Raw genomic sequence first — 115343 nt, 5'->3', positions numbered from 1 at the left:
GTAATTCAGGTAGCAAGCCGAAATTGGCATTCATTGGTTGGAAATGTTTGCCTTCTGCATGGGTGATATAGTAAGCCATGCTCCCGATCGCAGTTTCTTGCGGAAAGATGATTGGGTCTTCTTCTTTCGCTAATTTTGCTGCATTGATCCCAGCAATCAAACCACTGGCAGCACTCTCGACATACCCTTCGACCCCAGTCATTTGACCGGCAAAGAATAAGTCAGCTCTTTTTTTCGACTGATATGTTTGCTGCAGCAATTCAGGAGAATTCATAAAGCTGTTACGGTGCATGACGCCAAAACGCACGAATTCAGCTTCTTCTAAACCAGGAATCATGCGAAAAACGCGTTTTTGCTCGCCCCATTTTAAATGGGTTTGGAATCCGACGATATTATACAGTGAAGCTGCTGCGTTGTCTTGACGCAACTGGATCACCGCATAAGGTCGTTTGCCTGTCTTTGGATCTTCTAGGCCGACTGGTTTCATTGGACCAAACAGCATCGTTTTAGGCCCACGACCAGCCATAACTTCGATCGGCATACAGCCTTCAAAGAATTTTTCTTTTTCAAATGCTTTTAACGGTGCCACTTCTGCTTCAAGCAACGCTTCTCGAAAGGCATAAAACTCTTCTTTGGTCATCGGACAATTCAAATAAGCAGCTTCGCCCTTATCATAACGTGATTTAAGGTAAACTTTGTCCATATTGATCGTTGATTTATCTACGATTGGCGCTGCCGCATCATAAAAGTAGAATCCCTCTGATCCGTTGAAGGCTTGGATTGCTTGTGACAATGGTTCCGAGGTTAGCGGTCCTGTGGCGATCACAGTGATACCCTCTGGGATCTCAGTGATTTCTTCTTCAAATACCGTTACTAATGGATGTTCTTTGACACGTTTGGTCACAAGGGCGGAGAAATCGTCACGATCGACTGCCAATGCGCCTCCTGCAGGGACTGCAGTTTCGTCCGCCGATGTGATGATCACAGAGTTTAGACGACGCATCTCTTCTTTCAAGACGCCGACTGCATTGGTCAAATTATTGCCTCTCAACGAATTCGTACACACCAACTCAGCGAAATTATTGCTATGATGCGCTTCTGTTGTTTTTTTGGGACGCATTTCATATAGATTCACGGCTACGCCTGCTTCAGCAGCTTGCCAGGCAGCTTCACTTCCAGCCAGTCCGGCACCGATTACATTTATTTTTTTCATAGTCAGACTCCTTTTTTTCAGCATGTGGTTAGATAGATGCCAATCACCAGGCAACAGGAACGGCCCATCCGACTGGATCATCAGGGCGTGGGCACAAGATGATCCAGCGGAGTTGCCGTTGTGGTTGTCTTATTTTTGGACTTGCTCTTCGTAGTCGCCATTGATACAAACGACCTGTTTGCCGCCTTTGACTTTCTTTTCAACTAAGTAGTTGTCACATTTCGGACAATTGCGTCCGACAGGTTTATCCCAAGACGTAAAGTCGCATTCTGGATAACGGGTGCATCCATAGAATAAGCGATTTTTCTTTGATTTGCGCTCAACAACTTGTCCTTCGTGACAGACAGGACATTCGACACCGATTTCCTTGACGATTGGCTTGGTATTGCGACAATCAGGAAAATTGCTGCAGGCGTAAAACTTGCCATATCGGCCTAATTTGATGACCATCGGATGTCCGCATAGATCACAGTCAAAGCCAGCTGGTTCATCTTTGATTTGGATCTTTTCGATTTGTTCTTCAGCAGTAGTCAATTCCTTTTCGAAAGGACGATAAAATTGATCAACGACTTTGACCCATTCTTCTTTTCCAGCTTCTACACTATCCAAGCTATTTTCCATTTCTGCTGTAAAATGGGTATCAACGATCTGCGGGAAAAACTCTTCGATCAACGAGTTGACGATTTCCCCCAATTCCGTTGGTTCAAAGCGCTTTTGCGCCAACTTCACATAATATCTGCGTTGGATCGTTTCAAGTGTAGGAGCATAAGTTGAAGGACGTCCTACCCCATTTTCTTCCAGTGTTTTGATCAATGTCGCTTCACTGAAGCGGGCTGGCGGTTGTGTAAAGTGTTGTTTCGGTTCGATCGATACAGATTGGACAGTATCTCCCTCAACTAAGTCAGGCAAGATATTTTCTTTGTCTTCTTTGCCATCATCTCGGCCCTCAACATAGACTTGCATGAATCCTTTGAATTTGATCTTAGAGCCATTGGCGATAAAAATCGCGCCATTTTGGTCCAGCGTCACTTTCATGGTATCCAAGATCGCCGGCGTCATTTGACTAGCGACGAAACGCGCCCAAATCAAACGATATAGTTTCATTTGATCCTTATCCAAGAATTTTTCGAGACTCTCTGGCGTCCGCAAGACACTGGATGGACGAACCGCTTCATGGGCATCCTGCGCCCCTTGGGCATTGGCACGTTTTTTGCCGCCATGGGCAGAAAATTCCGTTCCATACGTGCTTTCAATGAATGCAGCCGCTTCAGCTTTTGCGGAATCGGCGATCCGTGTCGAATCCGTACGCATATAGGTGATCAACCCAACGGTTCCTTGCTTGCCTAGGGCAATGCCTTCATACAATTGCTGCGCGACCATCATGGTTTTTCTGGTACGGAAATTCAGTTTACGGGCTGCTTCTTGTTGCAGACTACTCGTCGTGAATGGCGCTGCAGGATTGCGCTTGCGCTCTTTCTTTTCAACTTTTGTCACTTGGAAATCTTTGCTTGTTAACCGTTCTGTCACTTCTTTGATGCTTTCTGCATTCGGCAATTTTTTCTTTTTGCCGTCTAATCCCCAGAAGTTGGCTTTAAATTTTTTGGTTGCTTTCTTGAAGTTGCCATCGATACTCCAATATTCTTCCGGTACAAAATCGCGAATTTCTTTTTCACGATCGATAATGATTTTTAGGGCAACAGATTGCACACGACCGGCACTCAAGCCTTTTTTGACTTTACGCCACAAAATCGGACTGAGAGAATAGCCGACTAGACGGTCTAAAATACGACGGGCTTGTTGGGCATCCACCAGATCCACATCAATGGTACGTGGTTCCTTGAAAGCTGCTTTGACTGCCTCTTTGGTGATCTCATTGAAGACCACGCGATTTTGATCTTTCAAATCTAGGCCCAATAAGAAAGCCAAATGCCAAGCAATGGCTTCCCCTTCTCTATCCGGGTCACTTGCGAGATAAACTTTTTCAGCTTTTTTAGCTGCTGAGCGCAAGCCTTTGATCACATCGCCTTTGCCGCGTATTGAAATATAATGGGGTTCATAATCATTTTCTACATCGATCCCCATTTTGCTTTTTGGTAAATCTCGAATATGTCCTACACTCGCAACAACTTTATAATTTCGTCCGAGGTATTTTTCTATGGTTTTCGCCTTCGCTGGCGATTCCACAATGACTAAATATTTGTATGCCATATAAAGAATGGCTCCTTCCTGGATTTTTCCTACTATATATATACCTTCAATCAATGAATCTATCATATGTTTAGCAAACATACAAATCGTAGCTTATCATAGCTTTCGAAAAAAGTTTTGTCAAGGAAGGTTGATTACAAACATGATAAATACGTTAACTCTTGCAAGATATCCACCGCGTCAATCGTACATTTGGCTCCATCTTGAATCAATTGATGGCAGCCTTTAGATTGTGGTGAAATGATTTCTCCCGGCACTGCAAAAACTTCTCGTCCATTTTCTAATGCCAATTGTGCCGTAATCAAAGAGCCGCTTTTTTCTTTGGCCTCGATGACACAGACGCCTTGCGCAACGCCAGCAATCAAGCGATTGCGCATCGGGAAATGAAACCGTTTTGGTGGGGTTCCCATTGGATATTCACTGATCACCAAATGCGCGTGACAGATTTCTTCATACACATGCCGTGACGATGCAGGGTAACAGATATCTACGCCTGTACCAACGACTGCGATGGTTTTGCCATGATTCCGCAAAGCAGACTCATGGGCAAAACGATCCACACCTTTCGCTAACCCACTGAGGATCACATAATTTTTTGCGATTAACGGCGGAACCAATCTCTCGCATACTTTTCTGCCATACACAGAGGCCTCCCGCCCGCCGACCAGCGCGATACTTGGTCTTTGAAGCAACGATATTTCCCCCTGATAGAACAAGAGCACAGGAGGATCTGCTATACGCCGGAGTAAATCTGGATACGTTGGTGAAAAAAAAGTTATCAACTGTTGTTCACCCAACATCTGACGAAGCGTTGATTCTGACATCTTTTGCCATCTCTGATGGATCTGCTCGGCTTTTTGAGGGGAAAAACCGATTTGTTGCAAGTCTGCCGACTGGATGATCGTATGGCGCTGGGCTAGCCAATGTTTCACGATTCGCCAAAAACTTTTTGCCCCGATCCCCGGACAGTAGTACAACCTGATTATCTGTTTTTCAAAAGTTGAACATTCATCGTAGTGCACAATAAAAAACCTCATTTCTTTAGCATACTTAAAATAAGATTCGCTAAAAAAAGAGGTTTGTATGAAAATCATAGATACTGTTTGACTGGTGCAAATGTTTTGCGATGGATCGGACATATGCCGTGATCCTTCAATCCGTCCAAATGGGTTTTTGTGCCATATCCCGCATTTTTATCAAATCCATAATAGGGATATGTTTGGTGATAGTCCGCCATCAAATTGTCCCGATAGACTTTTGCGATGATACTTGCAGCTGCAATACTATTCGAACGGGCATCGCCTTTGATCAGACTTTGCTGTTCGATGGCCGTATCGATCGTCATGGCATCCACCAATAGATATTCAGGGGTCACAGCTAAGTCTTCTAAGGCGATTTTCATCGCTAATCGGCTCGCTTGATAAATATTCAAGCGATCGATTTCATCATGAGAGACAACGCCCATCCCTATGGCAATCGCATGGTTGTGGATCTCAACAAACAATGCATCGCGTTTTTTTTGAGATAGTTGCTTTGAATCGTTCAAACCCAAGATTTGACAGTCTTTGGGTAAGATCACTGCAGCGGCAACCACTGGACCTGCAAGCGGGCCCCGACCGACTTCATCAAGGCCTGCGATAAATCGGACACCTTTTGCATAGGCTGCTCGTTCAAAGATAGACATCTCGTTGGACTTTGCGATCAGTTGCTGTTGTTTGATTTGCTGATTTTCATATTGCGCAATCAGCGTTTTAACGCCGCTGCGGGTATCGTCGCGCAAAGCTGCTAGGTAAGCTGGATCATCAAATTGCTGATCAAATAAACGGGTTTTGATTTCCTTAATCGACTGTGTCATCTGCCTCATCTAACTCCTCTAAACGATCTAAAGTATACCGCCCTAGCTTTCCTTGGCGTATATCAAAGACAACGAGTTCAGCACCGCGATCATAGTTGTCTTTGTGCCCTCTTTTTTGGGTGATTTTCATCAAAAGTTCTGGCGCCAACAATGCTGCTTCTTCTGGTGTCAAATTGTAGCGAAGAGCAATCTTATCTGGATAATAACGGGCAAAAAAATCGAGTCCATACAAAGCGATATCATCTAAATGGATCAATTGATCTTTGATCGCACCCGTCAATGCCAACCGTTTGCCAATTTCAGGATCTTCAAATTTCGGCCATAGGATCCCTGGAGTATCCAATAATTCGACCTCATTGCCAAAGCGCAACCACTGCTGTCCTTTCGTGACACCAGGTTTATTTCCTGTTTGGGCGATTTTCTTGCCAACAAGACGGTTCATCAAGGTTGATTTACCTACATTCGGAATACCGATCACCATGGCGCGGATTGCGCGAGGTTTTAATCCTCTTGCTTTGTCGCGGGCGATTTTTTCTTGCAAGACTTCTTTGGCTGCAGGCACGATGCCTTTGATCCCTTGGTTATCTTGCGCATTGATTGCCAATGCAACATACCCTTGCTTTTTAAAATAGGCAACCCAATGTTTGGTTTGCTGCGGATCAGCCAAATCGGCTTTGTTGATCAAAATCAACCGCGGTTTTTGTTGTAATAATTGATCCAGCATCGGATTGCGTGATGAAATAGGTAACCTTGCATCAACCAATTCGAAGACGATATCAACAAATTTTAGTTTTTCACTGACTTCACGTCTGGCTTTTGCCATATGACCCGGAAACCATTGAATCGTCATGGTATATCCTCCTTCTCTTTCAGGCACATCAGCCAAAACGCAAGAACTTTTATCTTGCAGATGTGCGTTGTGCTGAGATCGCTATCAGCTTACGCCGATATTCTCTTGTCCGTTGATATTATACGGGTTTCAAGGGCATTCGTCTATAACAGAATCATGATTCACCAATATTCTTTCATCATTTGATCAGCAAGTTGACCGGCGAATAGATAGTGATTTAGCCCTTTCATTGACAGATGTGTCCTATTGTTTTTTTGAATGACCAACCATACGCTCGCGATCCTTTCTTAAGAAAAAGCAAAGATCGGCAGAATTTGACGAAAGCCTCCTAACCAAAACATCGTTTTGATTAGGAGGCTTTCCAACAGATAAAACAATCAAATGAAGCGAATATGTGAGAAAGGATAATAGACAAAGCGCGCGTTGCCCAAAATGGCATCTCCAGAAATCGGCCCAAAGGAGCGGCTGTCTTTTGACGCTCTGCGATTGTCACCAATCACAAAATAGCTGTCTTTTCCGAGTTTTTCTACACCCAACAGAGATTCTAAATCAAAATCATTCGTGTAAGACGCTGTTTCGTGATCATTGTTGCGGTTTTTTGCTAAGAAAGGCTCTTCAACAGGTTCGTCATTGATGTACAACTGATCGGCCTCATACCTCACAGAATCGCCTGGCATACCGATCACCCGTTTGATATAGGTTGACCCATCTGGCATTTGAAAGACAACCACATCGAAGCGACGAATTGGCGAAATCTTCTCAATGATCACCATATCTCCTTGTTGTAATGTGCCTTCCATCGAGTTGCCTGAAACTGGGACAGGAATCAACAAAAACGCACGAATCAAAAAAGCAGTTGCAAAAGCGATCAAGGCATATTTGAAGAGCAGCCAAAAACGATCACGCCACTGATGTTCAGTTGTCATTGCAGTTCCCTCCCTTTTTCAAATCAATCTTCAGCCAACAAGGACAACGCTTTGAGATATGCCGGATCCTCAGCTTTGATTTTTTCTGTTACAGCCTGTTCGATTGCTTGCGCCGTTTCTGCATCGACTTCGCCACTTTCAGTAAGCGACATTTTCTTTTGAAAAGCAGTCACAGCCGCTGCTGTCTGATCATTAAAGGTATCGCCTTCTGTATCATATCCTAACGCCGCTAGGAATTGATTGAGGTTGCTGACCGCATCCGAACTTTGCCCGGCTTTTAACGCATTGTCTCGGGGCAATGGCGCTAGGTAAGCATATGCCGGATAATCTGCCTCATAATCAGGCATGACACCCTGCTCATTGACCCATTCTTCATTGGGCGTCAACCATTTCATGATCGTCATTTTCAACTCGCTGTTATCGCCCAAATCTTTGATATTTTGCACGGTTCCTTTGCCAAAGGTTTCTGTGCCTACGATCGGAATCCCAGCCGATTCTTGCAACGCCGCTGCAAAAATCTCAGAAGCCGAGGCACTGCCGCCATCTACTAGCACAACGACTGGTTCAGTGACTTTGAATCCTGCATCCAATGTTTCGCTGGCTTTGGTCTCGCTGATCACTCCTGCGTTACTGGCAAATTTAACGATCGTTTGGCCGTCTGTCAAAAACATACTTGCCATGATCTGAACCTGATCCAACAATCCGCCTGGATTTTGCCGCACGTCCAGAACAAATGAGGTGGCACCTTCACTTCTTAGCGCAGTGATCACCTCTTTTAATTCCCCTGCTGTTTCCTCGCCAAATGATGTGATCTCAATTTTGCCGATCGCTGCATTTTCTGCAGCAATCTCACCATGGACCGTTTCTATCGGAATCGTATCTCTCGTAAGCGTCACATCGAAGGTTTCTTTCTCTCTTTGCAAGGTCAAGGTCACTTTAGATCCTTTTTCTCCGCGAATCTTTGCAACTACTTCTGACAAGGTTTGCCCTTGGGTATCTTCTCCATCTACCTTTAAAATGCGATCCCCCATGCGTAAGCCGCTCTTTTCGGCAGGTGTGTTTTTGATTGGTGCTTGGGCAATCTCAGGATATTCATCAACCAATGACAAAGTGGCGCCGATTCCTTCAAAACTTCCAGATAAAGACTGATCTAATTCATCTGCAGCAGACTCGCTCAAATACGTCGTATAAGGGTCATCCAGTGCGTCTGTCATGCCCTGAAGTGCCCCTTCGATCAAGGCATTTTCATCGACTTCTTGGTAATAATTGCCTTTGATCTGTTCAAAAAGTTGTTCTATTTTCGCGATCCCGCTCTCTTCTGTCTGTGTTTCTTCCACAACTGTTGCAGCGGACTGTTGTTCAGCCTGTTGCCAGATATAGACACCACCGCCTGCTAAAATCGCCACACTGGCAAGCGAAATAAAATAGCGGCTCGTTGAGATTCCTTTCATCTTGTTGCCTCCTTTGTTTAGCGATTGTTTTCCGTATAATCAGCCCATATCCGATCGAAGATATCCATTGAAGGCAAATAGTCCACACTGAGTTCCAAATAGGAAGAGATTTCTTCATAATCATCAGTATGTTTAGGAAACTGAATATCATGACTGGCATGGGTAGCAAAAATCTGCGCTTCGTCCGTATGACTTGGCCCTTTGACCGCCATTAAGTAACTATAAAAGCTCTTACGCATGGGCTTCATCCCAGTGATCCGCTAAAAATGCTGCACGGCGGGCATGATTGCGGGCAAAATTCTCAGGATTCTTTTTGTAGTAGTCTTGATGTTCATCTTCAGCCAAATAAAAAGGCTGCGCTGGCTCGATTGCCGTGACAATCGGCTCAGTGAATCTGCCACTCGCTTGCAGTGCGGCTTTACTTGCCAATGCCGTTTGCTGCTGTTCGTCATTGAAATAAAAAATCACCGGACGATAATTATCTCCTCGATCCTCAAATTGCCCAAAAGCATCAGTAGGATCTGTTTGCTGCCAATAAATCGTCAATAAATCATCAAAACTGATTTTTTCTGGATCAAAGATGATTTCCACTGCTTCTGTATGGCCAGTTTGATGACTCTTGACTTCTTGATACGTGGGATTTTTGGTGTGGCCTGCTGTATAACCCGAAAAAATCGACTCGATTCCATCTAATTCATCAAAAGGTTGGATCATGCACCAAAAACAACCACCTGCAAATATCGCTCTTTCCATTATTCATCCTCCGATTCAGCTGGTAGATAAAGACTCATTTGAATCTCATCATCCACCAGATTGATTTTATTGGCTTTGATAAATAAGCCATTTTGCATTCTAAATTGGTCTAAGCGAATCAGAATGACTTGCTCATCCGCATTGACCTCTATCCATTCCGGAAATTTAAAACTGCGTTTGATCATTTTCAAGACTTCGCTCGTTGGCAGATCTAATGTACCGATCGACAAACTTTTCGCTTTTAATTGGACGTTGCCTTCTTCAGTCACATAAGGGTCAAAGTATAAATAAAATGTGATCGGAAAACCCAATACTTGAAACTCACCAGTCAGCAAGGCTTCATTCCGCAATTCAAAATCATACGTGACATCCTGTCCTTTTTGGAAGTCTGACAGGTAAAAATCAATCAATTGATTGACCTGACTTTTATTGCTGTTGACCGTCAAAACTGGGCTGCCTTCCCGCTGCACCAATTCAGTGCTTTCGTTCAGACCACTTTCCCTTTGTTGAAAAATTCTTGAGGCAAAAAAGACGGTCGTCCCTATTAATAGTCCTGCTAGGACCAGAAAAGCAATTTTCCAGTAATTGATTGTTTTATCTTGCTTAACGAGTGTTTTGGGTTCCGGCTTCTTTTCATTGGATTTCATTTTGATTCCTCCTGTACCAGCCATTTGTCTTGTGTTTTGATCAATTCATCTCTGACCGCATTGGCCATCAATTGATACCCTAGATTATTGGGGTGGAACCGATCGCCTTCATACAAGACATTGTTGGTGATATTATTGGTGATCGTTTCTTGGCTATCGCTGGAAGAAGTACTGTCCGTTGTCCCAGCAGAAGCGGACGTTTCTGCATCCGCAGAGGAACTGCTGGTGGTTGTGCTTTCGGCCTCGTCCTCTTCCGTATCCGCGATACCGACTTCGTCGCTTAAACCTTTATATAATAGATCATTGATTGGAATAAAATATGCATTCGTTTGTTGTTGGATAAAGCTGTCCGTTTGTGCATTCCAATTATCGATGATCGTTTGCATATCAGTGATTTCAGGAAAGTTTAAATAAAACGGATTGTAAATCCCCAGCACATAGATGGGGGCATCCTCATTCAAAGAACGAATTTGACTGAATAGCTCAGTCATTCTTTCCGTATAATCGGCCATTGGTTCAGTAAAAGAATCAATACTTAAACCGAAAAACTTAGACTGGATGACTTTTAACACGTCATTCCCCCCTACTGTCAAGGTAACCAAATCAGCGTCAGCCAAATCCCCCCGCAAATCTTCATCGTTCTTGACCCGTTTCAATATTTGATCGCTGCGTTCACCGGCAACACCATAATTGTGTGTGACTAAATTCGTTAACCCATAGCGATCTTGCAGATCACCGGCTACGATTGGTACAAATCCGCCGCGAGCGGTCTCGTCACCGACCCCTTCAGTTAGCGAATCACCTAAGGCCACGTATTCTATCGTTTCTTTGGCCGCATCATTGGCAGCAAGCTGACCGCTAGGAGACAATAAAGGCGCAGCTTTTGGAATCAAAAAATGAAAGAAGAAACCAGTTGCACAGGCAATCAATCCCACTGTCATCAAATATATACCTAGTTTTTTCCATTTCAACATTTGCCAAACCCCTTACTTGTAATCTTTGCTATTTTAACAAAATTCTCATCAAATGCCTAGCAGTATTCTTTTTATTCGGCAGACTATAAACGAAACATAAGAATAAAAAAAAACGATTCGTGTGTCAACGAATCGTTTCTAAGTCCAATACCTTTTATTCAGTGCTGTAAGTAATGGCAAAAGCCCCTTTACCCGTATGCGTAGCAATGATTGGGGTCGTATGCAGCAAAGGAATATCTAAATCAGGAAACGCTTCTTGCAGTTCTCGTTTGAATCGCTCAGTGATCTCTAAGCCATCCGCATGGGAGATACCAATCTTCGTGACTTTCGGTAAATGCTGCAATTCGTTTTTTAACTCTTCGAACCATTTGTTGAAGGTTTTTGCCCCTCGTCCTTTGATGATAGGAATCAACTCTGAATGGTCGAAATCCATGATGACTTTCATATTCAACAGACTTGACAATAATCCTTTTGCTCGACTGATGCGGCCACCTTTGACCAAATTTTCTAATGTTGATACGCCAATAAACAGTTTGGTATTATTCCGTACCCGTTCAACTTCCGGCAGCACCTCAGCCAAGGTTTTGCCTGCTTGCGCAAGTTCAGCAGCCCGAATCACCTGAAAGGCTAAGGCCTGATCGGTGGTGTCACTATCAATGACCGTCACATTTGCTTTAGACAATTGGCTCGCTTGACGGGCCGCTTCAACAGTACCGCTTAACCCTTTCGTCATATGGATCGCCAATACCTCACTGCCATCTTTCCCAAGTTCATCAAACAATTCTACAAAATGACCAATCGGTGGTTGGCTGGTTTTAGGTAATTCTTTGGCTTGACTCATCATCTGCATGAATTTCTCGCCTGGTAACGTTTCATCATCTGGATAAACGACACCATCGATCATGACAGAAAGCGGTACAACATGGATCGCCAATTCGTCGCGAACAGTGGGCGTCATGGTACAAGAAGAATCGGTCACAATTTTAAGTTTTGCCATCATATATTCACTCTTTCTTCAATTCAAGTCTTTTTTCGTGGTAAAATAACCATAGACCATTTATACTTAGTATAACAGAGAGAAAAATTTTTTTCATCTAATTTTGATTTAGAAGGACGGTGTCATATGCAGCACATGAAATTTAGTCGTAAATATTTGATTCTCAACGAAGTATTGAACGCCGTGACCCACGGCATTGGCTTTGGCTTGAGTGTAGCAGGATTGGTGATTCTGCTAGTCAAAGGTGCCCGCTTAGGTTCGCCGATCCATCTTGTTTCTTACGCAATCTATGGTTCAATGATGATCTTGCTTTTTTTGTTTTCTACACTCTTTCACAGTCTGATGTTCACTCGTGCAAAAAAAGTCTTCCAAGTGTTTGATCATGCGTCGATTTTTCTATTAATCGCCGGCAGTTATACGCCTTTTTGTCTACTTAGTATCCAGGGATGGTTAGGCTGGTCACTGTTCATTTTGATCTGGTTGTTGGCTATTAGCGGCATCGTCTATAAATCGTTGACCTTGCACAAGAAAGAAACAGTGTCGAAAGTTTCTACGATGATTTATATTGTCATGGGTTGGCTATGTGTGATCGCCTTCAAACCCTTGATTGAAAACCTCGGTTTTTGGGGCACTTTTTTACTCGCCAGCGGCGGGGTTTCTTATACAGTAGGTGCGCTATTTTATAGTTTGAAGAATGTGCGGTTCATGCATGTGGTTTGGCATTTATTCGTGATGTTAGGTGCTGGATTGATGTTCTTCTCCGTCTTATTCTTTACTTGATGATACAGATATAAAAAGGGCCAAAGATTTCTCAACGTTGAGAAATCTTCGGCTCTTTTTATTTTTTCTGATAAAATTCAAATCGATGTCGATATTTATTGCGGTCATCGACAATGCCTGGAATCGTTTTGGTCAATTGCCATTTTTCCCAATCGATAGCTGGGAAGAAAACATCGCCTGTAAAACGTTCATCGATCACTGTTCGATACAATTGATCACAATCGTCGATCATCGTCTTGAAGACACCCGCTCCACCAGTCAGAAATACCGGGTGATCCTGTGCGTTGGCATAAGCCAGAACCTCTTCTCGATCATGCATCACCAAAACACCTTCTGCCTGATAGGAAGGATCCTTTGTCAAAACGATGGTTGTCCGTTGCGGCAATGGTCGTCGATCCATCCCTTCAAAGGTTTTTCGACCCATAATAATGGTGTTATGAATGGTCTGTTCCTTGAAAAATTTCAAATCATTGGGTAAATGCCACGGCAACGTGCCATTTTCACCAATCAATCCTTGGTTGTCTTGTGCCCATAGTGCGATCAACATCTGTGATTACCTTCTTTCATCATATAGTGATTGCGTGATTGCTGCCGCTATTTGCAGCCTTTCCGTCAATTGTCTTGCCGGGTCATCTGACATCCCATCATGGTTACGAGAAGCATAGCATAACCCATCACAAGCCTGATAGGTCAATTTGCCTCCATTTGCCAATACAATGCGCGGCCACTCTCCATCATTTAACCTGCCCCGATTATCTCTTAAAAAAATATCAATCAATGACGTTGCGAATATTTCACTGCCTGCAGTGATATCCACATGATCGATTTGGAAAAGCTTTTCAGCCACTTGATTGACCAATGATTCGGTCACACGCCAAGCATAAGGATGACTATCAAATGCGTCTGGCGTTCTGCCCAAGATACAGTAGGTATCTTTCTCTACAGGCAGACGACTCATGTGCGAGAGCTCATCTGGAAAATAGTCATACCACGTAAGCAACCGGTCAAAATCACAAAGCTGAAAGGATGACAAATTTGGACATTCAGCCTTCGCTGCAGTTACAGCTCTTCTTCTTGCGTCACCAGCACCTTTGGCTGCAATCATCAATGTTTTGCACCTGTCGTCAGCTTGCAGCATGCGAACAAGTTCGTCATTTGTTGCGTCAGATATGGTAAAGAAGACCTCTGCGAATCGTATACTCAAAAAATCAAGCAGCGACATCACAAGTGTTTCATCGAAAGCTTCCCGCCCCCGATAATGGACCGTAGCAATCATTCCACGACTTGATTGCTTCATGTTGTAGCACCTCCGCTCTTTTTGACACACGGCCGATCCCTATGCTAAACAGCAATCGGTGCTTTGATCGCAGGATGCGGATCATAGCCTTCCAATGTGATATCAGACATCTCGAAATCAAAGATTGACCGTTTTTCGGGATTCAGCACCAATTTCGGTGCTGGGCGAACATTTCTTTTCAGCTGTTCTGTCATTTGTTCGAAATGATTGCTGTATAGATGGGCATCTCCCAGTGTATGCACGAACTCGCCGACGCCTAGACCCGTTTCGTGGGCAATCAAATGGGTCAATAAAGCATAACTGGCAATATTGAATGGTACCCCCAGGAATACATCTGCGCTACGTTGATAGAGTTGACAGCTTAACCGACCATCATGGACATAAAATTGAAACATCGTATGACACGGCGGCAAAGCCATCGACGGTACATCTTCTGGATTCCACGCTGAGACGATCAAGCGTCTAGAATCAGGTGTTTTTTTGATCATCTCAATGACTTCTTGGATCTGATCGATAAAGCCCCCTTTGGCTTTTTCCCAATGACGCCATTGATAGCCGTACACGTGACCGAGGTCACCATGTTTTTGGGCAAAATCATCATCTGACAAAATACGGTCGCAAAATGCTTGTAGTTCCTGTTGATAGACAGTATTGAAGGCTTCATCCACCAACGATCGGCGACCAAAGTCAGTCATATCCGGGCCAGTGTAATCTGGGCTTTTAACATATCTTTCAAAAGCCCATTCATCCCAAATATGATTTTTGTGGGCCAATAAAAAGCGGATATTTGTGTCACCTTTTAAAAACCACAACAATTCGCTCTTGATCAAGCCGAAGGGGACCCGCTTGGTGGTCAGTAAAGGGAAGCCTTCTGATAAATCGAAGCGCATCTGATAGCCAAAGATACTGCGGGTTCCAGTCCCCGTTCGATCCCCTTTATCATTGCCTTCGGTCAAAATTTTCTTTCCTAGATCTAAATATGCTTGTTCCATAAGAAACTCCTTTCGTTAGACAAATTCACTTAAATACTCCCAACGATCCATTTTTTCGGATAATTGTGCTTGCACATCAGCAATTTCTTGCTGCAATTGCTGCAGTTTAGTGAAATCTGCCCCTTGGTGGTTCATCTCTTCAGTCAAGGCTTCTTCTTTTGCCTCTAAATCAGCAATATCGTCTTCGATCGTTGCCCATTCCTTTTGTTCCATGTAGCTGAGTTTCTTCTTCTGCTCAGGTACCTGCGTGGGAACTTCCTCTACTGACAATGATTCTTGCTGTTGAAGCGAACCCAGCGCTTCTTTCTCAGCACCTTTGTTTGATTGGTTCGCCAAATAATCATTGATTGACCCATAATACGATTCAATCACACTATGTCCTTCAAAAATCAATAATTTTGTTGCGACTTTGTCCAGAAAGTAACGGTCATGAGACACAGTGATAACAGCGCCTGGGAAGGATTCAAGATAACTTTCTAATACGGTTAACGTATCAATGTCTAAGTCATTGGTCGGTTCGTCCAACAATAAGACATTTGGTTGTCCTATCAATAGTTTCAACAAAAAGAGCCGCCGTTTCTCGCCACCTGACAGTTTACCAATCTTAGTCCCATGCATCGAACGAGGGAACAAAAATTGTTCAAGCATTTCTGCAACACTCACTTGACTGCCATCTGCTTTTTGTACTTCTTCAGCCGCTTCTTGTAAATAGGCGATCATGCGCTGCTCAAGGTCCATTGCTTCATTGGTTTGTGTATAATAAGCCAGTTTTACTGTACTGCCAATCACCCTCTGGCCTGCATCAAGCTCGATCCGCCCTGCCAAAATGTTAAGCAACGTGGATTTTCCTGCGCCATTTTCTCCGGTAATGCCTAACCGCTCTCTTGATTGGATCAAAAGATCGAAATGCTGCAGCAATTGCAACGCCTCAATGGCGTAAGATGCATCCTTCAATTCCAACACCTGTTTACCTAAGCGCGCAGCAGCCACATCAATGGCTACTTCTCCATTTCGTTTGACCTGGTTCAAATTGTCTTTCAAATCATCAAAGCGATCGATCCTGGCTTGCTGCTTGGTACTGCGCGCTTTAGCACCTGTCCGGATCCATGCCAATTCATGCTTATACAATTGCTTGCGTTTGTCCTCTTGGGTTTCTTCGACCCGTTCTCTTTCAGCTCGCGCATGAAGGTACGTCTCATAATTTCCTTGGTATTCGTGAATCTTGCCAAAAGACAATTCAAAGATACGATTGACCACCCGATCCAAGAAATAACGATCATGGGTCACCATCATCAACGCGCCGCGGTATTGCTTCAAATATCCCTCTAACCACTGAATCGCATCATAATCTAGATGGTTGGTCGGTTCATCTAGCAGCAATAGATCAGGTGCATCGATCAGCACTTGTGCCAACGACACACGCTTCTTTTGGCCACCAGAAAGCTGACTGACTTGCTGCGCTAAATCGCTGATACCTAGTTTTTGCAAAATGATCTTAGCTGTCGTATCTGTTTGCCACGCATCGGCCTTGTTCATGGCTTCCTCAGCAGCTTGATATTGTTTCAAAACGGCGGCATCGCCCCCATTGTTTTCTAATGCCAATAAAGATTTCTCATAGTTGCGCACGATACGGATCAAAGGACTGGTTCCTTGAAAAAGCGCATCAACCACACTTAGCTCTTCAGCCAGTTGATTGTCTTGCGACAAAAATCCAATGCGGTAATCTTGCGCTGCAAAAACGGACTGCCCGTCGCCATCACCGCGGTCTATGCCGGCAATGATTCTCAGCAAACTGGATTTGCCCGTTCCATTGACGCCTATCAGCCCAATGCGGTCTTTTTCATGTATCAGAAAAGATAACTGATCAAACAACGTTTTTTCTCCGTACGTTTTTCTCAAGTCACTTACTTTCAATTCTTTCACAGCAAACCCTCCTGCTTTTTTCTTCACTCATTGTACCATATTCTGACTGTTCTTTCTTGTCGATTTTCTGAGAATCATCACTTCAGAAGCCTTGCGTTTCAACCAAATGAAAATGCCCCAACTTCAACCTTTGTTTGAAGGCTGAAGTTGAGGCGTTTTGTGCCCTACACGATCAATGCCGAAACATCTGCTGCTTCGGTTGTTCCTCTGCCCGAGACATCGCATAGGATTCCAAAAGATTGACGTTCCTGCGATATTCATTGGCGGATAATGTTGAAATCTTTTCACTGACTTCATATTCGTCGATTGTCTTGCGTTCCAAATAGTAGCCCCACAAAATTTTCTTCACGAAGATTGGATCTTGTTCGATCATGATCGTTTCGATGAAATTACTATGTTCAAAACGCTTGATACTCATCTCTCTTTGACGAATGAAGAAATTGATCAATGAAGAATCGTAGACATCTTCTAAGTTACTCAAACTATGAAAAATATAATCACTATTTTTCAGGTAAATTTTTTGTACTTCAGAAATATCTCGTTGTTTCAAACCAGCCTTAAATTGCTGCTGACGCTGAATGAATAACCGTGGATGGAAAATGATCCGCAAAAAGCGTTGAATAAAGAATAACCAAAAACTGAAGAAAGAAAGGATTTGTTTGGCAAGAGAATGCTGCTGCTGAGAAATGAATCTTGAATAAAAACGATACCCATTCAAACTCACTTGCCCATTCCGATAAGCTTCATCTAAACCATCTTGTTCTATAGACAAGATCAATCCTTGAATCTCCTGGATTTCTTGTTTTTCTGAATCGGTTAAGCTATTGCGGTATAATTCCCAGCGCCGATTTTCATAGGCATTGATGACTGCATCTATTGCTAAGCGTCCTTTATCAGACAGCTCTTTTTTCTCTTCGATCTCTAATTGCTCAATCACATCTTCCAAGATCAGTAAATGATTAAAGTCCACGCTTTCAGACGCTTCACCATCTGCCAAATACGGCAATACCATGACACTGATCACCAATGTCAGTAAAATCACACAGGCCGTCAAAAACAACAACAAACTGCGTTCTTCAAATCTTGCGCCATTTACCATGACCGGCAAAATGAATATCGCTGCCAAACTGACAGTTCCTTTGACGCCGCCAAAGGTCAACAACGCTGTTTCTCTTAGCGAAACGGCTTTTTTTGATTGCAAAAAGAGATAATACACCAGCAAGAAGGCAAAACGAACAATAAAAATCATCGCCGTCACTACCAGCACCGTCACCACCAAATGCCAGTTGGCATAACTTTTGCTTTCCCATATCGGTGAGAAGACTTGTGACAATTCAATGCCTAAAAACAAAAAGACGAGTGCATTCAAGGTAAACACGATGGTTGACCATGTACTCCCAGAAATATTGGCTAATTCAGCGTCAAATAAGGAGATGCGCCGCTTTCTTTGGGCTTGGGCCACACCAGCCACCACAGCTGCGATGATCCCAGAAACCCCCACCATTTCCGCGAGCAGGTAAGCAGCGAAAGGCAAAAGCAATTCGATCAATAAGTAGACGGTTACATCTTGCGCTGATATTTTTTCAATAAAGCGCAGAATTTTTCGCTTGAGCCAAACCACCAAATATCCGACCAATCCGCCGCCAATACTAGCAAACAACAATTGGAATCCAGCATTAGCGACTGAGAAAGTCCCCGTGGTCAAGGCTAAGATCGCAAACTGCAAGGCTGTGACACCTGATGCGTCGTTTAAGAGGCCTTCACCTTCTAAAATATGCATGATATGTTTTGAGATTTTTAAGCGTTTTGCTAAAGAAGACACTGCAACTGCATCTGTTGGCCCTAAAGCAGCCCCAAAGGCAAAACAAGCCGCTAAAGGAATGGTTGGCATCAACCAATGAAGGGTTCCACCTATAGCAAATAGTGTCAGAAGGACACCGCCAAAGGCGAGAAATAAAATGATTTTGCTATTCTTAAGGATTTCAGGGACATCTGCCCGCTCTCCTTCTCGAAATAAAAGCGGTCCAATGATCATGACCAAGAACATTTCAGGTTCAAAAGCGATTTCTTGTCCCATTTCAGTCAGACCTAAAAGAATGCCTAAGATGATTTGAATAAAAAAGATAGGTACCGATGGCAAGATTTTGCTTGCCACGTTAGAGAGGGTAACGAGGATGGCGATGATAATGACTAGTTCAATAAATTCCATCCATTACCCTCTTTTCTTTCGAATCGCCAATAACAATTCAAGAAAGTCTTCTTTTCTGAGCAAGATTTTATCGTTAAGAAGATTTAGTTCTTTTTCGTTATTCTCGATCTCACATTGGACTCTTCGAGACTCCAAGCGATATAAATCGTGCTTCATTCGTTCAAATTTTCGAAACAGCAAGGGATTTTTCCGTTGCAGATAATCTCGCATTTCTTTCTTTTCAGCTGGCGTGAATTGACTTAATTGCCGCATTAATTCTTGTTTGCTTAAACATTCTTTATTCATAGTTCCCCGTTTACTCCTTCGATTCCAACTCTAGTTGATAGACATGAATGATTGAATTTATCTCTTAACCGCTAGTATTCTATGCCAATCATTCAAAAATAGCAAGTCTTTCTCACTAAATGAATGATTTATCTTTGATTTCTTAAAAGAATCAAAAAAAACCGCAGGCATCACCTGCGATTATCTGTGTTACACGATTTATTTCATATAAAGATCATAATACGCATCCATGATTTCTTTCGCGATTTTCACATTTGGATGACTAGTCGTACCTGATTTCAATTGAGGCATTACGATGGCGATAGCTATATCGGCATCATCACTAGGGCCATAGGCAACAATATTTAAATTGACCAAACTGATGGTTTTACCGTTACTATCAACGATTGGTGTTTCAGCCGTCCCTGTTTTTGCTGAAACATCCATTTTCGCAGAAGCCAACCCTGTTGCAGTCGCCCATGCATCGGTTCCGTGAACAGCCTCATAAAACCCTTGTTGGATAAGATCCATTTGTGCATCGCTGATGCCCACTTCATTTAACACCGTTGGCTCAATAGCTGATTTCAAGGTTCCTAAGTCCCCTGTTTCATCATTGCCGTAAACCCCCGATACGATATGCGGTTGCAATCGTTGTCCACCATTCGCCACAGTTGCTGCATATTGTGCTAGTTGCAACGTCGTATAGGTATCAAACTGACCAAACGCCAAATCGAGGATTTTCCCACCATCACTGACTGTATCCATGTTTTCGACCGAGGTGCTGATCCCAGTTGCTTCGCCTGGCAAGTCGATCCCTGTTTCGGTTCCCATACCAAAGGAAGCAAAGGCCGTCCGTAATTTATTATAGGCATCCCCTTGACGGTCAACCGTTGGAATCGAGATACCCGATTGATATTCGATCCCCATCAAACGTAAAGCAACTTGCATCATATACGAGTTGGAAGACACTTCTAATGCTTGCACAGCAGATAGATTCCGATTGTTGGTACCGCTTGGGTTGAAGATGGAGGCTTTGACATCAGAGCCGATGCGGATCGGTTGGTCATAGAGGACCTCATTGCCACTCAACACACCGTTCTCCCAACCTGCCGCCAATGTACCGCCTTTGACGACTGATCCTGGTACAAAGGCATTGATAAACGTGCCAATGGCATTTTCTTGCAGGTCATTTGATTGGGTTTCATGTTGATACCCTGACATCGCCAAGACACCACCGGTTTTAGGGTTCAATGCCACAGCATATACCCCTGGTGAATACTCTGCCGCGCCTGAATCGATCAAATCTTGGAAATTATCTTGTAAAATCTGATCGACTTCTTTTTGGAAAGCTGCATCTAGTGTTAATACAAGATTGTCCCCTTTGGCACCTGCATACGTTTCTTTTTGACTCTCAATATTGTTGTTATTGTCCAGCGTGATCTCTGAAATTGACTTGGTTCCTTGCAACACTTCTTCATATTGCTGTTCCAAGTAACTGCGCCCAACGCGATCGTTTCGCGCATACCCTTTAGCAAGAAATTCATCCAAACTTTCTTCCGGAATCCCTTGCTCTTCACTAGTTACGGTCCCGATCAGGCTTGCTAACGAACTGCCTTCGACAATTTTTCGTGTCCAATCAGTGCCCGTAGATATCCCTGGCAGATCAACCATGTTTTCTGCCACGATCGCCAATTCCTCATCCGATACATCCGCTGTTTTGATAAAGACAGTGCTCAAGGATTGGGCGCTATTCATTCGTTTGAAAATCGTCGCTGTTTCTAATTCAGCGTCTGAAAAATCGATTTCTTCCTCTGTCACCTTGGCAACAGTCGCTGTATATTGTTCTGAGGTTGACAGTTCTTTTTCTTCGTCAGATAAACGGTCAGTCGCTGCTTCCAAATTGTCTTCATTGGCCAACCAGAAGTCTTTCAGATCTCTTTCTGACAAATTCTTGTCAACTGGCACCTCGATCAATTCACTTAATTTTTGCGCCGTATCAAGCAGATCTTGGGCGGTCATTTTGTTTCCACGGGTAAAGGTGATTGCCGCATTGGCCTGATTTTCTACTAAGGCTTTTCCAGAAGCATCATAGATCATCCCTCTAGGAGAACTTCCTTTGACTTCAACTACAGAAGAAGCCTTTAATTGCTTTTCGATGTTTTCGCCATTCACGATCTGCAAATAACCCAATTGAACGATCAAGGCCACGAATAATGCAAAAATAATAAAAAATAAAAAGTTCAATCGAAATGGTACATGAGATTTGCGATACGACTTGGCCTTTGGTTCTTCTGGCCCTTTCCGTATGCTATAGACTACTTTATCTCTTAAATTCTTCATCTCATCTATCCTTCCAATCTATAGTGACTACCGTCCTATTTTACCAAAAAATTCCTTAGGAAACCGAAAAAAAATCAAATATCCCCAAATACTTAGAAAAAACTATAAGAATTCGTTCTCATCTGGCAGAATGTTTCACAGTTTCGCAACCATTTGCTTTTGTCCTCATCAAACAATCATGATTTTAAGCTTTCTTGAATCTTTTCAAAACTACTACGCGTGAAACAAGAATGTGGATTTTATGATTGTGGAAAACTAGTCTTCATCAAAAAAAGCCAAAACGACGGAGCAAGAAGATATTCTTCTTTCGTCGTTTTGGCTTGATTATTTTTGGGGATGAATAAGATTCAATAGCCTGCGCTTTCCTCTACGTTTTCATCATAGGTTCCTTCATTTAAATCACTTGAGGAATCATCATATAACTGATAATCTGAATACCCATCTGTATATTCATCCCCTTGCGAAAGGACGTCATTTGTCGGCAAGCCCAATTGCGCTTTCAACAAGTTCTGCATGTCCAACAGTTGATTGACACCCAATAACTGATAATATACGCCGTTCATCATTTGGCCTTCACCTTGCAGTTGCTCTTGATGAATGGTATTGAAGGCAGGTATATAGTTCGTCCCAATATCCAGCATGTCATCCCAAGTCAAATCAGTCTTCGAATTTTTTTCAACAGCTTTTAAGATTTTTTGATAATTGCTGACACCATCAAAACTCATAACTTTTTTAACGATTTTTTCAACGACTTCTCGCTGTCTTTTCTGCCGGCCAATATCCCCTTCAGGATCTTGTTTACGCATTCGAGCATACGCTAGCCCCGTCTTGCCATCCAAGGTAATCGTACCTTTAGGCACATGAACCCCTTCTAAGGTAAAGTCGATCTCATTGGTGACTTCAATGCCACCAACTGCATCGATCAAATCACGCATGCCTTGCATATTGATCGTTACATAATGATCGATTGGAATATCCAATAAATTTTCTACCGAATCCATCGACATTCCCTCACCGCCGAAGGCATACGCATGGTTTAATTTGTCTAATGTTCCATACCCAACGATTTGGGTGTAAATATCTCGATCCAGACTAACGATCGTTGATTCTTTCTTTTCTGGATTGACCGTCACCACCATCATACTATCTGATCGGCCTTGCTCGGTCCTACCTAACGCCCCAGTATCAATACCAAGCAAAAGAATCGAAAACGGCTCGCGATCCTCAATACTCACTGCTTCTTCTCTCTTCGTTGTCGTACGATCCACTGACTGGGAGATTTGATCAAAGGTTTTGCTCGTATCCTCATAGACCCGCATCCCATAAATCGTCATGCCAACAACACCCAGCACTAACACACCTAAAATCCCTAAAATCACTTTTTGATAAATCCGCATCTTACACCCCGCTATAACACTTCGTGCTGCATTCTTTTGATTTTTGTATAAAAAACAGCAATCGCTATCATTGACTAAAATCAATTTTAACAGAACAGCCATGGATTGAACATCCAAAACTGGTCTTTACTAAAAAAAAAAGCCCTAAATAGGACTTTTTAGATATAGTCGACAAAGCGGGCACGGAATTTCATGTGCAAGTGACTGCCGAGGATCAACAACATAAATGTAAGACACCAGAAAATCAATGTGTAGGTTGTTTTTTCCCAAACCCAGGCGCGGGAGAGAAAGGCATCTCTAAATCCTTCAATTAAATAATAGATTGGATTCAATCTGAGTATTTTGATCAGCCAAACAGGCATATTCCGATTGTTGATGTCCCAAATTGGGCCAGATACGTAAAACAGTAATCTTAATACTGATTGCAAGAAGATATGATAATCCCTAACCAAAACAGTGATCGTTGCATTCAGCAACCCAAAAGCAAACAAGAAAACGACCATCGCTATAAAATAGTAAAAGAATTGAAGCCAATATAATGTTGGCGTTACTCCTGCAAGAAACAATGAGCCGACAACGATCGCAACCATCGGTATATAAGAAGACAAATTACTAATGATATTTATCGAAGGTAATATACTTACAGGAAACTTCATTTTGGCAACCATACCAACTTGACGATGTATACTGTTTGAAGCGCCTAAAATCGATGCACTGATATAAAACCAAGCAGTGATCCCAATCAACATCCATATAATAAATGGTACGCCATCTATTTCTCGATTTCCGTTTACACCTAATCCAAATACCAAGTAGTAAATACCAACTTGGATCGCAGGATTTAAGATCTGCCACGCCAACCCTAGATAATGGCTTTGATACGTTGCCTTATCTTCATATCTCGACATGCGGAATACAATACCAGCATGCTTAAATTGTTCTGTAATAACTGCTGCAATTTCTTTCACAAAATTCATCCTTTTTTATTTGAACTAAATAAAGAAGTCCTTCTTTATTTGAAAACTTGGCTGATTACCTCAAGCGGATTTTTGATTGCATAAGTCAACGAGCGATCGCTGAAGGAAACCACCGCACAAAATATAGTTGCCACTGTAACGAATGTTAAAATCCCTTTGGTTGGCCAACTCATCTTTTCCCCAAGGGGTGTCCGTTTCAAATTTTTGAGGATTGTTTGATCGGAAAGATTTTGTTGCTGTAAAAATTCATCCTTTTGACTCTTTGTCGCTAATTTTTCTAACGTGAAGGCTTTTTGATCTTCTTTAAACTTATCCTGATAACTTTTTTGCTCTTTCTTGGGCTGCTTTTTAAACCAATCGATAAACTTCCGGTATTCGCCCATCACTTCTTCAGTTGGACCAAACATCCGCAAATCCCCATAATGCATCCAAATCGTTCGGTCGCATAACTTTTCAACTTGACCTAATGCATGGCTGACAAAGAAAATGGTTTTGCCAGCTGCTTTGAATTCCATGATTTTGTCTACACATTTTTGATAAAATGTTTCATCTCCAACAGATAAAGCTTCATCTATGACTAGAATATCAGGGTCATTATGCACAGCGATAGCAAATCCCAACCGAGATTTCATCCCACTCGAATAACTTTTGACAGGCTGATTGATAAAGTCGCCTAAATCAGCAAAGGCTACGATTTCAGGTAGCTTCTCATCTATTTCTTTATTGGTCATTCCTGACATAAGCGCCTTTAAGCGAATATTCTCAAGACCAGTCAGTTGAAATTTCAGTCCTGCGCCGATGGCAATGATCGACGTATCTCCGTTTACTTCCATTGTCCCCGAAGTTGGCGGAATAATCCCGCTGATCACATTCGATAATGTCGATTTACCTGAACCATTAATACCAATAATACCGACTGATTCTCCCGCTTTTACATCAAAACTTACACCTTTCAATGCCCAAAAACGAGGTACATTTCGATGGTAAAACTTAAATAAAGCTTTGACTTTATCTGATTTTTTTTTGTATAAGTCGTATTCTTTCGTGACGAGCGTCGCCCGCACTTTGATTTCATTATCCACTATCTTCATCCATTCTAAAAGAATTTCTCGTTGATTGCTACAACTCACCCAACATCATACCATATTTTCAACCTCGTTTACCTACCATAATAAAAACAAGTAAGAAAATCTTAAAATATCCGTTGTTCCAGACAAAAAGGCATCTTTCAAAAGATGCCCATTACAGATTTGTTTCAATTAAGTGAGCTAGTTGTTCAACTTCAAGTCTTTCTTGATTTGTGTCGTAGAAATTTCAGGCGTTCTTGCCAAATAAACAACTTCGGCATCCGTTTGTTCTTGAACAAAATCAAATTCTCCTGCCCAATCATCCCCCATGACAAATGTATCCACATGGTATTCTTTGACATCAGTCACCTTTTGCGCCCAACCTTCTTCAGGTATGACTAAATCCACATAGCGAATCGCTTCTAACAGCTGCTTTCTTTTTTCGTAAGAAAAATAGCATTTTTTTTGTTTTTCATTCCAATTGAACTCATCTGTTGATAAAGCAACGATCAAGTAATCGCCTTGTTCTTTTGCTCTACGCAAAAGATTGATATGTCCATAATGCAATAAATCAAATGTACCATACGTAATGACTCGTTTCATTTGTTTACCTCTTAACTTCCTATTTTGACTAATACAATGAAGATACCAAAAAAAATACAAAATGGCAAATCAAAAAAGCTGAGTTGCCTCAGCTCTTGATGCAAACAGTCAGATTTTACTTACTTCAGCAGCTTGCGGTCCTCGCACACCTTCAACGATTGAGAATGTCACAGCTTGACCTTCTTCAAGAGATTTAAATCCATCCCCTTGAATCGCTGAAAAATGCACAAAAACATCTTGTCCGCCTTCTGTTGTAATAAACCCAAAACCTTTTTCATTGTTGAACCATTTTACTTTTCCTTGTTCCATATCTTATATAGCCTCCATGCATTCAATGTAAGACGAAATCGTCATGTCCATTATATTCTATTTTGAAAGCGTTCGCAACGAGGAACTAAAAAAAGAAAGCCGAAGCTTTCTTTTCATTTGTGCAATTAAGCTTGTGCAAAATATTCGTTGACTTTATCCCAATTAACAACGCTCCAGAAAGCATTGATGTAGTCAGGACGCACATTTTTATATTTTAAATAGTATGCGTGTTCCCAAACGTCCAAGCCTAATACTGGTGTTTGGCCATCCATTAATGGAGAATCTTGATTGGCTGTAGATGTCACAGCTAACTTGCCGTCTTTCACTACAAGCCAAGCCCAACCAGAACCAAAACGGCCAGTTGCTGCAGTTTTGAATTCTTCTTTAAAATCATCAAAGCTGCCGAATGTTTCTTCAATTGCATCTTTGATCGCACCTGTTGGCTCGCCGCCAGCATTTGGACCTAAGATTTCCCAGAAGAATGTATGGTTCGCATGTCCACCACCATTGTTGCGGACTGCAGTTTGGATGTCTTCAGGAACAGAAGAAAAATCTTTTAATAAATCTTCCACAGATTTTTCACCCAACTCAGGATGTTTTTCGATGGCTGCGTTTAAATTTGTTACATAAGTATTATGATGCTTATCATGATGCAAATGCATCGTTTCTTCATCGATATATGGTTCTAGAGCGTCGTATGCATAAGGTAAATCTGGTAAAGTGTAAGTCATAAAAAATATTCCTCCTCAATGATAATGTTTACATATGTAAGATTAGCAGAGAAATTGCCTTTATTCAAACCTTATGCTTACTTTTTGTCTATTTATTATCGGTGAAGATCCAAAACTTACTAAAAAGATAGTTTGCCAAAACGACGACGATTTGGGTCACGATCTTAGCGGATAGGTCCCCACTGTGCAATAAAGAAATCATCACGTACATACACAACATATCCAAGCCTAATGAAAGTATCCTGAAAAAAATAAATTTGGCAAAGGATAACCAAGCGGCGCGTCTATCGACTGTTGTTGCCTCGAAAACCCAAATTTTATTTGTGAAATAAGCAAATAAAACAGAAATTGCCCAAGAAATAACATTTGCCACCTGATAATACAACCCAAACACATGACGGCACAGCAAATAAACGGCGATGTTGACAACAGTCGTCATTCCACCAAAAAATAAATAGGTGAACGGTTCCCATAATTTCTTTTCTTTCAATAATTGTTTTAAGTCATCATATTTTTGCATTGATACTGCCTGCCTCCTAAGATCATTTCGATTTCTAAGTTTTTAAGTGAATGCCTTGTAATCTGCTAGCCCCTTCGTTACAATTACTCTAGTTATACCACAAAGGAGTTATTCATCATATGACATTCATACAAGTTTTAAAAACTGCCTTTTTTCATATTCCACTTATCAAGTTTATCAGCAAGGCAGATTTTTCAAAAGTGATTGTAATTTTGCTTGGTTCAACCGTTCTTTTGGCCATTCCGATCACGCTGCAGGTGATCGATATTTTTCAAGATGTACAAGCAGATAGTCAAGAAATTGCCCAATCCATTCCTGATTTTACGATCGTTGACGGCCAACTGCAGACAGTTGAGGAAACGGAAGGATTTATCTATCAAACCAACTCGATCATTTTCACTTTTGATCCTCAAGGCAAACGGACCCCGACTGACGTTGCCGCAGATGTCACAGGGTCAAGAATTGCTGTTGGTTTGTTGAAAGAACAACTGATCGTCTATTTGCCTTCCTCTGGCCTGTCAGTTTCACTACTGGATTCCAATCAACTCGATTTTGATTACAGCGAACCCGCATTAAGAAATTTGAATGGTGCTGCGATCAAAGACGCCCTTGCGAATCAATCGATTCCATGGCTGATTAAAATCGTCGTCTTTATTGTCGCTTTGTACCCCACTTTTCTCAGTCTATTGGTTACATTGATCATGGGCACCTTTATTGCAACCATTTATACCAAACTAAAATTGTTTCCATATACCTTTTTTGAAAATCTGAAAATGTTGATCGTTAGTGCGGCTCTGCCTTCTTTGATTAGTGTGCTCGTTCAATTCATTTTGCCTTCTTTTGATAGTTCGACTTTCATTTTATTCGCCTCTTTATTTTTGTTTACACAAGGGGTCAAAAACACACCGAAAATAGATATCAGTCGCTAAAAAACCATGCTCAATCGTTTGAGCATGGTTTTTTTTTATTTGTCTGCTACACTAAAACAGAAGGAGTGAATGAGATGACAAAGATTATTTTAGCAACGCGAACATTTAGAGAAGAATTTTATCAACAAATCAACGCCATAGACCCAGAGTATCAGGTCGTGGTTGATGACGGACAAACAACGATTCCGTGGTCGCAAGTTGCCGTGACAGTTGGCTGGAAAACTGATTGGGATGCACATTTATTGACCACTGATAGCAATCTAAAATGGGTACAAGCGATCTCTGCTGGCGTTGATACACTGCCGTTAGCTGCTTTTGCGCAGCATCAGATCCTTGTTTCAAACGGCAGTGGTATCCATGCACAATCGATCACTGACCATTTGCTGGCACTACTCTTTATGGAAAACCGAGGTATTTTCAAAGCCATTCAATTGCAGCAACAGCAAAAATGGGCGCCATCGGCTATTCCTTATGCAAAATTGGCGGATAAGCGGATCCTCATTGTCGGCACTGGACAAATTGGCCAACAATTAGCGAAATCACTCGCGTTCTTCGGGGTTCAATCATTTGGGATCAATACCAGCGGCCATCCAGTCGCAGGCTTTACTGAAACCTATGCTTTGAATGACTTAATACCAGAGGCGCGGAAAGCCGATTATATCATCAATATTTTGCCACTGACCGAAGAAACCACACATATATATGATCAAGCATTCTTTGATCAATTAAAAACCAGCGCGTCATTTTATAATGTTGGCCGCGGACCGAGTGTGGACACAAAGGCGCTCGCAAACGCATTGCAGGCCAAACAATTGGCATTTGCCGCTTTGGATGTCTTTGAAGAAGAGCCATTGCCGAGTGATGACCCCTTGTGGTCTGTAGAAAATCTGCTGATCACACCACATATTTCTGGCCATACTCCACACTTCCAAAAGGCCTTCATGGCTATTTTCCTCGAAAACTTAGATGCCTTCGTTAAACATGACAAACTGACCAAGAATGAAATTGATTTATCAAAAGGTTACTAAGTCAAAAGGATTTATCCCAATCAGGCAAAACGATACAAAAAGAAGGTCTATCACCACGATTTGTGATAGGCCTTCTTGCTATTTGCGTTTCGCTTGATCTTGTTCCGTTTCTTTCAAAAAATAAAGCGGACGATTTTTGGTTTCCAAAAATATCTTGCCAATATATTTCCCAATAATGCCTAAGCACAACAATTGCAAGCCGCCAACAAATAAGAAAATGCTTACCATTGATGGCCAACCTGACGTTGGATCGCCTAAAATAAACGTACGAATGACAATAAATATCATCGCAACAATAGAACCGATACAGGAAAATGCCCCTATAAATGAAGCGATATTTAATGGTGTATCCGAAAAGTTGACGATCCCGTCTATGGAATATTGGAATAATTTCCAGAAAGACCACGACGTTTCTCCTGCAACACGCTCAATATTGTCATACGCAATATATTCTGTTTCAAATCCAACCCAACTAAAGATCCCTTTGGAAAATCGATTGTATTCCGATAATTGCAGTACTGCATCCACCATATTGCGTCGCATCAACCGAAAATCTCTGGCGCCATTGACCAACTGTGTGTCTGCTATCTTATTAATCACATTATAAAAATTATTTGAAAAGAAACTGCGGATCTTTGGTTCCCCTTTACGATCTGCACGCCGGGTGCCGACACAATCAAGTTCAGGATTGCTTGCTAATCGTGCAAACATTTCTGGCAAAAGGGTTGGAGGATCTTGCAAGTCAGCATCCATCACGGTGACAAAGTCCCCTTTGGCTGCTTGAAGGCCCGCATATAGAGCGGCTTCTTTCCCGAAATTACGTGAGAAGGAAAGGTAACGCACACTCTCCGGATTGTCTTTGTATAAGCGTCGCAATACGTTCAATGTTTGGTCAGAAGACCCGTCATTCACAAAAATATACTCAAACGGCATATCCACGGCTGGTTTTACTTTCTCGGTTTCTTTGAAAAAGAGCGGCAAACTTGCTTCTTCGTTGTAACAAGGTACAATAATCGATAACATTCCATTCATCTCCTAAGTCAATCTCATCGCAAAAGATAGACTAGCTTCTATCATTTTTATCTTCGTTAAATGCGTATTTTGGTTCATCTAGAGCGGCATCATAGTCTACGACTAGATCATAACCCTTAAAGAACCATTCATCCGTTTCATCGATAAAAAATAGTAGATCGTCGATTGTTTTTTGAACAATTGCGCGTTCTGGCTTATCCACAGACATGCCAACTGAAAACCCATCATGGATTTGTGTTTTTCCGTAAATTTTCCCGAAAAAACGCACACCTCGTCCATCATCTACGACCAATTCTTTTTTAAACCACGCCAATGCTTCGGGGGTCACTGTTAATTCCATTTTATTCACTCCTAATCATTCATATGTTCATCTAAAATATCGACGTCATCCGTATTCCCAATGACCAATAAATTGTCATTTTCTCTCACCAATGCATCAGCTGCAGGCGACACGATGACCTGTCCTGGACCACGACGGATCGCCACTACAGTCAAACCGTATTTCTGACGAAAATTTAAATCCAATAACGTTTTGTTGAAAAATTTTGGATTCGATACGCGAATCTCCGCCAATGAGAATTCATCTGACAGTTCAATGTAATCCAAAATATTTTTGGATACCAGATTATGTGCGATCCGAATCCCCATGTCTCTTTCTGGATGGACAACGCGATCCGCACCCAGTTTTTCTAATACGCGGGCATGGTACTCATTCTGTGCTTTGGCTAAAATATTCGGCACGCCCATTTCTTTGACCATCAAAGTCACCAGGATACTTGCTTGGATATCTTCCCCAATCGCCACGATGACATGATCAAAATTACGGATCCCCAACGAACGCAGCGTCATTTCGTCTTGCGCATTGCCCACGACCGCATGGGTCGCAATATTCATGTACTCATTGACACGGTCTTCATTGCTGTCGATCGCCAACACTTCTTGACCTGATTCTATCAATGTACGGCAGATACTGCCACCAAAACGCCCTAGACCGATAATTGCATAATTTTGTTTCAACACAAACGCTCCTTTGTATGACAAATCAATTCTAAGTATAACAAAAACCTCCTCGGCTGACCATGAGGAGGTGTTTACATGCACGTTTATTTGATCAGACCATGTTTGAAGGCGTAAATCGTCGCTTGCGTACGGTCTTCCACCTCTAGTTTTGACAAAATATTCGACACATGGGTCTTGACTGTTTTCAAGGTGATAAATAAGGCATCGGCAATTTCTTGGTTGCTGCGGCCTTCCGCTATCAACAATAAGACTTCTTGTTCCCGATTGGTCAAGTCATTGTGTAAAATAGGTGTTCGATTGGTTAACCGATCCATCATTTTTGTGGTCACTTCTGGCTCTAAGACCCGTTCTCCTCGTTGTGTAGCCCGTATCGCTTCCGCAATTTCATGCGCTGTTGAGGTCTTAAGCAAATAACCAGCCGCACCAGCTTCAATCGCCGGGTACACTTTTTCATCATCAATAAAACTTGTGACAATGATGATTTTGGCTTCCGGCCACTCTTTCAAAATCGCCTTAGTCGATTCTATCCCATCCATTTCATCCATGACAAGGTCCATCAATATCACATCTGGACGCAAGGCCATAGCTTTCTCATAACCGATCCGACCATTTTCAGCTTCGCCGATCACTTCGATATCATCTTGGATCGATAAGTAAGAAGATACCCCCAAACGCACCATTTCATGGTCATCTACTAACAACACTTGAATCATTTTTACGCCTCCTTCAACAATGGTACTTTGATCTCGATACTTGTTCCCTGATTCTTAAAACTAATAATTTTTAATGTGCCGCCGACCGCACTGATTCGTTCCCGAATATTCATCAATCCATAACTGCCGGCTTTTTGATTCTCAGTATCAAAGCCAACCCCATCATCGATCACGCGCAACAGGACATTGTTTTCAATACGATGGAGATACACTTCCAACTCATCTGCTTTGGCATGCCGCAATGTATTGGATAACAACTCTTGGATCACTCTAAATAATTGATCTTCAATTGAGCTTAGCATAGTGAATTCTTCAATATCCCATTTTAAGGAAATTTTTATTTTGGTTTCTAACTCTTTTAATAATTGCTCGATACCTTGCTTCAATGTTTTGCCTTCAAGAGTTACAGGACGCAAGTGAAGCAGCAAGGCCCGCATTTCTGACTGTGAAGCGTTGATAATATCCGTAACCATTGCTAGCTGCTTTTTCTGGGCATCAGGCGCATCATTACGAATCGCTTGCTCATTCAAAGCAGACATCATCATCATCGCTGCAAATAATTGTTGCGAAACCGAATCATGCAACTCTCTTGCTAGCCGATGTCTTTCAGCTTCCAAGATTTCTTCTTTGGTTTGGCCATCGACAAACTGCGGCCGGGCATTTAATTGCTGCAATTCCATTGATGTTTGTTTCATTTTTTCTTGAATACTTTTGATGTCACGATCAACATCCGCTATCAACCGGTTTTCCGGTGCATGAGGAATCGCCATGTCTAACAACGGGCTGTCAAAATTGCCGCTGGCCAACAGACGTAATTTCTCTTCCACCGGACCATACTGACGACTGCGGAAAAAAGAGATCGTAATAAACACCAATAAACCAATCAGCAATGAAAGTACCAGTACATGAAAAACGATGGGGACAAAAAACAATTTGATTTGAAAAACTTCTACGATCCAATTTTCTTTCCCACTCGCATATAGATACGAAAAAAGCATAAAGTTCAGGGTAAAGAAACTAGCCAGACCTGAGTAAAATGCGATCATACCTCTCGAAAATTTAGTGATCATACGCGAATCACCTCTAAATCACCTACGATCGTATTCGTCAAAATCTTCAAGCGACGATTGTTTTCGGTGTAATCCGCGCTGTAAATCGTGACGCGTTCATTTCTCAAACCAGTTTGTTCTCCTTCGAACAACACATTACCGATAAATGTACTGTGTTCCAATTTAATGGCTACGCCAGAAGGCACCAAGATGCGGGTTCGGCCAAAGCCTTTACGTACGATCACGGCATTTTCTTTCTTTGGCAATAAAGTATTGCCTAAGTCAATGATCGTATCCCCCGTCAAAATATCTAAGTTGATGTCATCCCATTCATATACTTGACTGCCAATCCGTTCATTGCCGATCCATTGCTGCTTTCTTTTTTGGGGATGGCTGTCTTTCGGTTCTTGTGTTTCAACAATGATCATCTGTTTTTTACGCCAAAATGAGTGTTTAGTAAAATCAACACCCGTCAGTTCAACACCTTTTAAGCCAATAAACAATATGGCGAAAATCAGCATCAACCACAATGCAGGACTATTGATCAAACTAATGAAAATGGCGATCAATCCAGAAACCATCAAAAAATTGGTAAAATTACTTTTTCGTTGTCGCCGCTGCACGAGTACCAAACATAGAATACCCATAATCAATAAAAAGAGAAGCGGCGGATTTGATAAAATTTGCCAAATTGCAAATAGCAAAAGCAATGCTTCAACGACGAAGAAAAAACGCCAAGGGCTTTTCATTTCAGTTCCTCCTCCTAATGGTTCTCTCTTATCATAACGGATAAATAGCAATTATCCATCAGTCTATAGTCCGAAAAAGGACCCTGTCAGCTCTATTTCTCTGACTTGAGAAAGAACAGCAGGGTCCACTATGATTGGTTGGATGGCTTATAACGATCAGCTGTTTTTGACTTCAGTGATTTTCACTTGCATATCGCCGCCGGGTGTTGAAATCGTTACTTCATCATTGATTTTCTTACCGATCAAGGCACGGGCGATTGGAGAATCATTGGAGATTTTACCAGAAAACGGATCTGCTTCTGCACTGCCAACGATCATATATTCTTCTTCATCGCCATCTGGAAGTTCAACGAAGATCACTGTTTTGCCGATTGTCACTTCATCAGAATCAGCACCTTCATTGTCGATGATTTCTGCAAAACGAATCATTGTTTCCAAAGTTGTGATCCGGCCTTCAACAAAGGCTTGTTCATCTTTGGCTGATTCGTATTCTGAGTTTTCTGATAGGTCGCCAAAACTACGGGCAACTTTGATCCGTTCAATGATTTCACCACGTTTTACCGTTTTCAATTCTTCTAATTCTTGTTCTAATTTTTCTTTTCCTTCAAGGGTCATAGGATATACTTTTTCTACCATAATTATTCTCCTTCTAGTAACTTCTACTAACTGCTAATAAACCGCAAAAGGTAATCTTTTGCGAATAGTCCACAAAAGATTACCATGCTTTTTTTTAAATGTAAACCATTAACTGATGAAAAATCAATTTGATGTGTTATTGACGTGTTCTTCTACCAATTGCATATGCTGATCATAGGTTTGCGCGAAGTACACCTCTTGTGTTTGGATATCCGCAACAAAATAGTAATAATCATTTGCTGTAGGCGCCAACACCGCTTGGATGGCTTGTTCACTAGGATTGTTGAAAGGTCCAGGACCATAGCCAGTATTGGTATATAAATTATAAGGCGAATCAACAGCCGTATCTTCATAGGTTACCAATTCTTTGTGTTCACCCAGTGCATATAGGATCGAAATATCCGATTGTAATTGCATACCGATCGCCAAACGATTGAAAAATACTTGCGCAATATTCTTGCGGTCGTCCTCTTTGCTGCCTTCTTTTTCAACCAATGAAGCCAATGTCAAGACTTCTTGGACGGTCATTTCTTTTTGTGCGATTTGATCGTAATACTTCGACATGACAGCATTCGATTTATCCACCATTTGTGTGACCACTTCTTCTAACGTATTGCCAGTGTAATAGTCATACGTTGCTGGGAACAGATACCCCTCTAATCTATAACGGACACCTTCCGCATCCGCTGCACTGCCTAATAAATCAGGATACGCTGTTTCCATTTTTTCGAAGAATTCATCGCTTTCCATCAATGCCAAGAAATCATCTTTGGAAATATTAGTTGCCTCTGCTAAGGCATCACCGATCTGATCAACATCATAGCCTTCCGGAATCGTTACTTTGGCATCGGAAGTGACTGATCCTTCACCATTTTGCAGCATCGTACTGATTTCATCTAACGTCATACTTGGTGAAAATTGATAATTGCCGGCCTGAAAACCGGTCAAATTATTAAATTTAGTATAATAGTTGAAGATCATGCCGCTTTTGATAATATCGTCGTCTTCCAAAATTTCACCAATAGCCTTATTTGAAGAGCCGCTTGGAATTTCCACCGATACGGTTTCTTTATTGCTAGTATCTAAAGGCTGCAGACTAGAAGTGACATAACGATAGACCGAAAAACCTAAGACCCCGCCAATCAACAATAAAGCAAGAACCACGATCAATACGATACGATTCACGATCCGGTCTTCTTTTTTGCGTTGCATTTTACGCCGATTGGCCGACCCTTCTGGTGAAGCGGTTTTCTCCGATATGGTTGATCGCCTTCTGGCAGTCGACTGTGTTTCAGTTGTTCTTGAATGATTGTTTCTATTTTCTTTATTCATAGTTGACCCAATCTCCTGTTGCGTTTGAATCGTTTGATTTTCTGATTCGCCATTTGATGGTTCTTGGCTTGATCGAGAATTGTTCAAAGCACCAAGTACTTCGTCTTTAAAGGATTGCTCCTCTGGATGTTGTTTACTCAAAACAACTCCTCCTAACTTTCGTAATACTGGCTTGTACCATTATACACGAAAGTTTGGGGGAGTAAAACGATTTTTACAAACCTAAATGTTTTTTAGGAATAGGGATTACTTTTAACGAATAACCATCATCTTGCGTTGTTTAGTATTAAGATAATTGTTTAAATGTGTTTTTGATACCCATCGAACCGCACCATTGGCATTTGCTGAGTCAAAACCAACATCTTGAACCAAGAAAACCTCACCGACAGAAGTTTTTTCATATCCACGAATAATCAATACATGTGTCGGTGTCATATTCACGCCAGAGTACCCCATATTCCATTTTCCCCAGAATAAAACGGGATTTCCTAACATGATTTCTTTTTGAACCGCATCAATCGAAGCATTAGAGATATTTGCAGCTGTGGAAGTGTAATTTTTTGCATAATTGGTTAATCCAACAGGCGAGATTACCGCTCTAAATGTAGCTGATCCTCCCCATGGCGTACCAATTTGACCCAAATCAGTATTTGATGCATGTAACGGTAAATTATTGATCATCTGTGTAAGACTTACATTTGTCGCATATCCTTTCATCCTCAACGCTGTAAATAATGAAACCGCCGCACAACCTGACCAAGCACCGATAGTTGTCTGACTATAATATGCGCTATCGAGTATATATTTATTGGTACTACTCAAACCATCTTTATTTATCCAGCCTAAGTCTTTGCCTTGATACGAAATTAAGATATAGGTACCATAATTTGTCACTGCTTCTTTCTTCAAAACTACATTTTTATTCAGGTAGCTCGTCGAATTCAGCTTTTGCTTTGCCCCAGTTACATAAGGTTTGTCCCATATTGTCCAATTACGCTTAGAAACGACTTGCATATTTTCATTTAAAGTTCTTTCAATAAAAACTTGGTCGTTATAAGAAGTGCCATTGGCATTGATCCAGCCTCTTATTACAAACTTTCCATCACTGTCTCTAGACCATATCCGCAAATAGAGTGTATTTCCAACTCTTGCTTCTCTAGTCACTAACAATGTCTGATTACTGTAATTTTGTGATTTCCCAACACTCTTCACACCGGTAGTGAAGGGTTGTTCCCAAACATCCCAATTTGTTTTAGTAATTGTTGTGTAAGCATTTGGTACAACTTTTTCGTCATAACTCGTAAGACCATCTTCATTGAGCCAGCCTAATTCTTTGAATGACCCAGAAGCATCTCTAGCCCAAACTTTTACATAAGTGCCATATATTGTGGTTGCGCGTCTAGTCAATAAAATAGTTTGCGCTCGAAAGTTATTGGTATTCCCAACAGCTGAAGATTTTCTTGAATATGGTGTATCCCATATTGTCCAATTGGCTTTGCTTATTCTTTTATATTCATTAGGAATGACTTTGTAATCGGCTGCTTGAACAGCAGTGAATCTCACCCAGCCTATGGCTTTATATCCCGAGCCATCATCTGACCAAATTCTATAATAGGACCCGGCATTTGTTGTCGCTGATCTAGTGATTAATAATATTTCACCCGTTTTATAGGCATTGGTTTTTGCAACTGAACGAGATTGAGTCGTATATGGGCTATCCCAAATATCCCAATTATCAACTTTCAAAGTAACATATTGATTGTCAATAACATTTTCAGACAGGTCCTTTAATCCATTTTTATTGACCCAACCAAAATCTTCATACGTTTTAGTATTCTGATTAAACACCCAGATGTTGTTATATTGACCATACTTTGTTATAGAAACTTTTTTGATCAACAGTTTTTCGTTCATTAAATTCGTTGTTTTACCAACTGATTTCGAACGAGTAGAATATGGCGTATTCCAAATATCCCAATTTGTTTTGCTAAATTGTTGATACACTTCTGTGGTGTCATTGTAGATGGCAGACTGAATACCATTCTCATTGATCCACCCTAAATCCTCAAAACCTTTTCCTTCATCTGTTTGGATCAACACGTATGTTCCAATTGATGTTTGGACGCGGCTTGAAATCTTTATGATTTCACCGCTGGCGAAATAAACATTTGATTTGCCAATCGACTGAACACCAGCTTCGTAAGGTTTTTCCCAAATATCCCATTGGTTTTTTGATACGATTCCGTATTCAAACAAAATTTGGCTCTGAGTAACTGCACTCGATTTTTTGAAATTTTCATTTTCTTGCGTTTCTGCAACTTCATTCGTTTCATCAACTATAGACAAATCCGCTTCATTTTCATCTTGAACATCTGTCTCATCTGTCGAAACAATTTCTACATCATTCGAATTTATCCAACCTTCTACTTGCGCTTCATCATAAATTTGATAAAATTCGCCAAATGAAGTGACCCCTTTGATCAAAACATCGTACGTACCATTACTTACCTTAAAATTTTGCTGCAGTTCTTGTGAATTTGATTCAGGCTCCTTATAGATGGTAGCGTCTTCATTAATGATCGAAATTTTTTCGTCTATAGGTACCTTATCTAGGATCGTAGTAAAATCAGATGCTTCCACCCAGCCCCATTGGTCGTCTATATTCACGTATAAATAGTCAATGTCCGCTACTTTCTGTTCTTGATACACGCCAGCTTCTGAACCAGCTGGAATAGCCATTGTGATTGGTGTATAATCAGCTAAGTTTTCAAAGAAAACAGGCTGTTCCACTTTACTTAAAACTTGATATTTTTCTACTTCCTTCTCGTTATAGACACTATCTGTTGTCATAGCAGAAACAACTGTAGCTGTTTCTGCTGTGACACCTAATACCATCGTTGCCAACAAACCTATCACTGCAAACTTTTTGATTTTCATTTTTCCGACTCCCCTTTTTCAATCTAGTCAAGCATCACGCGCAACTTTTCTAAAGTTTTCGAATAGAACTCTTGATTATAATGCACATAAAACCACCCCCATGGATGATCAGAAGGACAGTAATACTGATTTATGTCAAAATCAAGATGCCTTAAATTGTACTTATATTCAGCATAAGTATCAAATAAATCCCATAAAATATTGAATCTATCAATATGGAAGTTTTCCCATTTGTCATTTAATTCTTCACTCAAAACGACTTGTTGCCCGTTTTTCAGACCAGTATTAACAAATTTTGTTTTGTTCAAAATGATCTCGCAGTGTGGCAGATTCAATCGCACATACTGAATCAAATCATCAAAATTTTTTTTCCATAATTTTAGGAACGCGTCTGTATTGTTATATATAGAGTATTCATTCTCAATGTTAATTTGCTTAAAATGATCCAGCTTCTTATATTGCCATTTTTTATTGGTTATATAGGTACCGTCATTGACTGCCAAAGTACCATAAAAAACATCCGTATAAAAATCTATAATTAAAATATCCGGCTGACTTTGCTTTAATCGAGATAAAAAATCCTTTTGCAAGTCTTGTCGGTAAACATTTTTATAAAAGTTAGTAACATCTCCATTAATTTTACTTTCCTTCAAATTCAGAGGAGAAGACATGACTGAAACTATACTCATGTGCTGTTGATCAGCAACGATCGTAAAATATTTTTTGTAATCTGGATTGAACTTAGAATTAAAAATATCTCTAGTCGTACAACTACCTAATAGAGCCACTTTATATGGCATTGTTTTTCGAAAGTTGTTTCTATATTTTTTTTGAAACCAACCTTTTAGTTTAGATCCCATTATTGATTTATTATCTCCTCACATTGCCCTATATTAAAATAGTTTAACATAGAAGCTTGTACTCGAATATCTATCAACTTAAGTATACATTTTTTCGCTATAAAATCGAAGACTTTTGCCTGAATATGAGGATTTTTTTGTAAACTTACATGATTTCTTCATAAAATTCACCTAAAACGGATTGATTATATGCGTATGGATCAAATTTCCTTGGTGCGTTTGGAAAACCTTTTTGAATTTGTTCTACTAGTGATTCTGCGATTGTCTCTGCATCGGTGCCATTGATATAAAATCCGTAGTCGCTTCCTATTACAGAGCGGTTGGCAGGTATATTGGAAGCTAAAATCTTCATTCCTAATGTTAATCCTTCAAGAAGAACCATAGGTTGTCCCTCATAATAGGATGGCAGTACAAACAGATCACATTGTTTCAAAACATAGCCAGGATTGTCAATATGTCCTAACAGCCATACATGATCCTGTAAATCTAATGCTTGTATCAATGAGATTAATTCTTTTCTCAGTTCCCCATTTCCTAAAATAAATAATCTTGCATTTGGGAAAGATGTTAAAACAGTGGAAAAAGCCCGAACTAAATTGATTTGATTTTTTTCGGGAGAAAGTCTACCCATTGTTACAAAATTGAAATCTTCAGGTGAAATGAGCGGAACACTTTTTTCTTTTCTAGTTTCATTCGGTGCTTCTGCTGGATTTACTAACGAATATTTTGGGTTTCTGAATAAAAATACCCATTTCAATACAGAAAACTTACCTAAATGATGAATATTCGTTATAGAAGACGACTTTATCCATCCTAAAGTCCCGTTTTCATTCTCAGCCAGAAAATAGTCATCATTGAGCCCCACTGTCTTTTTAGACAAAAATACATAAGTCTTATTAAGAGGTAAAGCGAATCCATTTTGTATTTGATTCAAATCAGCATAAAAAACAGGATCACTCGATACATTGATTGTCCCAATCAATTGAACATTACTTAAGTCAACCTTTGATTTCACTAAAAAATTTACATTCTCGCTATCGATCCACCCTTGATACATATCATTGATAATTAATTTATAATATGTTTTCCCTTGGTGTGTATAACGTGCAACACTCCTTAGTGTATCATTGTGCGTGATATGGGTCGCACGATAGTCTTTGTTTAAGAGACTGCTGATTTGAGGATATAAGTCAAAAACACTGTCTTTCCGAATGGTCAAGTGGACAGTTTCCCTTTGAATATTTATCACATCTTCCTCGCAAGTCTCATCCACCTCGCTATTCACAATTTTATTGATATTCAAACTGTTTCGAACAACACCTACTTGTTCCGGTCGAATATATTGTGCTAGATTTTTTTTGTTGATTTCCATTGTTTCTTGAGAAACACTTAAAATACGGTCAAAAAGTTGATAGATTGAAAACAAACTTTTTAAGTTCGTTTTATGCGGTTGTTTGCCGTTCACTGTCCGTCGCGAATCACTTAAAAGGTCGTTGTGCTGAAAAACAACTTTTTTATTACTATTTACAGCTGCTATAAATTTCCCCCAGAAAAAACTGTACCCGCTGAAATCAATCGCTACTTTAAAGACGGAAGAGTTTCCTAATAATCGTTTCATCTCACGTGCATATGCATTTTGGGGGTAAAATTTACTTGAAAAAGCATGTACGCCAAAGGACTCAAAATAGTAATCACTTATTGTCTCTAAAAATGTGTAAGCATGTTTCCCCGGTCGGAAGAGCAGTCGGCATTCCGAAGGGATTAGTTTAACATTCTTTAATTCTTCTTTTGTTAAAGGATTTGCAATTAGAATTGACACATCGAACGCTGAATAGTCCAAGTTGCTTACAAGATTAAGAAAACTACTTGTGATCCCATTGTTTTTCATTCTTCCTGGGAAGAATAAAATATTTTCCTTCTCTCGATTCGGATAGATGATCTTCAATTCTTGGCTACTCTTGCCCAGAAAAATATATTCCAGGTATCTCTCCGTTGCGTAACCATTATCTTTGCTAGCTATTGTCTGCCGTAGTGCATCGTATTGGGTCTGATATTTTTCCTTTATACTGGAGATGTTTTCAACAAAAGCTATTATATCTTGTACAGTGTAGGCGACTGGTCCAGGCAACTCATTTTCTTCTATGGATGAGCCTCTTTCATGGGCGTATATATCACTATCCCATACATAAAAAAGAATGGGTTTCTTCGTTACAAGAAAATCGAAAAAAATACTTGAATAATCCGTAATCAAAATATCGATTCCCGCTAAGCATTTATTGGCATCAAATGAATCAGGAATCAGAAAATCTTTCACTCGTTGATTTTTAGCTACTTGATGATAAATAAAGGGATGGACTTTGATAAAGAAGTTATATTTCCCAGAAAATTTTTCTTTTAAATAAAGGGTTTCCTGGATGATTTGCTCAATATCGTCATTCGTTTTTGTGATTTTTTTCCCTTTCCATGTAGGACAGTAAAGAATGGATTGGAAAGATGGATCAAATGTAAGGTTTAATTCATCAAAATCTTTAAACACATTATTTTTACCATATTTAACTGTCCAATCGATTCTTGGATAGCCCTCCTCGATGATTTTTCCAGCAAAAATTCCGTTTAATTTATAATCATTCTGATACATTTTTGTCATTAATGGATTAGCAGAGAGCAAATAATCGGCCATCAAAAAATTGCGAACAACATTTTGAGATTGTGATGGATCACCCGGAATATTGTATCCCATTGTTTTTAAAGGCGTCCCATGCCAAGTGTTGATATAAATTTGCTTTTCTTTTTTTATGAAAAAATTAGGGAAGGTAGAGCTGTTGACTAAGAATTTTGCAGCGAGTAACCAATAAAAATATTGTTTTGATTGCCTCACCACAACCTTCACACGGGCATTATCTCGATCGATATTTTGCAACGCTGGATTCTCTAACCGATCAATCACCCAAATATGGGTATAATTCAAGAACCGTTTATCTGAAATCATCTTCTTATAAAAAGAAAATGGAGAATCTACTATGGTTTGACCATCTCGAACTTCATACAAAATAGTATTTTCTTGTAATTGAATTTTTTCATAGTTTTGTACATAGTATTGCATCATTCTTTGTTGTTTAGAAAACAAATACGAACCGCTTTTGCGCACGACGCGTGACAAAAATCTAGTGATTTCCATTGAATTTCCTCATCTCTATTTCATCAAATCGTTCCTAATAATTAAAATAAAGGGTGTGAGCGATGCACTCACAACCTCCAAAGATATTATTTTTTTATAACAGATTCGACTGCTCGTTCACTTGCTTGTCCACACTCAAAAGTGTTGAATTTTTGACCAAAGTTTTGTTGCCGTTGTTTATAACCCTCATATTGTTCATCAATATTCAGTATATAATCAGCAATATCCTCAGTTGATTTCACTAATGGTCCAGGTGCTTCTTGCTCAAAATCAATATACATCCCCCGCAAGGTATCGCGATAAAATTCTAAATCGTAGGTAAAGAAAATCATAGGACGCGCTAAAATATTAAAATCAAACATCACCGACGAATAATCAGTGATCAAAATATCTGTAATAAGATATAGATCTTGTATATCTGAATACCAAGCTACGTTGTAGGCAAACCCTTCAAATTCACTTATATCCAGGGATTGTGCAACGAAGTAATGCAACCGAAGCAAAACGATATATTGATCCCCTAGCTTCTCTTGCAATAATGCCAAATCAAGTTTCAAGTCAAAATTTGTTTTTGTTCTATATGTTGGTGCATACATAATGACTTTTTTATCTAACGGAATACCGATTGATTTTTTTAATTCATCAGTTTCTGTACTGGATGACTTATCTTTATGCTTCAAAAGAACATCATTCCGAGGAAATCCGTTTTCAAGCATCTGACCATCAAATTCGAAGACACGTTTTGCAATTTCAGTCATAAATGGACTAGGGGAAATCAAATAATCCCATCTCCCATGTCTTTTACGGAATCCCTCCATTTTTTTAACAGTATTTACTTCATCAGATACATCTAACCCCATTGTTTTTAAGAATGTGCCATGTAAAGTTTGAACTTCAACACTATCTGCTCTTTTTACATATTGATCTGGCCAGTTCACGTTGTTGTAAAAGTACGTAGCACGTGCTAAATAATAATAATATTTCCAGCTGAAACGTCTTACCTTGATTGCATTTCCGGGAATCTGCTCATTTTCATTATTCAAACTCCAAATACAAACCATGTCAGGATGCTTTTCTTGGATATATTCATAAATAGCTTTCGGGTTACATGAATAATTTTTTCCCCAATAAGCTTCGAACATGACATATTTTTTCTTTTGCGACAATTTTCGAAATGCTGCATACAAGTTTTTTTGCAACAACATTTTTCTTCGCGGCCCTTTATCAAAATAACTTTTTCTAAGTCTCGTCGTTAACATTAAATTTTGATAACGACTACGCTTGAATGCAAATTCTGTATTTTTTACCAAGTGAAATCTATTCCCATTCGGTAGTTTTAACGCGAGTATTGCTGATTCATGATACTCTTTTATATCTTCTAATCTAAAGAACCAGCTAGAATTTCCGAATAAATGTAAATCCGTTTCAAGTAACTTAAATTGGTAGGTGTAAAGCAGTGTATGACCGTCATCCGTCTTATCCGAAGGATCAAACTTACGTTTTTCACCTTTGCTATCATTTCCAAAAACCAGCTGAGGGTTTTTCACAGATGTGCTTGTTCGAATCATTACCTTTATGGATAAACCATGATTCGATTCTATCTGTAAGTCTTCAACTTGGGCTTTATGATAGTTATAAGATGAAAACTTAAGTTTTCCACTTCTCGTTTTTTCTAGAATCAAACTATTGTCACCATAATATAAGATAGTTGATTCAAAAGTATCTTCTTCAAAATGAAGGTCTACCTTCTCTTCTTGATCACTCAAGCCATCTATAAAAAGTGAATTTTCTCCAGTTCTTTCGATTAAATCATCAATTGAAAATTCAACTTGATTCGTTTGGATCGACGCACGCAACTCTTGCTGTGTCTTAGAATTAGTTAAGACAACATTTGAAATTTGAGGCGATAAATTTGAAAAGGTCAAACGTATAGTGTCTGTATTCACAGCCAAATCTGAAATATACCCATAAATATTATTCTTGACTAATTGTAATTGCCATTTGGCATTATATTGGATTGAGAACAAACTATTTCCAATCTTTTTGGGTTTTGGACGCGCGCTTCCTCCCTTGATCGGATTAGATAAAAACAATTCACTCTCTAAGTCTTGTGTCGAGAGGACAAATTTTAAGCTCCATTTTTCGCTGTTTGCATTGATGATAGCTGTATTGTTCAGATCAATCTCAATCACGAACCCAGACCAATCATAATGATGATACCTCTTAAATAAGTATTCTTGATTTCCCCCACCATGCATATGTGTCGCTTGCTTATTCTTTTGTATTGAAACAGGCAATGGAATGTCGATTTTGTTATCATCTGGATCAACTAAAGATGCAGTAATTGTAATTTGATTCTTCTTTTTAAGATCAATATATTTGTGAAACGCATATCCCTCAATGAAAATAAAGTTCTCTTCAAACCTAACTTTTTGGATCTTGGTAATGGGGTGACGATCATTCCTGACATCAAAAAGAGCTGACGGCAACGAACTTAAATCAACATCGAAATGTGACGTATCAAATAATTGCTGGTTGCCCAAGGAAATTGTAGGCAATTTTAAGTAGCTCCCTTGATATTCAACAAACTTCTTCAACAAAGAAAAATCGCCTTTTTCCAGCAAAAAGTATTTTATTCGATCTCTCGAAGTTAATCTATCTTCCATTGCATTAGATTGCAGCTGCTCTTTATAGGTTAAAAACTCTTTTTGAAAGAATGCACTATATCCTTCTGGTGCATCCTTCAAATGATCCATATATAAAGGAAAATCCAGTGTTAACTCTTTAAATTCCTTACTAGCTATGAATGCATCATTGTTTATGTTTAGATTTGAAACGACTTCACTAAACAATTTGATAGCAGTTATTCTATCTTCTAAGTTTTTAAATTCAAAACGTGATTGTGTGATCGACTTATCATTTCCATCTCGTAAACGCCAACGGTAAACTTTATCTGTAATAATATTCGTACAAGTAGAACGCAGGTGTGCTTCCATATTAAAAGGAATATCCTCGTATAATATATTCTCAGGAAATAAAATTTGATATTTTTTTAGAAATTCTGCTTTAAAGAGCTTATTCCAAGAAGTCGTATCATATAACAGTGAATGATTATTGATGATATGTGTATTACTTAAATCATTATCAAAAATTTTCCGATGTAAACCACTTACAAAATGATTAGATGTACTATTAAATCGATCGACATTTCCCACTACTATATCAGCATTATTACTCGTAGCTGACTGAAGCAATTTTAAATATGCATCTGGATAAAGAATATCGTCGCCATCTAAAAAGGCGATAAAATCTCCAGTCGCCATTTGTATCCCCTTGTTTCTAGCTGCTCCAGGACCTTCGTTATTCTGTTGAATAACCACAATTTCCCCAGGAAAAGCTTCTTTTGATTGGCAGACTACTTCAACTGTCCCATCTGTTGATCCATCATCTATGATAATCAATTCGAGATCGATCCTGTCATTTTCCTGTTCTGCTACAGATTGGATTGCTTCATCAATATAGCCTTGAACATTGTATGTGGGCATAATTGTACTAATCTTAAATTTATCCATTTGTACACCTTTTCTTTCAGTTTTTATCATTTGTTTCAGAAAGTATACGTTCAACAACTATTCTGCTATTTGAAGAGTTAGTGTTGCAAAATTTATCAAAGAAATCGTTATATTTATTCTGGTATACTTTTTCTATCTCAGTTTTTTGAAGCAATTGATTGAATGCAGGATAAAATCCAGCTTCATCTTTCACGATTTGGCCTGGTAAATCATGGTTATAATCAAAATAAAATCCTCTTAATTCCTCTTTATAGAAATCAAAATCATACGCATAAAAAAGCATTGGGCGCTTCAAATGGGCATAATCAAACATAACAGACGAATAGTCTGTTATCAGTATATCACTGATTAAATATAACATATTGATATCTTCATCTGTGCAGACAATAACTTGTTGATCATATTTACTTACATCTATTGTATCTCCCACTAAATAATGCGGGCGAATGATCAATGTATCGTTCTCACCCAAAAGCGACACTACTTTTTCTAAATCAAATGGCATATAAAATTTGTAATTTCCCTTAGAAATATAATAATTGTCTCGCCATGTGGGTGCATAAAGGATGACTTTGCCTTTTGAGTGGCCTACTAAGTTGGTTTTCAATCTATTTATATAAAGCAAATCGTCTTTTTTCGCTGTTAGCATATCATTTCGTGGATAGCCTATTTCAAGAAATGATTGCTGATACAAAAAAGCATGTTTAAAAATATTTTTTGAGTACGTATTAGGTGCAATCAAAATATCCCACCGTCTGGCTTCATAAATAAAATCATGATGGTAACTTTGCGTATCCGTGCCAGGAATGGACACTTTGTTTATATCGAGCCCTAATTTTTTTAACGGTGTACCGTGCCAGGTTTGAATATAAATTGTTTGTTTATTTTTCTTTAGCCAAATTGGCATTCTGGAATTAAAAACCCAAAAATTAGCTCTTGCTGTCAGCCAAAGCCACTTCAATGAAAATCTTGTAAGTATTGTATATTCAGGGAAGCGTGCTCTGGCCTCATTGACATATTGCTTCTTTACGCCCCAATACAATTGCCAAGATGCATCGTTATGTTCAGCTTTAAACGCCTGATATATCGCCAATGGATTGTCTGAAGGTATTTTTCCATTGAAGGATTCAAATAACACCGTTTTTTCTTTCACTGGAAGCACAGTTGCCACCATATTAAAAATCTTACGATAGATGTAACTTATCATTTTAACGATCATGACGATGTCTCACTTTCCACTGTAGACTCTTTATTAAAAAAATCGGTAACTGAAAAATCCTGCCGATTCTTGAAGGATTCCGTAATGAACGATAGAGCCATTCTAAATGTAAATCAATGAACACTTTCGGTGCACGTTTTACCTGTCCACTCAAAACGTCAAAACTTCCGCCTACATCTTGGAAAACGTTGACATCTAATTGATTGATATGCCGCGATAACCATAACTCCTGTTTAGGAAATCCTAATGCTACAAACAAAAAGTCAGGTTTGGCTTGATTGATCATATCTACTACTTCTTCATCGATAAGTTTTGTATATCCATCGATTGCACCAGCAATCTTGATATTTGGAAATTTAGACTCAACTTGATTTACTGCCTTATTAAGCACATCTGGATGAGCACCGTATAGAAATATACTATGTTCAGCTTTATCAGCATATGCAAGGATTTCCATCATTAGATCAAAACCAGCAACGCGTTCTTTTATTGCGCCTCCTGTTAACTTTGAAACCATCACAACACCTATCCCATCAGGAATACGATGCGTACTATTATGCAAAAGTGTAATGATTTCAGGGTATTGATTTGCATCCAAAACAATTTGAGGATTTACGCTAAGTATTGACATTTTCGTTTTTTGTTCGATGTATTGAGGAATATCTGCTAGCACTTCATCATACGTGAGATTATCAACTGGAATCCCCATAATTTGTTCAGTTTTCATATTGTTCATCAATCCATTCTATTAATTGATCCGCAGCATGGCCATTTGCAAAAGTGTTCCAAAATGCATTGAATTGATCGAAAGGATAGTCGTTTTCCTCTTTTATTGCAGCAATAAGTTCTTCTATATCTGAAACAAGGTACGGAGCAGCCCATTCTTTAAAATTACGCTGCAAGCCGACAGTCATTTCATACTGCTCAAGATCATAACAATAGTAAATGATTTTCCCATCTTTTTTAGCTAATGAATATTCAAATGGAATAGAAGAATAATCTGTTATCAAACAATCGATTTGGTTAAATACTGTTGATAAAGGAACTTCTTCTGGTATTTGTTTGATACTTGGGAGTCCAACTAATTGTTTTTTCAACTTATGATCGTGGGGATGCACTCGTACATAAAGTTGCCATCCCTCGGGAAAATGTTTGTTCATCTCACGCAAATCCACTCCAGATTGTTCAGCTTGGTCTCGATAAGTAGGCGCATATAATGCAATTTTCTTATGTTTATGCTGTTCAAAAAGGAACGATCCTGGGTAAATGTTATCTTCAAAATATACATCTGTGGGTGGATAACCAAAAGGAAGAATCTGATAATCATTTAAATAACTTTCACAAAAGATATTGGCCATTTCTTCTGAACTCACTACAAGATGCGTATAACGATCGTATACATTCTTATAACGTTTTCTATCAAATGATGTACCATCTTTCGCATATTCAGCTTCCATACCAAATCTTTTTATTGCTCCGTTGGCATGCCATAATTGAACAACTTTTTCGCCATGCTTAAAATCAAAACCAGCCAGTATGGCAAAATAATTATCACAAAGAATCACTTGTGCACTCTTTATTACCGGGATAACCTTTGTATATAACTCTCCTATTGAATCAAGCGCATAAATAGTGATATCTTTTTTTTGGTAGCTTTCAGCCAGAGGTTTCGCCTCGTTCGTATAACAAATAACCAAGCGCTCTTTATATTTGTCTGCCAACTTGCTTAATATGTAATCACTCGTACTCGGAAAGCTAAGCAGAAATACAATATGATTATTTTTAGGTAATTGTTTGGACGCAAGCATGCGTATTGGCAACAAATAAACTGATTTTGCCAATGACTTTATCATCTTAATTATCATAAATCGCCTCATTTTCACACTATCCTATATTTTAACCGATAAAAGAAGAAAAGAAAATATTTGTAACGAAACCGTCATAAAGTCTTACTGCAAAAAAGAGACTAGCATCCACAACTATGGCAAAAATTGCCACGGCGTAACACGCTAGCCTCTATCTTATCATTCAGATACTTTCCTCAATTTAATATTGATCGAATCATTTTTTTCAGATAGTAGCAAATGATTGCTATCCAGAATAAAGCAGGCAACAGAAGTGTGATCATAAAAAACCATGGGGCTTTGTACGTCACGGTCAGTTCATTTTGACCTATTTTTTGATTGAGACTGACAACACCTATTGTCGATAAACTATAGTCATCTTTTTCTAGTTTTTGACCATTTAATACTAACTGGGTTCTCTCATATTTGATTACTGGGACTTTTACTTTTTCTACTTGATCTCCTTTCCAAGTAACAAGGAGCGCTTTATGCTCAACTTTCTTATCAAAGTGATGATTATTTTTTATCACATCATCTCCATAGGCACCGTATTTACTTGACTGATCAATTCTATACAGTGGTAAATAATCGGGGGCAGACTTTTGAAAACTCTCTAGAATTTTTTCTTTGTCACTTGAAAATAGCTGATCTTTCATTTTACGTTCATCATCAACAAAAACATAGGAATGAACTCTTCTGTTGACCGCGGTATCACTCAGATGCCAATCAATCATTTTGCTTGTATTTTCGTATGTTACTTGCAGCAGAGATAAGCCCAACAACAAGAACAAATAGATTGGTTTAGCTAATCTAATTTCAGGCCTAGCAGATACAATCATCGCTATGCTTATAAGCAAAAGGACAATACCAAAAACAATAAATCTAAAAGGAAATTGTAAAAGACCTAAGAATGGAACTTCCAAACTAGATAGTGTTTTCCATGGGAAAAAATTTGTAGCCAACACAGTGAATACGACTATAATCGCCACACTTACTTTCAGAAAAGGTGAAACTCGATGACGTTTGTCTAATACACTACTAAAACAGACGGCAAATAAGATGGGTAAGAACTTCGGATATCTGATCCAATATGCACTATTCGCAGTAATCGTATTATTTTCCATATGGTTATTAAAGAATGGTGGCACAAGTTGATTAAATCGATAAATATCAAGCATATTCAACCATACGTTCATTGTAATAATCATAAACAACACAATCGAAATGCATAATTGTTTCATGAGTCTCTTTTTATATTGTGACTGAACAAAAATATAAGTAAAAAAGCAAAAGTATATAAGTACTAAAAATAGCGTAGACAGAACATGTATTTGAAACATGATACCAATAGAAATAGATGTACCTAGAACATCTAATTTTTGCTTATCAACAAGTTTAACAAGGGGGATCAGACACAACGGTAAAATCGCTGATGGCCAAGCCGAAAGTCCTTGTTGATCAATCCAATATTGAATTGGATAGGTTGTCATGAAAAATATGCCTGTACCAACGGACAACCAACCAGATATATGGATTTTTTTTAAAAGAGCAAACATGGATAATCCGGATAGTAAATAAATCAAAAAATTAGATATGATTTGATAATGGAACCATGAATTAGATATTAATACCAAAACACCTTGAAAATAGGCAAAAATAGGTCCGTACATCGCATTTACAATCCTACCTGATTGTTGAAAGCCGTACATTGTAATAAAATATTGGAAATTGCCATGTTTTATTTGTTCGCTTGCATCATAAAAGCGATTGAAATGAAACATCGCATCTGATCCAATAACAAAACCTTTTAGATACACTTGAGGAAAAATTAAAAGGAATGCAGCTAATAAAATTGTCATTATTTGTATAAAAAATTGATACTTCTTAAAATAACTCATTGTAATACTCTCCTATTTACACAGTAAAGAAAAAAACTATCATTTCTCTAAAGTGTTGCTTCTTCAATCAACTTATTTAAATATATATAAAAGAGAACTTAATATCAAATTCTATCCCAATTTAATATTTTTTTCACAACAAGATTTAATAATTACAACACGATTTATTCATATACTATCATTGATTGATTTTTAAGCGCGAAATTATACTTAAAGTTGATTTTTTCAACTATCAATTATTTTCCAAATAGCCCTATGCGCCAGATTGTCACTTTAAAAGACAAAAAAGCCTACCATAATGTTTGATCATTATGGATAGGCTCAACTAAATGTAGAAATGAAGCATAAAAATTGTAGGACAAAAACCAATCTATGGATAAATCCGGTTCAACAAACGTGGAAACGGAATTGATTCCCGTACATGTTCGATACCTGATAACCAAGTCACTGTCCGTTCTAATCCTAACCCAAAGCCAGTATGCGGCACTGAGCCATATTTACGCAAATCTAAATACCATGAATACTCATTCTCATCTAATCCATGGGCTTGGATCTGTTCTAGGAGATAATCATGATCGATAGCCCGTTCTGAGCCGCCAATGATCTCGCCATACCCTTCAGGTGCGATCATATCCGCGCAAATCACGACGTCTTCTCGTGTTGGATGTGGTTTCATATAAAATGGTTTGATTGCTTTAGGATAGTTCAAAATAAAGACTGGCTGATCAAAGGAATTGGCAATAAACGTTTCATGCGGTGAACCAAAGTCATCTCCCCACTGAATATCTTCAAAGCCATTCTTTTGCAGCATCTCCACTGCATCATCATAAGAGATGCGTGGGAAAGGCAATTTGGTATATTTTTGCAAGACTTCCCGGTCGCGTCCTAAAACATCTAAAGCGTAATCGCAATTGTCTAAAACACTTTGTACAAGAAATGCCACATACTGTTCTTGAACTTCTAAGCTTTCTTCTTGGTGCATAAAGGCCATTTCAGGTTCAATCATCCAAAACTCAATCAAATGACGACGCGTCTTCGATTTTTCTGCTCTAAATGTGGGACCAAATGAGAAGACTTTGCCAAAAGCCATGGCCGCAGCTTCCATGTATAATTGACCAGATTGTGACAGATAAGCTTTTTGGTCAAAATAATTGGTTTCGAATAAATCAGTGGTGCCTTCTGGTGCAGAACCGGTCAAAATTGGTGGATCAATTTTGATAAAGCCGTTTTGATTAAAGAATTCATATGTTGCCCGGATGATTTCATTTCGAATCTGCATAATGGCGTGCTGTTTGGAGGAACGCAGCCATAAATGACGGTGATCCATCAAAAAGTCGGTACCATGTTCTTTTGGTGTGATTGGGTAATCATGACTTTCGCCAACCACTTCAATTCCTGAAATGCCGATTTCATAGCCGAATTTAGAACGGCTGTCTTCACGGATTTCTCCCGTGATCAATACTGCTGTTTCTTGGCTAAGATTTTTTGCCAATTGAAAAACGTCTTCTCCAACTTCGCTTTTGACAACGATCCCTTGGAAATAAGCTGTGCCATCACGTAATTGCAAAAAGGCAATTTTGCCGCTGGAACGCTTGTTGGCGATCCAAGCACCAATTTGCACTGTTTCGCCCACGTGATGTTTTGCATCTAGAATTTGAATAGATTTCACTTGATTCTCTCCTAACTATTATTTAAAGCACCATAAAGCATTTTATACGTTTTGACGCTTGTTTTCAACAAAATCATGGATCCGTTTGGCAGCTTCTGCTAATGTGTCCCAATCGGCCGCATAACTGATCCTTAGATAGTCTGGTGCACCAAAGCCAGCACCAGTAACCACTGCGACATGGGCTTCCACCAACAAGCCTTCTACGAATGCATCAATCGTTTCGTAGCCGCACATGGTGATTGCTTCTTTGACATTTGGAAAAAGGTAAAACGCCCCTTGCGGCTTCGTCAATGTAAAACCAGGGATCGCGGCAATCAATGGATACAAGTCATTCAAGCGCTGCTCAAAAGCTTGACGCATGACCTCGATAGAGTCTTGATTGCCAGTCAATGCTTCCACGGCTGCATATTGACTGACCGCTGGCGGATTGCTTGTTGCCTGTGAAGCAATATCGATCATGGCACCGATGATCTTTTGATCCCCTACAGCGAACCCAATGCGCCAGCCTGTCATCGCATAGGTTTTTGACACGCCATTGATAATGATCGTTTGTTTGCGGATGGCTTCTGATAAAGCCGCGATTGGCGTAAATTTGTGGCCGTTATACACCAATCGACCATAGATATCATCGGAAATGATCCAGATATCATGTGTAACAGCCCACTCCCCAATGGCCAATAATTCTTCTTCGGTATAAATGGCACCGGTTGGATTGGCTGGTGAATTCAAGATAATGGCTTTGGTTTTGTTTGTCCGCGCCGCCTCTAATTGAGAAACCGTTACTTTGAATCCAGCCTGTTGCGTCGCTTCTACAAATATAGGCGTGCCTTCGGCTAAACGGATCTGCTCCGCATAGCTTACCCAATACGGCACCGGAATGATGACTTCGTCTGCTTCATCAAGCAATGCTTGAAAAAGTGTGTATAGCGCAAACTTCGCGCCATCAGTCACGATGACTTGGTTTGTATCATAGGACAATCCATAAAATGTTTCGATGTAGTTCGTAATGGCTTTTCTTAGTTCAGGAATGCCAGCTGTCGGTGTATAAAAGCTGACTTTACCCGCTTCGATAGCGGCAATGGCAGCTGCCCGGATATTTTTTGGGGTAAAGAAGTCAGGCTCCCCAACAGTTAAACTTAATACATCGATCCCTTGGTCTTTTAGCGCTTTTGCTTTTGCAGAAGCCGCTAATGTGACAGACGGTTCTAATTTTTCAGCTCTTTTTGACAGTACCATTTCGATCATCCTTTCTGCGTGCCCTTTTACAAGAATTGTCTCTTACATATTCGTGATCGTGTTGATTTCTTCCCCGTCTTTAAATGCAATCAGAAAATAACTCAACCCGCCATCACTATCTTTTGTCATGATTTCCCACGCCGGCGTATCTTCATAAAGACCGAGGGTGGCTTTTTGTATCGTTTGATCTGGATGTGCCTCTTGGATGGTCTGCTTGGCTTGGGCCTCTGTCAATCCATCCTCTTGATTATAAACCGTGACTTTATCACCGCTTTTTGGGATGATCACAACGATTTCTTTTTCATTGTTGTCTTTACCCACAAGGCTAAAAGAGGTTGATTCTCTGGTAAACCAATAGAATTGATCCACTTCTGCTAAGTCCGTATATTCTTCGGCAATATCGATTGCTTCGCTTCGTGCTTGCCGCATGGGTCTTGATGCACGAAGATAAAAAATCGAAGAAAAAATGATCAGCACAAGCAACGTGGTGATCGCGATCAACAAGATGACGACCCGACGCTGTTCTTTGTCTTTTGTTTGCATACTATTTTCTCCTTTTAAATATGCTTTATTATAGCAGACTTTGGTTCTCTTGTTCAAAAAAATGACGAATATCTTCGGTCATTTCACTTGGTGTTGCTTCGATCAACGGCAGTTTTTTGGGTAGTCCTTTGACCATTCGTTTGCCATATTTCGTAGACAGCAAACGGCGATCTAAGACGACCATGACACCCGCGTCTTTTTCTGAGCGAATCAAGCGACCTAATGCTTGTCTTAAACGCAATATAGCTTTTGGTAAGGCATCTTCTTTAAACGTATCGATGCCTTGCGCTGTCAAATATTGATGGCGCGCTTTGACCAGCGGATTTTGCGGATTTTCAAATGGCAAACGGGTAACCACGGCAATTTTAAGTGATTGTCCAGGAAGATCGACCCCTTCCCAGAAACTATTGGTACCAAACAAAAGGCCATTTTCTGCCAACAAAAACTTCTTCAAGATTTTTTCGCGGCTGCCGCCGGTTCCTTGTGCGATCAATTCTCTGCCTTGATTCAAGGCTTTCTTGTGCAGTCGGTCATAAACGGCTTTCAACGTGTCATGGGCAGTAAACAAAACCAGCGTTGGCTGTTTTTGCTCAAAGAGGAGCGGTGTTAAGGCCTCCGCAAGAAAATCGGCATATTCATCCGTAGAGGCCTGTTGGATCGAGATCCCTTGTTTGACCACATAAAGCCGGGCTTGTTTTTCATAATCATAAAAAGCCGGGATCGTTTTGACAGGTGTTTCTGGTATCCCAATTTGCTGAGCATAATAAGTTTTGTTGCCAGGGATCCGTAATGTCCCTCCTAGGAAAATAATATGACTGTAGCGTTGATACCAGATACTTTCCGACACCTGTTTTCCTTCTAGATCGGCCAATTCGATCGTGGCTGTTCGTTGATTTGGATGCAGCTTCAACCAATGGACATATCGTGGATGCCAGCTATCCAGCCACGTCGTGACCGTATACGCTTGGCGCTGGAACTGCTCAAAATAGTCGAGTAACCGCGCAATCAGTAAGCGTTGCTGGGCAGTGATGCGTACATGCAGTTCCGTAAAATCATGCTGTAATCGCTGTTGCATCTCAGTGATTTCTTGATAATAAAGGATAAGCTTACGGTACGTTCGATCTTGGTCAACATCATTCCTGAACAAATCAGTCCGTTGCAGTACTTGATTTACGTCAGACGCTAGATCGAGGCTGCCAAAAAAATCTTCTTGCGTATCGATCAACACAGCAAGTGCATCGCGATACAGATTGAATAAAGGGAGGATCTGCTGTTCTTGGTCTAGGACATTTGCTGCTTGATCAAACAAACCTTCCTCATTGAATTGCAAGTATTGCCGCTTAAAGTAGGCCGAGTCAAAACTGTACTGTGACAATCCTTCAGCTTGGCTAGGCAATTGCTGGGCCTCATCGATGAGTAGATAATCGCTTGCTGGCAGCAATGGTTCCCGACGTCTAGTTTCTTGCAATAAGAACGCATGATTGACGATCAACACATTGCTTTGGGCTGCTTGTTGGTACACATGCCGCAAAAAATCATGGCGATAAAATGCTTGCTTATCTGACAGAAATTCAAGGCCGCGATGGCGAATCTCAGTGAATATAGGATGGTCTAGCCGAACCAAATTCAGTTCATCAAAATCGCCAGAAATTGTTTTCGTTAACCAAACCAAAATCCCCATTTGGTACTGCGCATACTGTTTTTGATCGACAGGCTGGTCTAAAGTGGCCTTAAACCGTTGCAAGTCAATATAATGGCGATGACTCTTGATGACCGTTGCTTGGATAGGTTGATCCAACACCTGATTCACTAAGGGGACATCTTTATCCATGATTTGATTTTGTAAAAGAATCGATGAAGTACTGACGATCATTGGATTATCGGGCGTAGCGAAATAAGCTGCTGGAAATAAATAGCCAATCGTTTTCCCCATGCCTGTTTCTGCTTCTAGAATCAAATTTTTCTCTGCTTGACTATAATGATTGTACACAGCATTCATCAATCGCGCTTGCTGCTTGCGATAAGCCAAATGCGGCCCAAACTGTGCCATCTTTTCGGCTTTCACTTCCGGATAGGGCTTATGGTAATGGTTGTAGGCAAACATCTTGCTCTCTTTTTTACGGAGAACGATTCCATCCACTTCTTCTAGTCCATCAGGCAATGTCGTGGCTGTTTCTTTCAAGACTGCATGGATAAATGCACTTGTCTGCATCCCCATTTGGCCACTTAACAAAGCGATTTGTTTCAACGTTGTCCGTGGCAATTCTTTCATGATGGCTTCAATGTACATCAATAAGGCGGCAGTCACTTCTGCGTCGCTATCTGCTTGATGTGGATTTTCATGTACAAAGCCAATACTATCAGCTAAATCTCCTAGACGAAAACTACTTTCAGTCGGTAAAAAGACTTGCGCCAACTCCACGGTGTCGATACCCGGAATCGTTAATGCTGGTAAACCGCAACGGACCAGCTCATTACTTAAGAATTGATAATCAAAATAAATATTGTGGGCGACAAAAATCGTATTGCTGAGTAAATTAAAAATAATATCAGCAACATCTTCAAAATAAGGTGCTTGCTTCACTTGTTGATTTGTGATGTGTGTCAAATTTTGAATTTGTCGTGAAATGCGGCGGTCAGGATTGATATCGGTCGCAAAACGATTGATCACTTTGCCATCTTGAACCAATACACAGCCAAACTGAATGATACGATCGACAGCTGCATCCGTCCCCGTGGTTTCAAGATCCACCACAGCATATATGGGTTTCATGGTATAACCTCCTTGCACACTGTTTGCATTATACTACAAAAAGAGTAGGCGATACATTAGTTTTGCAGTCAATCCTGCCTCAAGGAAAAGTTTCCTTCGATGCAAGAATAAGCAGCAACAGCCACTGCCTGATGGATGCCTTATTTTCGACAAAATAAGCGGAGTTTCTTATACTTAAAGAAAAGGAGGCGTTCATATGGAAGGCTTTAAGCACAAACGGGTCATCGTGACTGGTGCTGCTTCAGGAATCGGCAAAGCGACGGCAGAGCAGTTTATTCAACAAGGTGCGCAGGTGGGGTTGATCGATTTGCATGCGGACGAACTTAGCCAAATCAAAGAATCTTTCGGTGCGCAGGTGTATGCTGAAACAGTGGATGTCACGGACAGTCAAGGATTGCTATCAGCCATCACCAAACTGGCTGATGCAATGGGCGGCTTAGATATATTACACGTCAATGCAGGGATCAACGGAACCTTCACCCCCATCGAAGCGCTGACGATCGATGAATGGGATCAAACGATCAACACCAATCTGCGCAGCACGTTCTTGTCCGTCAAAGCCGCTGTTCCGCTAATGAAAGCCAATGGCGGCAGTATCGTGATCACGAGTTCAGTCAATGGCAACCGCGTCTTCAGCAATTTTGGTGCTTCTGCTTATAGTACTTCTAAAGCAGGACAAGTGGCTTTTGCGAAAATGGCTGCTCTTGAACTTTCGCGCTACAATATCAGAGTCAACGTTATCTGTCCTGGCGCCATTTCGACCAATATCGATGATCGCACGGATGTTGAACCAGCAGTTGCTGATATCGAAATACCGGTTGATTATCCAGAAGGTGCTCGCCCACTGAAACAAGAAACAGGCGTCCCAGAACAAGTAGCCAACCTCGTCTTGTTCTTGTCATCTGAAGCTGCCGGGAATATTTCAGGAACCGAAGTCTATATCGATGGCGCTGAATCTTTGCTATAATCAAAAAACGTTTGTCAACCATTGCTGCTGCAGTCAGGTTGATAAACGTTTTTATTTTTCGATCAATGTGGCAATTTCATCTAAAAAGGCCTTTTTCCCATAAAAATCGGCATTTAGCAGTTCAGGAAAGACAGCTTCAAAAAAGTATGAAACCGATGGACGATGACGGAAACTTTTGACCGTTAAGACTGCTTCACGAAACATTTCTTTATATACTTTATCCGGATTGCTCTTGGTGATTTCTTCAAATGATTCGTACAACAGGTCGATTTTATCCGCGATCGCCAGCAATTGCCCCTCTAAGCTATCATCTTTGCCGTCTGCCAATCGACGACGATAGATTGCTTGAAGATCTCGCGGGATCTCTTCTTCGATAAACACATCCGTCATCTTTTCTTCTACAGTTGATAACATCGCCCGCAGCTCTTTGTTGGCGTATTTCACCGGTGTTTTGATATCTCCGATGAAACGTTCGGTATAATCGTGATTCAGTGCTTTTTCATAGAGGATCTGCCAGTTGACTGTATTGCCAGCTCGTTCTTCGATATCTGCCAACGTTTGCGCAATCATCGTAACGCGAAATGAGTGGGCTGCCACACTATGTTCAGTAAATTTGAAAAAACCAGGTGCGCGTTGGATTTTCTCCAAATTGGCCAACCCTAAAATAAATTCATTCAAGCCCATATAAAGTCCCCCTTTTCAATAGTATAACAAGTCAAAAACGATTCAACAAATAAAAATATGTATAAAAAAAGAGCAGCTAGGCTGCTCTAAATCGACAATTTAAATTAAGCTTTGTTTACGTTAGTTGCTTGAGGTCCGCGTTGTCCGTCTTCGATATCGAAAGTAACTGCTTGGCCTTCTTCTAAAGTTTTGAAGCCTTCGCCTTGGATAGCTGAAAAGTGAACGAATACATCGTTGCCGTTTTCTGCTGTGATAAATCCGAAGCCTTTGTCTGAGTTAAACCATTTCACTGTACCTGTTTCCATAATAAAAATCCTCCTTGTGTATATACACATATTTTGCAATTACTTGTATAAGGTGAAAATGTGGAAGATGTTTAAGATGAAACAAGCTACCATAATTTACCGCAACAAATACTACACTTTGTATTATAGCACACAACAATCGCCTTGACTAATAGAAAATCCAAAAAAATGTAAACGCATTTATTTTTTTAAAAGAAAAGGATGACGGCACGAAATCTGGCCGTCATCCCTACTTTGATTTGCCATTTGATTATGTCAATAGGCTGAGTCTTTCATTGATCTGTTGGTTTATTCGTTAATAGCGTAATATCGCTGTTAAGCTTTTTCCGCCTGGTGCATCCTCTTGTTCTAGAATCGACACTTCGCCACCGTTGTCCACTACATCCTTGGCCAGCGTATTCAGCACTTGTCGACGATCATATTCGGTATCAGGATCTTCACCAAATCCATCTGCTAGATTAGATGTAGCAATAAACAGTTGGCCAATACGTCCTTCTTTGGCAGCTGGAATAATATCTACCAATTGATCAATGAATTTGCGATCCAGCAATTTTTCATACGCCGATACTTGATGCTGCGTCAATTCTTCTACGAGTTTATCCACACACCCCTGAACTTCTTTCACTGACATTGGCGCTGGTGAAGTCGCCAGATTTGGTGTTGGTTGGAAATAGCTCGTTTTGGCATTCTTTTTGAATAGGGTTTGATTTTCTGGTAATGCAAAGAGATAAAGCGGCAAATTGTCGTCATTTGGAAATTCATTCCTGAAGAAAGTATCCACTGCTTGATAATAATTGACATGGTCGATCTCCAACTCTTCATCTTTGGCACTAAAACCATGATAAGCGACGCCTTCGCCGCCTGTATTGGCTCCGCCTTGGGCGCTATAATTAAAATCACCGCCGCCGGTGATTTCTTCACCTAACGCTTTTTCGATCGTTGTGGGTGCCTCTTCAGGCAGTTCAACCTCAGACACCACTTTATTCTCAACTTGATATACTTTCATTGAATCTCGATTTAATGCCAATAAATAAAATGGATCATTAAATTGGGCATTCTTGATGATTGCCAACAAGTATGGTGTCTCGCCAACATAATATTGATCATCGACACGAATACTTAAGCGGTGGATCAACACTTCTTCTGGTGTTAAAATCACAGCTGCACTGGTTGTACTACTGCGCCAAAAGGATTGATCCGCCAAAATTTCATCAATTTTCTTTTGAAAAGGTGCCCAATCGTGGTCAGGGTATTTCTTTTCGAAACGTCGTTTTGCTTCTTTGGCAAAATTCTTGAACTTGATTTGGTCCTTTTCAACATTTTGGTGTCCGACATGCGTATTAAGCATAATGGTGACAAATGGTCCGTTGAACCCTTCAGCTGTAACTTGTGACAAAAAAGATTTCGCAATTTTTACCATTCCACATTACCTCCTGCTTTATCGTATACAAATCAAGTGTACCACGCATGATTTTTCTGACAAAATAAAACGATTGCAGCATGATACCAACGATCATTTTAGAGAGAAACCTGCCTTTTCTTCCCATTCTTATCTTGCGGGAATACATATTTACAGGTAAAATAGAACTACTGTGTTCCCTTAGTTAAATGGATATAACAAGTCCCTCCTAAGGATTAGTTGCTGGTTCGATCCCGGCAGGGAACGTTACACAAACACCCATGCGCAGACGTAGGCATGGGTGTTTTTTTCTTCAGAAATAATCTTCCAAAACTGGTTTCCCTTTAGGTAGGTTGTTTTGGAAAAAAGCAGTAACGGCAGAATCCGCCTTCACTTCACCGAAAAATTGACAAGTGTCGATCTCTTGAACCCCAAACAACAATTGCCCGATGCGCTGAATCGAAGCAGTCAAACAAGGAAGATCTGTCTTCTCTACTCGTTTGACCACTGGTTTTTGCTGTGCAAAAGAGAGTTCATATATGCCGTTGTTCCATGGCGCGTAGACATCATTTTCGATCTGTAAAGCAATCTTCCCTTCTTTCTTCGTGAAGGGATAAGTTTGTAAAAACAACTCTAAATCAATGATCCTTGTCATCATATCTGGCCTAGAAAGGATAGCTGGCATAGGCTTTTTGGCAAACGTTTGTAAATGTCTGCTATCATCTCCTACTTGATAATGAATCTTCGCAACTGAATCTCGATGCGAAACGATCAGACGGTTCAGCCCATGAAATGCCTCACCAGTGAGATAGCCCCATTCATCGATCGTAAAGGTGCCCTTCTCAATTGAGTAAATCAAGTAACCTTCTGGCGTTCCTGAGGCATTGTAATAGACTGCAAAGGTAAATGTTTTGCGCAATGTGAACTTGATATCTTCCCACCACGCGTCCCGAATAAGGGCCCCTCTTTGATTCTTAAGCTGTTGGTGATAGATTTGATGAATGATCGGTTGGGCCTGTTCCCAGGCTAGTCGTTTGATCGATCCAGCAGTTTTAGGACTATCGGGCCAATCAGAAGACTGAATATCATACACGCTGCGTTCAAAGGTATATTCATACCCATATCTGCGGTAAAAAGGGAAGGAGAATGGCGCCAAATAGGAAAGAACAATGTTCTGTTCATAACAGTCCTTAATGATTTCTTGCATGATTTGGTCGATTCTTCCTTGTCCACGATACTCAGGATAAGACGCCACAAATCCGATGCCAGCCATTGGGTAGGCTGTTCCATGCAAGTTTACATTGAACAATGTGGCCATGACTTGACTGGCTAGTTTCCCTTCCGTGTCATATGATCCATAATTCCATGAATGCGCAGCGAGCCTTTGGTAACGGTCAATATTTTTTTCACTCAATTCCCATTGGAATGCGTAGGCTACCAAATCCAATACTTCTTGATCACCAAACGTGGTCATTTTTTTTACATCACACACACACATCTCTCCTTTTAACACAAAAAAGGCGTCTTAAGACCCCTTTAATATGCTTCTTCCATCATGACAAGCATTTTCTTGAATTGTTTTCGTTTGAAATAGCCCAAAATCGTACCTAAGACCATATCATTCAATTGTTGCATGATGCCAAATGATTTCATCGTTTCAGTATAGATGATTTTACTGGTTTTCGCATCGATTTCCTGTATTTCATACCGCACCACAAATTCATTTTTTGTTGTTTCTGTTCTGAATTGATAAACTTGATTTTCCACGACTTCACCAATCGAGATTTTGGCGCGGCTGGAAGAGGAAAATTCTTTTACATACTCAAATCCCTCTAATTGTTTTGCTGATATTGTTTTCCCAGTTGCCTTTCTAATATCAAAAATCACAGAATTGATGACTTGATCGTAAAAAGCTTTAGCGGGAATCGTTAATGTTTTTTCTACTTTCACTCAGATTGCCTCCTGTCTGACTCTTCAGCTTTCTTCTTGCCTTTCATGAACAAAACACTGCCGGCGACGATCAGGGCGATCCCTGTAGTGAAACTGAAAATATCTAACTGCAAATTACTGGGATTCATACTGTACAAAATCACCAATAACCCAATACTACATAAAAACAAGCCGTTTTTTAACATCTTGAACCATCCCATCTTTCATTGGTTGTCATGAAAACAGTATATTTAAACTGCTGCTGCTTGAAAATATAAAACTGAACCCCATGGTTGTGCTTTGATCAGTTCTTTTGCTTTCTTCGCTGCAGCTTCTGCGTCTTCACCTGTCGTTGTGAAGATTAATTTGATGCCTTGTTTTTCTTTGAATGAGTAACTTAACCCATCTTCGTTGTAGTTTTCTAAAAGCTCTTTGATTGCATCTTGCTGCATTGCGCTTGCGATTGAGATCATAACTTTTCCTCCTGCTGTTTGTTTATAAACAATAAAGGAACTGCCTACTTCACCTGAAGCGATAGCAGTTCCTCAAATTGTTAAAGGGCTATTCGCCTAATTTTGGATCAATTTTATTTGCTGAGATAACGAATGGTGCCCAGATAAAGAATGTCACCACCATACAAACAAGGGTAACTACTGGTGCGCGCCAGTCAGCACCTGTTGCTAGGAACGATAGCAGCATCGGTGGTACGACCCAAGTCACTTGTTGTGACACTGGTGCAACCAATCCGAAGTATGTTGCTAACCAACCAATTGTTGTTGCAACAAGTGGTGCCACGATAAATGGAATGAACATGATTGCGTTCAATACGATTGGCAACCCAAACATGACAGGTTCGTTGATATTGAAAACACCAGGTCCGATCGATAGTTTCGCTACAGTAAGATAATCAGCACGTTTAGAGAAAATCAAGATTGCGATCAATAGCACGATGGTTCCGCCAGAACCGCCAAACCAGGCAAATGCATCAAATGATCCACGAACCCACATGTATGCTTTACCATCTTCAATTGCTGCTAAGACTGCATTCGTACCAGTTTGACCTTCGTATCCTTTTTGGAAGATATCGATATTGATCAACTGTGCTTGACCCCAAATACCTTCTAATACTGGTGCCAATACGTTTGGACCATGAATACCAAAGAACCAAAAGATTTGAACAAAAATCGTAACGATCAATACAGCACCCAAACCTTGTGACAATCCCAAGAATGGTTCTGCGATATATTTTTGCACCAAATCAATGATCAATTGACCATCTGTTAATTTGCCAACAACAAAATTGATGATTGCGATCACATACAAAGCAATCGTTGCCGGTAAAATCGCAGCAAATGCTTTAGATACTGCAGGTGGCACTGAATCAGGCATTTTGATCGTAATATCTGCTAACATCAATTTACAGAAGATAATGACTGAGATTGCACCCATGATCATAACGGTAAAGTAAGCATTTCCGTTCAAGTGATCAAGTTTTAACCAACCCCAACCGCCTGCTGTAAGTGCATCGGCAGTTGCAGACCAACCAGTGCTTGCAGAGCCAGCATTGATTTCATCCATTAAAGCTGCTGGAACTGTCGTTGCAACAGAAGTGCTGTAAGAAAAAGCAATTCCTTGAATCAACGTTGCCATACCGACGATACCACCAGCTAAATCATTCACTCGATAAGCTCTAGCTAAATTGTATCCCCATGAAAAAGCAAAAACCAATCCAGCCACTGCTAAGGTACCATTCCAAACAAAGCCATTGATACTAATAATTTCACGAATCACAGGAATAGTGCTTGCATCATAACTTGGCCAAAATTGTGGTGGTAAATCACGAATAATTGCATTGATCATTACGGCGATCGAACCTGCCATCGTAGCAGGCATTGTGCCAATAAAGGCATCACGCAAAGCGACTAAATGTTTCTGGGCGCCGATTTTTGCGGCTACAGGGAGAATGTATTTCTCCATCCAACTTGTTAATCCATCCATTTTTTTATTTCCTCCTATAAGTCCTATTCGTTAAAGAAGATTTTTTGATTCATCGACAATAACTACTTCTATCCGTTCAAAGATTATTCGTTATTTAGACGTCGATAGACATCAATGATTTCTTTCGCTAAATCGGTAAATGCGATTGATGTCATTAAGTGGTCTTGTGAATGCACTGTTAATAAAGTGACAGTCATGTGATTGCCTTGCGCTTCTTGTGTCAATAGACCTGTTTGAGAATGGTGTGCCTCAACCAATGATGCTTCAGCATCTTTGATTTTCGCATCCGCTAACTCAAAGTTGCCTTCTTTTGCAGCAGCGATTGCTTCCATTGCATCACTTTTGGCATTCCCTCCATACATGATCAATCCCATAATGGCTTCCAAATTTTGCTCATCCATCTTAAAAAATCCTCCTTACACTTCCATACATTTGTTTATTTCATTAAGCTTTCAGCTTGCGCCAAAACTTTTTCGCCATTCATCATGCCATAATCTGCCATGTTGATGACGTCTAAAGGAATTCCTTTAGGTGCCAATTTTTGTTCAAATTGTGCTTTCATGAATCGAACTTGTGGTCCAAGCATCAGCACATCGACTGGTTTAGACTCTAAATGCTGATCGGCTTCTGAAGCTGAGACCGCGAAGATATCTGCTTCCATTCCTTTAGCTTCCGCCGCTTTTTGCATTTTTGTTACGAGTAAACTGGTACTCATTCCTGCTGAACAAACAAGCATAATCGTTTTTTTAGCCATTGTGTAGTTCCTCCTTTCTATTCGTGGTTACACTTAACTATTAAGCAAAAAACGTGCCAAAAAAAAATCGGTTCAAACCTTGTTAAATCAAAGGTCTGAACCAATTCGCTTTCTTACACACTCATCAAATTCTCATTACACACTAATATTGTGTGCGGATTCATGATAATTTTTGATTTCATTCTCTAAAAACATTTGTGTCAAATACGCAATTTCATCTTCCGATATTTTGACTTGGTAATTTTTTTCGATCTGCAAAAGATGAGTCCGTAACACATCATTCTCAATACGGTATTTTTTTTGGAATATCGACAAGTCTTTAAATTGTCTGCCTGGTTCTTTTTTCAGTAAGCTTTCTACCAAAAAGGCTAGGTGGATCACCAACCCCGCATCAACAGTCGGTTCAACAATTACATGCAGCTGATTTTGGATCTGATGGACGATCTTTTGCAAACTTTCGATCAAATGATAGACTGAGCCGACATGCGTCAATGTATTTTCTAACGAACGTACGATTTTTTCGATGGGTACTTCATCGGAAACGATTCGTTTCAAGACATTCAGCCGATCATCATCAAAAACATCGTACGCAGAAAAGAAGGGAATATTTTGATAATCGATTTCGACTGTTCCAGCAATTGCTTTGATTTCATATTCCTCTAATAAACCATCGATGTGTTTTTTGAAGGTTTCTTTTTCGATAAATTGCATCTGGATGATTTCAACTTGGGCCTGGTCAACCACCGGGAAAATCCGTTGATACAGCTTGGCTGCGACGCCCTCGCCGGTAAAACACGTGACGATCACAGCTTTCTTGCTCCCTTTTGCCTCGTGCACGGTTCTAAATTGTTCTTGAACAATGGTTTCAAAAGAACGCTGGATGTTTTGATAAATGTCTTCTAGACTTCGTCCGCTGTCGGCCATTCGTAAAGCTTCAAGGACGATCATGGTGCTGGTCATCGAGATTGCTTTGGTACGAATGCCGGTTTCTTCAAAGATCAGATTTGCAAAAGAATTCAATGAGCCCATATCTGTTAATAACAGCAAGCCATTATCCAGCTGCTCTTTATGTTCTTTTACGTAAGTCAGTAAATGATCATACATGTGGCCAACGGACATATCCAACGACATATTCATGGCCCGACCGTTTTTGGTCCCCAATAATTCTTGGGCTGCAGCAAGCATACTGCTGGCAGTAGCTGTTCCGTGCATCAGCACAATGATCTCAATTTTTTCTAATGGCAAATCTGCAGCTTGCTTGACTTGAATAGCTAAGAACATACTGATAAACCCAATCTCATCAAAAGGAATCTCTACGTGCTGCTCTTCTTCAATGATCGTAGAGAGATCCATAGCGACTTGAAACTCTGATTTAAGATTCTTGCGCACTGTATTCAAGTCGGGATGCACGATCATATGTCCGTCTTTGACCCGCTCCAATGTGCTTTGGACATGCAACGCAAAAGCAAAACGGGCTTTTTCACTGTAGCTACGGGACAATTCTTGTTCTGCGATATCATATAGACGATTGGCCAAGCGCCAAATATCTTCAGGAATCAATTCTTTATGCACTGGATGTTGGGTCAATTCTTCGACATATTTTTCAAAGTAGAGATCGACATCCTTGGAAATCAAATTTTCTAAATCAATATTTTCGACACCTGTTTCGATCAGAGAACTGACTTTTTCTTCGATTTCATTATATACTTGCATATTTCTTTGCGGATCATGGGACCAGACGATGTCTTGATCACCTGGCTCAAAACATAAGAAATCGCCTTTCCCTTCTAGAAAGCGATCCAAGCGCTCGGAGAGTTCTTTGATTTTTAATAAGCCTTTTTGCACTTGCAAAGAGCAATCTTCCTTACGAATCAGCAAATTCTTTTTGCCATACGTCCGATAATGCAGAAAAGCCTTGGCGCATACCAGTTTCAGATCACGTTTGATTTGACCGATATTGCCTTCTGCATCATAAAGCATAAATGCCAAAATCGCATCCCGTTCGACATCGATCCGTTGATTCAAGCGTGTCGCTTCTTGTTTGATAAATAAAGAGATGATCTCGTAACGTTCGTCTAAAGAACGACTTTCCACGTTGGGCAATGTGATCGCCATTGGGATCCGTCGATTGAAGGTCGTCAAAAAATTGGTGGAAGATTCCGTGGTAGCCCCAATGATTTGAACAGCAGCTTCATAGACTTGATTGCTTTCTCCTAACGGACGATACACACCTTTATCAATAAAGGTAAACAGCATTTCTTGCCCTTCTGGAGGTAAACGATGGATTTCATCTAAGAATAAAATGCCGCCATCTGCTTTAGCCATCAAACCTGGACTGTCTTCTGCTGCTCCAGTATAGGCACCTTTTTTGATACCAAAAATATGACCAAACAACAATTGCGGATTTTGTGCGTAGTCCGCACAGTTGAAGGAGACAAAGGGGGCATCTTTTTTCAGCATCTTTGATTCAACTGCAAAATGATACATACATTCTGCAAACATCGACTTCCCGGTCCCGGTTTCTCCGAAGATGATGGTATGCAACCCTCTAGGTGGATACAAAATGGCTGCTTTCGCTTGTTGGATGCTGACTTTTAAAGAAGCTTGAACCCCAACCAAACTTTCAAAACTGACTTCTGAGGAAATATCGACATGGACTGTTTCTTCTAATGGTTCATAGACCACAGGTCGGCCTGAGCGTTTGCCGATTTTATTTTCTTTGAATAATTCACTGAGATAACGGCTAGCATTGCTGCGATCGATTTGCAGGATATTCGCTACATCAACTGCAGTCAATCCTTGTTTATGCAGTTCAATCGTTTGAAATATCTCTTCTTTTCGAGAGTTCATTCAACAGCCTCCTCATATTACACACTATTTTTTCCACTTTTAATGGTAACACAAAAAGACGCTCAATGGCGTCTTTTCCCTTTGTCTTTTTGGTTTTTTTGTTTCTTTTTGGTTTTTTTTGCGGGAGTGTGTAACTTTTCAGGTGTTTTCACGGAAGTTTTCTGCACAGTTTTAACTTTCACCTTGCTTACTGGGTCCGGCGTGCTGATCGGTGCTTCAGTGTGTAACGCACCACCATGAAGATAAACTTCTTGCAATGAGATATCCAACTGCTTCACGATTTTCTTCAAATCTTTGACGGCATGTTCTTGCAGGATCGTGACCACTGTTCCTTCTTTGCCCATCCGTCCCACACGGCCGGCACGGTGAAGATACGATTCTTTGTCTAAAGGCACCTCAGTATTGATCACATACGGCAGCTCATAGATGTCTAAGCCGCGGGCAGCAACATCCGTCGTCAACAACTGGCGGATCTTTCCTTGTCTAAAGCTTTCCAGTGCACCACGACGGGCTAATTTATTTTGATCAGAGGCCAATGTTGCCACGGGTAATCCATGATATAGCAGTTTCTCTTCGGCATTCCCCATCGCACTCAATTCGTTAAAAAAGACCAAGCCGCGAAAATCCGGCAAGTGCGCCAGGCGTCTTAAAGCGTCTACGATTTTCCGTTGCGGATAGACCAAATAATAATGGTGGATCATTCCTTTACTTTGATCGTCGGCCGTCACATCAACGAGCAATGGTGTGCCATCAACTAGAGGTTGAATCTCTTTGATCACTTCATTGGCGGTCGCCGAAAAGAAACAGCGTTGTGCTTGTTTTGTTAAAGTCTGATTGATTTTGGCCGCTAAACCAAGCTGTCCTTCTTTTAATAATTGATCAACTTCATCTAGAACTAGCATGTCGATTTGTTGGCTTTTGATTTTTTTTGCTTTAATCAATTCTAGGACGCGGCCAGGTGTCCCCACCAATACTTCAGGCTTTGCTTTCAACTTCTCCACTTGGCGTTTGGTGTTGGCTCCTCCAATCAGCGGCTGAACAGCCAAACCAATTGCTTGCCCCCATATGCGTGCCACTTCAGTCACTTGCATCGCAAGTTCTTGCGAAGAAGTCAAAATCAATAGTTGATTGCCTTCCTTTGGTTTTACTTTGCCTAAAAGCGGCAAAAGATAAGCCAATGTTTTTCCAGAACCTGTTGGCGATACACCAATCAGTGATTGTCCTTGTGCTAATGGTTCATAAACTTTATCTTGGATCAGTGAAGGCGCGCTGAATCCAGCATCTTGCCAAAGTTTCTGCCAGGCATCTGGCCATGTTGTATATTTAAATTCTGTCATTTTTATCCATTCCTACTCTTGGTCTGCATCAAAATCGATGTCTGCTTGTTTCCGCATGAGGTATATCGTTTCATTGACACTGCGTGCCAGCTCAACCCATTCTTCATAGCGTTTCCCTTGCAGCGGATCAGTGCTGTCTTCGATCACATCTGCGAAATCATTGGCTTCTTCTACCATTGGATTCGCTTGCGCCGCAACCGCTAATTCTTGAGTATCCGCTTCTGAACGGCCATAGAATGTCGCTTCTTCGATGGCATTCACAGCATTTAGGTCTAATGTCCCATTGTCAAAATAGATTTCAGAACGCAAATGCGCGTCAGCGATTTTTCCTGTTTGGATCGTCACATCGAAAGTCGGGTAACGTAAGATCGCACTCCCGATACCGTCGACACCTGTTGGCAGCTTGCGGGCAAAGTAATGGATCCCTTCCGGTTTGCCAAACCAAGCCAAAGTGGCATAAATCGTATAGACGCCCAAGTCTGCCAATGCGCCGCCGGAAAAATGAGGAGAAAAAATATTTGGTTCTTCCCCTGCCAAAACAGCATCATAGCGGGATGAATATTTCATATAAGAAAAGTTGGCCCCAATGATCGCACCTTTTGTTGGTAAGAAATCGGCCACGGTCCGGAAGCTTTTTTCGTGGATGTTCCGAGCTGCTTCAAAAAACAGGACTTGTTGCTGATTTGCCAATGTGATGATTTCTGCCATTTCTCGTGGTGTTGAAAACGCAGGCTTTTCGACGATCACGTGTTTGCCTGCAAGAATCGCTTGTTTGGCTTGCGCAAAGTGTAAACTATTGGGAGAGGCGATATAGACAGTGTCGATCTCCGGCAAGTCAAAAAAGGTCTGTAGATCTGTTTCATAAAGAACCTCGCCATATTTTTTGCCAAAGGCTTCCGCCTTGGCCAAAGTTCTTGAATAGACAGCGCGTAACCGATAGCGGTTGGTTTGGTGTGCTGCTTCAACAAATTGATCGGTTATCCAATTGGTACCGATAATGCCTAAATGAATCATAAGAATGCCTTCTTTCTTTATTCAATCGTTGGATCATTTGGATCTTTAAATGGTGCTGCTAAATCAAATGGTATTGGGGAGAGAAGTGAGATCTTTCCTTCGTCCACTTGACAATTGTATGCAAAAACTGAGACGTTCGCCAACTGGGCTTGGGCGATTGCCTCTGCCAATGCTGGTTGCATCTTACGATGGATCGTTGCTACGTCTACCCCTTCAAATTGGATCAAAAATAAGACCGCAGCATAGTAACCAGCTTTTTTGGCATGGATCAATTCATTGACATGCTTTAAACCTCTAAGGGTAGGCGCGTCTGGAAATGCGCCGACTCTATTGTTTTCCAACGTCATTCCTTTCACTTCCACAAAGCCAGTTTCACCTTGATCGGTTTCCAGATAAAAGTCAAATTTCGATTGACCATAGACCACTTCTCGCCGCAATAGGACAATCTCGCCATTCAAACCAGGCAATTGAATTTGCCCATCAAGCATGCCTTCATACGCCAAGCGATTCGGGATTTGACTGTCGATATTGATCCATTGGATGCCCTTTTTAACTGCAATCAAATCATAATTGGTCTTCCGCTTAGGATTATCCCAATACTGTAAGACCACTGGTACCCCTTCGATCAGCACTTCTTTGCCTCGACCTGTATTTTTGACATGAACAATGACTTCTTCGCCGGTAAGCAAACGGCAACGAGCAACAAACCGATTGTCTCTTACGATAAAAGAAGCTTTGACGATATTCGGGTAATTCACTTTATCACCTATTCTTTTTGAATCATAGCATAGTTTTCTAAAAACTTCTAAAGTTCAAACTAAAGTACCATGTTTTTTTACTTACTCATGGTATACTAGTTTCAACAATTTTGCTACTTCATTGTCCCTTCTTTACGGGTCAATCACTGAAGCGGCACGAGATAGGACGTGAATCTGTGAAAAAGAAATCATTGTTGATTGGCTTATCATTGGCGACAGGGTTTGTCAGCTCCATTTTACTAAAAAAAGAAAAACAAAAACAAGAGATTCGACAAAATTTTATTGGCAAATGGCAGTTCACTTTAAAGATGAACAAACCTGTGATTGTAGATATCACTGCTGATTACACCCTTTTAATAGAAGAAAAATTGATTCCTACGACAATCGTTGAACTCACACCTACGCGGCTTGTCTTGTTGGATTCGTTCGGGTATCATTTGATTTTTGAACAAAAAGGTGCCGTCATCACACTTTATGATGAAGCGGAAGATACCCACTATTCCCTCAAAAAAATGTGAATGCACCGTTCATCCTTTCTTCACAAATTCTTCTGTTATTACTCAGACTTTTTCCCAGCATTTAGCGCTGGTTCATGCTATGATACATATATCAAGTGGTTGAACAAGGTGTTCCGTTGAGTGATGTTTGATCGTTCATAATTTAAGGTGTAGGTTCGACTCCTACCTTCCACATTACTAAAAAACAGAAAGAAGGGATTCATATGTTAGCTACATTTATTTCACTATTCTCCATTTTTGCATTGGCAGCTTTATTGGCAGGCACATTCTTTATGGCACGTTTATTGATGGACCAAGAAGCCAAACAAGTGAAAGTTCCCGTTAGAATCCACAACGAAGACAATCGCAGACAGTAGCCAAATCCTTCATCGATGTGTTTGATCATTGTACCGCCACCTTTCTCGTATAGAGAAAGGTTTTTTTGTTTTTAAGTTACGATTAAGCTTTACTGTTTAAGCTAGATTCGATGCAGCTTGCCACTCTGCTTGTTCATAGGAACATAGATAAAGCCATGTTTATTTGCAATATTCTTTCTAAGTTTGTTCCGATAGTATTGCAACCGTCGCTACACTTTGTTAAACTTTTTTTTTAGATACAGACTAAAGGAGCTAACTATCACTATGCCAAAAATGACCAAATTTGGGTACTCACTCGTTGCAGCTTGCATGATGCTGTTTGTTGCCATTGGATTGCCCCTCGTTTCTTATGCAGACGATACTGCGATAAGTACATCAGAGATACAAGATTTCTCTATTGATGCCAAAGCGGCTTTTTCCTTAGACTTTGATACTGGGAAAATTTTATATGATCAAGATGGGGATACAGCAATGGGCATCGCATCCATCACTAAGATCATTAGTTTATATCTGGTTGCAGAACAAGTAGAACAGGGCAATCTTGCTTGGGATGACACGGTAGAGATCTCACAGTATGCAGCTGATTTGAGTGTATCTCCTGACCTATCCAATGTCCCACTGCATCAAGACGTCACCTATACTGTGAAAGATTTGTATGACGCCAGTTATATACAATCTGCAAATGCTGCTATTGTCGCCCTAGCTGAAAAAATAGCTGGTTCGGAAAGTGATTTTGTTGACTTGATGAAGGAAAAAGTCAGCTCTTGGGGGATCGACGATGCAAAACTGGTCAATGCTTCTGGCCTGAATAATTCATACTTAGGAGAGAATATCTATCCCGGCTCTACCTCCACCGATGAAAATGAGTTATCCGCAAAAGACGTAGCCATCGTTGCACGCCACTTGCTGCAAGATTTTCCAGATGTGTTGGAGATCACCAGTACAACGACGCAAACGTTCGGCGAAGGTTCATATTCTCCTGTAGAAATGGTCAACTGGAACTGGATGTTGCCAGGATTTACCAATGCGAAGGATGGGGTCGATGGCCTAAAAACCGGCACAACGGACTTGGCTGGTGCTTGTTTTGTCGGGACAGCTGTCAAAGACGGTCAACGAATCATCACTGTCGTCTTGAACGTCAATGGTCATGCTGAAAATCCAAGTGTGCGTTTCATCGAAACAGGGAAACTAATGGATTATTCTTTCGATGCTTGGGAACAAGTTGAGGTTTTACCGGCCAATGCTGAACTGTCAGATACAAAAACAGTTGCTGTCAAAGACGGAAAAGAGTTGACTGTATCTGTTGCCCTCAAAGAAAGCTTGACATTGTGGGTACGTAAAGACATGGATGCAACAGCTTATACGACCACCATTGACTACAATGATCAATTTGTTGATGCCGCGCTGCAAGCACCTGTCAGCAAGGATACCGAAATCGGAACTGTCACAGCATCGATCCCTGCCGATACATTAGGGTATGTTGATGAGAGCAGTACAACTTCCAGCCCATTGGTCACAACTGACACCGTTGAAAAAGCCAATATTTTTGTTCGTGGCTGGCGCGGCGTCACTTCTTTCTTTTCAAACTTATTCTAAAAAAAACGCATCTCCCTTGGTTGACTGATCAACCTTGGGCAGATGCTTTTTTTATGCGCTCATGTTTGCGGGGTTTCTTCTGGCTCGACTGGGAAAAACAATTCAACTTCGCCTTCTTTGAAATGAGGAAGATATCTTTCCTGGATCGCGGCAGCCAATTGTACCTTGTTTTCTGGTAAAACTTCAGAAAGCATTTTTTCCGTCATCATACTGAGATTTCTCTCATCTGTTTTGATCGCAAGATAAGACATGGCAGGTATTTCCCAACGCACCCAACCGACTGGTGGGAAATTTTCAGTCAAGACTTTGACACCAGCTAAATAACGTCCGGTTTCTTGCCATGGTTCTAACCATTTGTCTCCATCACTCATCAGTCCCCAAAATTCCAAATCTTTGGCCTCTTGATCACTGACTAAAAATTCAATTTCTTGAAAATCTTTCGTGGCAAGTTCCCACAATGCAGGGACCCAAGAACCGCCATCTTCTGCTAATCCTTTTCCCTCTTTTCCTATCACATAAAACGCTGGCACATCCACGCGAATGACTTCACCTAATTCCATGATTCATCCTCCTTCTTTTCTTTATTTTAGCGAATAGTCAGTATTTGAGCAACTTTGACCTCATACTGAAGCATTTTTCGAGAAATTTGGTATACTAAAGATATTGTTGAAGGAGTGAATCATATGGTTTTTGCACCAATGCTGATTTTTGGCATCATTTATTTTTCGGGTGTGTTTGCGGTCCAAAAATACCGCAGAAAAAAAGATGACCCCGATATATTTTTCTTTGAATCTTGTTGGACGATTTTCGCCTTATTGATTTATTTGGCGATCACCGAAATACGAACCGGCAGTTTCTTTATTCTGATCCCGGTCGCTTTTGGCAGCCTGTTCTTGTACGCCTATCGCAAAAACAAGCATCGTTTGATCAATGGTCTGTTATTCAACCTGTTTATTTTATCCTTTGGCGGCTACTTGATCATCCACTTGATGCGGACTGAAGATCCGCTTGTTGGCGGCTTGCTCGCAGTCTTACTATTCTTATTTTTCGCCGTTCTCTTATTTGGGTTAGTCATTTTGGTGGTCTTTCTATATTGGAATTCATTGGTCGTTTTTCGACGTGAATCACATTCCATCGCAAATCTATTGACGTTGATATTGGCAGTCGTCTTAACGATTTTCCTATTTTCAGATGTGCTGCTCCAACATTTTCCTGAATGGGTCAATGTCCTTTTTGGCATCGCACCCGTGAGTTTGTTTTATTTGTTCTTCGTATTCTTGAACTTTTTGTCAGTATCGGTTCTCTATCAATTTAATCACCCCCATTATGATCAAGATTTCATCATCGTTTTGGGTGCTGGTTTGATCAATGGTGAAACTGTATCGCCTTTACTTGCGCAACGGATCAATAAAGCCATCGACTTTTACCACTTGCAATTTCAGGCAAAAAAACAAGCCCCTCGTTTACTGATGTCTGGTGGACAAGGCAGCGATGAAAAAGTGCCTGAAGCGATCGCCATGAAAGACTATGCCATTTCACAAGGGATACCGGAAGGCGAGATCTTGGTCGAAGCCAATTCGACAACGACTCTTGAGAATATGAAGTTTGCGAAAGAAGTCATGGATTCGCTGAAACCACAAGGATATAAAGCAATTTTCAGTTCCAATAATTATCATATTTTCCGTGCGGGTCTCTATGCAGATCAAGCAGGTGTCAACGCGAATGGGATTGGCGCTCATACTGCCTTCTATTACTTGCCAAATGCCTTTTTGCGAGAATTTGTTGCTATTTTGTTTATGCACAAAAAACGGCATATCATCGTTTTATCTAGTATAATCATCTTTTATATCATCGCCGCTTTGATGCAACTATACTTCACGTAGAAAAAGACCAAGAGAGCGCATACGCGTTCACTTGGTCTTTTTACTTTATCCGATCAATGGATCGTCCGTTGTTTTTTCCAGAACCGTTGCGCCCATTTTTCTTTCAAGCCCTCAGTCATTGGTTCCGAAGCTTCTTTGATGGCACAATATTTATCCACCATTGTGACGATATAACTTTCTTTATATCGTGGCGGTGCAATCGTTGCCCCCCACATATGCTTCAAAATAATATCTTTTTCAAGATCGCTCAATTCAGTGATTTTTTCGGCATTTTTTACTGCAATTCGCGGATGCATATAGGCATGTGTACCTTCATCAAACTTCGTCGTCCGCCAATCATAATAAAATAAATCATGAAGAAGTCCTGCACGTGCTGTTGCTCTTGCATCGCCGCCCCATTTCTTGGCCAATTTGTAACTGTAATATGAAACGCTGATCGAATGCTCCAAACGAGTGGAATTCATATGCTGCACAAAGTTGGCTAATTTTTTCACAGCGTCTGTTGCTAACAGGTCCGCTACGTAAGACATATATTCGCTATCTTCTTGCCATTTATCTGTCATAGATTCTTTTCTGCCACCTTTTTTGATCTGCTTGATTGTTACAAGATAAAGTATAGCACCAATGAACCGTTTTTTCTAGATTCCTTCAGTCAACAGAGCATAGTTTAACAGTTCCTTAATGATCTAAACCTGTTGCATGATACATCAATATACCTGCTGCTATCGCTACATTCAAAGATTCTGCTTCACCATAGATTGGGATGTAGACATTTTGATCGGTCACTGCCAATAGGTCCTTTTGTACCCCTTGGCCTTCATTTCCCAAAATGAACGCTGCGGGATATGTATTGATGTTGGTATAGGCAAGTGCATCTTTATTCAGCTCAGTACCATAGATCTTCACCTCTTGGGCACGCAACGCTTCGATAAACTCAGGAATAGCCCCCTCAACGATTGGCAAATGGAAGTTGCTGCCTTGCATACTTCTTAACACCTTTGAGCTGTATAGGTCTGCCGTTCCTGTACCTAAGAAAACACCTGTAAAACCAGCCGCATCGGCCGTCCGAATCATTGTCCCTACATTCCCAGGATCTTGCACATTGTCTAAGATCAGCCAGTTTCCTTTTAATTGATCCGGCAACTGATTTTCTTTTGCAACAACAGCAAATATTCCTTGGGGTGTGGGCAATTCTGACAAATAGTCAGCGATTTCTTCCGTAATCAAATAAAGCACAGCATCCACTGTTTGCAGACTATCCTTGCTTTCTTCATATCCACGAGACGTTACAAAAATCGTTTGAATGGCGGCATTTGCGCGAATCGCTTCTTGGACTAAATGCCAACCATCGATCAAATACTGGCCGCTTTGCTGACGATATTTCTTTTGACTTAATTTTTTTGTATCTTTGATCAGTGCATTCTTTTTTGACTGGATCTCATTCATAGCTGTCACCTCGACTCATTATAGCATGACTCAATCAGTGAAACTTGTTCTTTTACAAAAAAAACGCTATCATAAATATAGAGCAAAGGAGGCATCCCTATGGAAAAAGTACGCATTACAGTCGATGGTCGGGTCCAAGGCGTTGGTTTTCGCTACACCACCAAGATGCTGGCTGATCAAATAGGTATCACCGGAACTGTAAAAAATCAACCCGATGGTACTGTAATGATTGAGGCAGTCGGTGAGTCAGAAGAGATGGCGCAATTTATCGAAGGTGTCAAAGGTTCTCCTTCTCCTGCGGGAAAAGTAAATGATATCAAGATTACCGACGACCCCACGATTGAAACAAGAACAACATTCGATGTGGTTTACAGTTGACTATTGCGATAAAAAAGATTGACTTTTCAATGAATTTCTCTTTGTACATTGAAATAGTCGGTCTTTTTTAGTATAGTTATTTTTGTCTAAATTTATTGTGAAGAGGAAGAAAAAAATGTCTAAAATGAATAAATGGTTCCTTACATCTGGATTATTTGGTCTTTTATTGACCTTATCTGGTTGCGTAAGTACGAATGCTGATGGCACGCCTAAAGAATCCGGCATGATTTATCGTTTCTTGGTCAAACCACTTGGAAGCATGATCACAATGCTGGTTGAAAATTTTAACTGGTCCTATGGCTGGGCAATCATCGCCGTGACGATCATCGTGCGTGTGATTATTTTACCTCTAGGTATCAATCAATCACGGAAAACAATGATCCAAAGTGAAAAAATGCAATTTTTGAAACCGCAAGTCGATGTCGCACAAGCCAATTTGAAGAAAGCTACGACGCGTGAAGAACAAATGCAAGCGCAAGCTGACATGCAAAAAATCTATTCTGAAAACAATGTCAGCATGTTCGGTGGTATCGGCTGTCTGCCGTTGCTGATTCAAATGCCGATTTTCTCCGCTTTATACTTTACTGCACGCTACACGCAGGGCATTCAAAATTCTGAGTTCTTTGGTTTTTCATTAGGTGAACCAAGTATCATCTTTGTCGCGATCGCTGGGATTGCCTACCTTGCCCAAGGGTATATCTCAACCATTGGGATTCCAGAAGAACAAAAGAAAACCATGAAAACGATGTTGATCGTATCGCCATTGATGATCGTCTTCATGTCTATGAGTGCACCCGCTGGTGTGACATTATACTGGGTAGTCGGTGGGGTCTTCAGTTGTATTCAAACATTTATTACAAATGTCATCATGAAACCAAAGATCAAAGCACAAGTAGAAGCTGAAATGAAAGCCAATCCCCCAAAAACAGTTGTCACACCACGTAAAGATGTGACACCAGAAAAACCAGCAACGAGTGACAAGAAAGCGTTGAACAACGGCAAGAACAATTCTTCTGGTCGAAATGCTGGCAAACAACAACGGAAATAATCTGCCAAAAAACCAAATCTATGTGGATTTGGTTTTTTTTCATGAGATTTATCTGAAAATTCCCGCTATTTTCTTTAGCAGAGATTGCAAGTTGTTGCGTGATTCGCTATAGTAAATGTGAGGTGAGTAGATGTTTGACGCATATATCAATATTTTTGTCATTTTTAGTTTGATGTTTATCGGTTATATCCTGTCATATAAGCAATGGTTCTCCAATCGAACAGCAGACACATTCTCAAAACTAGTCTTGAATTTGACGTTACCTGCCAATATGTTTTTGACGATCATCAAGAATTTCACGAAGGAAGAATTTCTTTCACTGGTTTCCGGCATGGTCATTCCGTTACTCTCGATGCTGATCACTTATATGGTTGGCCATCTTTGGCGACGTTTTTTTCATGTTGCGCATAAACATAAAGGGGCTTTCTCCTCTATGTTTACTTTCTCGAATACGATTTTTATCGGTTTGCCGATCAACTTAGCGATTTTTGGTGAAAAGGCTGTTCCTTATGTGTTGCTCTACTATATCGTCAACACAACCTTGTTTTGGACGATTGGGATTTATGAATTAGCGAAAGACAGCCCTCATTTTGAAGAGGCACAGGTATCTTTTCATCCCTTGGTTGTCATCAAGAAAGTCTTTTCACCTGCCCTGATTGGCTTTATCATTGGGTTGATCTGGATGTTGCTTGCGATTCCTCTACCACATTTTATCAATAGTCTTGGTAGTTATTTGGCGGATTTAACAACGCCTTTGTCGATGTTTATCATTGGGATCATCGTTTATTTTGGCGGATTGAAAAATTTGAAGATGACCAAAGATATCGCAGGCATTCTGTTTGGCCGCTTCATCCTCTCTCCACTGATCGTTTTCGGATTGGGTTATTTGATCAAGATCCCGGAACTGATGCTGCAAGTTTTCGTGATCCAATCCTCGATGCCTGTGCAGAATTCTGTACCAATCTTAGTCCGCAATTATCAAGGCGATGAAGAATTTGCCACTACTGCTTTAGGATATTCAGTTTTGTTGTATATGGTGTATATTCCGATTTTATTGTTGTTGCTGTTTTGATTGAAAAAGACGTCTATTCTATTAAGAGAATTTGTACTGCTCTCTCATAGGATAGACGTCTTTTAAGTTATTTAAACATGTTGATCTGAATTGCAAACTGAATCGGCAAAGTCTTCTTACAACATATCAAACAATGATAACTGATTCTCATCAGGCAGGTCTTTTAAGACCCCGTTATCGGTCATATATTCGATCAATGTCTTCGATACTTTTCCGCGATTGGCTAAATCTTCTTTCGACAAAAATGGACCATCTTTGCGGGCTTCCACGATTTGTTTGGCCACATTCAGACCCAAACTTGGCACAGCCCGTAATGGCGCGATCAATTTGTTGCCATCGATCACGAAGTTTTCGGCATCTGATTTGTACAGATCAATCATGCCAAACTCGTAGCCGCGTTCCAACATCTCATTACATAGCTCCAATACTGTCAGTAGATTTTTCTCTTTCGTTGAAGCGTCCATCCCTTTATCATTGATCTCTTGCATCCGCTCTTTGACCGCTTCTTTTCCTTTGGACATCGCAATCAAATCAAAATCATCGGCACGAACTGAAAAATAAGCACAATAATAAAGAATTGGGAAGTATACTTTAAAGTAAGCCACCCGCAAAGCCATCAACACATACGCTGCCGCATGGGCTTTCGGGAACATGTACTTGATTTTCGAACATGAATCGATGTACCATTCTGGCACATTATTTTCCCGCATCGCTTGCAAATAAGTATCACGCAATTCATCTGGGATTTTGTTCCACTGCCCTTTACGCACTGTTTCCATGATCTTAAACGCCATGCCGTCATCTAAACCGGCATGGATCAAGTAAACCATGATATCATCCCGACAGCCGATAACTTCAGCCAAACTGGCATCGCCGCGACGGATCAATTCTTCGGCATTGCCTAACCAAACATCTGTCCCGTGAGAGAGCCCTGATATTTGCAGCAATTCGGCAAAGGTCGATGGATGCGTCTGGTCCAGCATCCCTCGTACAAAACGAGTCCCAAATTCAGGAATACCTAATGTGCCGGTCTTTGAATAAATTTGTTCTTCTGTCACCCCTAAGACGTCCGTGCCACCAAAGATCCGCATCACTTCTGGATCATCGGTCGGAATCGTTTTTGGTTCGATCCCGGATAAGTCTTGCAGCATACGAATCACTGTCGGATCATCATGTCCGAGAATATCGAGTTTCAAAATATTGTCATGGATCGAGTGAAAATCGAAGTGGGTGGTTTTCCACTCAGCGTTCAAGTCATCTGCTGGATACTGGATTGGTGTAAAGTCATAGACATCCATATAATCGGGAATTACGATGATTCCCCCCGGATGCTGCCCTGTGGTACGTTTGACCCCTGTTGCGCCTTTCGCCAATCGATCGACTTCGGCAGCACGATAGTGGAGGTTATGGTCTCGTTCGAACCCTTTCACGAAACCGAAGGCAGTTTTGTCTGCAACCGTACCGATGGTCCCTGCACGATAGACATAATCTTCTCCAAATAGTACCTTGGTGTAATTGTGGGCTTCCGGCTGGTATTCGCCAGAAAAGTTCAAATCGATATCGGGCACTTTGTCGCCATGGAAACCCAGGAAGGTTTCAAAAGGAATATCATGGCCATCCTTATTCAAACGGGTCCCGCATTTAGGACATTTTTTCTCCGGCATATCATAACCGGAACCATAGGAACCGTCTTCGTAGAATTCAGAATATTGACAGTCCGGACAATAATAGTGCGGCGCCAATGGGTTGACCTCGGTGATACCGGTCATTGTGGCAACAAAACTTGAGCCGACTGATCCCCGGGAACCGACCAAATAGCCATCTTCATTGCTCTTATGCACGAGTTTTTGAGAGATCAAATAGATCACTGAAAAACCATTGCCGATGATTGAGTCTAATTCTTTTTTTAATCGTTTCTCGACGATCTCTGGCAACGGATCGCCATATAATTCTCTCGCCCGATTGTAACTCAAATCGGTGATTTCTTGTTCGGATCCCGGAATTTTTGGCGTATACAGATCATCTTTAACAGGAATGACCTTCTCACAAAGGTCAACGATCTTGTTGGGGTTCGTCACAACGATCTCTTTGGCCATCTCAGGGCCTAGAAATTGAAATGCGGTCAGCATTTCATCGGTTGTCCTAAAATGAACTGCAGGCAAACTATGACGGTTTAACGGGTTGGCGCCCCCCATTGAATTGATCAAGATTTTTCGGTAGATAGCATCTTCTTCATTCAGGTAATGGACATTCCCCGTCGCTACGACGATCTTCCCTAAATCTTTCCCCATTTGGATCAAGTTGCGAATGATCTCCTCCAGGTCAGACTCGCTTTTGACCAATTCGGTTTCGATCAAATGGGCGTAAACTTCTTTGGGCATGACTTCGATATAGTCATAGAACTTCGCCAGCTCACGTGCCGCATCGACGCCTTTTTGCATCATAGCCACAAAGACCTCGCCTTTATCACAGGCGGTCCCTACCAACAGCCCTTCACGTAATTTCACCAGCTCAGAACGTGGGATCCTTGGCACTTTATCATGATAGTAATTGATATTGGACATGGAGATCAGTTTAAATAAATTCTTTAAGCCTGCCTGTGTTTTGGCCAAAATCGTGGCATGAAACGGGCGCGCCGCCTTAAAGGAATTTTCCCCGCCGACATGACGATTCAAATCCTCATGCAAGAACATCTCGTGATTTTCCATTGCTTCTTTGACAAAAATCCACGCTAAGTGGCCAGTCGCTTCCGCATCAAAAATCGCCCGGTGATGTTGTTCTAAATTGACACCAAATTTCTTAGACAAGACCCCTAGACCAAAACGTTTGAATTGCGGATAGAGATATCTGGCCAATTCTAAGGTATCGATCACTGGATTTTCTGCTTCTGGAATCCCGTATTTCCGATAACTGGTATTTAAAAAGCCCATATCGAATGAGGCGTTGTGGGCAACCAAAATGGCCCCTTCAGAAAATGCCCTAAATAAGCGCAGGACTTCTTCTTCTGACTTAGATCCTCGCACCATTTCATCTGTGATCCCTGTCAATTCAACTGTTGTTCGTGACAGCGGATGTCCTGGATCGATAAATTCGTCAAATGAACCTTCGACATTGCCTTTGTGCATCCGGACAGCTGCGAGTTCAATGATCGTATCATAGACCGCAGACAACCCAGTGGTTTCCACGTCAAAAACGATATAGGTGGCATCTGTCAATGGGATCGGTTTTGGATTATAGGCTACGGCTACTCCGTCGTCAACGATGTTGGCCTCCACACCATACAAAATTTTGACCCCTGCTTTTTCACCCGCATGATGGGCATCGGGGAACCCTTGTGCACCGCCATGATCGGTGATTGCGATTGCTCGATGGCCCCATTTCCCAGCTTGTGCGACATAATCTGCAACATTGTTGGTGGCATCCATTGTACTCATATTGGAGTGTAGGTGCAGTTCCACCCGTTTTTCGCCTTCTGGTGCATAATCTTTGCGGGCTTCATGTTTTACTTCCAAAAGGTCTTGCGCATTCATGACCAGATCCCGCATAAAGGTATCTTCTTGGACACTCCCCCGCACTTTGACCCAACTGCCTTTGGAAATAGCATCAAAGATTTGTTCATCTTTTTCGTTATTGGAGAATTTCTTGACACTAAACGAAGAGGTATAATCGGTGATCTTTAAGATCAAGATTTTCCGTTTCGAACGCAATTCTCGCACTTCTTTGTCAAATACGTATCCTTGGATCGTCACTCGACGTTCTTCTTCAATGATGTTGATCATTGGTGTCACAGGTTCATCCGTCGGAATATTTCGGCCTAATGCGATCGGTCCATCAAAATCGACGGTTTTGACTTCTTTTTTGCGTTGTTCGTGTGCAATCAGGTTTTCGGCTGCTTGTAGTTGGAAAGCCGCTGTTTGTTCTTCTTTTCGGGCTTCTAATTGTTCCAACGCTTCTTTTGCTTGTGCTTCATCTAGTTTCGGCAGAATACGGAATTTCTGAAAACCGAATGCGCCATAATTTTCTTCAACGATCGGTAAGTATTGTTGCTGCAAAATGGTGATCACTGCGTCATTGTTGACGGGCAGAATGACTTTAGCCCCTTCAAGGATTGGCATTTGGCTTTTGACCACTTGATTGATCAAGGGACGATCACAATTTTGATTGGCTAATGCCAATGGCCAATATTCTTGGATCAATTGCTGATCAAATGTGCCATCCACAGTTTGGATCAGCAAGCGGACTTCCGCGATTTCTTTAAAGGCCAATTCAAGATGTTGTTTGAAGGATTGATAGACCATGACCGGCATGATCTGATCCATTTGGATATGAAATGTCCAAGCTTTGGACTGACGATGAACGACTACTTGCTTGATTTGTGCCGTTTGAATCAGGGGATGCTGCCGTAAATTCTCAGCTGCATTGATTTGTTCTAACAATATCTCAAAGGTTTCTCTTTCTTTTGACAATTGAAGATCCTCCTTTTCTCAGTACTCATTAGTATACCTCTTTTTCGTGTGTCTTTCATTAAAAAATCGAGAAAGGCTTTCCTTTCTCGATCATCTATTTGTTCATGATTATGCTTGATCACTCATCAAGATCGTTAAGGTCGAGGCCACTTCATCTTTACGCACTTCGATGGTGGCGCCACTATGTTTGATCTTGATCTCAACGATACCATCCGTCGCTTTTTTGCCAATGGTCAAGCGAATCGGACAGCCAATCAAATCAGCATCTGCAAATTTGACCCCTGCACGCTCATTGCGGTCATCCACTAAGACATCATACCCGACTTGTGTCATCATGGCTTCGACTTCTTGGCAAAGACTTATTTGATAAGGATCTTCTATTGCTGTTTGAATGATATGCACATCGAAGGGGGCAATTTCTTGCGGCCAATCAATGCCGTTGTCGCTGCCATGTTGTTCAACGATCGTCGCCAGTAAGCGTGATACGCCGATCCCATAACATCCCATCAGTACAGAGATTTCTTGGCCATACTCATTCAGGATCGTCGCTTGTTGTGCTTCACTGTATTTTGTGCCCAATTTGAAAATATGCCCGATTTCAATGCCTCGGGTGAAGGTCAGGACCCCTTGTCCATCTGGTGAAGGATCTCCTTCTTGTACCAGACGAAAATCAGCAAAAGCAATTGGTTGGAAATCACGCCCAATATTGGCATTACGCACATACGTGCCGTCATCTTGTCCGGCAACCAGCACATTGGTCATATCTTGGACATGCTGATCGGCATATAAAGCGATTGCGTCTGACAAATCGATTGGACTGCGCACTTGTCCGACTTCTTCGATGCTTGACACATCTGCTGCTGATAGCGGTGTAATTTGCTCACCAGACAAAAATAATTTAACTTTGGTTTCATTGATCGTATGATCGCCCCTGATCAAGACCATGACAAGTTGCTCATCCACCAAAAATACGTGTGACTTTACGATTTTACTGTCATCTATCTCTGCAGCTTCGGCAGCTTCATCGATCGACCATTCCTTGTTTCCTTGGATCGTGTCTAATGGCAAAAATGTTTCGTGGGATTTTTTTGATGCATACAGACTCGTAGCCAATTTCCAGTTTGCGACATAATCACTTTCGGTCGAATAGCACAGCAATTCTTCCCCAATGCCTGATAGTGCTAGAAACTCTTTCGAATCGTGTCCCCCCATCACGCCGTTATCCCCTAATACGGTGCGATAATCGATACCGCAGCGGCGGAAAATAGCATGATAGGCCGCTTCATACTGCCGATAAGTAGTGTCAAGACTTTCTGCATCTGCATGAAAGGAATAGCCGTCTTGCATCAAAAACTCTCTGCTGCGAATCAGCCCAAAGCGCGGCCGCTGCTCATCGCGGTATTTGTTTTGAATTTGGAATAAGTTCAATGGCAGCTTCTTATAAGATGTCACTTCATTTTTGATCAATTCCATAAAAGGTTCTTCATGGGTTGGTCCCAAGACCATTTCACGTGCATTGCGATCCTCGAGGTGATAAAGTGCACGACCATAACGTTCTGCCCGTCCAGATGCCACCCATGGTTCAAAAGGCAATAAGGCGGGCATCGCCATTTCGATTGCATCGATCGCGGCAAGTTCTTCGCGAATCACTGTTTTGATTTTCTCTAGTACCCGTTGTGCCAAAGGAAGATAAACATAAATTCCTGAGGCGGCTTGTCGTATATACCCTGCCCTAACCAATAGCTGGTGACTTAGTGTTTCCGCATCACTTGGTGTTTCTCGTAATGTTGGAATCAACAGTTTCGACTGTTTCATTTTTTTCTCCTTCACTGCAAAAATTCGTTGTTCTACCGAATCAATGATACTTTTTGAATGTGGATACCACTTTAAAAGAAGAAACGCTGAATATCATTCCATGTAACTAAGACCATTAACAACATCAAAAAACCAAATCCGATCAAGGTAATGATCCCTTCTTTTTCTTGACTGATTGGCTTGCCTCGCAGTCCTTCCAGGATATTTAGAACCAGCTTGCCGCCATCTAAACCGGGAATCGGCAATAAATTAAATATCCCTAAGTTGATCGAGATCATCGCCATCATTCCGATGACTGTCAGCACACCTTGAGAAGCTGCTTGAGAGGACAGTTGGAAGATTGCGACTGGTCCGCCCAATTTATCTAAATCAGGTTGCATGATCAAATTACCAACTGCTTTAAAAATCACCAATGCATTGTCCATGGTCATTTGCAGACCGCCAAGTAAGATTGCGCCAATACCTGTTTTTAATGAAGGTGTTACACCCAAAACACCAATCGTGTCACTTCCTGAGGTACTGCTTGACGGTGTTGCCGTCAAATCAAGGGATTGATCGCCCCGCTTCACATCTAACGTGATTTGGGTATCAGGATACTTTTGGATCTGGGTCGTTAATTCAGACCAATTGGCGACTGTCGTGCCATTAATCGCGACGATTTCATCTCCGTCTTCTAAACCAGCTGCAGCTGCAGCTGAACCAGCTTCGATACCGGATACGATCGTCGCATCTTGATTGACGACGCCACCTTGTGCAAAGACCAAACCAGTGAACAGCACAAGTGCCAAAATAAAATTATTTAGTGGTCCTGCAAAGTTGGTCAGCATACGCTGCCAAAGTTTTGCAGACTGAAACTGAACATCTAGCGGAGCAATTCGCACTTCCACGCCATCTTCATGAATGATCGATGCGTCATGATCCACAGAAAAGGTTGTTACTTCTTGTTCATTGCCATTGACATAGCCGGAAATCGTTAATTGATCTTCCAAATCGAAGGCAGTCACTTCCATTGGAATCGCTTCTTGCAACTGGATCTTTTTGCTTGTATTGATTTTTGTGACTTTTCCAGATGCATCTTGCACGAGTGCGACCGGCATACCAGGTGTGATCTCTGTTTCATCTTCACCCCATCCGGCCATTTGGACATATCCGCCTAGAGGCAGCATACGTATGGTATACGTTGTTCCATCTTTTGCTTGATGTGCAAATAATTTTGGGCCCATCCCAATCGCAAATTCTCGAACGAGGATACCCGCTCGCTTCGCAAAGAAATAGTGTCCAAATTCATGAATCACAACCACCACAGAAAAGATGATAATAAATACCAAAATCGTTTTCATGTTAGTTCCTCTCTTTCGCAGATTCCCTATTTATCAGGCAACCTTTCCTTATTCTATCATACCGCTAGAATTAGAGAAACTGACATTCTCCTTGTAACAATAATGTAAAAAAAGAAGCCGCAGATCAACTGGACTTCTCTGGTTCACTTGTTTAAAATACGCCGAAAAGATACATGATAGGAAAAACAAACAGCATGCTGTCAAATCGATCCAAAATGCCGCCATGACCCGGCAATATATTCCCTGAGTCTTTTACGCCATAATGGCGTTTGATGGCTGATTCGACCAAATCACCAAATTGGCCTGCGATTGAAAAGATGACGGTAAGCAAGATCATCAGCAGACTGCCATGACCGAAATATTCTTTTCCTGGGAATGCCAGCAAATATATTGCTGCCACAACAACCGCCGAGGCAATCCCGCCCAGCGCGCCTTCAATCGTTTTATTTGGAGAAATATCCGGCCAAAGTTTGCGCTGACCAAAACGGCGGCCCGCCATATATGCGCCAATATCCGTTGCCCAAACAATAAACAAACCAAAAACTAAGACGACTAACCCATCCGTCGCGGATCGCGCTGTTAAGAACCGTTCAAATCCTACACCGGTATATAAGCTTGCTAGCACAGGAAAACCCGCTTCGTCAAAGGTATACGTATTTTTAGAAATGACTGCTATGCCTAGCAATAATAGAACGACGAAATAAAATAGTGCGCTTTTATCCGTTCCCTCCGGTAAAAACCCAAACCAGCGTTCTTGCGGCAAAACCAATATGACCGCCCCTATGATCGACAAAATGCCTTCAAAACTCAAAACAGCTAAGCCTTTCATGCGAAATAATTCAAATACACCAATCCCAGCCAATAATGCTGCCAGCAATTCGATCGCGATGCCGCCAAAGTATATGATTGGCAAAAAAAAGGCTAAGGCGACAACTGCCGTGATTACTCGTTGTTTCACTCTTCTTCCTCCTCTAGTTTCAAGCCGCCAAAACGACGATTGCGTTGTTGGAAGCTTCCCACTGCATCTTCTAACAATGCAGCGTCAAAATCTGGCCATAACGCTTTGGTGAAGAACAGTTCGCTATAAGCGATCTGCCACAACAAAAAGTTACTGATCCGTTCTTCGCCACTGGTCCGGATCACCAATTCAGGATCCCGCAGCTCGGCAGGCAAGAAGCCTGTCATCAAATGTTGATTGATCATGTCTTCGGTGATCTCAGGCACATCGTTTCCTGACGCCAATTCGGTATACAAGGACTGTACAGCTTGCAACATTTCAGCTCGGCTGCCATAATTCAAAGCAAAATTCAACACCATGCCGGTATTGTCTTTGGTTTGTTCGATGGCACGTCGCACGGCTTCTTGGGTATGCGCTGGCAGTGACTCAGTAAAGCCCATCACATGTACTTGCACATTTTCCTTGATCAAATCTGGCACAAACGTATCAAAAAAATCAACAGGCAATTGCATCAAGAATTCAACTTCGTCATTCGGCCGTTTCCAATTTTCAGTCGAAAAAGCATACAACGTCAGCACCTTGACGCCTAATCTTGAAGCATGGGTCGTGATTTTTTTGACTGTTTCCATGCCTTCCTTGTGCCCTGCAACACGGGGTAAGCGTCGATTTTGTGCCCAGCGGCCATTTCCATCCATAATGATCGCGATATGCTTAGGTACGGGCAGCGTGGGATCATATATGTGATCTGCTGCTTCCTTAATATATTTGTCTTTTTGTGGAAAAAAACGCAACATCCTATTCGCTCCTCTTCCAGTTTCTTGAAATTTATCTTTTTCATTATATCAATAATCACATTTCTTGCCTATGAAAACTGGAAAAAGAATCTCATATTAAGGAAAAATAAAAAAACAAACTATATTTTTATCGCAAAAAAAGCTGCCGAAGCAGCTTTCATCAGACATGTTACACTTCTAATAATTCTTTTTCTTTTTCAGCAGCAATACCATCGATTTCTTTGATACTGTTATCTGTCAGCGTTTGTACTTCTTTTTCAGAATCACGCAGATCATCTACAGTAATATCGCCAGCTTTTTCTTGTTTCTTATAGGTTTCGATCGCGTCACGTCGAATGTTCCGAACAGCGACTTTGGCATTTTCAGCTTCTTTTTTCACTTCTTTGGCCAATTCTTTCCGGCGTTCTTCTGTGAGTTGCGGAATCACCAATCGAATCACGTTCCCATCATTGGCTGGTGTGATCCCAATATCACTTTGCATGATCGCTTTTTCGATTTCTTGGATCATCGTTTTGTCAAATGGGGTGATCATCAAAATGCGTGCTTCTGGAATAGTGATCGAAGCCATTTGGTTCAATGGTGTGGGTACACCATAATAAGTGACCATTACGCGGTCAAGAATGCTTGCGTTGGCACGACCTGCACGAATTTGTCCCAATTCACGCTGCAAGTTTTCTGCTGCTTTTTTCATTTTATCCGTTGCTTCTGCTAAAATCTTATCTGCCATGTTTATTTCCCCCTTACTGTTGTGCCAATATTTTCGCCCAAAATCGCGCGACGAATATTGCCTGTTTCGTTCAAATTAAAGACAACCAATGGAATATCATTGTCCATGCTCAAAGAACTTGCGGTTGAATCCATCACCTGCAACCCTTTTGAAATCACATCTAAATGTGTCAATTCCTCAAATTTCACCGCATTTTGATCAACTTTCGGATCTGCTGAGTAGACGCCATCAACATTGTTTTTAGCCATTAAAATCACATCAGCATTGATTTCAGCTGCTCGCAAGGCTGCTGTCGTATCCGTAGAAAAATACGGATTGCCCGTTCCACCAGCAAAAATCACGATCCGGCCTTTTTCTAAATGACGCTCCGCTCTGCGACGGATATAAGGTTCTGCGATTTGACGCATTTCGATCGATGTTTGGACACGGGTTGGTACACCAGCATTTTCTAAAGTATCTTGGAGTGCCAATGCGTTCATGACTGTTGCCAACATCCCCATATAATCTGCTTGTGCCCGTTCCATCCCCATTTGCGCACCAATTTGACCGCGCCAGATATTGCCGCCACCAACAACGATGGCCATCTCAACACCTAATTCATGGACATCTTTGATTTCTTTGACGATTTCTTGGATCGTCGGCGGTTTGATTCCGAACCCTTCATCTCCTGCAAGTGCTTCGCCGCTTAATTTTAATACCACACGTTGATATTTAGGTTTGACCATTCTGATTCCTCCACACATTCTCCAATACTATTGTAGCATATCGGTGTTCTTTCGTTGAAATTATCTTCACGCTATTGCAAAACTGTTTTTGCTTAAAAAAAGGGAGCGCACTTCCATGCGTTCCCATCTGTTCAAGGAACAGAATTATTTTTTCACTTGGCTCATTACTTCTTCAACAAAGTTATCTTCACGTTTTTCGATACCTTCGCCAACTTCGAAACGAACAAATGATTTGACAGTTGCACCTTTAGAAGCAACAAATTTTTCAACAGTCATATCTGGATCTTTAACAAATGGTTGGTCAACCAATGCAATCTCAGCTTTGAATTTTTTCAAACGGCCTTCAACCATTTTTTCAACGATGTTGGCAGGTTTGCCTTCGTTCAACGCTTGTTCAGTTAATACTTGTTTCTCATGATCTAATTCTTCTTGAGAGATTTGTGATTCGTTTACATAGCGTGGGTTGATTGCTGCTACGTGCATCGCTACGTCTTTGGCTACTGTTTCGTCGGTTGTACCTTCAATCACTGTTAAAACAGCGATACGTCCGCCCATGTGCAGGTATCCGCCAAATGCTGCGTTGTCGTCTTTTTCCACAACTTCGAAACGACGGAAGTTGATTTTTTCACCAATGACTTGTGTTGCTTCAATCAAAGCTGCTTCCAATTTGCCTTTAGATGTGTCTAATTGCAAAGCAGCGTCCATATCAGCTGGTTTATTGGCAGCGATCACTTCAGCGATTTCTTTAACTAGATCTTGGAACATTTCATTTTTAGAAACAAAGTCTGTTTCAGAGTTCACTTCAACGATAGCAGCTGTATTGCCGTTGATTGCTACTGAAGCCAATCCTTCTGCTGCGATACGGTCATTTTTCTTCGCTGCTTTAGCCATCCCTTTTTCACGTAACAAGTCAACTGCTTTTTCGATATCGCCTTCTACTTCAACCAATGCACGTTTTGCGTCCATCATACCTACACCAGTCATGTCGCGTAATTCTTTTACTAATTTAGCTGTTACTTCTGCCATTATTTGTTTCCTCCTAAATGTTATTGAACAAGTGATCTTGTCTTTAAAAAAAGCTGTTTCAAAGGAGAGTGAGGCTTGGCGCCTAGCCTTTGAAAAAGCTCCATCATTTATTATTCAGCTGATGCATTGTCGCCTTCAACAACATCAACGATTTCTTCGATTGACGTTGCATTTTCAGTTGACTCAGCAGCGAAATCTTCTTCAGCTACTTGGTCTTCCCCTTGATTGCCTTCGATGAAAGCATCTGCCATTTTAGCAGTGATCAATTTAACGGCGCGGATCGCGTCATCGTTTGATGGGATAACTACATCGATTTCATCTGGATCACAGTTTGTATCAACCATCGCTACGATTGGGATATTTAATTTGCGTGCTTCTTGGATTGCAATGCGTTCTTTACGTGGGTCAACAACGTACATTACATCTGGAATTCTAGGCATATCAGCGATACCGCCTAAGAATTTTTCAAGACGTTCACGTTCTTTGTTCAAACCTACGACTTCTTTTTTAGGAAGTAAATCGAAAGTACCGTCTTCTTCCATTTTGTTGATTTGTTTCAAACGAGAAACACGTTTTTGGATCGTTTCCCAGTTTGTCAATGTTCCACCTAACCAACGATGGTTTACATAGTATTGACCTGAACGGATTGCTTCTTCTTTGATTGCTTCTTGCGCTTGTTTTTTTGTTCCTACGAACAAAGCAACGCCGCCTTCTTCAGCAACATTTTTCATGTAGTCATAAGCTACATCAACTAATTTTACAGTTTTTTGCAAGTCGATGATGTAGATGCCGTTTCTTTCTGTGAAGATATATTTCTTCATTTTTGGGTTCCAGCGACGTGTTTGGTGACCAAAGTGTACGCCGGCTTCTAGTAATTGTTTCATTGAGATTACTGCCATGTTGTGTTTCCTCCAATTGGTTTTTTTTGTTTTCCTCTCTTGTTCTTTTGCTCTTTGAAGAACTGACTAAGTCAGCACCACTTCGCAGATGGAACAAGATGTGGGATAATAGCGTTTAAAAACTCACGCCTTAAACAGTATACAGTAGCTATTTGATAAATGCAACTGATTCACCAAAAATTCCCAGTGATTTCCGCTCTTTTCCTTTCTTCCGCTGATCTTTTTGGGAGAATTTCTAGGCATTTACTTGATTTTCTGCTATGATAGGGCTGATTCAATCAATCATCCATAAAGGAGTTTGACCTATGCGTAAAGCTGATCGCCACTTAATGATTAGACAAATCGTCACTGAACAGACAGTGCGTACCCAAGAAGAATTGCTTCAATTGTTAGAAAAGCAAGGTGTCACGGCAACTCAGGCCACCATTTCCCGCGACATTCGTGACATGAAGATCGTTAAAATACCTGACGAAACTGGTCAAACCAAATTTGTCCTTTTCCAAGGTCAACATGTATCTGATAATGAAAAAGCGGAAGAACAACGTTTGGTACAAATGATCGAAGAAGTCGTGACCAAGATCGATCGCGTCCAATTTATGACTTTGATCCATACGATCCCTGACAATGCCCCTTTGCTGGCAGCCGCGATCGATGATGTATCAATGCCAGAAAAAGTCTGCTCATTGGCTGGTTTTGATACCGTTGCTGTGATCTCGAGAACAGAAGAAGATGCAGAGGCATTTTTCAGTTTCATTGAGACCCATGCAGTGTTGTAAGAAATGAGTAGCATAAGACATCACCAAAAAAAATGTTTGGCCAACAAAACTGTTAGCCAAACATTTTTTTCTTGTGCTTTACATCTTGTCCGGCGCATGTAGGCCCAACAGACGTAAATCTTCCTTCAGTAGGACTGTCACTGCATAGACCAGTGCCAAACGTGCGTCTTTTTGGCTATCTTCTGCCAATATCTTGACATTGGCATAGTATTTATTAAAGGCTTGTGCCAATTTGATGGCATGCTTGGCGATCACAGATGGCTCATATTTTTCCGCAGCTTGGAGAATCGTTTCTGGGTAGCGTTGGATCAATTTAATGACTTCCCAGCTATCCGCATCTGCCAAACCAGTGATGGCTGCGGTATCTGCATCAAATCCGCCTTTTTCAAGAATACTCATGGCACGGGCATGAGAATACTGCACGTAAGGACCTGTTTCACCTTCAAAACGTACCACTTCTTCTAATGTGAAGTCAAAGTTGTTCAAGCGATCATTCTTCAAATCATGGAAGACGACCGCACCGACACCGACTTGCTTGGCCACTTCTTCTTTGTTGACCAAGTTGGGGTTCTTCTCTGTGATTTGGGCATTGGCTGAAGCGATTGCTTCGTTCAAGACTTCTTCCAGCAAGACAATTTTGCCTTTTCTGGTTGATAGTTTTTTGCCGTCTTTCGTGATCAAGCCAAATGGCACGTGGGTCATTTGATCGGACCATTCAAAATCCATTTCTTTCAATACAGCTTTCAATTGTTTGAAGTGATAGCTTTGCTCGTTGCCGACAACATACAATGATTTGGCAAAATCGTAGTTGCGTTTGCGGTAAAGCGCGGCGGCCATATCCCGAGTGATATAGAGTGTTGCACCATCAGATTTGCGGATCAAAGCTGGATTCAGATCGTAAGCAGACAAATCGACGATTTCTGCGCCTTGGTCTTCTTTCAGCAAATGCTTTTCTTCCAACAGTTCAACAATTTCTGTCATCTTGTCGTTATAAAAAGCTTCCCCATTCAATGAATCAAATGACACTTCCAGCATGTCATAAATTTTATTGAATTCTTTCATTGATTCATCCCGGAACCATTGCCACAATTGAATGGCTTCTGGATCGCCGTCTTCAAGCTTTTTGAACCATGCACGGGCTTCATCTTCTAGTTGCTTATCGGTTTCAGCTTTTTCATGGAAATCTACATACAAACGCAGCAATTCATTGATCGGTTCTGCTTTGACTGCAGCTTCTGAACCCCATTTTTTGTAAGCCACGATCAGTTTACCAAATTGAGTGCCCCAGTCCCCTAAGTGATTGATCCGGATTGGCTGATAACCGATTTTTTCCAAAATGAAACCAATCGAATTGCCGATAACGGTTGACCGTAAATGCCCCATTGAAATAGGTTTAGCAATATTCGGCGAAGACATGTCAATTGGTACGGCTTGTTGATTGCCGATCGTTTGATCGCCATAATGATTTTTATCTTTGATCACTGTCGCTAAGACATGCGCTGAAATGGCAGATTTGTCCATGAAAAAGTTCAAATACGGTCCCACCACTTCAATTTTTTCAAACGAAGTATCCGCAATTTTTTCCGCCAGTTCGGCAGCAATTTGCTGGGGCGCTTTGCGGTAAGCCTTCGCTAATGCGAAGGCAGGAAAAGCGACATCTCCGTGATCGACTGACTTAGGATTTTCTAATAATTGCTGGACTTGTTCAATGGTCAAATCTTCTTTGACGACTTGGTAGATAGCTTGGGCGACGATTTCTTTGTTATTCATATTTTTTGACCTCCTGTTATTTGGCGCTGTTCGATTGCAGCAAGAGAAGCACATAAAAAAGCCTCTAGCGCATAACGATGCACTAGAGACGAGATTTCCCGCGGTACCACTCTGATTGTCCTATTGGACCCACTTTATTTCTGATAACGGCAGAATTCCGTTTGCTAGGCAAATTCTCACAAGTGCGTTTCACGCTCACGTCTGCTCGGCTTCCATCATCCCGAACTCGCTTGTATGACTGTTGAGGGTTACTTCTCTTGCATCATCAAATCTTGGCTATTGACTTCCCAGAAAGTATAACAAAGATATCTGCTTTTGGCTAGGTGCAGTTGCCGCTTTAACCAAAAACTAATCTTTAGACTTTCGGAATGAACAGGTTGCCGGCGGTTGCTGCCATGATTGCCTTGATGGCATGCAGACGATTTTCGGCTTGATCAAACTGACGGGCATATTTGCTGCGGAATACCTCATCCGTGACTTCCATTTCCTTGATACCATACTTTGCAGCTACTTCTTTACCGTAACTTGTTTGTGTATCATGGAAGGCTGGCAAACAATGCATAAAAATCACTTGTTCATTCTGGGTTTGATCGATCAACTGCTGGTTGACTTGATAAGGCAGCAATTGCTTGATCCGGGCTTCAAACTGTGCTTCTTCTCCCATCGATACCCAAACATCGGTATAAACGACATCTGCGCCTAAGACCCCTTCTGATACGTGATCGGTGATCAGAATCGCTGCGCCAGATTCTTCCCCATAGGTCTTGGCCAGTGCCACTAGTTGATCATCAGGAAACAAGGATTTGGGCGTTACGATGTGGATATTGACCCCTAAAATAGCACTAGTGATCAATAAAGAATTGGCTACGTTGTTACGACCATCGCCGCAATACGCAATCGTCAAACCAGCCAGTGTCCCAAAATTTTCTTGAATCGTTAAAAAGTCAGCAATCATTTGGGTGGGATGCCACGCATCTGTCAGTCCATTCCAAACAGGGACACCCGCTGATTCTGCCAATTGTGCCACTACCTCTTGACTTGACCCGCGATATTCCAGACCATCAAACATTCGCCCCAATACTTTCGCGGTATCTTCTACTGACTCTTTTGTCCCTAATTGGATATCGTTGGCGCCTAAAAATTCAGGATGTGCCCCCAGATCAGTTGTTGCGACTGTAAACGCCGCCCGTGTTCTCGTTGACGTTTTTTCAAACAGTAAAGCAATATTTTTTCCCGCTAGATATTGATGCGGCAAATGTTGTTGCTTCATTTCTTTTAAATGTTGCGCAAAGTCAATCAAATACTGTAATTCAGCTTGGCTGAAATCTTTTTCGGCTAAAAAGCTGCGTCCTTGGAAAATCGATTTCATAAGTAAACCACCCTTCACTGCTATTTATTCATAAGAATAGCAAAAAATGAAATAAAATACAATATAAAGTTTAAAAACAAATAAAAATTCATTGATAATAAAAATATAAAACTTATTAAACCATAAAAAAACACCGACAAAACAAAGGTTCTTTGTTTTGTCGGTGTTGTACTTTTAATTTTATCTATGCATAAAACTTACACTAGGATCTGCATTAAGCGCCAGCGTGCCAATACGCTGCTTCCGCAAGGCGATATGGGCATAGGCGCCGATCATCGCCGCATTGTCCCCACAAAGGCGCAAAGGCGGAATCAATAAATCGATTTCCGGGTATTCCAGCATTGCTTCAGCTAATGCTTCACGTAAGCCTTGATTTGCCGCGACGCCGCCAGCAACGATCAATTGCTGTACAGGAAAACTTTGGCAAGCTCTGATCGTTTTAGTGACCAATACCTCGACGACACTTGCTTGAAAACTCGCAGCTAAATCTTCTGGCACCAAAGCTTCTCCACGTTGCTCAGCATTGTGGACGTGATTGATAAAGGCACTTTTCAATCCGCTGAAACTAAAATCATAATTGTCTTCATAAATCATCGCCCGTGGAAAGTGGTAGGTATCTTGTCCAATATGCGCCAAACGGTCGATTTCTTTGCCGCTGGGATACGGTAATCCTAAGACGCGTCCGACTTTGTCATAAGCTTCTCCCGCCGCATCATCACGGGTCTCCCCAATGATCTCAAATGAACCGTCCTCAACCATATAAACCAACTCCGTATGACCGCCGCTGACCAGTAATGCCAGCAAGGGAAAGACCAATGGTTGAACAAAACGGGCAGCATAGATATGCCCCGCCATGTGGTTGACGGGTAACAATGGCAAATCATGTGCCCATGCAAATGCTTTGGCTGCTGATAGACCAATCAATAAGGCCCCGACTAAGCCTGGGCCATAAGTCACAGCCACTGCGGACAGCTCATCGGGTGCAACTTGCGCTTCGGTCAGCGCATCTTCGATACAGATCGTGATTTGTTCTACGTGGTGGCGGCTGGCAACCTCAGGAACAACACCGCCAAAACGTTGATGACTTTTGATTTGCGAAGCGACGATATTGCTTAAAATCGTGTCGCCATTTTTGATAACAGCGACACTGGTTTCGTCGCAGCTGCTTTCAATGGCTAAAATCAATTCGTTCATTTGATTTATTCGCCTACTTTCTTTTCCATAATGAGTGCATCCTCTTCAGGATGTTGATAATATTTTTTTCTGCGTCCAATGACTGCAAACCCAGTGCGCAGATATAGCGCTTGGGCTTGTAAATTTGACGCCCGTACTTCCAAAAAAATCCGCGTGCCCCCCGCTGCTTCTACGATTGAAAAAAAGCGTTGCAGCATTTCTTTAGCCAGGCCTTGTCCTTGATAAGCTGGATCGACAGCAAGATTGAATAGTTCGGCTTCATCTAAGACTTGCTGAAAACTCAAAAAAGCAATCAGTTTACCTGACACGCTGGATGCTTTGCTCAAGTAATGACTTCGCGGGTTTTGAAGGTCTTGTGCAAATTGAGCTTCCTCCCACGGTGAACCCGTCAGATAACTACTTTCTGCTAAGTCCCACAATTGTTTCGCAGAGGGAAATTGATCGTATGCTTGTTTATCCATCAATAAATTTCACCATATCCAATGCATCTTCATTGCCTTCCGTATAGTAGGCCGTCTTGATCGCCTGAGATTGAAACCCCAGTTGTCGATACAACCGTTGTGCATCTCGATTGCTGAGTCGAACCTCTAATGTCAAGCGGTCACATGTCTGCTTTCGCGCATACTGTTCTAGTTCAGCCAAAAGGAAAGAACCAAGGCCTTTCCCCTGATATTCAGGAATGATCGCAATGTTGGTGATATGGGCATCACCACCGAGAATCCGCACGCCAGCAAAACCAATCATGCGTTCCTGATATAAAACCCCAATGTATAGGTGCTTTACCCGAGAATACAGTTCCGATAAGAAGGCACTTTTCGTCCAAGGCAATTCTCCTGCATAAACGAGCCGTTCTACTTGCAGCAATTCTTTGATATCATCGCCGACTAATTCCCGCAAGACGTAAGTATTGCCCCTAAGATCGACTGTTCTTTCAGGATACTGAATGTGGCGAAATAATGTTAGCTTGCCTTTGATCGCTTTAAATTTTTTCAACATAGGCATCTGCTCCTGCTTCATGCACGGCCAACCAATTTTCTTCTGCTTCGACTAATTTCAAATAAGATGGGACAAATCCATGGATCGATGCCACTGGCACTTCTTGTTCTGCGAGTGTGGCCAGGACTGCTGCTGAGGGATGATCCCAAACAGATACTTGGTTGATGCGTGCATGTGGTAATTCTTCTTTGATCACCGCAGCAAACTTGGCTGTATCAGCGCCTACGAACAATACATCTCCATTGCTTTCCTTCTTCAAAAGTGTCAATAGGCTGTCCAATGACATATGCTGATCATCAACAATCGAAGTCAATGCGTCCGCTTGCCATTGATAGACACCAGTATAGACATTGTTTCTTCTGGCATCAAACAGTGGAACGATCCATTGAGGAACACCCACGCAGTTTGCAGCCACTACTTTCAAACTAGACACAGCGATCAGCGGAATCGCCAAAGTATGGGCCAACGTTTTGGCAGTAGTCACCCCGATCCGTAAACCCGTATAGGATCCTGGACCTTTGGCAACAACGATTTGTGCCAATTCATTTGGTTTTACACCAACCGTCTGCATCATCTGCTGGATGGCAGGCATCAAAGCTGTGCTATGATTTTTGATCGCCATTGTCTGACTTTGTCCTAAAATTTGATGACCATCCACCACGGCAACTGCCAAGGTTTGGTTAGACGTGTCGATTGCTAATGTTTTCATCGTTGCTAATCTCCCCATTCAAAAAAACTCTCTCATATTCTACCATATTATGACTGATTGCCCAACAAGGACAAAAAAAGCTTAAACAAGCGTCAGATACTATGCCTTTGGATACAGGCATAGCCATCGTCTTGCTGTTTAAACTTTGGTATTGTTCATTCGGCCATTTTATGTGTTGGCCTGATGTGCACTGGAAGCACGTTTGATCAGCTCCGTAGCAATCGTCACTTTTCTGGGTACCGGTGCTGGTGAGGCAATCAATTCCATGAGGGTAGTGACTGCTAGCTCTCCAAGCCATTCCGTATGCACTTTGATCGTAGACAAAGCCGGTGTCACATACTTCGCCACACTGACATCATTGAAGCCGATCACTGCGATATCTTCTGGGATGCTGATGCCTGCTTCTTGCAGTGCTCGCATCCCGCCAATAGCTAACGCATCACTAGAGGCAAAAAAAGCAGTAGGCAATGGCCGCTCTTGTGCCAGAAAGTCCTTCATGGCTAAATAGCCGCCTTCAACGGTAAACGGCGCTTGCAGTAAATAGTTGGCGTCATACAATTTCAGCTGTCGCAAACGGGCTTCAAAAAAGTAACGCCGCGGGTCAACGATTTCTTGCTGATGGTCTTTGGTAAATTCGATGCCAGAAAGCAAACCAATTTTTTGATGGCCTTTCGCTATAAAGGCATCGATCACGAGATCTACCGCTTGCTGAAAGTCCACCACTAATGAGTCGACCCCATAAGAAAGGGCATCGAAATCAACCATTAAGAGGTGCTTCTGACTTTTTTTCAATTGCTGGATCTGTTGATCGCCAAATTTGCCAATCGTGATCGTTCCATCCACAGGCGTATCTGACAAGGTATCGAAGGGTTCCTTGAGCAGGCGAATCCCTAACTCTTCTGCTTTGTTCTCAATCCCTAAGCGAATCGCTAAATAATACAGATCCGCCAATTCTTCTTCCGTATCGAACCACTGGATCAGCCGAATGCTGCTGGTTTCAGCAGCTTTTTTCTTATGCTTGGTATAATTCAGCGCCTCGGCAACTTTGAAGATCTTTTCTTTGGTTTCAGCGCTTACGGATAATTCACTATCGTAATTTAAGACGCGGGACACAGTTGCCGGCGAGACACCTGCTTGCTGCGCAATATCTTTGATCGTAGCCATGCTATCCCTCCTTTTCCTCATAGATGGTTTGGCTCACAACTGATCGATAAATGTCTGGAAGGCAGCTTTACCTGTCGCATCACGTTTGAAGACACCAGCATGCGCCAACACTTCGGCAAAAACATGCCCCACTGCTTGATGCAAGATTTCTTCTGCGTTTGCCTCGGTCAGATTGGGATGTGCTGCTTTCAACTGGTCTGCCCACACGTGATGATAGTCTGCCATTTGATTGGGTTGATCAAGGAGATACTTGGCCACTTCTTTTAATTCTGGCACTAGGCGCGGCGGCAAGACCGCTAACCCCATGACTTCGATCAAGCCGATATTTTCTTTCTTGATGTGCTGCACATTCTTATGAGGATGAAAGATACCATCCGGATGTTCTTCAGATATATTATTGTCCCTCAATACGAGATCCATTTCAAACAGGTCGCCTTTTTTGCGCGCGATTGGTGTGACCGTATGATGCGGCGTTCCATCTATGGAAAAGGCATTGATCGATACAGTTGGATCAGAGTAATTGCGCCATTGGGCCAAAATATAATCTGACGCCAAGGCCAACTTCTGCTTGTCTTTGGCTTGCAGTCTGATCACTGACATGGGCCACTTCACGATGCCGGCAGTGACATCGGCAAATCCAGTCAAACTGAATTCTTTTTCGACAGCTGCTTTTGCCATCGCAAATTCATGCCGCCCACCTTGGTAATGATCGTGGGATAGAATCGAGCCGCCCACGATTGGCAAATCTGCATTCGAACCCACAAAATAATGGGGCATCACTTCAACGATCTGCAACAACCGACTAAAGGTTTGCAGATCGATTTTCATCGGCCGATGTTCCAGTGAGAGAAAAATCGAATGTTCATTGTAATAAGCATATGGCGAATATTGAAACCCCCATGCCTCATGATCCAGATTCATACGGATGATACGATGGTTGGCGCGCGCTGGATAGTTGATTCTGCCTTGATAGCCTTCATTTTCCAAACAAAGCATGCATTTTGGATAATCCACTTGACTGCTTTTTACTTCTGCAGCGATTTGTTTCGGATCTTTTTCGGGTTTTGATAAGTTGATGGTAATCTCTAAATCGCCATACTCCGTTTTGACTGGGAAAACAATGTTCTTTGCAATACTTCTGGTTTTGATGTAATCATTTTGTTTAGACAATGCAAAAAAGTAATCCGTCGCTGCTTTGGGATCTGTGGCATAATGCTGCGCAAAAAATGCATTGACCACTGATGGCGGCGGTGTTAAATAATCCATCAGTTGGGCTTCGAACTGTTCACGTTGGGCCATTGTATCGCCAATCACCTGGTTTTCGATGGCTTTTTCAACAAGGGTATCCATCAAGTCCAATGAAGAAGCCGGTTCTTGCTGCACAGTTTCCTCCATCACATCTTCACCGATCATTGCCAACACGCGGTTCTGCAAATAGATGCGATCCAGCGCCATCCAGCCCCCTGCTTTGATCGCCAATGTGACAAAATCACTAATTGTTTGACTGATCGTCATAGGTCAAGTGCCTCCTAATCTTGATAACCATCTGGATGACTGACATGCCACTTCCAGGCAGTTTCGATGATTGCTTCAACGGTCGTATATTTTGGCTGCCAGCCTAAAATAGCTTTCGCCTTATCACTGGAAGCCACCAATGTACTTGGATCGCCAGCGCGACGTGGTGCGATCCGCGCTGGAATATCTTTTTCGGTCACGGTACGGGCTGCTTCAACCATTTCTTTGACCGAGTAGCCGTTGTTGCTGCCTAGATTAAAGATATTGCTCTCATTGCCTTTTTGCAAATAGTCTAACGCCAACAAATGTGCCGCGATCAAATCTTCCACATGGACGTAATCACGAATACAAGTACCATCTGGTGTATCATAATCATCGCCAAAGATGGCGACTTCTTTTCGTTGGCCTAATGCGGCTTGCAAAATGATTGGGACCAAATGTGTTTCTGGATCATGGTCTTCTCCTATCGTGGCATCCGCTTTGGCACCAGCGACATTGAAGTAGCGTAAAGCAACAAATTTCATGCCATAGGCTTCATCGCACCAGCGCATCATTTTTTCCATCATCAGTTTACTTTCGCCATATGGATTTTTGGGATTGGTGGGCGTCGTTTCCGTGATTGGGCTTTCTTCTGGTTCTCCATATGTCGCTGCTGTTGAAGAAAAAACTATATGCTTCACGGCATGTGCTTGCATGACTTCAAGCAAGATCTGCATGCCATAGACGTTATTATTAAAATATTTCAATGGATTTTCGACAGATTCCCCGACCAAAGAGCTGGCTGCAAAATGGATCACGCCTTCAATGGTTTCTTTTTCAAAGACTTTTTGCAAAAAGTCTTTGTCACGAATGTCACCTTGATAAAATGTTGCTGCTGGATGGACTGCTTGACGATGTCCTGTCAATAAATTATCAACGACTACTACTTCTTTTCCTTGATTGATCAGTTGATCCACCGCATGTGAGCCGATGTATCCTGCACCACCTAAAACTAAAATCGTCATTTTTCAGCCTTCTTTCTTGATTTCTTTCACGTTCCTTATTCTACAGTTTTCGCGCCCCATCATCAATACTCGCTTGATACATGTCTGCTGCATAGCCGATTTTGTCTGCATAAGCGGCCAATACGTGCGCTTTGAAGTCATCCCACTGACTTGCTTTGACCAATGCAATCCCACATCCGCCAAAACCTGCGCCAGTCATTCGGGCACCTAAGACTGCTGGATGTGCTTGCGCTGCTGCAGCTAACGTATCTAATTCAACGCCTGTGACTTCGTAATCATCTCTTAGCGAGGTGTGCGAGTCATTCAATAATTGACCAAATGTCACTAAGTCCCCTGCAGTCAATGCGGCCTTTGCTTTCAATGTGCGCTGATTTTCTGTTACTGCGTGTTTGGCACGCTTGATCAAAGTGTCATCGCCAATCAAATCTGTATTGGCAAAGAAGGTCGCTTCATCCAATGCGCCTAGTGAATCGATCGCTAACTTGGTTTGCAAGCGTGCCAAGGCTTCTTCGCATTCCGCACGGCGCTCGTTGTATTTCGAATCTGCCAGTTCACGACGTTTATTGGTATTCATGATCGCAATCACATATTCACCAAATGCGGCTGGCACAACTTCATAATTTAATGTATTCGTATCTAAAAGCAGTGCATGATCTTTTCGTCCCATGCCAATCGCAAATTGGTCCATGATCCCTGAATTGACACCAATAAATTCATTCTCCACTTTTTTGCCGATTTTCACTAGGTCCAAACGATCTAATGACAGGTCAAATAAATCTTCCAACATGACACCTGTCAGCAATTCGATCGAAGCCGAAGAGGATAAACCAGCACCATTTGGGATATTCCCATAAAATGCGACATCAAAACCAGTTGTGATGGCATAACCGGCTTCTTTCAGATAGCGTAAGACACCTTTGGGATAATTGGTCCAATTGTCTTCCTTGCGGTAATCTAATGCATGCAAATCAAAAGAAATGGTCCCAATCTCAGGAAAATTCTCCGAATACAAACGGACTTGCTGATCTTCACGCTTACGCGCAACTGCATATGTGCCTAATGTAATCGCTGCTGGAAAGACATAGCCACCATTGTAATCGGTATGCTCTCCAATCAGATTGATTCTTCCAGGTGCAAAGTACGTATTTGTTCCAGCTTCACCAAATCGTTCTTCAAAAATGCGTGCTAATGTATCCATATTCTCGCTCCTTTATTCTATTTAGTAAATTTATTATAAAATATTTACTAAATTTTATCAATAGTTTACTCATAGAAAACGTGTATTTTTTGATTTATTTTGTTCTTTGGCGCATAATGAAGGTATCAATAAAGGCGAGGTGTTTGAAGATGAAACGATTTTTATCCGGATTTCTGATTGGTACAGCAGCAACAGTAGCCGCTGCAGCAAGCGTAGTTTTGACTGTCAAAAAACAAGTGATTGATCCAATCGATGAACAACAAGCTGCCCATGACGAAAAACGCAAACGGGCAATGCGCAAAAGTGCTGCGCGCTGATTTTCTTCACAATAAAAAAACGCCACCATTCATTGGTTGGCGTTTTTTTTCTGTGCTGCAGCCGAAACTTTGCGCTAAAATAAGAAAAAGTCTGTCTACGGGAACGTAAACACACTTTTTCAACTTTTTTTATACGGTCGTTTTCTTTTTGGTCTTGCCGCTCCAGCCTTCATATCCTTCTTTTAAGATATAGACATTGGTGAAGCCTTCTTTACGTAATTTATTGGCCGCTCGAATACTCAATGATTTTCGCGTATCGTATAAATAAATCGGCTGATCCTTGCGAAACGCGCCAAAAGAATTACTTAGCACCGTAAAAGGAATGTTGCGGGCACCCATAATATGGCCGCTGTCAAATTCATTTTTTTCACGTACATCGATCACTTGTGCCTTCTTCATTCCTGCTTTGAATTCATCTTCGGGAATGATCGTTGCTGATCGTCGCCCCATGATTTGAAAATAACCCCAGTTTAGGGCGATTGCTAAAATAATCAGTGCCAAAACAAGATTGACCCACATAATTGGTGACATGTTTTCCTCTATCCTCTCTGCTCTTACTTCATTGGTGATGATCAGTCGTGTTGACCACGACTATTTTGCGAATTGCAATGCCAATGATGCAGCGCCTATCACACCTGCGTCATTGCCTAATTCTGCTAATTTGATTTCGGTACTTTCAGTGACTTGCGGGAATGTGAACTTGGCAAAATAAGCTGCCACGCGCTTGCGCAAAAATTCTCCCGCTGCCGAAACACCGCCACCCAGAACAATACTTGCTGGGTTAAGGGTATTGCCTAAATTACCGCAGGCTAAGCCCAAATAGAAACAAACTTTATCAACGACCATCAACCCAAAAGGATCATTGGCTTGTGCAGCTTCAAAAATATCTTTACTTGATACTTCTTCGCCATTGTCTAATTGTTGTTTCAATTTAGAATTTCCCGCATATTCCTCAGCTAAAGTTCGTGCGACCCTCACAACGCCCGTTGCACTAGATACCGTTTCTAGACAACCGCGCTTGCCGCAAGTACATTCATAGCCCTCAGGGTCTACTGTGATATGGCCAATCTCGCCAGCACAGCCAGCTTTACCATGAAGCAGCTGACCTTCCATAATGATGCCGCCGCCAACACCAGTGCCTAATGTAATAAAGATGACATCAGGATTATTCTCACCGGCACCCTTCCAACGTTCCCCTAAAGCCGCAACATTGGCATCGTTGTCGATCGCAAAAGCAATACCTGTTCCTTTTTCAATCAACGATTTGACAGGCTGCAAAGTTTTCCAGTTCAGGTTATATGCACCGATCACCGTGCCTTTATCCCGATCCACACTGCCTGGGGTCCCCATGCCGATGCCGATAAAGTCTTCAGGTTTCATATCATATAAACCTAGACGATGATTGATCGATTCAACAATTTCCGGCACGATATGGGCACCTTCATCAAGAATATCGGTATCAATACTCCATTTTTGTTGAATCTCTCCTTCTGTTGTCAAAATAGCAAATTTGACTGTCGTGCCGCCTAAATCGATGCCGATGATTTTTTTGTCCATCACAATTTTTCCTCCCGACTTTCTTCTATTCGATGTTCACGTTTAAGGATGTGCCAAGCGGTCATATAGGTATCTTGATCGATCAAACGACTGTCATAAAAGTTTTTCAATTCGATCTGCATCAACTCAATATCGTAAATACGCTTGCCTACATAAATATAAACACCAAATTGTTTCAGTAATTGCTGTACGTCATATAACGTCTTCATAGAACCACTTCCTGCTTATTATACAAGTATTTGATATTTTTTTAAACCATATATCACAAAAATCACCAATAAGAAAACAAAGAGAATGCCGGAGATGATTCGTGTATGAATGGAATACTTTCCGTAATTTTTGGGCAATGCCAAAAGGTTCCCCATTAACAGTCCACCGATGATGCCGCCGACATGACCCCAAATATCTATGGATCGATCAAACAAACCAAACACAAGGTTCAATCCAACAAATAAAGCGAACTGCCGTACCATCGCTTGAATGCGGTAATCGTTTTTGAAATGCAGCCCCAAAATCAAAAAGGCCCCAAATAAACCAAACAAAGAAGTACTTGCGCCTGCCGATTGTACACCTACTTGGTTAAAGGCAAAGCTCATCACATTGCCCATGATCCCGCTTAGGATATACAAGCAAAAGAAGCGGCTGTGGCCATATATAGCTTCCACTTGCTGCCCCATATAATACAAGATCACTGAATTGATCGCGAAGTGCGCCAAACCGAAATGCAGAAAAATTGGTGTGACAAAACGCCAGTATTCGTGCATATACGCCACAAAAGGACCATACATCACACCACCGGCCTGGATCATCGGTGTCAAATAACCGAGAATAAAAACAATTGTTTGAATCGCCAAAAACAAATAAGTAAAGAATGGCTGGTTCCGCCATTTTTTCATCAAAGTATTCATCGTACTGCTCCTTCGTTTGTTGCATCATAGCTGTCGGTAATGATTTTATCCACTGGGATATCAAAGGCTTCTGGCTGCCATGCATCATTGATTTGCTCTGAAAATGCCATAGATATCGTTTTTCCTCTATAATTTGCTAGAAACCGATCATAATAGCCGCCACCAAACCCGATTCGATAACCAGCAGTCGAAAAAATCAACCCTGGCACAAGGACAAGGTCCAAATGCAGTGCAGCTTTTTCACTGATGGGTTCTTCCACACCGAAGGCGGACTTTTGATAAAGTGTATCTCCATCTACCTCAAAAAAATGCAATGCTTTGTCGATCGTTTTAGGTACGGCGATCCGTTTATTTTCTTTGATCGCCTGTGCAAAGATTGGTTGGGTATCAAACTCAAAAGGAAGTGCGCGAATCACCCCGATCGATGACGCATTTTGCCATGCTTGAGAGGCAAACAGCATTTGCTGCATCAATCTTTCTTTCTTCTGTTTCCGTTTTTTAGGGAGTTGTTCTAATGTATTGATCATCTGTTTTCTCAAAAAAGCTTTCTCCATGAAATCACTCCTCTCAGAGATAGTACCAAAAAAAAGCGTCAAATAGCAAACGCGAATGAGAGAAAATTCGTTTTTCTCTACGTATCACGTTGACGATGCTTTTTGACGAATCAATAGATATAAAAAATAAGGCGCACCTACCAGTGAGATAATGATCCCTGCTGGTATCTCACCACTTGTCAATATCAGACGACCAATCGTATCACTGGCCAAAACCAAGATACTTCCTATCATCCCAGATAAAACGCATGCGGTGCGGGATTCTTTTCCGACGATCCCTTTGGCGATATGAGGTGCCAGTAAACCAACAAAAGCCAAATTACCAGTAAAACCAACGGTACTTGCAGCCAATCCGACAGCCAATAAAAGAAACCATGTACGCAATCTCGTGAGGGAAACCCCCAAACTAATTGCCTGTTCTTCCCCAAATCCTAGCAGATTCAGTAATGGCACTGTCCAAAAAAGAGCACCCGCCAGTAGGATGACCCAAGGGAGCAAACTGATAATCTGGGTCCACGACGTCCCCCAGATCGCGCCTGAAAGCCATGAGGTCACAAAGCTGTATCGATCCTTTGATAGTTGGACCGTCAGCAGCAGCGTTCCTGCAGCCAATCCTGCATTGACCGCGATCCCAGCCAAAATGACCCGTTCCATTGACAAGAGTTGCCGGTATTTGTATGCGATAAAGTATACGAGCAGCGCTGCTGACAAGCCCCCTATCACACCAATCAGCGGCAGCAAATACGACCCCTGCGCATAAAAGCCCAAATAGACGATCACGAATAACCCAGCGCCATTATTGATGCCTAAGATGCTTGCGTCTGCCAATGCATTCCGCGTCACACCTTGCAATGCAAAACCAGAAAAACCAAAAGCCATTCCAGCAATCAGTGCCAAACAAGCCCGCGGCAAACGAAAGGAAAACAACGTGAGCACTTGGCTGCTGGAAGCAGTCCCTTGCAGCATATCCAGCAAGACGCGGAAGGAAAGAAACGTTTTGCCGACCATCACACTAGCCAGGAATGCGGCAATCAGCACAAAGGAAACAATGATCACTTTTTTCTTCATCCTTGCTCCCTCCGAATCTTGATCAATAGGAAAGGCACACCGATCAAGGCTAAAATCGCGCCAAAAGGTGTTTCAAACGGTGGATTGATCAAGCGACCAACCAAGTCCGCCGCCATGACCAGCGTGCCGCCGCCAATGATTGTCAACGGCAGAATCAATTGATAATTTTTACCCACCAACCCCCGCGTCACATGGGGGACCATCAAACCAATAAAACTGACCGGACCTACCAACGATACCGCCATCCCGGCTAAAACCACCACTACCAATAAGGCAGCACCTCGTATCCCTTGAGGATGTTTGCCAAGGGCGATCACTGTATCATCCCCTAAAGACAAAAGATTGAGCGATTTCCCCATACCTAGTGTCAATAGAATGGCCAGTACATAAATCGGTGTGACAAAGCGCAATTGTGCCCATGTCACATTCGCCGCTCCGCCTATGAACCAAAAAGCCAGATCTTGATTCAAGTCAAACTGTAAGGACAATGTTTGGCTGATGGCTGAAAAGAAGGAGCTTAACGCCACTCCAGCTAAAATCAAGCCCGTCGGCGACATGCCTAAGCGTGCATACTTCGTAAGTAAAAACAAAAAGGCTGTAGCAATGAACGCTCCTAAAAAAGAAAAAAGTGCTGCCTGACTTGGTTGGATCGTTGGAAACAAAATAAAAGCGATCGCCAACCCAACCGCTGCCCCACTATTGACCCCTAAGAGCCCACCATCCGCTAAAGGATTCTTGGTGATCCCCTGCATGATGGCACCAGTGACCGCAAAGCAACTGCCTACGAGAAAAGAGGCCAATACCCGCGGCAAACGAATATTACGCAGCACTTGGTGTAATTGATTTTGATAGTCAAAGTCGAAGAACGCTTCTTTGATTGTCTGCAAAGAAATATCCGCGGCACCTTGTGTGATCGCCAGAAAGAAAATACCGATGAAAAGAAGACAAGCGAAAAGCAAAAGCCAAGTAAATCGTTTCATGACTCTGCCCCCAAATCATACGTCAAAATCAATGGTTTGCGACTATTGGGAAAGGTTGTCAATGTGGCTTCGATATCAAATAAATCTTTGAGCCATTGGGTGGTCAAGACTTCCTCAGGTGTACCGCACGTCAGCAGCATCCCAGCTTTTAAGGCATACATATAGTCAGCAAAGCGCGATGCATGATTCAGATCATGGATCGACATAATGATCGTTTTCCCATACTGTTGGTTGATTTGCTGCAGCAACAACAATATTTCTAATTGATGCGCTGGATCCAAAAAAGTCGTTGGTTCATCCAAAATCACAATATCGGTATCCTGTGCCAACGCCATCGCGATCCATACCCGCTGTTTTTGACCGCCCGACAACGTCCCGATATTTTCGTCGGCCAGTGCCTCAAGTCCAGTCGCCTGCAGTGCCCACTCAATCGCTTCAAGGTCTTTTTGGGAAAGACCACTGAGCCCTTTTTGATACGGGTAACGACCATAGGACACGATTTCGCGAATCGACAATCCGATGGAAGAATCACTGATTTGCGACAAAAGAGCGATTCGACCAGCCACTTCTTTGGTTTTGATTTGATGGAGCTGTTTTTCATCCAAAAACACGTCTCCCGATAAAGGTGTCAAGACCCGCGCCAATGCCTTCAATAAGGTCGACTTTCCGCTGCCATTTGGTCCAATCAATCCAATGATTTGTCCTTCTGGAATCTCGATTGTTAGATGTTGCACAATTTTTTGTTTTTGATAGCCGACCGTCAAGTCAACTGTTCTTAATTTCGCCATAATTCTTCCTCAATCATACATACTGATAATGATTATCAATTATGCTTGTTTTTCTTTGATTCGTCAATAGCTGTGAAAAATTCTCTTTTTAAGATTGACAAAAACAGCTTTCTTCGCAATAATACCTTTATGGATTGAGAATCATTCTCACTTAATAGAATGATCGTTCAATTGAGAACAAAGGAGGATAAAAATGACAAAACGATTCCAAACAAAAAAATGGCTAGCGATGCTTTCTTTGCTTTCACTAGTGGTGCTGGGTGCATGTTCCAATAGCAATGAAACCACTGACAGCACAGCAGACACAACAACAAGTGCCGCAGTTGAAACAACATTGACCGATGCTGCCGGCAATGAAGTCACGATTCCTGCCGATCCCCAGCGTGTGATCGCCAGCTATTTAGAGGATTATCTGGTGGCTTTAGATGTGACGCCAGTTGCGCAATGGACCGTCGGCAATGACAGCGACCAAGCCTACTTGCAAGACAAATTAGCAGATGTCCCACGTATCAATTACGATTTACCTTACGAAGATGTGTTAAGCTACGAACCAGATTTACTATTAATGGATAGCAATTCAATGGTTGAAGGAGATAAATATGCCCAATACAGCAAAATCGCCCCAACCTATGTCGTGACCAACGGCGAAGACGTGACTTGGCGGGATCGTTTAAACGATATTGCCAAAGTATTGCATAAAGAAGATCAAGCAAAGCAAGTTGAAACAGATTACGATGATTTGGTTGCTTCAACGAAAGAAACGTATGCAGATAAAATCGAAGGCAAATCCGTGGCCGTTCTATGGGTCGTCAATAACTCGGCTTTCATGGTTGCACAAACCAAATCAAGCGGTCAATTATTGTACCAAGAACTTGGATTTTCAGTTCCTAGTTTAGTCACAGAAATCAGCGAAACAGCCACTGCGGACTGGTCTGCTGTTTCGTTAGAAAAACTTGCAGAATTGGATGCAGATTATCTGATTTTGGTCAACAGTGATGAAGGTGCCGACTTCTTCAACGATCAAGTTTGGCAAAATCTCAAAGCTGTCAAAGATGGCAATTTATGGGAATTTGGACCAGAATCAAGCTGGTTATACAACGGACCGATCGCCTATACCAAAATGATCGAAGATATTCAAAGCAAACTCAAATAACTGTAGCCACGATTCGTCAAGTAGTTTTACTTAACAAAATACACAAAAAGACTGGCTTTCCCTTTCAAATCATGCTATTATATTTTAGTCTGAGAGATTTCTTGGAGGATTCTTGAATGGTGAGGGGGGAAAATCATGCGCGTAAACATCACATTAGAATGCACTTCTTGTAAAGAACGCAACTACTTATCTAATAAAAACAAACGTAACAATCCTGATCGTTTGGAAAAGAAAAAATATTGCCCACGTGAAAGAAAAGTTACTTTACACCGCGAAACAAAATAATTCAATTAAGAAGTTCGTCCAAGCTGATAACCAAAGTTTGGACGAACTTTTTTTGTTCGCTTTACAATACGAACATTTGTTCTTATAATTGGAATCAGAGGTGATAAAAATGGGTGGTTTTAATTATGAAGAAGAACCAAAAAAAGACATTTTATTTATTGACGTCAAAAGCTTCTATGCCTCTGTTGAATGTGTTTCTTTGGGATTAGATCCGATAAAGACTATGCTTGTCGTCATGTCTCATTCAGATAATACAGGCAATGGACTGGTTTTAGCGGCCTCCCCCATGGCAAAAAAAGTCTTAGGCATCACCAATGTCACCCGCAACGACAACATGCCTGTACATCCAGATTTGATCAAAGTACCACCAAGAATGAGCTTTTATATCAAAGAAAATACCAAGGTCAACAATGTGTTTCGCAAATATGTGGCAGAAGAAGATCTCATGCTGTACTCCATCGATGAATCGGTGATGGATATCACCCGTAGTATGGATCTTTTCTTTCCCGATCCCACCTTTTCGCGGACAAAAAAAAGGTGGGCTTTCGCAAAAATGATCCAACAAGATGTGTATCAATCGACGAAGCTCTACGTAACCGTTGGGATTGGCGATAATCCCTTATTGGCGAAGTTGGCCCTAGACAATGAGTCCAAACACAATCAACACCTGATTTCAGAATGGACCTATCAAGATGTTGCCAATAAAGTATGGCGCATTGCCCCTATGACTGAATTTTGGGGTATTGGCCATCGGACTGAAAAGCGCCTGCATTTGATGGGGATCGAATCAATCGAACAATTGGCGCAAGCAAGTCCTGATTTTTTGCGCAGTCGCATGGGCATTATTGGCGAACAACTCTATCATCACGCCAATGGCATCGATCGCACGATTCTTTCTGAACCGGCGCCACAGGTCCTGGAAAAAAGTTATGGCAACAGCCAAGTGTTGGATCGCAATTATTACTTGCAAGAAGAAATCGAGATTGTCGTCAAAGAAATGGCCGAACAAGTTGCGGCCCGAATACGCCGTCATCATTGTCAAACTGCCTGCATCCATGTGTCGATTGGTGTCGCTTTTGGAGAAACGGCCAACGGGTTTTCACGGCAAATGAAAATCCCGCCGACAGACAATTCTCGCAAACTGGTAGCACATTGTTTATTTTTATTTCGCAAATATTATACTGGGCAAGTCACTCGACATGTGGGCATCACCTACTCTAAACTGTTGTATACCGAAAATATCCAATTAGATTTATTTGACAATGCCGAAGAACAGCTGCAGCAACGTAACTTAGATTTGATCATAGACAAGATTCGTGAAAAATACGGCTTTACCGCCATTGTACATGCCAACAGTCATTTAGAAGGGGCCAGAGCGATCGCCCGCAGCAAACTGGTTGGGGGCCATGCTGGCGGGATGGACGGCATCTCGAACGTCGGACCTGAGAAACAGATCATGTGATTGTGGAAGGATCCAAGCCCTCCCTTCCGTTTTATTTGTCGATTATTTATCGAAAAAAACAAACCAAGCCAAAGTATTTTACTTATTTTTTAAGATTTTGGAAAAAATGAGCAATTTGATTCTTTGATGATTCTTTCTAGGGTATCTTAATATATAAGGGATGTGAGCAGAGATGAAAATAGACAAAATCGAATACAAGCGCGTGATCAATAATGCAGGACATCTTGAATATGATTTACTGCAGTTTCTAGAAAAGAACCGAGGCAGCGCTGCTGCTCAAGAATTGAAACAATCAGAAATCGACTATTTATTGTCGGAAGATATCCAACATCGGGTCATTCAGCAAGCCCGCAAAAGTCTTTTTGGGGATTCAATCATCATCAAAGACCATTTAGCTGAAGATTATCTTTTATTAAAAAAATACACAGATATTTTTCAACAATCATTATAAAAAAACGCAGAACTCAATGTTCTGCGTTTTTTGGTGCTTATTTTGCTTCTGTTTCTGATAAATGTTCGCCGTATACGTCTTCCACCGTTTGATTCGGATCGATGACGATATACAAGCTCTTCGTTTTTTCACTGATTTTGGTTGATTGGTACACATTGTCCAATCCTTCAGTGTCTTTGTCTTTATAAGGGAAGTACACCAAATCAGGTGTGCCGTTGCGATAAAGGATTTCCATTCTTTCGATGTCTTCATATTTCAATGCCCGAGCAAACATGCCCAATTCCAGGCCGCCCAGATTGATATCATGTGTGGCTACATGATCGCCTTCTTGGAAAATCTCGATCTTGAACCCAGCACAAGGATGAATCTCAACGAACTCACTACCGTGGATACGACCAAAACTTGTTGTGATTTGTTTGATCCACAAGTCACCGATATAACGACGTTCGATCGTCCATGTTTCTCCATTACGGAAATAGAATTTTAAAGCTTTCATATCTCTAGCCATGACAAAACGCTCCTTTTCATTAGTATTACATTTTAATTCTAACACATTGTCTGCATTGGTACACAAATTTACTTTGCTTTTGGCTGACTTTTTTCAGCGTGCTCCAGATACGCTTGGGCAAACAACAATAATGCCTCTTGTTGATTGGCAATGTTCCGTTTCACAACCGACGCTTCCAACTGCTGCAGCACGTCTTTCAGCCACGGACCCGATGGCCGGTCAAATGCCTGTAATAAATCTCGGCCATTGACGGCTAAATCTTGTAGCTGGTGAATCGGCAATGCCTGATAGCGTGCTTCAACATCATTGAGACAGCCGTCTTGTCCGATAAAAGGCAATAGACTTTCCACAAGTTCGATCGTAGTCATCCCTGCTTGATACAATGCACTGTCCGTCCAATCACTCGCTTTTCGCATCAGCAAGAATTGGTAGCCAGCTTGGACTTGCCGAATACAAGCATTAGAACATTTCCACGCTTTTAAGAAAGGCCGTACTTCATGAGCATTTAAATGCAATTGATCAAGCAGCAATACCCACGCCGCCTCTTCTTTGATCAACGGTAAGGCAGGCAGATCGGCCATCCGCAGCAACGCCTCGCCATAGGGGCGCAACCCAGGACAATATTGATAACATTCTGTCGCCACAAAAGCTTTTAACGCTTGATTTCGGTGGGTACCCAATAACATCTTCACAAATTCGATCATCACTCGTTCTACCGATATCTTCGCCAGCAAGGCATGATTTTCTTGGATCGCAAGAAATGTCCGCGCCTCTAGTTCAAATCCTAATTGACTGACAAAGCGTACCCCTCGCATCATCCGCAATGCGTCTTCGTGAAATCGTTCTTGGGGATTGCCCACTGCACGCAACACTTGATTGTCTAAATCCGCCAATCCATCAAACAAATCAATGATTTGGCCATCTTTTTGCAGCGCCAATGCATTGATCGTGAAATCACGCCGCTTGAGATCTTCTTGCAAGGAACGAACAAAGTCGACTTTGTCTGGTCGACGAAAATCTTGATATGCCGCTTCTGTACGAAACGTCGTGATTTCATATTGTTCTTGCGCCCATA

109 protein-coding genes and 1 tRNA gene (2 of these 110 cut by a window edge) are annotated in these 115343 nt (G+C 41.4%); 18 read left to right on the top strand and 92 right to left on the bottom strand.

The features are described from left to right. The 12 genes from trmFO to AEQ18_RS11940 form a co-directional block, all read right to left on the bottom strand. On the bottom strand, positions 1-1213 hold the 5' portion of the coding sequence (trmFO, locus tag AEQ18_RS11995; RefSeq protein ID WP_054116573.1) for an FADH(2)-oxidizing methylenetetrahydrofolate--tRNA-(uracil(54)-C(5))-methyltransferase TrmFO. 92 nt of this gene lie to the left of the window's left edge; the window shows 1213 of its 1305 coding nt (coding positions 1-1213); it begins with the start codon at positions 1211-1213; the stop codon falls past the left edge of the window. Positions 1214-1342: 129 nt separating this feature from the next. Next, a complete protein-coding gene (gene topA, locus AEQ18_RS11990; RefSeq protein WP_054116572.1) occupies positions 1343-3421 on the bottom strand; it encodes a type I DNA topoisomerase in 2079 nt (692 codons plus the stop codon). A gap of 134 nt (positions 3422-3555) precedes the next feature. Next, positions 3556-4398, bottom strand: a complete 843-nt coding sequence (dprA, locus tag AEQ18_RS11985) for a DNA-processing protein DprA (protein WP_235505537.1) — start codon at positions 4396-4398, stop codon at positions 3556-3558. Positions 4399-4511: 113 nt separating this feature from the next. Continuing rightward, positions 4512-5276 (bottom strand): ribonuclease HII, encoded by a 765-nt coding sequence (locus AEQ18_RS11980; protein ID WP_054116570.1) that lies wholly within the window; start codon positions 5274-5276, stop codon positions 4512-4514. Next, positions 5260-6126 carry a ribosome biogenesis GTPase YlqF gene (ylqF, locus tag AEQ18_RS11975; RefSeq protein WP_054116569.1) on the bottom strand — a complete coding sequence of 289 codons (867 nt, stop codon included), beginning with the start codon at positions 6124-6126 and terminating at the stop codon, positions 5260-5262. Before ylqF ends, AEQ18_RS11980 begins: the two co-directional genes overlap by 17 nt. 377 nt (positions 6127-6503) lie before the next feature. Next, entirely contained in the window at positions 6504-7052 is a 549-nt protein-coding gene (gene lepB, locus AEQ18_RS11970; protein WP_054116568.1) for a signal peptidase I, read from the bottom strand. A gap of 23 nt (positions 7053-7075) precedes the next feature. Beyond that, positions 7076-8503 (bottom strand): S41 family peptidase, encoded by a 1428-nt coding sequence (locus AEQ18_RS11965; RefSeq protein ID WP_054116567.1) that lies wholly within the window; start codon positions 8501-8503, stop codon positions 7076-7078. A gap of 17 nt (positions 8504-8520) precedes the next feature. Next, a complete protein-coding gene (locus AEQ18_RS11960) occupies positions 8521-8742 on the bottom strand; it encodes a YozE family protein (RefSeq protein WP_054116566.1) in 222 nt (73 codons plus the stop codon). Beyond that, the gene (gene msrA, locus AEQ18_RS11955; protein ID WP_054116565.1) at positions 8735-9256 is read right to left on the bottom strand and encodes a peptide-methionine (S)-S-oxide reductase MsrA; all 522 of its coding nucleotides are present in this window, start codon (positions 9254-9256) and stop codon (positions 8735-8737) included. Before msrA ends, AEQ18_RS11960 begins: the two co-directional genes overlap by 8 nt. Beyond that, complete coding sequence (locus AEQ18_RS11950) at positions 9256-9903, bottom strand: YpmS family protein (protein WP_054116564.1); 648 nt, start codon at positions 9901-9903, stop codon at positions 9256-9258. The genes msrA and AEQ18_RS11950 overlap by 1 nt, the downstream gene beginning before the upstream one ends. After that, positions 9900-10844, bottom strand: a complete 945-nt coding sequence (locus AEQ18_RS11945) for an SGNH/GDSL hydrolase family protein (RefSeq protein WP_235505545.1) — start codon at positions 10842-10844, stop codon at positions 9900-9902. Before AEQ18_RS11945 ends, AEQ18_RS11950 begins: the two co-directional genes overlap by 4 nt. Before the next feature lie 187 nt (positions 10845-11031). Further along, positions 11032-11874, bottom strand: a complete 843-nt coding sequence (locus AEQ18_RS11940) for a DegV family protein (protein ID WP_054116835.1) — start codon at positions 11872-11874, stop codon at positions 11032-11034. A gap of 126 nt (positions 11875-12000) precedes the next feature. Here AEQ18_RS11940 and trhA point away from each other — a divergent pair, with 126 nt between their 5' ends. Further along, positions 12001-12654, top strand: a complete 654-nt coding sequence (gene trhA / locus AEQ18_RS11935; RefSeq protein ID WP_054116563.1) for a PAQR family membrane homeostasis protein TrhA — start codon at positions 12001-12003, stop codon at positions 12652-12654. Positions 12655-12712: 58 nt separating this feature from the next. Here the strand turns inward: trhA and AEQ18_RS11930 are convergent, their stop codons facing one another. The 14 genes from AEQ18_RS11930 to AEQ18_RS11865 form a co-directional block, all read right to left on the bottom strand. Continuing rightward, on the bottom strand, positions 12713-13201 hold the full coding sequence (locus tag AEQ18_RS11930) for a dihydrofolate reductase (protein WP_054116562.1): 489 nt from the start codon (positions 13199-13201) through the stop codon (positions 12713-12715). Positions 13202-13207: 6 nt separating this feature from the next. Continuing rightward, positions 13208-13951 carry a hypothetical protein gene (locus AEQ18_RS11925; RefSeq protein ID WP_054116561.1) on the bottom strand — a complete coding sequence of 248 codons (744 nt, stop codon included), beginning with the start codon at positions 13949-13951 and terminating at the stop codon, positions 13208-13210. Between the two features lie 44 nt (positions 13952-13995). Beyond that, positions 13996-14943, bottom strand: a complete 948-nt coding sequence (locus AEQ18_RS11920; RefSeq protein ID WP_054116560.1) for a thymidylate synthase — start codon at positions 14941-14943, stop codon at positions 13996-13998. A 15-nt stretch (positions 14944-14958) separates the two neighbouring features. Further along, complete coding sequence (locus AEQ18_RS11915) at positions 14959-16866, bottom strand: ABC-F family ATP-binding cassette domain-containing protein (RefSeq protein WP_054116559.1); 1908 nt, start codon at positions 16864-16866, stop codon at positions 14959-14961. 172 nt (positions 16867-17038) lie between these two features. Continuing rightward, a complete protein-coding gene (locus AEQ18_RS11910; RefSeq protein ID WP_054116558.1) occupies positions 17039-19075 on the bottom strand; it encodes a cation:proton antiporter in 2037 nt (678 codons plus the stop codon). A gap of 3 nt (positions 19076-19078) precedes the next feature. Next, the gene (locus AEQ18_RS11905) at positions 19079-19360 is read right to left on the bottom strand and encodes a hypothetical protein (RefSeq protein WP_054116557.1); all 282 of its coding nucleotides are present in this window, start codon (positions 19358-19360) and stop codon (positions 19079-19081) included. A 198-nt stretch (positions 19361-19558) separates the two neighbouring features. Next, positions 19559-21679 (bottom strand): peptidoglycan D,D-transpeptidase FtsI family protein, encoded by a 2121-nt coding sequence (locus AEQ18_RS11900; protein ID WP_054116556.1) that lies wholly within the window; start codon positions 21677-21679, stop codon positions 19559-19561. Positions 21680-22026: 347 nt separating this feature from the next. Further along, positions 22027-23076, bottom strand: coding sequence for an LCP family glycopolymer transferase (locus tag AEQ18_RS11895; RefSeq protein WP_054116834.1), 1050 nt, complete (start codon positions 23074-23076; stop codon positions 22027-22029). A gap of 158 nt (positions 23077-23234) precedes the next feature. Beyond that, on the bottom strand, positions 23235-24044 hold the full coding sequence (locus AEQ18_RS11890) for an ABC transporter permease (RefSeq protein WP_054116833.1): 810 nt from the start codon (positions 24042-24044) through the stop codon (positions 23235-23237). A 44-nt stretch (positions 24045-24088) separates the two neighbouring features. Continuing rightward, on the bottom strand, positions 24089-25144 hold the full coding sequence (locus AEQ18_RS11885; protein ID WP_054116555.1) for an ABC transporter ATP-binding protein: 1056 nt from the start codon (positions 25142-25144) through the stop codon (positions 24089-24091). Positions 25145-25321: 177 nt separating this feature from the next. After that, positions 25322-25723 (bottom strand): glycerol-3-phosphate cytidylyltransferase, encoded by a 402-nt coding sequence (tagD, locus tag AEQ18_RS11880; protein ID WP_054116554.1) that lies wholly within the window; start codon positions 25721-25723, stop codon positions 25322-25324. Positions 25724-25831: 108 nt separating this feature from the next. Beyond that, a complete protein-coding gene (locus AEQ18_RS11875) occupies positions 25832-26032 on the bottom strand; it encodes a cold-shock protein (protein ID WP_054116553.1) in 201 nt (66 codons plus the stop codon). Between the two features lie 125 nt (positions 26033-26157). Then, positions 26158-26763, bottom strand: a complete 606-nt coding sequence (locus AEQ18_RS11870; RefSeq protein WP_054116552.1) for a superoxide dismutase — start codon at positions 26761-26763, stop codon at positions 26158-26160. A gap of 88 nt (positions 26764-26851) precedes the next feature. After that, on the bottom strand, positions 26852-27283 hold the full coding sequence (locus AEQ18_RS11865) for a GtrA family protein (RefSeq protein ID WP_054116551.1): 432 nt from the start codon (positions 27281-27283) through the stop codon (positions 26852-26854). A gap of 119 nt (positions 27284-27402) precedes the next feature. On the opposite strand from AEQ18_RS11865, the gene AEQ18_RS11860 reads away from it, so the two are divergent. Both AEQ18_RS11860 and AEQ18_RS11855 read left to right on the top strand, forming a co-directional pair. Further along, positions 27403-28212 (top strand): DUF1189 family protein, encoded by an 810-nt coding sequence (locus AEQ18_RS11860; RefSeq protein WP_054116550.1) that lies wholly within the window; start codon positions 27403-27405, stop codon positions 28210-28212. A gap of 74 nt (positions 28213-28286) precedes the next feature. After that, positions 28287-29240 carry a phosphoglycerate dehydrogenase gene (locus AEQ18_RS11855; RefSeq protein WP_054116549.1) on the top strand — a complete coding sequence of 318 codons (954 nt, stop codon included), beginning with the start codon at positions 28287-28289 and terminating at the stop codon, positions 29238-29240. 78 nt (positions 29241-29318) lie between these two features. Here AEQ18_RS11855 and AEQ18_RS11850 read toward each other — a convergent pair whose 3' ends face one another. From AEQ18_RS11850 to AEQ18_RS11755, 20 genes are all read right to left on the bottom strand, one after another. Then, a complete protein-coding gene (locus AEQ18_RS11850) occupies positions 29319-30263 on the bottom strand; it encodes a glycosyltransferase family 2 protein (protein ID WP_054116548.1) in 945 nt (314 codons plus the stop codon). Between the two features lie 40 nt (positions 30264-30303). Continuing rightward, entirely contained in the window at positions 30304-30612 is a 309-nt protein-coding gene (locus AEQ18_RS11845; RefSeq protein WP_054116547.1) for a HesB/YadR/YfhF family protein, read from the bottom strand. Between the two features lie 11 nt (positions 30613-30623). Then, positions 30624-31289, bottom strand: coding sequence for a potassium channel family protein (locus tag AEQ18_RS11840; RefSeq protein ID WP_054116546.1), 666 nt, complete (start codon positions 31287-31289; stop codon positions 30624-30626). Positions 31290-31375: 86 nt separating this feature from the next. Then, positions 31376-32005, bottom strand: coding sequence for a response regulator transcription factor (locus AEQ18_RS11835; RefSeq protein WP_054116545.1), 630 nt, complete (start codon positions 32003-32005; stop codon positions 31376-31378). Between the two features lie 2 nt (positions 32006-32007). After that, positions 32008-33075 carry a sensor histidine kinase gene (locus AEQ18_RS11830; RefSeq protein WP_054116544.1) on the bottom strand — a complete coding sequence of 356 codons (1068 nt, stop codon included), beginning with the start codon at positions 33073-33075 and terminating at the stop codon, positions 32008-32010. Beyond that, on the bottom strand, positions 33072-33803 hold the full coding sequence (liaF, locus tag AEQ18_RS11825; RefSeq protein WP_054116543.1) for a cell wall-active antibiotics response protein LiaF: 732 nt from the start codon (positions 33801-33803) through the stop codon (positions 33072-33074). The genes AEQ18_RS11830 and liaF overlap by 4 nt, the downstream gene beginning before the upstream one ends. Positions 33804-33959: 156 nt before the next feature. After that, the gene (gene greA / locus AEQ18_RS11820) at positions 33960-34439 is read right to left on the bottom strand and encodes a transcription elongation factor GreA (RefSeq protein ID WP_054116542.1); all 480 of its coding nucleotides are present in this window, start codon (positions 34437-34439) and stop codon (positions 33960-33962) included. Between the two features lie 123 nt (positions 34440-34562). Then, positions 34563-35912 (bottom strand): endolytic transglycosylase MltG, encoded by a 1350-nt coding sequence (gene mltG / locus AEQ18_RS11815; RefSeq protein WP_054116541.1) that lies wholly within the window; start codon positions 35910-35912, stop codon positions 34563-34565. A gap of 111 nt (positions 35913-36023) precedes the next feature. Beyond that, complete coding sequence (locus AEQ18_RS11810) at positions 36024-38708, bottom strand: GW dipeptide domain-containing protein (RefSeq protein ID WP_054116540.1); 2685 nt, start codon at positions 38706-38708, stop codon at positions 36024-36026. A 23-nt stretch (positions 38709-38731) separates the two neighbouring features. Continuing rightward, complete coding sequence (locus AEQ18_RS11805; RefSeq protein ID WP_152911925.1) at positions 38732-39508, bottom strand: DUF6270 domain-containing protein; 777 nt, start codon at positions 39506-39508, stop codon at positions 38732-38734. Positions 39509-39713: 205 nt separating this feature from the next. Then, a complete protein-coding gene (locus AEQ18_RS11800; RefSeq protein ID WP_054116538.1) occupies positions 39714-42746 on the bottom strand; it encodes a CDP-glycerol glycerophosphotransferase family protein in 3033 nt (1010 codons plus the stop codon). A gap of 86 nt (positions 42747-42832) precedes the next feature. Beyond that, the gene (locus AEQ18_RS11795) at positions 42833-46318 is read right to left on the bottom strand and encodes a bifunctional glycosyltransferase/CDP-glycerol:glycerophosphate glycerophosphotransferase (protein ID WP_054116537.1); all 3486 of its coding nucleotides are present in this window, start codon (positions 46316-46318) and stop codon (positions 42833-42835) included. 16 nt (positions 46319-46334) lie between these two features. Beyond that, complete coding sequence (locus AEQ18_RS11790; protein WP_054116536.1) at positions 46335-47537, bottom strand: CDP-glycerol glycerophosphotransferase family protein; 1203 nt, start codon at positions 47535-47537, stop codon at positions 46335-46337. Next, positions 47527-48264, bottom strand: a complete 738-nt coding sequence (locus AEQ18_RS11785) for a WecB/TagA/CpsF family glycosyltransferase (RefSeq protein ID WP_200908920.1) — start codon at positions 48262-48264, stop codon at positions 47527-47529. Before AEQ18_RS11785 ends, AEQ18_RS11790 begins: the two co-directional genes overlap by 11 nt. After that, positions 48254-49402: a CDP-glycerol glycerophosphotransferase family protein gene (locus tag AEQ18_RS11780; RefSeq protein ID WP_054116535.1), complete on the bottom strand. Its 1149-nt coding sequence runs from the start codon at positions 49400-49402 to the stop codon at positions 48254-48256. Before AEQ18_RS11780 ends, AEQ18_RS11785 begins: the two co-directional genes overlap by 11 nt. 176 nt (positions 49403-49578) lie before the next feature. Further along, positions 49579-51279, bottom strand: a complete 1701-nt coding sequence (locus AEQ18_RS11775; RefSeq protein ID WP_054116534.1) for a hypothetical protein — start codon at positions 51277-51279, stop codon at positions 49579-49581. A gap of 370 nt (positions 51280-51649) precedes the next feature. Further along, complete coding sequence (gene asnS, locus AEQ18_RS11770) at positions 51650-52948, bottom strand: asparagine--tRNA ligase (protein WP_054116533.1); 1299 nt, start codon at positions 52946-52948, stop codon at positions 51650-51652. Positions 52949-52990: 42 nt separating this feature from the next. Next, entirely contained in the window at positions 52991-54184 is a 1194-nt protein-coding gene (locus AEQ18_RS11765) for a pyridoxal phosphate-dependent aminotransferase (RefSeq protein WP_054116532.1), read from the bottom strand. A gap of 42 nt (positions 54185-54226) precedes the next feature. Beyond that, a complete protein-coding gene (locus tag AEQ18_RS11760; protein ID WP_054116531.1) occupies positions 54227-54727 on the bottom strand; it encodes a cell wall elongation regulator TseB-like domain-containing protein in 501 nt (166 codons plus the stop codon). 28 nt (positions 54728-54755) lie between these two features. Continuing rightward, positions 54756-57500, bottom strand: coding sequence for a helicase C-terminal domain-containing protein (locus AEQ18_RS11755; protein ID WP_054116530.1), 2745 nt, complete (start codon positions 57498-57500; stop codon positions 54756-54758). A gap of 196 nt (positions 57501-57696) precedes the next feature. On the opposite strand from AEQ18_RS11755, the gene AEQ18_RS11750 reads away from it, so the two are divergent. Then, on the top strand, positions 57697-58467 hold the full coding sequence (locus AEQ18_RS11750) for an SDR family oxidoreductase (protein WP_054116529.1): 771 nt from the start codon (positions 57697-57699) through the stop codon (positions 58465-58467). Between the two features lie 51 nt (positions 58468-58518). Here AEQ18_RS11750 and AEQ18_RS11745 read toward each other — a convergent pair whose 3' ends face one another. The 3 genes from AEQ18_RS11745 to AEQ18_RS11735 form a co-directional block, all read right to left on the bottom strand. Further along, positions 58519-59151 (bottom strand): YfbR-like 5'-deoxynucleotidase, encoded by a 633-nt coding sequence (locus AEQ18_RS11745; protein ID WP_054116528.1) that lies wholly within the window; start codon positions 59149-59151, stop codon positions 58519-58521. A gap of 104 nt (positions 59152-59255) precedes the next feature. Continuing rightward, positions 59256-59456: a cold-shock protein gene (locus AEQ18_RS11740; protein ID WP_003126918.1), complete on the bottom strand. Its 201-nt coding sequence runs from the start codon at positions 59454-59456 to the stop codon at positions 59256-59258. A 295-nt stretch (positions 59457-59751) separates the two neighbouring features. Then, the gene (locus AEQ18_RS11735; protein ID WP_054116527.1) at positions 59752-60876 is read right to left on the bottom strand and encodes a baeRF6 domain-containing protein; all 1125 of its coding nucleotides are present in this window, start codon (positions 60874-60876) and stop codon (positions 59752-59754) included. 174 nt (positions 60877-61050) lie between these two features. Here AEQ18_RS11735 and AEQ18_RS11730 point away from each other — a divergent pair. Next, positions 61051-61122, top strand: a tRNA-Arg gene (locus AEQ18_RS11730). Positions 61123-61168: 46 nt separating this feature from the next. Here the strand turns inward: AEQ18_RS11730 and AEQ18_RS11725 are convergent. The 11 genes from AEQ18_RS11725 to sfsA form a co-directional block, all read right to left on the bottom strand. Next, a complete protein-coding gene (locus AEQ18_RS11725) occupies positions 61169-62353 on the bottom strand; it encodes a GNAT family N-acetyltransferase (protein WP_235505543.1) in 1185 nt (394 codons plus the stop codon). A 38-nt stretch (positions 62354-62391) separates the two neighbouring features. After that, a complete protein-coding gene (locus AEQ18_RS11720; protein WP_054116525.1) occupies positions 62392-62805 on the bottom strand; it encodes a DUF3284 domain-containing protein in 414 nt (137 codons plus the stop codon). Continuing rightward, the gene (locus AEQ18_RS11715; RefSeq protein ID WP_054116524.1) at positions 62802-62990 is read right to left on the bottom strand and encodes a DUF3188 domain-containing protein; all 189 of its coding nucleotides are present in this window, start codon (positions 62988-62990) and stop codon (positions 62802-62804) included. The genes AEQ18_RS11720 and AEQ18_RS11715 overlap by 4 nt, the downstream gene beginning before the upstream one ends. A 45-nt stretch (positions 62991-63035) precedes the next feature. After that, positions 63036-63257: a hypothetical protein gene (locus AEQ18_RS11710; RefSeq protein ID WP_054116523.1), complete on the bottom strand. Its 222-nt coding sequence runs from the start codon at positions 63255-63257 to the stop codon at positions 63036-63038. Positions 63258-63345: 88 nt separating this feature from the next. Then, positions 63346-64761 (bottom strand): PTS sugar transporter subunit IIC, encoded by a 1416-nt coding sequence (locus tag AEQ18_RS11705; protein WP_442855707.1) that lies wholly within the window; start codon positions 64759-64761, stop codon positions 63346-63348. Between the two features lie 104 nt (positions 64762-64865). Then, positions 64866-65183 carry a PTS lactose/cellobiose transporter subunit IIA gene (locus AEQ18_RS11700; RefSeq protein WP_054116521.1) on the bottom strand — a complete coding sequence of 106 codons (318 nt, stop codon included), beginning with the start codon at positions 65181-65183 and terminating at the stop codon, positions 64866-64868. A gap of 35 nt (positions 65184-65218) precedes the next feature. After that, a complete protein-coding gene (locus tag AEQ18_RS11695) occupies positions 65219-65536 on the bottom strand; it encodes a PTS sugar transporter subunit IIB (protein ID WP_054116520.1) in 318 nt (105 codons plus the stop codon). A gap of 135 nt (positions 65537-65671) precedes the next feature. After that, a complete protein-coding gene (locus tag AEQ18_RS11690) occupies positions 65672-68386 on the bottom strand; it encodes a sigma 54-interacting transcriptional regulator (RefSeq protein WP_054116519.1) in 2715 nt (904 codons plus the stop codon). A 62-nt stretch (positions 68387-68448) separates the two neighbouring features. After that, on the bottom strand, positions 68449-69723 hold the full coding sequence (locus tag AEQ18_RS11685) for a DEAD/DEAH box helicase (RefSeq protein WP_054116518.1): 1275 nt from the start codon (positions 69721-69723) through the stop codon (positions 68449-68451). Between the two features lie 12 nt (positions 69724-69735). Further along, entirely contained in the window at positions 69736-70737 is a 1002-nt protein-coding gene (locus AEQ18_RS11680) for a Gfo/Idh/MocA family protein (RefSeq protein ID WP_054116517.1), read from the bottom strand. Positions 70738-70754: 17 nt separating this feature from the next. Then, positions 70755-71495: a DNA/RNA nuclease SfsA gene (sfsA, locus tag AEQ18_RS11675; RefSeq protein ID WP_054116516.1), complete on the bottom strand. Its 741-nt coding sequence runs from the start codon at positions 71493-71495 to the stop codon at positions 70755-70757. A gap of 176 nt (positions 71496-71671) precedes the next feature. On the opposite strand from sfsA, the gene AEQ18_RS11670 reads away from it, so the two are divergent. The 3 genes from AEQ18_RS11670 to AEQ18_RS11665 all read left to right on the top strand — a co-directional run bounded on the left by AEQ18_RS11670 (position 71672) and on the right by AEQ18_RS11665 (position 73965). Next, complete coding sequence (locus AEQ18_RS11670; RefSeq protein WP_054116515.1) at positions 71672-72013, top strand: DUF4828 domain-containing protein; 342 nt, start codon at positions 71672-71674, stop codon at positions 72011-72013. Positions 72014-72216: 203 nt separating this feature from the next. Next, entirely contained in the window at positions 72217-72369 is a 153-nt protein-coding gene (locus tag AEQ18_RS15775) for a hypothetical protein (protein ID WP_162838228.1), read from the top strand. Between the two features lie 264 nt (positions 72370-72633). Beyond that, positions 72634-73965, top strand: a complete 1332-nt coding sequence (locus tag AEQ18_RS11665; protein ID WP_054116514.1) for a serine hydrolase — start codon at positions 72634-72636, stop codon at positions 73963-73965. Positions 73966-74024: 59 nt separating this feature from the next. Here AEQ18_RS11665 and AEQ18_RS11660 read toward each other — a convergent pair whose 3' ends face one another. After that, entirely contained in the window at positions 74025-74525 is a 501-nt protein-coding gene (locus tag AEQ18_RS11660) for a GyrI-like domain-containing protein (protein ID WP_054116513.1), read from the bottom strand. Positions 74526-74648: 123 nt separating this feature from the next. On the opposite strand from AEQ18_RS11660, the gene AEQ18_RS11655 reads away from it, so the two are divergent. Next, complete coding sequence (locus tag AEQ18_RS11655) at positions 74649-75848, top strand: YdcF family protein (RefSeq protein ID WP_054116512.1); 1200 nt, start codon at positions 74649-74651, stop codon at positions 75846-75848. Positions 75849-75901: 53 nt separating this feature from the next. Here the strand turns inward: AEQ18_RS11655 and AEQ18_RS11650 are convergent, their stop codons facing one another. Together AEQ18_RS11650 and AEQ18_RS11645 are read right to left on the bottom strand one after the other, a co-directional pair. Beyond that, a complete protein-coding gene (locus AEQ18_RS11650; RefSeq protein ID WP_054116511.1) occupies positions 75902-76411 on the bottom strand; it encodes an HD domain-containing protein in 510 nt (169 codons plus the stop codon). Between the two features lie 115 nt (positions 76412-76526). Then, complete coding sequence (locus AEQ18_RS11645) at positions 76527-77294, bottom strand: TrmH family RNA methyltransferase (protein WP_054116510.1); 768 nt, start codon at positions 77292-77294, stop codon at positions 76527-76529. Between the two features lie 99 nt (positions 77295-77393). Between AEQ18_RS11645 and AEQ18_RS11640 the strand changes: the two genes are divergently transcribed. The 3 genes from AEQ18_RS11640 (at position 77394) to AEQ18_RS11630 (ending at position 79792) form a co-directional block, all read left to right on the top strand. Beyond that, the gene (locus AEQ18_RS11640; RefSeq protein ID WP_054116509.1) at positions 77394-77672 is read left to right on the top strand and encodes an acylphosphatase; all 279 of its coding nucleotides are present in this window, start codon (positions 77394-77396) and stop codon (positions 77670-77672) included. 115 nt (positions 77673-77787) lie between these two features. Next, complete coding sequence (gene yidC / locus AEQ18_RS11635) at positions 77788-78720, top strand: membrane protein insertase YidC (RefSeq protein ID WP_054116508.1); 933 nt, start codon at positions 77788-77790, stop codon at positions 78718-78720. A gap of 130 nt (positions 78721-78850) precedes the next feature. Further along, the gene (locus AEQ18_RS11630; protein WP_054116507.1) at positions 78851-79792 is read left to right on the top strand and encodes an AEC family transporter; all 942 of its coding nucleotides are present in this window, start codon (positions 78851-78853) and stop codon (positions 79790-79792) included. Between the two features lie 116 nt (positions 79793-79908). Here AEQ18_RS11630 and AEQ18_RS11625 read toward each other — a convergent pair whose 3' ends face one another. From AEQ18_RS11625 to rpsB, 9 genes are all read right to left on the bottom strand, one after another. Beyond that, on the bottom strand, positions 79909-84258 hold the full coding sequence (locus AEQ18_RS11625; RefSeq protein WP_054116506.1) for a PolC-type DNA polymerase III: 4350 nt from the start codon (positions 84256-84258) through the stop codon (positions 79909-79911). Positions 84259-84366: 108 nt separating this feature from the next. After that, entirely contained in the window at positions 84367-86073 is a 1707-nt protein-coding gene (locus tag AEQ18_RS11620; RefSeq protein WP_054116505.1) for a proline--tRNA ligase, read from the bottom strand. A 71-nt stretch (positions 86074-86144) separates the two neighbouring features. Continuing rightward, positions 86145-87413 (bottom strand): RIP metalloprotease RseP, encoded by a 1269-nt coding sequence (gene rseP, locus AEQ18_RS11615; protein WP_054116504.1) that lies wholly within the window; start codon positions 87411-87413, stop codon positions 86145-86147. 151 nt (positions 87414-87564) lie between these two features. Next, positions 87565-88371, bottom strand: coding sequence for a phosphatidate cytidylyltransferase (locus tag AEQ18_RS11610; RefSeq protein ID WP_054116503.1), 807 nt, complete (start codon positions 88369-88371; stop codon positions 87565-87567). Beyond that, the gene (locus AEQ18_RS11605) at positions 88368-89165 is read right to left on the bottom strand and encodes an isoprenyl transferase (protein WP_054116502.1); all 798 of its coding nucleotides are present in this window, start codon (positions 89163-89165) and stop codon (positions 88368-88370) included. The genes AEQ18_RS11610 and AEQ18_RS11605 overlap by 4 nt, the downstream gene beginning before the upstream one ends. 169 nt (positions 89166-89334) lie before the next feature. Further along, positions 89335-89892, bottom strand: a complete 558-nt coding sequence (frr, locus tag AEQ18_RS11600) for a ribosome recycling factor (protein ID WP_054116501.1) — start codon at positions 89890-89892, stop codon at positions 89335-89337. 2 nt (positions 89893-89894) lie between these two features. Beyond that, positions 89895-90617 (bottom strand): UMP kinase, encoded by a 723-nt coding sequence (gene pyrH / locus AEQ18_RS11595; RefSeq protein WP_054116500.1) that lies wholly within the window; start codon positions 90615-90617, stop codon positions 89895-89897. Between the two features lie 144 nt (positions 90618-90761). Then, on the bottom strand, positions 90762-91643 hold the full coding sequence (tsf, locus tag AEQ18_RS11590) for a translation elongation factor Ts (RefSeq protein WP_054116499.1): 882 nt from the start codon (positions 91641-91643) through the stop codon (positions 90762-90764). A 110-nt stretch (positions 91644-91753) separates the two neighbouring features. After that, positions 91754-92542 (bottom strand): 30S ribosomal protein S2, encoded by a 789-nt coding sequence (rpsB, locus tag AEQ18_RS11585; RefSeq protein ID WP_054116498.1) that lies wholly within the window; start codon positions 92540-92542, stop codon positions 91754-91756. A gap of 305 nt (positions 92543-92847) precedes the next feature. Here rpsB and AEQ18_RS11580 point away from each other — a divergent pair, with 305 nt between their 5' ends. Next, positions 92848-93318, top strand: coding sequence for an arginine repressor (locus tag AEQ18_RS11580; RefSeq protein ID WP_054116497.1), 471 nt, complete (start codon positions 92848-92850; stop codon positions 93316-93318). A 78-nt stretch (positions 93319-93396) separates the two neighbouring features. Here AEQ18_RS11580 and argS read toward each other — a convergent pair whose 3' ends face one another. From argS to AEQ18_RS11530, 10 genes are all read right to left on the bottom strand, one after another. After that, positions 93397-95088: an arginine--tRNA ligase gene (gene argS, locus AEQ18_RS11575; RefSeq protein WP_054116496.1), complete on the bottom strand. Its 1692-nt coding sequence runs from the start codon at positions 95086-95088 to the stop codon at positions 93397-93399. Positions 95089-95443: 355 nt separating this feature from the next. After that, positions 95444-96457, bottom strand: coding sequence for an ornithine carbamoyltransferase (gene argF, locus AEQ18_RS11570; RefSeq protein ID WP_054116495.1), 1014 nt, complete (start codon positions 96455-96457; stop codon positions 95444-95446). A gap of 180 nt (positions 96458-96637) precedes the next feature. Next, positions 96638-97651 carry a tRNA (adenosine(37)-N6)-threonylcarbamoyltransferase complex transferase subunit TsaD gene (tsaD, locus tag AEQ18_RS11565; protein ID WP_054116494.1) on the bottom strand — a complete coding sequence of 338 codons (1014 nt, stop codon included), beginning with the start codon at positions 97649-97651 and terminating at the stop codon, positions 96638-96640. Positions 97652-97656: 5 nt separating this feature from the next. Next, positions 97657-98112, bottom strand: coding sequence for a ribosomal protein S18-alanine N-acetyltransferase (gene rimI / locus AEQ18_RS11560; RefSeq protein WP_235505536.1), 456 nt, complete (start codon positions 98110-98112; stop codon positions 97657-97659). Further along, the gene (rimI, locus tag AEQ18_RS11555) at positions 98105-98647 is read right to left on the bottom strand and encodes a ribosomal protein S18-alanine N-acetyltransferase (protein WP_054116492.1); all 543 of its coding nucleotides are present in this window, start codon (positions 98645-98647) and stop codon (positions 98105-98107) included. The genes rimI (AEQ18_RS11560) and rimI (AEQ18_RS11555) overlap by 8 nt, the downstream gene beginning before the upstream one ends. Then, complete coding sequence (gene tsaB, locus AEQ18_RS11550; protein WP_054116491.1) at positions 98631-99356, bottom strand: tRNA (adenosine(37)-N6)-threonylcarbamoyltransferase complex dimerization subunit type 1 TsaB; 726 nt, start codon at positions 99354-99356, stop codon at positions 98631-98633. The genes rimI (AEQ18_RS11555) and tsaB overlap by 17 nt, the downstream gene beginning before the upstream one ends. A 168-nt stretch (positions 99357-99524) precedes the next feature. Further along, positions 99525-100520: a LacI family DNA-binding transcriptional regulator gene (locus AEQ18_RS11545; RefSeq protein WP_054116490.1), complete on the bottom strand. Its 996-nt coding sequence runs from the start codon at positions 100518-100520 to the stop codon at positions 99525-99527. Positions 100521-100553: 33 nt separating this feature from the next. After that, positions 100554-102035 (bottom strand): UDP-glucose--hexose-1-phosphate uridylyltransferase, encoded by a 1482-nt coding sequence (galT, locus tag AEQ18_RS11540; protein ID WP_054116489.1) that lies wholly within the window; start codon positions 102033-102035, stop codon positions 100554-100556. A gap of 14 nt (positions 102036-102049) precedes the next feature. Next, positions 102050-103039, bottom strand: coding sequence for a UDP-glucose 4-epimerase GalE (gene galE / locus AEQ18_RS11535; RefSeq protein ID WP_054116488.1), 990 nt, complete (start codon positions 103037-103039; stop codon positions 102050-102052). Between the two features lie 40 nt (positions 103040-103079). Then, positions 103080-104237 (bottom strand): galactokinase, encoded by a 1158-nt coding sequence (locus AEQ18_RS11530; protein WP_054116487.1) that lies wholly within the window; start codon positions 104235-104237, stop codon positions 103080-103082. 149 nt (positions 104238-104386) lie between these two features. Here AEQ18_RS11530 and AEQ18_RS15485 point away from each other — a divergent pair, with 149 nt between their 5' ends. After that, positions 104387-104554 (top strand): DUF3042 family protein, encoded by a 168-nt coding sequence (locus AEQ18_RS15485; protein ID WP_082348657.1) that lies wholly within the window; start codon positions 104387-104389, stop codon positions 104552-104554. 129 nt (positions 104555-104683) lie between these two features. Here the strand turns inward: AEQ18_RS15485 and AEQ18_RS11525 are convergent, their stop codons facing one another. The 8 genes from AEQ18_RS11525 to AEQ18_RS11490 form a co-directional block, all read right to left on the bottom strand. Next, positions 104684-105085 (bottom strand): rhodanese-like domain-containing protein, encoded by a 402-nt coding sequence (locus AEQ18_RS11525; RefSeq protein ID WP_054116486.1) that lies wholly within the window; start codon positions 105083-105085, stop codon positions 104684-104686. Positions 105086-105145: 60 nt separating this feature from the next. After that, complete coding sequence (locus tag AEQ18_RS11520) at positions 105146-106111, bottom strand: ROK family glucokinase (RefSeq protein WP_054116485.1); 966 nt, start codon at positions 106109-106111, stop codon at positions 105146-105148. Then, positions 106111-106320, bottom strand: coding sequence for a YqgQ family protein (locus AEQ18_RS11515; protein ID WP_054116484.1), 210 nt, complete (start codon positions 106318-106320; stop codon positions 106111-106113). Before AEQ18_RS11515 ends, AEQ18_RS11520 begins: the two co-directional genes overlap by 1 nt. An 18-nt stretch (positions 106321-106338) precedes the next feature. After that, positions 106339-107019 (bottom strand): rhomboid family intramembrane serine protease, encoded by a 681-nt coding sequence (locus AEQ18_RS11510; RefSeq protein ID WP_054116483.1) that lies wholly within the window; start codon positions 107017-107019, stop codon positions 106339-106341. Then, complete coding sequence (locus AEQ18_RS11505) at positions 107016-107573, bottom strand: 5-formyltetrahydrofolate cyclo-ligase (RefSeq protein ID WP_054116482.1); 558 nt, start codon at positions 107571-107573, stop codon at positions 107016-107018. The genes AEQ18_RS11510 and AEQ18_RS11505 overlap by 4 nt, the downstream gene beginning before the upstream one ends. 84 nt (positions 107574-107657) lie before the next feature. Further along, positions 107658-108641 carry a FecCD family ABC transporter permease gene (locus AEQ18_RS11500; protein ID WP_054116481.1) on the bottom strand — a complete coding sequence of 328 codons (984 nt, stop codon included), beginning with the start codon at positions 108639-108641 and terminating at the stop codon, positions 107658-107660. After that, positions 108638-109621 (bottom strand): FecCD family ABC transporter permease, encoded by a 984-nt coding sequence (locus AEQ18_RS11495; protein WP_054116480.1) that lies wholly within the window; start codon positions 109619-109621, stop codon positions 108638-108640. The genes AEQ18_RS11500 and AEQ18_RS11495 overlap by 4 nt, the downstream gene beginning before the upstream one ends. Continuing rightward, a complete protein-coding gene (locus AEQ18_RS11490) occupies positions 109618-110409 on the bottom strand; it encodes an ABC transporter ATP-binding protein (protein ID WP_054116479.1) in 792 nt (263 codons plus the stop codon). The genes AEQ18_RS11495 and AEQ18_RS11490 overlap by 4 nt, the downstream gene beginning before the upstream one ends. Before the next feature lie 193 nt (positions 110410-110602). Here AEQ18_RS11490 and AEQ18_RS11485 point away from each other — a divergent pair, with 193 nt between their 5' ends. The 4 genes from AEQ18_RS11485 (at position 110603) to AEQ18_RS11475 (ending at position 113760) form a co-directional block, all read left to right on the top strand. Further along, positions 110603-111562 (top strand): ABC transporter substrate-binding protein, encoded by a 960-nt coding sequence (locus AEQ18_RS11485; RefSeq protein ID WP_054116478.1) that lies wholly within the window; start codon positions 110603-110605, stop codon positions 111560-111562. A 135-nt stretch (positions 111563-111697) separates the two neighbouring features. Further along, a complete protein-coding gene (gene rpmG / locus AEQ18_RS15480) occupies positions 111698-111847 on the top strand; it encodes a 50S ribosomal protein L33 (protein ID WP_005229384.1) in 150 nt (49 codons plus the stop codon). 109 nt (positions 111848-111956) lie between these two features. Then, the gene (locus AEQ18_RS11480; RefSeq protein WP_054116477.1) at positions 111957-113309 is read left to right on the top strand and encodes a Y-family DNA polymerase; all 1353 of its coding nucleotides are present in this window, start codon (positions 111957-111959) and stop codon (positions 113307-113309) included. A gap of 172 nt (positions 113310-113481) precedes the next feature. Next, a complete protein-coding gene (locus tag AEQ18_RS11475; protein WP_054116476.1) occupies positions 113482-113760 on the top strand; it encodes a hypothetical protein in 279 nt (92 codons plus the stop codon). 37 nt (positions 113761-113797) lie between these two features. Here the strand turns inward: AEQ18_RS11475 and AEQ18_RS11470 are convergent, their stop codons facing one another. Together AEQ18_RS11470 and AEQ18_RS11465 are read right to left on the bottom strand one after the other, a co-directional pair. Beyond that, positions 113798-114268, bottom strand: coding sequence for a hypothetical protein (locus AEQ18_RS11470; RefSeq protein WP_054116475.1), 471 nt, complete (start codon positions 114266-114268; stop codon positions 113798-113800). Positions 114269-114336: 68 nt separating this feature from the next. Beyond that, a protein-coding gene (locus AEQ18_RS11465) for a CCA tRNA nucleotidyltransferase (protein WP_054116474.1) crosses the window boundary here: on the bottom strand, positions 114337-115343 show its 3' portion. 229 nt of this gene lie beyond the right edge of the window; 1007 of the gene's 1236 nt are visible here — the last part of the coding sequence; the start codon falls outside the window, past its right edge; it ends in the stop codon at positions 114337-114339.

This window comes from Enterococcus sp. RIT-PI-f (assembly GCF_001297065.1).
Classification (GTDB): domain Bacteria; phylum Bacillota; class Bacilli; order Lactobacillales; family Enterococcaceae; genus Enterococcus_D.
The sequence above is the reverse complement of the archived record's forward strand: the minus strand, read 5'-3'. Positions and strand labels throughout refer to the sequence as shown.

Coding starts and splice junctions, on each gene's coding strand:
- topA (WP_054116572.1), bottom strand. CDS start 3,421: ATGGCATACAAATATTTAGTCATTGTGGAATCGCCAGCGAAGGCGAAA.
- AEQ18_RS11980 (WP_054116570.1), bottom strand. CDS start 5,276: ATGACACAGTCGATTAAGGAAATCAAAACCCGTTTATTTGATCAGCAA.
- ylqF (WP_054116569.1), bottom strand. CDS start 6,126: ATGACGATTCAATGGTTTCCGGGTCATATGGCAAAAGCCAGACGTGAA.
- lepB (WP_054116568.1), bottom strand. CDS start 7,052: ATGACAACTGAACATCAGTGGCGTGATCGTTTTTGGCTGCTCTTCAAA.
- AEQ18_RS11965 (WP_054116567.1), bottom strand. CDS start 8,503: ATGAAAGGAATCTCAACGAGCCGCTATTTTATTTCGCTTGCCAGTGTG.
- AEQ18_RS11960 (WP_054116566.1), bottom strand. CDS start 8,742: ATGCGTAAGAGCTTTTATAGTTACTTAATGGCGGTCAAAGGGCCAAGT.
- msrA (WP_054116565.1), bottom strand. CDS start 9,256: ATGGAAAGAGCGATATTTGCAGGTGGTTGTTTTTGGTGCATGATCCAA.
- AEQ18_RS11950 (WP_054116564.1), bottom strand. CDS start 9,903: ATGAAATCCAATGAAAAGAAGCCGGAACCCAAAACACTCGTTAAGCAA.
- AEQ18_RS11945 (WP_235505545.1), bottom strand. CDS start 10,844: ATGACAGTGGGATTGATTGCCTGTGCAACTGGTTTCTTCTTTCATTTT.
- AEQ18_RS11940 (WP_054116835.1), bottom strand. CDS start 11,874: ATGGCAAAACTTAAAATTGTGACCGATTCTTCTTGTACCATGACGCCC.
- trhA (WP_054116563.1), top strand. CDS start 12,001: ATGCAGCACATGAAATTTAGTCGTAAATATTTGATTCTCAACGAAGTA.
- AEQ18_RS11930 (WP_054116562.1), bottom strand. CDS start 13,201: ATGTTGATCGCACTATGGGCACAAGACAACCAAGGATTGATTGGTGAA.
- AEQ18_RS11925 (WP_054116561.1), bottom strand. CDS start 13,951: ATGAAGCAATCAAGTCGTGGAATGATTGCTACGGTCCATTATCGGGGG.
- AEQ18_RS11920 (WP_054116560.1), bottom strand. CDS start 14,943: ATGGAACAAGCATATTTAGATCTAGGAAAGAAAATTTTGACCGAAGGC.
- AEQ18_RS11910 (WP_054116558.1), bottom strand. CDS start 19,075: ATGGAATTTATTGAACTAGTCATTATCATCGCCATCCTCGTTACCCTC.
- AEQ18_RS11905 (WP_054116557.1), bottom strand. CDS start 19,360: ATGAATAAAGAATGTTTAAGCAAACAAGAATTAATGCGGCAATTAAGT.
- AEQ18_RS11900 (WP_054116556.1), bottom strand. CDS start 21,679: ATGAAGAATTTAAGAGATAAAGTAGTCTATAGCATACGGAAAGGGCCA.
- AEQ18_RS11895 (WP_054116834.1), bottom strand. CDS start 23,076: ATGCGGATTTATCAAAAAGTGATTTTAGGGATTTTAGGTGTGTTAGTG.
- AEQ18_RS11885 (WP_054116555.1), bottom strand. CDS start 25,144: ATGAAGATAGTGGATAATGAAATCAAAGTGCGGGCGACGCTCGTCACG.
- tagD (WP_054116554.1), bottom strand. CDS start 25,723: ATGAAACGAGTCATTACGTATGGTACATTTGATTTATTGCATTATGGA.
- AEQ18_RS11875 (WP_054116553.1), bottom strand. CDS start 26,032: ATGGAACAAGGAAAAGTAAAATGGTTCAACAATGAAAAAGGTTTTGGG.
- AEQ18_RS11870 (WP_054116552.1), bottom strand. CDS start 26,763: ATGACTTACACTTTACCAGATTTACCTTATGCATACGACGCTCTAGAA.
- AEQ18_RS11865 (WP_054116551.1), bottom strand. CDS start 27,283: ATGCAAAAATATGATGACTTAAAACAATTATTGAAAGAAAAGAAATTA.
- AEQ18_RS11860 (WP_054116550.1), top strand. CDS start 27,403: ATGACATTCATACAAGTTTTAAAAACTGCCTTTTTTCATATTCCACTT.
- AEQ18_RS11855 (WP_054116549.1), top strand. CDS start 28,287: ATGACAAAGATTATTTTAGCAACGCGAACATTTAGAGAAGAATTTTAT.
- AEQ18_RS11850 (WP_054116548.1), bottom strand. CDS start 30,263: ATGTTATCGATTATTGTACCTTGTTACAACGAAGAAGCAAGTTTGCCG.
- AEQ18_RS11845 (WP_054116547.1), bottom strand. CDS start 30,612: ATGGAATTAACAGTGACCCCCGAAGCATTGGCGTGGTTTAAAAAAGAA.
- AEQ18_RS11835 (WP_054116545.1), bottom strand. CDS start 32,005: ATGATTCAAGTGTTGTTAGTAGATGACCATGAAATGGTGCGTTTGGGG.
- AEQ18_RS11830 (WP_054116544.1), bottom strand. CDS start 33,075: ATGATCACTAAATTTTCGAGAGGTATGATCGCATTTTACTCAGGTCTG.
- liaF (WP_054116543.1), bottom strand. CDS start 33,803: ATGAAAAGCCCTTGGCGTTTTTTCTTCGTCGTTGAAGCATTGCTTTTG.
- greA (WP_054116542.1), bottom strand. CDS start 34,439: ATGGTAGAAAAAGTATATCCTATGACCCTTGAAGGAAAAGAAAAATTA.
- AEQ18_RS11810 (WP_054116540.1), bottom strand. CDS start 38,708: ATGAAAATCAAAAAGTTTGCAGTGATAGGTTTGTTGGCAACGATGGTA.
- AEQ18_RS11805 (WP_152911925.1), bottom strand. CDS start 39,508: ATGCCATATAAAGTGGCTCTATTAGGTAGTTGTACGACTAGAGATATT.
- AEQ18_RS11800 (WP_054116538.1), bottom strand. CDS start 42,746: ATGGAAATCACTAGATTTTTGTCACGCGTCGTGCGCAAAAGCGGTTCG.
- AEQ18_RS11795 (WP_054116537.1), bottom strand. CDS start 46,318: ATGGATAAATTTAAGATTAGTACAATTATGCCCACATACAATGTTCAA.
- AEQ18_RS11790 (WP_054116536.1), bottom strand. CDS start 47,537: ATGATCGTTAAAATGATAAGTTACATCTATCGTAAGATTTTTAATATG.
- AEQ18_RS11785 (WP_200908920.1), bottom strand. CDS start 48,264: ATGAAAACTGAACAAATTATGGGGATTCCAGTTGATAATCTCACGTAT.
- AEQ18_RS11780 (WP_054116535.1), bottom strand. CDS start 49,402: ATGATAATTAAGATGATAAAGTCATTGGCAAAATCAGTTTATTTGTTG.
- AEQ18_RS11775 (WP_054116534.1), bottom strand. CDS start 51,279: ATGAGTTATTTTAAGAAGTATCAATTTTTTATACAAATAATGACAATT.
- AEQ18_RS11765 (WP_054116532.1), bottom strand. CDS start 54,184: ATGGTACTGTCAAAAAGAGCTGAAAAATTAGAACCGTCTGTCACATTA.
- AEQ18_RS11760 (WP_054116531.1), bottom strand. CDS start 54,727: ATGCAAACAAAAGACAAAGAACAGCGTCGGGTCGTCATCTTGTTGATC.
- AEQ18_RS11755 (WP_054116530.1), bottom strand. CDS start 57,500: ATGAAACCCATATATGCTGTGGTGGATCTTGAAACCACGGGGACGGAT.
- AEQ18_RS11750 (WP_054116529.1), top strand. CDS start 57,697: ATGGAAGGCTTTAAGCACAAACGGGTCATCGTGACTGGTGCTGCTTCA.
- AEQ18_RS11745 (WP_054116528.1), bottom strand. CDS start 59,151: ATGGGCTTGAATGAATTTATTTTAGGGTTGGCCAATTTGGAGAAAATC.
- AEQ18_RS11740 (WP_003126918.1), bottom strand. CDS start 59,456: ATGGAAACAGGTACAGTGAAATGGTTTAACTCAGACAAAGGCTTCGGA.
- AEQ18_RS11735 (WP_054116527.1), bottom strand. CDS start 60,876: ATGGTAAAAATTGCGAAATCTTTTTTGTCACAAGTTACAGCTGAAGGG.
- AEQ18_RS11725 (WP_235505543.1), bottom strand. CDS start 62,353: ATGTGTGTGTGTGATGTAAAAAAAATGACCACGTTTGGTGATCAAGAA.
- AEQ18_RS11715 (WP_054116524.1), bottom strand. CDS start 62,990: ATGTTAAAAAACGGCTTGTTTTTATGTAGTATTGGGTTATTGGTGATT.
- AEQ18_RS11710 (WP_054116523.1), bottom strand. CDS start 63,257: ATGATCTCAATCGCAAGCGCAATGCAGCAAGATGCAATCAAAGAGCTT.
- AEQ18_RS11705 (WP_442855707.1), bottom strand. CDS start 64,761: ATGGAGAAATACATTCTCCCTGTAGCCGCAAAAATCGGCGCCCAGAAA.
- AEQ18_RS11700 (WP_054116521.1), bottom strand. CDS start 65,183: ATGGATGAGCAAAATTTGGAAGCCATTATGGGATTGATCATGTATGGA.
- AEQ18_RS11695 (WP_054116520.1), bottom strand. CDS start 65,536: ATGGCTAAAAAAACGATTATGCTTGTTTGTTCAGCAGGAATGAGTACC.
- AEQ18_RS11690 (WP_054116519.1), bottom strand. CDS start 68,386: ATGAACTCTCGAAAAGAAGAGATATTTCAAACGATTGAACTGCATAAA.
- AEQ18_RS11685 (WP_054116518.1), bottom strand. CDS start 69,723: ATGACAGAATTTAAATATACAACATGGCCAGATGCCTGGCAGAAACTT.
- AEQ18_RS11680 (WP_054116517.1), bottom strand. CDS start 70,737: ATGATTCATTTAGGCATTATCGGTACCAATTGGATAACCGATCAATTT.
- AEQ18_RS15775 (WP_162838228.1), top strand. CDS start 72,217: ATGTTAGCTACATTTATTTCACTATTCTCCATTTTTGCATTGGCAGCT.
- AEQ18_RS11665 (WP_054116514.1), top strand. CDS start 72,634: ATGCCAAAAATGACCAAATTTGGGTACTCACTCGTTGCAGCTTGCATG.
- AEQ18_RS11660 (WP_054116513.1), bottom strand. CDS start 74,525: ATGGAATTAGGTGAAGTCATTCGCGTGGATGTGCCAGCGTTTTATGTG.
- AEQ18_RS11655 (WP_054116512.1), top strand. CDS start 74,649: ATGGTTTTTGCACCAATGCTGATTTTTGGCATCATTTATTTTTCGGGT.
- AEQ18_RS11650 (WP_054116511.1), bottom strand. CDS start 76,411: ATGACAGATAAATGGCAAGAAGATAGCGAATATATGTCTTACGTAGCG.
- AEQ18_RS11645 (WP_054116510.1), bottom strand. CDS start 77,294: ATGAATGAGATCCAGTCAAAAAAGAATGCACTGATCAAAGATACAAAA.
- AEQ18_RS11640 (WP_054116509.1), top strand. CDS start 77,394: ATGGAAAAAGTACGCATTACAGTCGATGGTCGGGTCCAAGGCGTTGGT.
- yidC (WP_054116508.1), top strand. CDS start 77,788: ATGTCTAAAATGAATAAATGGTTCCTTACATCTGGATTATTTGGTCTT.
- AEQ18_RS11630 (WP_054116507.1), top strand. CDS start 78,851: ATGTTTGACGCATATATCAATATTTTTGTCATTTTTAGTTTGATGTTT.
- AEQ18_RS11620 (WP_054116505.1), bottom strand. CDS start 86,073: ATGAAACAGTCGAAACTGTTGATTCCAACATTACGAGAAACACCAAGT.
- rseP (WP_054116504.1), bottom strand. CDS start 87,413: ATGAAAACGATTTTGGTATTTATTATCATCTTTTCTGTGGTGGTTGTG.
- AEQ18_RS11605 (WP_054116502.1), bottom strand. CDS start 89,165: ATGTTGCGTTTTTTTCCACAAAAAGACAAATATATTAAGGAAGCAGCA.
- frr (WP_054116501.1), bottom strand. CDS start 89,892: ATGGCAGATAAGATTTTAGCAGAAGCAACGGATAAAATGAAAAAAGCA.
- pyrH (WP_054116500.1), bottom strand. CDS start 90,617: ATGGTCAAACCTAAATATCAACGTGTGGTATTAAAATTAAGCGGCGAA.
- tsf (WP_054116499.1), bottom strand. CDS start 91,643: ATGGCAGAAGTAACAGCTAAATTAGTAAAAGAATTACGCGACATGACT.
- rpsB (WP_054116498.1), bottom strand. CDS start 92,542: ATGGCAGTAATCTCAATGAAACAATTACTAGAAGCCGGCGTACACTTT.
- AEQ18_RS11580 (WP_054116497.1), top strand. CDS start 92,848: ATGCGTAAAGCTGATCGCCACTTAATGATTAGACAAATCGTCACTGAA.
- argS (WP_054116496.1), bottom strand. CDS start 95,088: ATGAATAACAAAGAAATCGTCGCCCAAGCTATCTACCAAGTCGTCAAA.
- argF (WP_054116495.1), bottom strand. CDS start 96,457: ATGAAATCGATTTTCCAAGGACGCAGCTTTTTAGCCGAAAAAGATTTC.
- tsaD (WP_054116494.1), bottom strand. CDS start 97,651: ATGAACGAATTGATTTTAGCCATTGAAAGCAGCTGCGACGAAACCAGT.
- rimI (WP_235505536.1), bottom strand. CDS start 98,112: ATGGATAAACAAGCATACGATCAATTTCCCTCTGCGAAACAATTGTGG.
- rimI (WP_054116492.1), bottom strand. CDS start 98,647: ATGTTGAAAAAATTTAAAGCGATCAAAGGCAAGCTAACATTATTTCGC.
- tsaB (WP_054116491.1), bottom strand. CDS start 99,356: ATGAAAACATTAGCAATCGACACGTCTAACCAAACCTTGGCAGTTGCC.
- AEQ18_RS11545 (WP_054116490.1), bottom strand. CDS start 100,520: ATGGCTACGATCAAAGATATTGCGCAGCAAGCAGGTGTCTCGCCGGCA.
- galT (WP_054116489.1), bottom strand. CDS start 102,035: ATGACGATCAGTCAAACAATTAGTGATTTTGTCACATTGGCGATCAAA.
- galE (WP_054116488.1), bottom strand. CDS start 103,039: ATGACGATTTTAGTTTTAGGTGGTGCAGGATACATCGGCTCACATGCG.
- AEQ18_RS11530 (WP_054116487.1), bottom strand. CDS start 104,237: ATGGATACATTAGCACGCATTTTTGAAGAACGATTTGGTGAAGCTGGA.
- AEQ18_RS15485 (WP_082348657.1), top strand. CDS start 104,387: ATGAAACGATTTTTATCCGGATTTCTGATTGGTACAGCAGCAACAGTA.
- AEQ18_RS11525 (WP_054116486.1), bottom strand. CDS start 105,085: ATGTCACCAATTATGTGGGTCAATCTTGTTTTGGCACTGATTATTTTA.
- AEQ18_RS11520 (WP_054116485.1), bottom strand. CDS start 106,111: ATGGACAAAAAAATCATCGGCATCGATTTAGGCGGCACGACAGTCAAA.
- AEQ18_RS11515 (WP_054116484.1), bottom strand. CDS start 106,320: ATGAAGACGTTATATGACGTACAGCAATTACTGAAACAATTTGGTGTT.
- AEQ18_RS11510 (WP_054116483.1), bottom strand. CDS start 107,019: ATGAATACTTTGATGAAAAAATGGCGGAACCAGCCATTCTTTACTTAT.
- AEQ18_RS11505 (WP_054116482.1), bottom strand. CDS start 107,573: ATGGAGAAAGCTTTTTTGAGAAAACAGATGATCAATACATTAGAACAA.
- AEQ18_RS11500 (WP_054116481.1), bottom strand. CDS start 108,641: ATGAAGAAAAAAGTGATCATTGTTTCCTTTGTGCTGATTGCCGCATTC.
- AEQ18_RS11495 (WP_054116480.1), bottom strand. CDS start 109,621: ATGAAACGATTTACTTGGCTTTTGCTTTTCGCTTGTCTTCTTTTCATC.
- AEQ18_RS11490 (WP_054116479.1), bottom strand. CDS start 110,409: ATGGCGAAATTAAGAACAGTTGACTTGACGGTCGGCTATCAAAAACAA.
- AEQ18_RS11485 (WP_054116478.1), top strand. CDS start 110,603: ATGACAAAACGATTCCAAACAAAAAAATGGCTAGCGATGCTTTCTTTG.
- rpmG (WP_005229384.1), top strand. CDS start 111,698: ATGCGCGTAAACATCACATTAGAATGCACTTCTTGTAAAGAACGCAAC.
- AEQ18_RS11480 (WP_054116477.1), top strand. CDS start 111,957: ATGGGTGGTTTTAATTATGAAGAAGAACCAAAAAAAGACATTTTATTT.
- AEQ18_RS11475 (WP_054116476.1), top strand. CDS start 113,482: ATGAAAATAGACAAAATCGAATACAAGCGCGTGATCAATAATGCAGGA.
- AEQ18_RS11470 (WP_054116475.1), bottom strand. CDS start 114,268: ATGGCTAGAGATATGAAAGCTTTAAAATTCTATTTCCGTAATGGAGAA.